The sequence below is a fragment of the Variovorax sp. LjRoot130 genome, assembly GCF_964253755.1.
Classification (GTDB): Bacteria; Pseudomonadota; Gammaproteobacteria; order Burkholderiales; family Burkholderiaceae_C; genus Variovorax.
The window spans coordinates 390,118-503,444 of the sequence record NZ_CAXURM020000002.1 but is presented as its reverse complement, the minus strand read 5'-3'; the positions used below and the strand labels follow the sequence as shown (position 1 = coordinate 503,444).

At 64.7% G+C, this 113,327-nt stretch carries 100 protein-coding genes and 10 pseudogenes (1 of these 110 running past the window's edge); 64 read left to right on the top strand and 46 right to left on the bottom strand.

Annotation, left to right across the window (positions count from 1 at the left end):
• Positions 1-11: 11 nt before the first annotated feature.
• A complete protein-coding gene (locus tag ACSQ86_RS32080; RefSeq protein WP_436310481.1) occupies positions 12-1,166 on the bottom strand; it encodes a pyridoxal phosphate-dependent aminotransferase in 1,155 nt (384 codons plus the stop codon).
• Positions 1,167-1,605: 439 nt separating this feature from the next.
• On the opposite strand from ACSQ86_RS32080, the gene ACSQ86_RS32075 reads away from it, so the two are divergent.
• The 8 genes from ACSQ86_RS32075 to ACSQ86_RS32040 all read left to right on the top strand — a co-directional run bounded on the left by ACSQ86_RS32075 (position 1,606) and on the right by ACSQ86_RS32040 (position 10,512).
• Positions 1,606-2,655 (top strand): ABC transporter substrate-binding protein, encoded by a 1,050-nt coding sequence (locus ACSQ86_RS32075; RefSeq protein ID WP_093110493.1) that lies wholly within the window; start codon positions 1,606-1,608, stop codon positions 2,653-2,655.
• Positions 2,656-2,665: 10 nt separating this feature from the next.
• On the top strand, positions 2,666-4,372 hold the full coding sequence (locus ACSQ86_RS32070) for an ABC transporter permease subunit (protein WP_436307138.1): 1,707 nt from the start codon (positions 2,666-2,668) through the stop codon (positions 4,370-4,372).
• 1 nt (position 4,373) lies between these two features.
• Positions 4,374-5,420 carry an ABC transporter ATP-binding protein gene (locus tag ACSQ86_RS32065; RefSeq protein WP_093110495.1) on the top strand — a complete coding sequence of 349 codons (1,047 nt, stop codon included), beginning with the start codon at positions 4,374-4,376 and terminating at the stop codon, positions 5,418-5,420.
• 55 nt (positions 5,421-5,475) lie between these two features.
• A complete protein-coding gene (locus ACSQ86_RS32060; protein ID WP_093110496.1) occupies positions 5,476-6,222 on the top strand; it encodes a GntR family transcriptional regulator in 747 nt (248 codons plus the stop codon).
• 58 nt (positions 6,223-6,280) lie between these two features.
• Positions 6,281-7,261 carry a dihydrodipicolinate synthase family protein gene (locus ACSQ86_RS32055; RefSeq protein WP_436307755.1) on the top strand — a complete coding sequence of 327 codons (981 nt, stop codon included), beginning with the start codon at positions 6,281-6,283 and terminating at the stop codon, positions 7,259-7,261.
• A 14-nt stretch (positions 7,262-7,275) separates the two neighbouring features.
• Positions 7,276-8,742 carry an N-acyl-D-amino-acid deacylase family protein gene (locus ACSQ86_RS32050; protein WP_436307139.1) on the top strand — a complete coding sequence of 489 codons (1,467 nt, stop codon included), beginning with the start codon at positions 7,276-7,278 and terminating at the stop codon, positions 8,740-8,742.
• Between the two features lie 346 nt (positions 8,743-9,088).
• Positions 9,089-10,051 carry a hypothetical protein gene (locus ACSQ86_RS32045; RefSeq protein ID WP_436307140.1) on the top strand — a complete coding sequence of 321 codons (963 nt, stop codon included), beginning with the start codon at positions 9,089-9,091 and terminating at the stop codon, positions 10,049-10,051.
• A gap of 44 nt (positions 10,052-10,095) precedes the next feature.
• A complete protein-coding gene (locus tag ACSQ86_RS32040; RefSeq protein WP_093110552.1) occupies positions 10,096-10,512 on the top strand; it encodes an MAPEG family protein in 417 nt (138 codons plus the stop codon).
• Here ACSQ86_RS32040 and ACSQ86_RS32035 read toward each other — a convergent pair.
• From ACSQ86_RS32035 to ACSQ86_RS32005, 7 genes are all read right to left on the bottom strand, one after another.
• Positions 10,469-11,482, bottom strand: coding sequence for an AraC family transcriptional regulator (locus ACSQ86_RS32035; protein WP_436307142.1), 1,014 nt, complete (start codon positions 11,480-11,482; stop codon positions 10,469-10,471). The genes ACSQ86_RS32040 and ACSQ86_RS32035 overlap by 44 nt on opposite strands.
• A gap of 41 nt (positions 11,483-11,523) precedes the next feature.
• On the bottom strand, positions 11,524-11,655 hold the full coding sequence (locus tag ACSQ86_RS32030; RefSeq protein WP_280142677.1) for a hypothetical protein: 132 nt from the start codon (positions 11,653-11,655) through the stop codon (positions 11,524-11,526).
• Positions 11,648-12,493 (bottom strand): ChbG/HpnK family deacetylase, encoded by an 846-nt coding sequence (locus ACSQ86_RS32025; protein WP_436310480.1) that lies wholly within the window; start codon positions 12,491-12,493, stop codon positions 11,648-11,650. The genes ACSQ86_RS32030 and ACSQ86_RS32025 overlap by 8 nt, the downstream gene beginning before the upstream one ends.
• Positions 12,490-14,055: a glycosyltransferase family 39 protein gene (locus tag ACSQ86_RS32020; RefSeq protein WP_436310479.1), complete on the bottom strand. Its 1,566-nt coding sequence runs from the start codon at positions 14,053-14,055 to the stop codon at positions 12,490-12,492. The genes ACSQ86_RS32025 and ACSQ86_RS32020 overlap by 4 nt, the downstream gene beginning before the upstream one ends.
• On the bottom strand, positions 14,052-15,098 hold the full coding sequence (locus ACSQ86_RS32015; protein WP_436307145.1) for a glycosyltransferase family 2 protein: 1,047 nt from the start codon (positions 15,096-15,098) through the stop codon (positions 14,052-14,054). Before ACSQ86_RS32015 ends, ACSQ86_RS32020 begins: the two co-directional genes overlap by 4 nt.
• Before the next feature lie 13 nt (positions 15,099-15,111).
• Positions 15,112-15,705, bottom strand: coding sequence for a phosphatase PAP2 family protein (locus ACSQ86_RS32010; protein WP_436310478.1), 594 nt, complete (start codon positions 15,703-15,705; stop codon positions 15,112-15,114).
• An 81-nt stretch (positions 15,706-15,786) separates the two neighbouring features.
• A complete protein-coding gene (locus tag ACSQ86_RS32005) occupies positions 15,787-16,236 on the bottom strand; it encodes a hypothetical protein (protein ID WP_436310477.1) in 450 nt (149 codons plus the stop codon).
• Positions 16,237-16,571: 335 nt separating this feature from the next.
• On the opposite strand from ACSQ86_RS32005, the pseudogene ACSQ86_RS32000 reads away from it, so the two are divergent.
• The 8 genes and pseudogenes from ACSQ86_RS32000 to panD form a co-directional block, all read left to right on the top strand.
• A pseudogene (locus ACSQ86_RS32000) lies at positions 16,572-16,829 on the top strand (transposase); the annotation flags it as partial.
• A 230-nt stretch (positions 16,830-17,059) separates the two neighbouring features.
• Positions 17,060-18,415 (top strand): IS110 family transposase, encoded by a 1,356-nt coding sequence (locus ACSQ86_RS31995; RefSeq protein WP_436306626.1) that lies wholly within the window; start codon positions 17,060-17,062, stop codon positions 18,413-18,415.
• Positions 18,416-19,345, top strand: a pseudogene (locus ACSQ86_RS31990) (IS3 family transposase); the annotation flags it as partial. It lies immediately after the preceding gene.
• Positions 19,346-19,540: 195 nt separating this feature from the next.
• Positions 19,541-19,759 carry a hypothetical protein gene (locus ACSQ86_RS31985; RefSeq protein ID WP_436310476.1) on the top strand — a complete coding sequence of 73 codons (219 nt, stop codon included), beginning with the start codon at positions 19,541-19,543 and terminating at the stop codon, positions 19,757-19,759.
• 180 nt (positions 19,760-19,939) lie between these two features.
• Positions 19,940-20,164, top strand: a complete 225-nt coding sequence (locus ACSQ86_RS31980; RefSeq protein WP_436307149.1) for a hypothetical protein — start codon at positions 19,940-19,942, stop codon at positions 20,162-20,164.
• Between the two features lie 109 nt (positions 20,165-20,273).
• Positions 20,274-20,603 carry a hypothetical protein gene (locus tag ACSQ86_RS31975; protein ID WP_436307150.1) on the top strand — a complete coding sequence of 110 codons (330 nt, stop codon included), beginning with the start codon at positions 20,274-20,276 and terminating at the stop codon, positions 20,601-20,603.
• A 121-nt stretch (positions 20,604-20,724) separates the two neighbouring features.
• Positions 20,725-20,937, top strand: a complete 213-nt coding sequence (locus tag ACSQ86_RS31970; protein ID WP_436307151.1) for a hypothetical protein — start codon at positions 20,725-20,727, stop codon at positions 20,935-20,937.
• Between the two features lie 172 nt (positions 20,938-21,109).
• On the top strand, positions 21,110-21,511 hold the full coding sequence (gene panD / locus ACSQ86_RS31965; RefSeq protein WP_436296930.1) for an aspartate 1-decarboxylase: 402 nt from the start codon (positions 21,110-21,112) through the stop codon (positions 21,509-21,511).
• A 1,051-nt stretch (positions 21,512-22,562) separates the two neighbouring features.
• On the opposite strand, the gene ACSQ86_RS31960 is transcribed toward panD, so the two are convergent.
• Entirely contained in the window at positions 22,563-23,873 is a 1,311-nt protein-coding gene (locus ACSQ86_RS31960; RefSeq protein ID WP_436304863.1) for an IS1380 family transposase, read from the bottom strand.
• 293 nt (positions 23,874-24,166) lie between these two features.
• Here ACSQ86_RS31960 and ACSQ86_RS31955 point away from each other — a divergent pair.
• Positions 24,167-24,805 (top strand): annotated as a pseudogene (locus ACSQ86_RS31955) (substrate binding domain-containing protein); the annotation flags it as partial.
• Positions 24,806-24,822: 17 nt separating this feature from the next.
• Here ACSQ86_RS31955 and ACSQ86_RS31950 read toward each other — a convergent pair.
• The gene (locus ACSQ86_RS31950; protein ID WP_436307152.1) at positions 24,823-25,791 is read right to left on the bottom strand and encodes a LysR family transcriptional regulator; all 969 of its coding nucleotides are present in this window, start codon (positions 25,789-25,791) and stop codon (positions 24,823-24,825) included.
• 81 nt (positions 25,792-25,872) lie between these two features.
• On the opposite strand from ACSQ86_RS31950, the gene ACSQ86_RS31945 reads away from it, so the two are divergent.
• From ACSQ86_RS31945 to ACSQ86_RS31885, 13 genes and pseudogenes are all read left to right on the top strand, one after another.
• A complete protein-coding gene (locus tag ACSQ86_RS31945; RefSeq protein ID WP_436310475.1) occupies positions 25,873-26,742 on the top strand; it encodes a VOC family protein in 870 nt (289 codons plus the stop codon).
• 11 nt (positions 26,743-26,753) lie between these two features.
• Positions 26,754-27,452 (top strand): class II aldolase/adducin family protein, encoded by a 699-nt coding sequence (locus ACSQ86_RS31940; RefSeq protein WP_436307154.1) that lies wholly within the window; start codon positions 26,754-26,756, stop codon positions 27,450-27,452.
• Positions 27,449-28,918 (top strand): 2-hydroxymuconic semialdehyde dehydrogenase, encoded by a 1,470-nt coding sequence (locus ACSQ86_RS31935; RefSeq protein ID WP_436307155.1) that lies wholly within the window; start codon positions 27,449-27,451, stop codon positions 28,916-28,918. Before ACSQ86_RS31940 ends, ACSQ86_RS31935 begins: the two co-directional genes overlap by 4 nt.
• Entirely contained in the window at positions 28,915-29,709 is a 795-nt protein-coding gene (locus ACSQ86_RS31930) for a 2-keto-4-pentenoate hydratase (protein ID WP_436307156.1), read from the top strand. The genes ACSQ86_RS31935 and ACSQ86_RS31930 overlap by 4 nt, the downstream gene beginning before the upstream one ends.
• Positions 29,706-30,479, top strand: coding sequence for a 2-keto-4-pentenoate hydratase (locus ACSQ86_RS31925; RefSeq protein ID WP_436307157.1), 774 nt, complete (start codon positions 29,706-29,708; stop codon positions 30,477-30,479). Before ACSQ86_RS31930 ends, ACSQ86_RS31925 begins: the two co-directional genes overlap by 4 nt.
• Before the next feature lie 7 nt (positions 30,480-30,486).
• The gene (locus ACSQ86_RS31920) at positions 30,487-30,693 is read left to right on the top strand and encodes a 2-hydroxymuconate tautomerase (RefSeq protein ID WP_093111107.1); all 207 of its coding nucleotides are present in this window, start codon (positions 30,487-30,489) and stop codon (positions 30,691-30,693) included.
• Positions 30,686-31,639 (top strand): acetaldehyde dehydrogenase (acetylating), encoded by a 954-nt coding sequence (locus ACSQ86_RS31915; RefSeq protein WP_436307158.1) that lies wholly within the window; start codon positions 30,686-30,688, stop codon positions 31,637-31,639. Before ACSQ86_RS31920 ends, ACSQ86_RS31915 begins: the two co-directional genes overlap by 8 nt.
• 11 nt (positions 31,640-31,650) lie before the next feature.
• Positions 31,651-32,718, top strand: a complete 1,068-nt coding sequence (dmpG, locus tag ACSQ86_RS31910) for a 4-hydroxy-2-oxovalerate aldolase (RefSeq protein WP_436307159.1) — start codon at positions 31,651-31,653, stop codon at positions 32,716-32,718.
• A gap of 67 nt (positions 32,719-32,785) precedes the next feature.
• Positions 32,786-33,793, top strand: coding sequence for a Bug family tripartite tricarboxylate transporter substrate binding protein (locus tag ACSQ86_RS31905; RefSeq protein ID WP_436310474.1), 1,008 nt, complete (start codon positions 32,786-32,788; stop codon positions 33,791-33,793).
• A gap of 124 nt (positions 33,794-33,917) precedes the next feature.
• Positions 33,918-34,829 (top strand): helix-turn-helix transcriptional regulator, encoded by a 912-nt coding sequence (locus tag ACSQ86_RS31900; protein WP_436307161.1) that lies wholly within the window; start codon positions 33,918-33,920, stop codon positions 34,827-34,829.
• Between the two features lie 146 nt (positions 34,830-34,975).
• The gene (locus tag ACSQ86_RS31895) at positions 34,976-35,962 is read left to right on the top strand and encodes a Bug family tripartite tricarboxylate transporter substrate binding protein (RefSeq protein ID WP_436310473.1); all 987 of its coding nucleotides are present in this window, start codon (positions 34,976-34,978) and stop codon (positions 35,960-35,962) included.
• Between the two features lie 2 nt (positions 35,963-35,964).
• A pseudogene (locus ACSQ86_RS31890) lies at positions 35,965-38,009 on the top strand (acetoacetate--CoA ligase).
• A 327-nt stretch (positions 38,010-38,336) separates the two neighbouring features.
• Positions 38,337-38,807, top strand: a pseudogene (locus ACSQ86_RS31885) (aminotransferase class I/II-fold pyridoxal phosphate-dependent enzyme); the annotation flags it as partial.
• Between the two features lie 99 nt (positions 38,808-38,906).
• Here the strand turns inward: ACSQ86_RS31885 and ACSQ86_RS31880 are convergent.
• From ACSQ86_RS31880 to ACSQ86_RS31865, 4 genes and pseudogenes are all read right to left on the bottom strand, one after another.
• A complete protein-coding gene (locus ACSQ86_RS31880; RefSeq protein WP_436307164.1) occupies positions 38,907-40,097 on the bottom strand; it encodes a lipid-transfer protein in 1,191 nt (396 codons plus the stop codon).
• Positions 40,094-41,644, bottom strand: coding sequence for an AMP-binding protein (locus ACSQ86_RS31875; RefSeq protein ID WP_436307165.1), 1,551 nt, complete (start codon positions 41,642-41,644; stop codon positions 40,094-40,096). Before ACSQ86_RS31875 ends, ACSQ86_RS31880 begins: the two co-directional genes overlap by 4 nt.
• A 7-nt stretch (positions 41,645-41,651) precedes the next feature.
• Entirely contained in the window at positions 41,652-42,785 is a 1,134-nt protein-coding gene (locus tag ACSQ86_RS31870; protein ID WP_436307166.1) for a DUF5938 domain-containing protein, read from the bottom strand.
• A 27-nt stretch (positions 42,786-42,812) separates the two neighbouring features.
• Positions 42,813-43,546, bottom strand: a pseudogene (locus tag ACSQ86_RS31865) (SDR family NAD(P)-dependent oxidoreductase).
• A 222-nt stretch (positions 43,547-43,768) separates the two neighbouring features.
• Between ACSQ86_RS31865 and ACSQ86_RS31860 the strand changes: the two are divergent.
• The 4 genes from ACSQ86_RS31860 to ACSQ86_RS31845 all read left to right on the top strand — a co-directional run bounded on the left by ACSQ86_RS31860 (position 43,769) and on the right by ACSQ86_RS31845 (position 49,292).
• Entirely contained in the window at positions 43,769-44,434 is a 666-nt protein-coding gene (locus ACSQ86_RS31860) for a TetR/AcrR family transcriptional regulator (RefSeq protein WP_436307168.1), read from the top strand.
• A 627-nt stretch (positions 44,435-45,061) separates the two neighbouring features.
• Positions 45,062-46,513 (top strand): cytochrome P450, encoded by a 1,452-nt coding sequence (locus ACSQ86_RS31855; RefSeq protein WP_436307170.1) that lies wholly within the window; start codon positions 45,062-45,064, stop codon positions 46,511-46,513.
• Positions 46,514-47,207: 694 nt separating this feature from the next.
• Positions 47,208-48,284, top strand: a complete 1,077-nt coding sequence (locus ACSQ86_RS31850; RefSeq protein ID WP_436310472.1) for a DnaJ C-terminal domain-containing protein — start codon at positions 47,208-47,210, stop codon at positions 48,282-48,284.
• Positions 48,285-48,791: 507 nt separating this feature from the next.
• Positions 48,792-49,292 carry a hypothetical protein gene (locus ACSQ86_RS31845; RefSeq protein ID WP_436307172.1) on the top strand — a complete coding sequence of 167 codons (501 nt, stop codon included), beginning with the start codon at positions 48,792-48,794 and terminating at the stop codon, positions 49,290-49,292.
• 4 nt (positions 49,293-49,296) lie between these two features.
• Here the strand turns inward: ACSQ86_RS31845 and ACSQ86_RS31840 are convergent, their stop codons facing one another.
• From ACSQ86_RS31840 to ACSQ86_RS31830, 3 genes are all read right to left on the bottom strand, one after another.
• Positions 49,297-52,746, bottom strand: coding sequence for an AAA family ATPase (locus tag ACSQ86_RS31840; RefSeq protein ID WP_436307173.1), 3,450 nt, complete (start codon positions 52,744-52,746; stop codon positions 49,297-49,299).
• A 57-nt stretch (positions 52,747-52,803) separates the two neighbouring features.
• The gene (locus ACSQ86_RS31835; RefSeq protein WP_436307174.1) at positions 52,804-54,384 is read right to left on the bottom strand and encodes a flavin monoamine oxidase family protein; all 1,581 of its coding nucleotides are present in this window, start codon (positions 54,382-54,384) and stop codon (positions 52,804-52,806) included.
• Between the two features lie 176 nt (positions 54,385-54,560).
• Complete coding sequence (locus tag ACSQ86_RS31830; protein ID WP_436307175.1) at positions 54,561-54,980, bottom strand: TerC family protein; 420 nt, start codon at positions 54,978-54,980, stop codon at positions 54,561-54,563.
• Positions 54,981-55,090: 110 nt separating this feature from the next.
• On the opposite strand from ACSQ86_RS31830, the gene ACSQ86_RS31825 reads away from it, so the two are divergent.
• Positions 55,091-55,294: a DUF2905 domain-containing protein gene (locus tag ACSQ86_RS31825; protein ID WP_093111088.1), complete on the top strand. Its 204-nt coding sequence runs from the start codon at positions 55,091-55,093 to the stop codon at positions 55,292-55,294.
• Positions 55,295-55,847: 553 nt separating this feature from the next.
• Here ACSQ86_RS31825 and ACSQ86_RS31820 read toward each other — a convergent pair.
• Positions 55,848-56,327, bottom strand: coding sequence for a MarR family winged helix-turn-helix transcriptional regulator (locus tag ACSQ86_RS31820; RefSeq protein ID WP_436307177.1), 480 nt, complete (start codon positions 56,325-56,327; stop codon positions 55,848-55,850).
• A 166-nt stretch (positions 56,328-56,493) separates the two neighbouring features.
• Here ACSQ86_RS31820 and ACSQ86_RS31815 point away from each other — a divergent pair, with 166 nt between their 5' ends.
• Together ACSQ86_RS31815 and ACSQ86_RS31810 are read left to right on the top strand one after the other, a co-directional pair.
• A complete protein-coding gene (locus ACSQ86_RS31815; protein WP_093111155.1) occupies positions 56,494-57,435 on the top strand; it encodes an alpha/beta fold hydrolase in 942 nt (313 codons plus the stop codon).
• Between the two features lie 41 nt (positions 57,436-57,476).
• Positions 57,477-58,469, top strand: coding sequence for a Bug family tripartite tricarboxylate transporter substrate binding protein (locus tag ACSQ86_RS31810; RefSeq protein ID WP_436307178.1), 993 nt, complete (start codon positions 57,477-57,479; stop codon positions 58,467-58,469).
• A gap of 371 nt (positions 58,470-58,840) precedes the next feature.
• Here ACSQ86_RS31810 and ACSQ86_RS31805 read toward each other — a convergent pair.
• Positions 58,841-58,954: pseudogene (locus ACSQ86_RS31805) on the bottom strand (LysR family transcriptional regulator); the annotation flags it as partial.
• A gap of 11 nt (positions 58,955-58,965) precedes the next feature.
• On the opposite strand from ACSQ86_RS31805, the gene ACSQ86_RS31800 reads away from it, so the two are divergent.
• Entirely contained in the window at positions 58,966-59,478 is a 513-nt protein-coding gene (locus tag ACSQ86_RS31800) for a transposase (protein ID WP_436307179.1), read from the top strand.
• A 45-nt stretch (positions 59,479-59,523) separates the two neighbouring features.
• Here the strand turns inward: ACSQ86_RS31800 and ACSQ86_RS31795 are convergent, their stop codons facing one another.
• Together ACSQ86_RS31795 and ACSQ86_RS31790 are read right to left on the bottom strand one after the other, a co-directional pair.
• Entirely contained in the window at positions 59,524-60,243 is a 720-nt protein-coding gene (locus tag ACSQ86_RS31795; protein WP_436307756.1) for a GntR family transcriptional regulator, read from the bottom strand.
• A gap of 77 nt (positions 60,244-60,320) precedes the next feature.
• Positions 60,321-61,046: a maleate cis-trans isomerase family protein gene (locus tag ACSQ86_RS31790; protein WP_436310471.1), complete on the bottom strand. Its 726-nt coding sequence runs from the start codon at positions 61,044-61,046 to the stop codon at positions 60,321-60,323.
• A 98-nt stretch (positions 61,047-61,144) separates the two neighbouring features.
• On the opposite strand from ACSQ86_RS31790, the gene hydA reads away from it, so the two are divergent.
• The 12 genes from hydA (at position 61,145) to ACSQ86_RS31730 (ending at position 73,768) form a co-directional block, all read left to right on the top strand.
• On the top strand, positions 61,145-62,566 hold the full coding sequence (hydA, locus tag ACSQ86_RS31785) for a dihydropyrimidinase (RefSeq protein WP_436310470.1): 1,422 nt from the start codon (positions 61,145-61,147) through the stop codon (positions 62,564-62,566).
• Between the two features lie 2 nt (positions 62,567-62,568).
• Complete coding sequence (locus tag ACSQ86_RS31780; protein ID WP_436307182.1) at positions 62,569-63,312, top strand: aspartate/glutamate racemase family protein; 744 nt, start codon at positions 62,569-62,571, stop codon at positions 63,310-63,312.
• Positions 63,313-63,350: 38 nt separating this feature from the next.
• Positions 63,351-64,328 (top strand): Bug family tripartite tricarboxylate transporter substrate binding protein, encoded by a 978-nt coding sequence (locus ACSQ86_RS31775; protein WP_436307183.1) that lies wholly within the window; start codon positions 63,351-63,353, stop codon positions 64,326-64,328.
• 49 nt (positions 64,329-64,377) lie between these two features.
• Positions 64,378-65,205, top strand: a complete 828-nt coding sequence (locus ACSQ86_RS31770; RefSeq protein WP_093111072.1) for an IclR family transcriptional regulator — start codon at positions 64,378-64,380, stop codon at positions 65,203-65,205.
• A gap of 149 nt (positions 65,206-65,354) precedes the next feature.
• Entirely contained in the window at positions 65,355-65,996 is a 642-nt protein-coding gene (locus tag ACSQ86_RS31765) for a TRAP transporter small permease subunit (protein WP_436310469.1), read from the top strand.
• Positions 65,993-67,300: a TRAP transporter large permease gene (locus ACSQ86_RS31760; RefSeq protein ID WP_093111068.1), complete on the top strand. Its 1,308-nt coding sequence runs from the start codon at positions 65,993-65,995 to the stop codon at positions 67,298-67,300. The genes ACSQ86_RS31765 and ACSQ86_RS31760 overlap by 4 nt, the downstream gene beginning before the upstream one ends.
• A 23-nt stretch (positions 67,301-67,323) precedes the next feature.
• Entirely contained in the window at positions 67,324-68,358 is a 1,035-nt protein-coding gene (locus ACSQ86_RS31755; protein WP_436295568.1) for a TRAP transporter substrate-binding protein, read from the top strand.
• A gap of 24 nt (positions 68,359-68,382) precedes the next feature.
• Complete coding sequence (locus ACSQ86_RS31750) at positions 68,383-69,423, top strand: TRAP transporter substrate-binding protein (protein ID WP_436295569.1); 1,041 nt, start codon at positions 68,383-68,385, stop codon at positions 69,421-69,423.
• Positions 69,424-69,583: 160 nt separating this feature from the next.
• Positions 69,584-70,960: an amidase gene (locus tag ACSQ86_RS31745; RefSeq protein ID WP_436310468.1), complete on the top strand. Its 1,377-nt coding sequence runs from the start codon at positions 69,584-69,586 to the stop codon at positions 70,958-70,960.
• The gene (locus tag ACSQ86_RS31740) at positions 70,936-71,721 is read left to right on the top strand and encodes a 2-keto-4-pentenoate hydratase (protein WP_244504083.1); all 786 of its coding nucleotides are present in this window, start codon (positions 70,936-70,938) and stop codon (positions 71,719-71,721) included. The genes ACSQ86_RS31745 and ACSQ86_RS31740 overlap by 25 nt, the downstream gene beginning before the upstream one ends.
• A gap of 21 nt (positions 71,722-71,742) precedes the next feature.
• Entirely contained in the window at positions 71,743-72,513 is a 771-nt protein-coding gene (locus tag ACSQ86_RS31735; RefSeq protein ID WP_436310467.1) for a fumarylacetoacetate hydrolase family protein, read from the top strand.
• A gap of 31 nt (positions 72,514-72,544) precedes the next feature.
• On the top strand, positions 72,545-73,768 hold the full coding sequence (locus ACSQ86_RS31730; protein WP_436307188.1) for a pyridoxal-phosphate-dependent aminotransferase family protein: 1,224 nt from the start codon (positions 72,545-72,547) through the stop codon (positions 73,766-73,768).
• Positions 73,769-74,485: 717 nt separating this feature from the next.
• Here the strand turns inward: ACSQ86_RS31730 and ACSQ86_RS31725 are convergent.
• Entirely contained in the window at positions 74,486-74,791 is a 306-nt protein-coding gene (locus ACSQ86_RS31725; protein WP_436307189.1) for a hypothetical protein, read from the bottom strand.
• Between the two features lie 123 nt (positions 74,792-74,914).
• On the opposite strand from ACSQ86_RS31725, the gene ACSQ86_RS31720 reads away from it, so the two are divergent.
• Complete coding sequence (locus ACSQ86_RS31720; RefSeq protein WP_436307190.1) at positions 74,915-75,946, top strand: MBL fold metallo-hydrolase; 1,032 nt, start codon at positions 74,915-74,917, stop codon at positions 75,944-75,946.
• 7 nt (positions 75,947-75,953) lie between these two features.
• Here the strand turns inward: ACSQ86_RS31720 and ACSQ86_RS31715 are convergent, their stop codons facing one another.
• The 3 genes and pseudogenes from ACSQ86_RS31715 to ACSQ86_RS31705 form a co-directional block, all read right to left on the bottom strand.
• A complete protein-coding gene (locus tag ACSQ86_RS31715; protein ID WP_436307191.1) occupies positions 75,954-76,211 on the bottom strand; it encodes a hypothetical protein in 258 nt (85 codons plus the stop codon).
• Positions 76,212-76,233: 22 nt separating this feature from the next.
• Positions 76,234-76,644, bottom strand: a pseudogene (locus ACSQ86_RS31710) (SDR family NAD(P)-dependent oxidoreductase); the annotation flags it as partial.
• Positions 76,553-76,930 carry a hypothetical protein gene (locus tag ACSQ86_RS31705; protein WP_436307192.1) on the bottom strand — a complete coding sequence of 126 codons (378 nt, stop codon included), beginning with the start codon at positions 76,928-76,930 and terminating at the stop codon, positions 76,553-76,555. The pseudogene ACSQ86_RS31710 and the gene ACSQ86_RS31705, both read right to left, overlap by 92 nt.
• Before the next feature lie 685 nt (positions 76,931-77,615).
• Between ACSQ86_RS31705 and ACSQ86_RS31700 the strand changes: the two genes are divergently transcribed.
• Positions 77,616-78,509, top strand: a complete 894-nt coding sequence (locus tag ACSQ86_RS31700) for a type IV toxin-antitoxin system AbiEi family antitoxin domain-containing protein (RefSeq protein WP_436307193.1) — start codon at positions 77,616-77,618, stop codon at positions 78,507-78,509.
• Here the strand turns inward: ACSQ86_RS31700 and ACSQ86_RS31695 are convergent.
• On the bottom strand, positions 78,486-79,310 hold the full coding sequence (locus tag ACSQ86_RS31695; protein ID WP_436310466.1) for a nucleotidyl transferase AbiEii/AbiGii toxin family protein: 825 nt from the start codon (positions 79,308-79,310) through the stop codon (positions 78,486-78,488). The genes ACSQ86_RS31700 and ACSQ86_RS31695 overlap by 24 nt on opposite strands.
• Positions 79,311-79,381: 71 nt before the next feature.
• Here ACSQ86_RS31695 and ACSQ86_RS31690 point away from each other — a divergent pair, with 71 nt between their 5' ends.
• The gene (locus ACSQ86_RS31690) at positions 79,382-80,143 is read left to right on the top strand and encodes a sensor histidine kinase (protein ID WP_436310465.1); all 762 of its coding nucleotides are present in this window, start codon (positions 79,382-79,384) and stop codon (positions 80,141-80,143) included.
• Here ACSQ86_RS31690 and ACSQ86_RS31685 read toward each other — a convergent pair.
• Together ACSQ86_RS31685 and ACSQ86_RS31680 are read right to left on the bottom strand one after the other, a co-directional pair.
• Entirely contained in the window at positions 80,107-81,243 is a 1,137-nt protein-coding gene (locus ACSQ86_RS31685; RefSeq protein ID WP_436310464.1) for a tetratricopeptide repeat protein, read from the bottom strand. The genes ACSQ86_RS31690 and ACSQ86_RS31685 overlap by 37 nt on opposite strands.
• A gap of 1,004 nt (positions 81,244-82,247) precedes the next feature.
• A complete protein-coding gene (locus tag ACSQ86_RS31680) occupies positions 82,248-84,320 on the bottom strand; it encodes a thioredoxin domain-containing protein (protein WP_436310463.1) in 2,073 nt (690 codons plus the stop codon).
• 78 nt (positions 84,321-84,398) lie between these two features.
• Between ACSQ86_RS31680 and ACSQ86_RS31675 the strand changes: the two genes are divergently transcribed.
• Together ACSQ86_RS31675 and ACSQ86_RS31670 are read left to right on the top strand one after the other, a co-directional pair.
• A complete protein-coding gene (locus ACSQ86_RS31675; RefSeq protein ID WP_436307224.1) occupies positions 84,399-84,644 on the top strand; it encodes a hypothetical protein in 246 nt (81 codons plus the stop codon).
• A 134-nt stretch (positions 84,645-84,778) separates the two neighbouring features.
• Positions 84,779-85,090, top strand: a complete 312-nt coding sequence (locus tag ACSQ86_RS31670) for a hypothetical protein (RefSeq protein WP_436307225.1) — start codon at positions 84,779-84,781, stop codon at positions 85,088-85,090.
• 647 nt (positions 85,091-85,737) lie between these two features.
• Here the strand turns inward: ACSQ86_RS31670 and ACSQ86_RS31665 are convergent.
• Both ACSQ86_RS31665 and ACSQ86_RS31660 read right to left on the bottom strand, forming a co-directional pair.
• Positions 85,738-87,327 carry a hypothetical protein gene (locus tag ACSQ86_RS31665; protein WP_436310462.1) on the bottom strand — a complete coding sequence of 530 codons (1,590 nt, stop codon included), beginning with the start codon at positions 87,325-87,327 and terminating at the stop codon, positions 85,738-85,740.
• Between the two features lie 534 nt (positions 87,328-87,861).
• The gene (locus ACSQ86_RS31660) at positions 87,862-89,016 is read right to left on the bottom strand and encodes a GTPase (protein ID WP_436310461.1); all 1,155 of its coding nucleotides are present in this window, start codon (positions 89,014-89,016) and stop codon (positions 87,862-87,864) included.
• 419 nt (positions 89,017-89,435) lie between these two features.
• Here ACSQ86_RS31660 and ACSQ86_RS31655 point away from each other — a divergent pair, with 419 nt between their 5' ends.
• The 3 genes from ACSQ86_RS31655 (at position 89,436) to ACSQ86_RS31645 (ending at position 90,672) form a co-directional block, all read left to right on the top strand.
• Entirely contained in the window at positions 89,436-89,648 is a 213-nt protein-coding gene (locus ACSQ86_RS31655; protein WP_436298182.1) for a hypothetical protein, read from the top strand.
• A gap of 267 nt (positions 89,649-89,915) precedes the next feature.
• Positions 89,916-90,398 (top strand): transporter substrate-binding domain-containing protein, encoded by a 483-nt coding sequence (locus ACSQ86_RS31650; protein WP_436310460.1) that lies wholly within the window; start codon positions 89,916-89,918, stop codon positions 90,396-90,398.
• A gap of 1 nt (position 90,399) precedes the next feature.
• Complete coding sequence (locus ACSQ86_RS31645; RefSeq protein ID WP_436307228.1) at positions 90,400-90,672, top strand: hypothetical protein; 273 nt, start codon at positions 90,400-90,402, stop codon at positions 90,670-90,672.
• A gap of 292 nt (positions 90,673-90,964) precedes the next feature.
• Here the strand turns inward: ACSQ86_RS31645 and ACSQ86_RS31640 are convergent, their stop codons facing one another.
• Together ACSQ86_RS31640 and ACSQ86_RS31635 are read right to left on the bottom strand one after the other, a co-directional pair.
• A complete protein-coding gene (locus ACSQ86_RS31640; protein WP_436310459.1) occupies positions 90,965-94,153 on the bottom strand; it encodes an AAA family ATPase in 3,189 nt (1,062 codons plus the stop codon).
• Between the two features lie 818 nt (positions 94,154-94,971).
• Positions 94,972-95,871 (bottom strand): alpha/beta hydrolase, encoded by a 900-nt coding sequence (locus tag ACSQ86_RS31635; RefSeq protein WP_436307230.1) that lies wholly within the window; start codon positions 95,869-95,871, stop codon positions 94,972-94,974.
• Between the two features lie 695 nt (positions 95,872-96,566).
• Between ACSQ86_RS31635 and ACSQ86_RS31630 the strand changes: the two genes are divergently transcribed.
• The gene (locus tag ACSQ86_RS31630; protein ID WP_436310458.1) at positions 96,567-97,952 is read left to right on the top strand and encodes a Fic family protein; all 1,386 of its coding nucleotides are present in this window, start codon (positions 96,567-96,569) and stop codon (positions 97,950-97,952) included.
• A gap of 67 nt (positions 97,953-98,019) precedes the next feature.
• Here ACSQ86_RS31630 and ACSQ86_RS31625 read toward each other — a convergent pair whose 3' ends face one another.
• Together ACSQ86_RS31625 and ACSQ86_RS31620 are read right to left on the bottom strand one after the other, a co-directional pair.
• Positions 98,020-98,670, bottom strand: coding sequence for a nucleotidyltransferase family protein (locus ACSQ86_RS31625; RefSeq protein WP_436310457.1), 651 nt, complete (start codon positions 98,668-98,670; stop codon positions 98,020-98,022).
• Positions 98,667-98,918 (bottom strand): hypothetical protein, encoded by a 252-nt coding sequence (locus ACSQ86_RS31620; RefSeq protein ID WP_436307233.1) that lies wholly within the window; start codon positions 98,916-98,918, stop codon positions 98,667-98,669. The genes ACSQ86_RS31625 and ACSQ86_RS31620 overlap by 4 nt, the downstream gene beginning before the upstream one ends.
• A 157-nt stretch (positions 98,919-99,075) precedes the next feature.
• Here ACSQ86_RS31620 and ACSQ86_RS31615 point away from each other — a divergent pair, with 157 nt between their 5' ends.
• The 3 genes from ACSQ86_RS31615 (at position 99,076) to ACSQ86_RS31605 (ending at position 101,020) form a co-directional block, all read left to right on the top strand.
• Entirely contained in the window at positions 99,076-99,345 is a 270-nt protein-coding gene (locus ACSQ86_RS31615) for a hypothetical protein (protein ID WP_436307234.1), read from the top strand.
• Complete coding sequence (locus ACSQ86_RS31610) at positions 99,342-99,767, top strand: type II toxin-antitoxin system PemK/MazF family toxin (protein ID WP_093110896.1); 426 nt, start codon at positions 99,342-99,344, stop codon at positions 99,765-99,767. Before ACSQ86_RS31615 ends, ACSQ86_RS31610 begins: the two co-directional genes overlap by 4 nt.
• Positions 99,768-100,207: 440 nt before the next feature.
• Positions 100,208-101,020, top strand: a complete 813-nt coding sequence (locus ACSQ86_RS31605; RefSeq protein ID WP_436310456.1) for a class I SAM-dependent methyltransferase — start codon at positions 100,208-100,210, stop codon at positions 101,018-101,020.
• A gap of 730 nt (positions 101,021-101,750) precedes the next feature.
• Here the strand turns inward: ACSQ86_RS31605 and ACSQ86_RS31600 are convergent.
• The 12 genes and pseudogenes from ACSQ86_RS31600 to ACSQ86_RS31545 all read right to left on the bottom strand — a co-directional run bounded on the left by ACSQ86_RS31600 (position 101,751) and on the right by ACSQ86_RS31545 (position 111,426).
• Positions 101,751-102,356: a class I SAM-dependent methyltransferase gene (locus tag ACSQ86_RS31600; RefSeq protein ID WP_436307236.1), complete on the bottom strand. Its 606-nt coding sequence runs from the start codon at positions 102,354-102,356 to the stop codon at positions 101,751-101,753.
• 102 nt (positions 102,357-102,458) lie between these two features.
• Positions 102,459-102,911 (bottom strand): hypothetical protein, encoded by a 453-nt coding sequence (locus ACSQ86_RS31595; RefSeq protein ID WP_093110950.1) that lies wholly within the window; start codon positions 102,909-102,911, stop codon positions 102,459-102,461.
• Positions 102,912-103,380: 469 nt separating this feature from the next.
• Positions 103,381-103,809 carry a hypothetical protein gene (locus ACSQ86_RS31590; RefSeq protein ID WP_436310455.1) on the bottom strand — a complete coding sequence of 143 codons (429 nt, stop codon included), beginning with the start codon at positions 103,807-103,809 and terminating at the stop codon, positions 103,381-103,383.
• Between the two features lie 47 nt (positions 103,810-103,856).
• Positions 103,857-104,648, bottom strand: a pseudogene (locus ACSQ86_RS31585) (GNAT family N-acetyltransferase).
• Positions 104,649-104,933: 285 nt separating this feature from the next.
• Positions 104,934-105,368, bottom strand: a complete 435-nt coding sequence (locus ACSQ86_RS31580) for a M20/M25/M40 family metallo-hydrolase (protein WP_436310454.1) — start codon at positions 105,366-105,368, stop codon at positions 104,934-104,936.
• Positions 105,283-106,461 carry a M20/M25/M40 family metallo-hydrolase gene (locus tag ACSQ86_RS31575; RefSeq protein WP_436310453.1) on the bottom strand — a complete coding sequence of 393 codons (1,179 nt, stop codon included), beginning with the start codon at positions 106,459-106,461 and terminating at the stop codon, positions 105,283-105,285. The genes ACSQ86_RS31580 and ACSQ86_RS31575 overlap by 86 nt, the downstream gene beginning before the upstream one ends.
• A gap of 144 nt (positions 106,462-106,605) precedes the next feature.
• Positions 106,606-107,028, bottom strand: a complete 423-nt coding sequence (locus ACSQ86_RS31570; RefSeq protein ID WP_436307239.1) for a GNAT family N-acetyltransferase — start codon at positions 107,026-107,028, stop codon at positions 106,606-106,608.
• A 108-nt stretch (positions 107,029-107,136) separates the two neighbouring features.
• Positions 107,137-107,860 (bottom strand): annotated as a pseudogene (locus ACSQ86_RS31565) (site-2 protease family protein).
• A gap of 157 nt (positions 107,861-108,017) precedes the next feature.
• The gene (locus tag ACSQ86_RS31560) at positions 108,018-109,115 is read right to left on the bottom strand and encodes an IS5 family transposase (protein WP_436307573.1); all 1,098 of its coding nucleotides are present in this window, start codon (positions 109,113-109,115) and stop codon (positions 108,018-108,020) included.
• The gene (locus ACSQ86_RS31555; protein WP_436310452.1) at positions 109,102-110,166 is read right to left on the bottom strand and encodes a DUF2167 domain-containing protein; all 1,065 of its coding nucleotides are present in this window, start codon (positions 110,164-110,166) and stop codon (positions 109,102-109,104) included. The genes ACSQ86_RS31560 and ACSQ86_RS31555 overlap by 14 nt, the downstream gene beginning before the upstream one ends.
• Positions 110,167-110,378: 212 nt before the next feature.
• Complete coding sequence (locus tag ACSQ86_RS31550) at positions 110,379-111,137, bottom strand: uracil-DNA glycosylase family protein (protein ID WP_436310451.1); 759 nt, start codon at positions 111,135-111,137, stop codon at positions 110,379-110,381.
• A 61-nt stretch (positions 111,138-111,198) separates the two neighbouring features.
• Positions 111,199-111,426 carry a hypothetical protein gene (locus tag ACSQ86_RS31545; protein WP_436310450.1) on the bottom strand — a complete coding sequence of 76 codons (228 nt, stop codon included), beginning with the start codon at positions 111,424-111,426 and terminating at the stop codon, positions 111,199-111,201.
• A 263-nt stretch (positions 111,427-111,689) separates the two neighbouring features.
• On the opposite strand from ACSQ86_RS31545, the gene ACSQ86_RS31540 reads away from it, so the two are divergent.
• Positions 111,690-112,589: a tyrosine-type recombinase/integrase gene (locus ACSQ86_RS31540; protein WP_436310449.1), complete on the top strand. Its 900-nt coding sequence runs from the start codon at positions 111,690-111,692 to the stop codon at positions 112,587-112,589.
• 12 nt (positions 112,590-112,601) lie between these two features.
• Positions 112,602-113,327, top strand: the 5' portion of a protein-coding gene (locus ACSQ86_RS31535; RefSeq protein ID WP_436310448.1) for an IS91 family transposase. Its footprint extends 453 nt past the window's final position; 726 of the gene's 1,179 nt are visible here — the first part of the coding sequence; it begins with the start codon at positions 112,602-112,604; its stop codon lies off the right edge, out of view.

Genomic DNA, 113,327 nt, shown 5'->3' with positions numbered 1-113,327 from the left:
AGCGCCCTCGCTCAGGCCTGAACCAGTCGGCCGCAGGCAGTGACGATGCGTTCGCAAGCCGTCTGCAAGCGGTCCTCCGACACCGCATAGGCGAAACGCAGGTAAGAAGCCAGGCCGAATGCAGAGCCCGGGACGCACGCCACGCCCGCGCTGTGCAGCAGATAGTGGGCGAGGTCGGCATCGCTGTCGATGGTTCGACCCTCCGGCGTGCGCATTCTGATGGCGCCAGCGCAGTCGGCGCACAGGTAGAAGGCCGCCGGCGGTGTATCGACCCGCAGCATCGGACTGGCGGCCGCCAGCAGCTCGACCGCCAGATCGCGCCGCCCACGCAACCGGCTGCGCCATGTGTCCAGAAAATCCCTCGGCCCCTCGAGTGCGGCCGTTGCCGCGACCTGGCTGACCGCGCTCGGATTGCTGGTGCTCTGAGACTGGAGGAGCTCCAGTGCCTTGATCAGCCATGCAGGCCCGCCCGCATAGCCCAACCGCCACCCCGTCATCGCGAAGGCCTTGGACACGCCGTTGACGGTCAGTGTCCGATCGATCATGTCGGGCGAGGCCTGCGCAAACGACTGAAAGACGCCATCGAACACGATCTCTTCGTAGATGTCGTCGGAAATCACCAGCACCCGTGGATGGCCGCGCAACACGTCCGCCAGCGCGCGCAGTTCATCGGCCGTGTAGAGCGCACCCGATGGATTGCACGGTGAATTGAGCACGAGCCATCGGGTGCGCGGCGTGATCGCGCCCGACAGCATCTTCGGCGTCAACTTGAAACCGTTGGCGCTGCCCGTCGTCAGCACGACCGGCTCGCCGCCGGCGATGCGCACCATCTCCGAGTACGACACCCAATAGGGCGCAACCATGATGGCCTCATCGCCCGCATCGATGGTCGCCAGCATGGCGTTGAACAGGAGCTGCTTGGCGCCGGTTGCGGCCATCACCTGCGTGCTGTCGTAGTGCAGGCCGTTGTCTTGGCGGAACTTGCGGACGATGGCCGCCTTGAGCTGCGGCGTGCCGCCCACGTTGGTGTAGCGGGTGTGCCCTTGCTGGATGCCGGCGATCGCGGCCTGTTGGATATGGAGCGGTGTGTCGAAGTCCAGTTCGCCTTCGCTCAGGCTGATGACGTCTCGGCCTTCAGCAAGCAGCCGGCGGGCGGCTTCGGCCATGGCGCCGGTGGCCGACGGCTTCGCCACAAGCATGCGTGCGGACAGGTGACTGTGAACGGACGGACCTGGAAATTCGTGGCGTGAGTTCATGGTAGCGGACGGAAACAAAGGCGACTCGAACGCACCAGGACTAGCGATCGACTTTGGTGCGCGCACAGCAAGACGGTGCACGAAATGCCAGGAGCCAGTCGTCAAACTGGCGCGCGGCAGCGCTCAAGTCGTCCTGACGCAGCGGCTGCCCTGCGCATGTCCAGAAGGCAAGCGCTCCTGCGTTTCCCTTGGATAGACATCTGCGTCGCATCCTGCATTTCGGTCTTCGGTTCTGGTTCATTTTTAAGTTTGGTATGCCATTGGCATGCAACATGCATGCCACGGAGCAGGCCCGGCAATCCGCACCGATTGCCGCCGTATTCGTAACCTGTACCAATCGGAGAGAGAGATGAAAAGTAAGTTGCTGACGATGGGCCGCATCGTGATCGCGACCGCGGTCCTGCTGGCTGGCGCCGCGCAAGCCGCCGAACTGAATTTCGCGAGTTGGGGTGGCGCCTACCAAGGCGCGATCCGCGACGCGTGGCTCAAGCCCTTCGCCAAGGAAACCGGCATCAAGGTGACCGAGGACACCGATCCGCAGGTCGCGAAGATCCGCGCCATGATCGACACCAAGACCGTCGCCTGGGACGTAGTCACGGAGAACAGCGCCCGCCTGACGCGCGGCATCAAGCTCGGTGTGTTCGAGAAGATCACGCCGGAAATGGTCGACCAGAAGCACGTCATTCCCGGCGCGCGCAACGAGTACGGAGTGCCCTCGGAGATCTTCTCGACGAACGTCGGCTTCTCGACCAAGGCATTCCCCGCGGGCAAGCCGCAGCCGGTCAGCTTCGCCGATTTCTGGGACGTCGTGAAATTCCCCGGCAAGCGCACGCTGCAGGACGATCCGTCCACCGTGATCGAGGCTGCACTCATCGCCGACGGCGTCGCGCCCGGGGATGTCTACAAGGTGCTGTCCACGCCCGCAGGCATCGACCGCGCGATGAAGCAGATCGAGAAGATCAAGCCGCACGTGGCCATGTGGTGGAAGAACGGCGCCGAGCCGGTCAACGCACTGGGCAGCGGCGAGGTGGTGATGGCGCTGGGCTGGAACGGCCGCTTCCAGGCCGGCATGGATTCGGGCCTTCCGATCCAGATGGGCTGGGGCAATGCGGTGGCGCAGGTCGGCTACTTCGCGCTGGTCAAGGGCGCACCGAACCGGGCCGAAGCCATCAAGCTGATGAACTACATCACCGCGCCGAAGAACCAGGCCGAGTTCAGCAAGTACATCGCCTACGGCCCGACGACCGAAGCGGCATTCCCGCTGATCGACGACGCGCGCAAGCAGCGCCTGCCTTCGACGCCGGAACGCCTGAAGTCCGCGCTCTTCATGGATTCGGAGTTCTGGGACAAGAACGGCCCGGCCATCACCGAGCGCTACAACCAGATCCGCGCACGCTGACCCCTGCATCATGGCAAGCACCGCCCTTCCCCTTCCCCACGCCGCGACGCCGCCCGCGGCGATTCCCGCGCGGCGTGGCTGGAACCGCGCTGCGGTGTTCGCCGTGCTGCCGCTGCTGGTGTTCCTCCTGTTGGCCTTCGTCGGACCGATCGCGGGCTTGCTCAAGGAGGGTTTCCTTCGCGACGGCGCGCTCACGCTCGCCAACTACCACCATCTGCTAGACACGCCGATCTACCGGATCGTGCTGGGCAACACCTTCACCATCGCCGCCGCGGTGACCCTGTCGTGCATCGTGATGAGCTACCCGTTGGCCTACCTGATGGCCACGGTGCGACCGGGCGTCGCGCGGCTGCTGTTCTTCGCCGTCCTGCTGCCGTTCTGGTCGAGTGCGCTCGTGCGCACCTCGGCATGGATCGCGCTGCTGGGCAAGAACGGGCCGCTGAATACATTGCTCACGACTGTTGGCATCCTCGATGAGCCGATGGCGTTCCTCTACAACTTCACCGGCGTGATGATCGGGATGACGCACGTGCTGATGCCGTTCGTGGTCCTGCCGCTCTACGCCGCGTTCCGCGCCATGGACACCACGCTCGTGCAGGCCGCGCAGAGCCTCGGGGCGAGTTCGGTGGGCATCTTCCGCCACGTGGTACTGCCCTTGACCAGCCCGGGCGTGGTGGCCGGCGGCATCATCGTTTTCATGAACGCGGTGGGCTACTACATCACGCCGTCGCTCATGGGGGGGCCCGCCCAGCGCATGGTGGCGGAGCTAATTTCGCACAACATCTCGGAAGAGCTGAACTGGGGACTGGCGGCCGCACTGGCCGCCATCTTGCTGGCAACGGTGCTGCTGTCGCTGTGGGTGTTCAACCGCATGTTCGGTCTGGACAAACTCATCAGCGGCTCGACCGGCAAGGGCAGCAGCACGCCCACGGCAGGGCGCACGCCGGGGGGCCGCGTCGCCGTCGTTGCCGGACTCGCCTGTGCCGCGTTCCTGATCCTGCCGATCCTCGTGGTGATTCCCATGAGCTTCGGCACGACCGACTTTCCGGTGTTTCCACCGCCTCAATACGGACTGCGCTGGTACGCGAATTTCTTCGAGGATTCGAAGTGGATCGGCGCGTTGTGGTCGAGCGTGCGGGTGGGGTTGACGGTGACGGTGCTGGCCACCGTGCTCGGCACTGCGGCGGCGCTGGGTGTCCACAAGATGACCTCCGCCCGCAAAGGCTGGCTCGACGCGCTGTTCGTCATCCCGATGTCGGTGCCCGCCATCATCACGGCCGTCGCCCTGTTTTATTTGACAGCGCCTCTGGGCTGGGTCGCCAACTCGGTCGCGGTCATCATCGGCCACACGGTGCTGGCGTCCCCCTATGTCTACATCACCGTGCGCGCTGCATTGCGCAGCTTCGATTCCAGCCTCGAGTTGGCCGCACTCAGCCTCGGCGCGTCGTGGCCCGCGATGTTCCGGCTGGTCATGATGCCCGCCCTCTTGCCCAGCCTCATCGGCGGTGCCGTCTTCGCTTTCGTCACCTCGTTCGACGACGTGGTGATGGCGCTCTTCCTCACCACCATCCGCAACAGGACCCTGCCCAAGCTGATGTACGAGGGCCTGGCCCACGACTTCGACCCGACCGTGATTTCCGCCTCCTGCGTGTTGATCGCAGCCACCGCCCTCATCCTGATTGCCAACCTGCTTCTCGGCAGGAAGAAAGGAGATTGACATGCCATCCAACCACCAGACATCGGGGCACTCGCCTCTCGGACTCTCCATCCGTCCCGAACGCCAGGGCAAGGACGTCGCGCTCAGCGGCATCCGCAAGGTCTACAAGGATGTCGTCGCCCTGCCGGAGGTCAGCCTGGCCGTGGAGCGCGGCGAGTTCTGCACGCTGCTCGGTGCTTCCGGCTCGGGCAAGACGACCCTGCTGAAGATCATCGCCGGCTTCGAGGCGCCGGACGCCGGCAGCGTGCGCATTGCCGGCCGTGACGTGACCCGCATGCCCATCGCCGAGCGCAACATCGGCATGGTGTTCCAGAACTATGCGTTGTTTCCGCACATGTCTGTGTTCGACAACGTCTCCTTCGCGCTGCGCATGCGCCGCCTGAACCCGCACGACATCCGCCGCCGCGTCGCAGAGGCACTGGAGCTGGTCAGCATGGGCCCGCTCAGCGACCGCCTGCCTCGCGAACTCTCGGGCGGCCAGCAGCAGCGCGCGGCCCTGGCTCGCGCCCTGGTCTTCACGCCTGACATCCTGCTGATGGACGAGCCCCTCGGCGCGCTCGACAAGAACCTGCGCCAGGCGATTCAGTTGCAACTGAAGAAGCTCCACCACGACCTGGGGCTGACCGTCGTCTTCGTGACACACGACCAGGACGAGGCGATGAACCTGTCCGACCGGATCGTGATCATGGACCAGGGGCGCATCGTTCAGACCGGCGCGCCCGAAACGCTCTACCGCGCCCCGGACTCGGCTTTCGTTGCGGGTTTCCTTGGCGAGTGCAATTTCATCGACCAGACCAGCCGCACGCTCGCCGTGCGACCGGAAAACGTCCGCCTGGGCGCACAGCTCGGTGCCGATGACATCCGGCACGAAGGACGGGTCCTGACCTCGACTTTCTGCGGCCTTCACTGGAAGGTGTTCATCGAGTCCCTCGGCCGAACCGTGGTCGCCTATGCGCCCGCCGGCGTCACCGGCGCGGACCGTACGCCGGGCCAGTCCGTGGCGTGGGGATTTCGGGCCACGGATGCGATGGAGTTCGCCGCTGCGTGAGCGGCCGCAGCGCCTCCACCAGTTCCTCATTTCAACTCTTTCAGCTGAAACCAACATGATCTCGCTCACCAAGACAAGCCCGACGGTCGGTGCCTCCTCGGCGTCGGACGCAGAGTCGGATCTCGAAGCGCTTGAACCCAGCCTTACCGCCGCCGTCTCCGACACCGCCGACGGCGTCGATCTGGCGGGGGACGCCTACCGCATCTTGCTGGAGATGATTCAGCTCGGCCGTCTGCCGATGGACAAGCCGCTGCAGGAACGCACCCTGGCCGCGACCCTCGGCATCTCGCGGACACCGCTGCGCGAGGCGATGAGCCGGCTGATCGGCGGGGGCTTCGCCATCCGCACACCTCGAGGTCAATTGATGGTGCGCGAACCCACCCTGCGCCAATACCTCCAGATTCTCCAGATACGCGTGTTGCTCGAGGGTGAAACCGCGGCCGCCGCGGCCACACGGCTCGACGTTCAGCAAGCAAAGCAGATCCTGGCGCAAGTCCAGGCGCTCCTGGTCGCGCGAAACACCTCCAAGGAAGAGAACCACCGCATCGACAACCTGGTGCACGACACGATCGCCATGGCGAGCGGCAACCCGCTGATGGCCCAGACGGTTCACGATCTGCGCATCAAGGCGCGGTGTTTCGACCAGAACGCCGCCCCCGAGCGTTTTGCCCCGAGTTGCCAGGAGCACATGGCCATCCTGCAGGCCATCATCGATCGCGACCCCGACCAGGCCCGTGCCGCGATGCAACAGCACCTGGAAAACGCCCGAACAGGCCACGTGGCCCGCCACACCAGCATCTAGCCCGTCCGCAGCCTTGGCAAGCGCCTCTTCGGCAAGCCTGATCCTTCATCGCATATTCATGACATCCGACTCCCGCATTCACGCACGCTCTTCCGGTGTGTTCATCATTTCCGCCACGCCTTTCAGCGACGACGGCGCGCTCGACCTCCAAAGCACCGACACCCTCGTCGATTTCTACCTGGGCCACGGCGTCTCCGGCATGACGATCCTCGGCATGATGGGCGAGGCCCCGAAGCTGACCGAGGAAGAGTCGCTGACCTTCACCCGTCGCGTACTACAGCGCGTAGCGGGCCGGGTTCCGGTGGTCGTCGGCGTGAGCCACGCATCGAACCAGCACGTGGATCGCCTGGCCAAATCGGCCATGGACCTCGGCGCTGCCGGCGTGATGCTGGCCCCCGCACCCAACCTGAAGATCGATGACCAGGTTCATGGCTACTACGCCACCGTCGCGCGCATGCTTGGCGCCGACGTGCCGATCTGCCTGCAGGATTTTCCGCAGTCCACCGGCGTCTACACCTCGGTCGACGTCGTCAACCGGCTGGTCGACGAGTTTCCGCAAGTGGTGATGTTCAAGCACGAAGACCTGCCCGGCCTGCGCAAGCTGACGCAGATACGTTCGCAGGCAGAGTCCGCAGGCCGCCGCCGCATCAGTATCCTGGTCGGCAATGGCGGGCTGTTTTTGCCCCAGGAATTGCTGCGCGGCGCGGACGGTGCCATGACCGGATTCGCCTATCCCGAAATGCTCGTGCAGGTCTGCGCGCTGTTCGCGCAGGGCCGGCAGGAAGCGGCCGAGGATCTGTTCGACGCCTACCTTCCCTTGCTGCGGCACGAGTTTCAGTACGGCATCGGCCTCGCGCTGCGCAAGGAGACGCTGCGCCTGCGCGGCGCCATCCGCAGTGCGGCGGTCCGTAAACCCGGTCCGGTGCTCGATGCCACCGACCATGCCGAGCTGCGCAGACTGATCGGGCGCCTGCAGCGGCGGCTCGGCACATCCGCACCCCCGGTGCAAAGCGGCGTCGACGCCGCGCTGGCAGCTTGAAAGGAAGACGCAGAATGGAACTCACACTCTGCGTTTCAGGCGCCACCGTGGTCGACGGCAGCGGCCAACCGGGCTTCGTGATGGACGTGGGCATTGCCGGCGGTCGCATCGTCGCGATGGGCGATCTGTCGGACACGCCGGCACGCGAGCGCCTTGCGGCCGCCGGGCGGGTACTGGCGCCCGGCTTCATCGATGTACACACCCACGATGACCGCGCGCTGCTGACACCCGGCGCGATGACGGCCAAGCTCTCACAGGGCGTGACGACGGTGGTGACCGGCAACTGCGGCCTGAGCCTGGCGCCCAGCCGCATCCGCGGCGTCATTCCGCCGCCGCTCGATCTGATCGCAAACCACGAATGGCTCAGGTTTCCGGCATTCGCCAACTATCTGCGAGCGCTCGAGTCGGAAGGCACGGCCGTCAACGCGGTCTGCCTCGTGGGCCACCTGACGCTGCGAGCCAACGTGATGGACGACTTGGAGCGTGCCGCCACACCCGCCGAATGCACGGCGATGCAAACGCTGTTGGCCGATGCCTTGGACGCCGGAGCGTTCGGCCTGTCCACCGGCACCTTCTACCCACCAGCCCGACACGCCAGCACCGACGAGATCGTTGCTGTGGGCGAGCCACTGCGCGCCCACGGCGCGCTGTACGCGACCCACATGCGCAACGAGGCCGAGAAGGTCATCGATGCGCTGGACGAGACCTTCGAGATCGGCCGCCGCCTGGGCGTTCGGGTCCTGATCTCGCACCACAAGCTGGCGGGTGTCGCCAACCACGGTCGTTCCATCGAGACCTTGAAGCGCATCGCCGCCGCGATGGAGCATCAACCGGTGTCGCTGGATTGTTATCCATACAACGCCTCGTCCACCGTGCTGCGGCCGGAATTCGTGGCGCGCGCCTCGTCCGTGCTCGTCAGCTGGTCCGGCCCCCATCCCGAGCATGCAGGACGCACGCTGGCCGATATCGCTCGCGATCTGGGTTGCAGTGACGAGGAGGCCGCCGCCCGACTGATGCCGGCCGGCGCAATCTACTTCATGATGGATGAGACCGATGTGCGTCGCATCCTGGCGTTCCCCAAGACGCTGATCGGCTCCGACGGCATGCCGCACGACGAGCACCCACACCCGCGCCTCTGGGGCACCTTTCCCCGGGTGCTCGGCCACTATGCGCGTGAAGAACATCTGTTCAGCCTGGAGACGGCCGTCGCCAAGATGAGCGGCCTGACCGCCGAGGAACTGGGCTTGCCGGGCCGCGGCCGCATTGCCGTCGGTCACGCAGCCGACCTGGTTCTGCTCGACCCGCTCACCGTCGGCGATCGCGCCACGTTCGAACAGCCGCGCGAGCTGTCGTCGGGCATCGATCGCGTCTGGGTCAACGGGCGACTCGCCTTTGCCGACGGGTCGGTGCAAGACGAAAAGGCCGGCCAGGTCGTCCGGCGCACACCGATCGCGATGACACAGGAGACATGTCTGCAGTAGGCGCACGATCGCCCTAGGCGGCTCATACGGTTCTGGTGCAAAGATTGGTTCTGGTGCAAATCAAGCGTCTCCGTACGCCGTCACGCCGACCGAAGGCGGCTTTGCAGTACGAGAGCAGTCAATCACCTCTGGTCTGCGAATCACCGACCCGGCCAGGAAAGAGTCCTTCAGGACCGGCTCCTTCCCGGCGAACCCCGCCCGAGGGAGGACTGCGCGGCGAATCGCGTGTGCGCCGGTACGTGCATGCTCGGATCACCGGGCAAGATTTGCGGACGCGTGGCCCGACTTGATTCACGTCGCGCTTCGATCATTGACGCTCCTTCAACGAACATTGAAAGAGGCAATCATGCAAAGCGCCCCCTCCGCGACCCAGTACTCGAAGGTCATCGCGAATTCCAAACGCGTCCGCTGGGACATCGACAACGACGTCATCCGTCGCCGGCGATTCGATCTCGAGAAGACGTTCCTGCCGGCCGGCCTGTCACTGGTGAACGAGCTGGATTTCATGACGTCCGATGACCGGCGCCTGCTGAGCCAGGTGCAGGGTCGAAGCTACGCCTACATCTTCGGCCTGGTGGAGCGTTTCATCGGCGCCAAGGTGCTCGAGATCAGCCGGCAGCACGCGCTCGGCGACCAGGTGGCCCTGGAGGCCCTGGTCCGCATGGCCGACGAGGAGCTGAAGCACCAGGAGCTGTTCCGGCGCATGGAAACGATGATGGCCGCCGACATGCCGGCGGGATACGTGGCAACGGCCGAACCCAACGCCGTCGCGACAGCCGTGCTGAGCAAGAGCACCTGGTCGGTCCTTGCGCTGACACTGGACATCGAGCTCTTCACGTTGGCCCACTATCGCGCCAGCATCGAGCCGCAGGACGACCTGTGCGAGCTGTGGAAAGACGTCTTCCTGGCCCACTGGAAAGAGGAGTCGCAGCACGCGGTGCTGGACGAGCTCGAGTTCCTTCGCGAGGACGCGCGCCTGAACGCCGCCGAACGCGACGCGGCCGTCGGCGACCTGATCGACCTGGTCGTGGCGGTCGACGGCATTCTCCTGGCTCAGGCGCGCGCCGATGCGACCTACTTCGAGTCGATCGCGGGCAAGCGCTACGCCGATGCGCAACGCACCGCCATCGGCGAGGGGATCCTGAAGGCGTATCGCTGGCAGTACATCGTGTCGGGCGTGACGGAGCCGCGCTTCCAGAAGGTCCTCTTCCGCGTTCTCGATGACAGACAGGCTGCCCGGGTGACGGATGCGCTCCAGCCGCTGCTCTATGCGGTGCCCGCCCGATCGCCCGCGGTGCCCTGCAAGTAGGGCATCGCCATGCCCACCAGGGCATGCAAGTGGAGGCCGAGAACATGCTGCCCGAGCTGATGCTGCTGGGTTTCGCCGCCTGGACCCTGGTCCTCCTGCTCGCCACCGTGGGCGCCTACCGATTGAGCCGGGTCCTTCGTGGTCGGGCGGGAATGAGCGAATTCAGGGCCGACCATGTCGAGGGGCAGGACTGGTACCTGCGCTCGATGCGCGCACATGCGAACTGCGTCGAGAACCTGCCGGTTTTCGCCGTGCTGGTCTATGCATTGCGCACCTTCGGCATCGCCGATCCGACAGTGGATCCCCTGTGCGTCGTCATCCTGGCGGCGCGGATCCCCCAGTCGCTGGTCCACGTCTGCTTCGCCCAGACGGATCGAGTCGTGTCGGTGCGCTTCGCGTTCTTTCTTGTTCAGTTCCTCAGCTTCTGCGTGCTGATCGCACTGATCGTTTTCCGTCGTTGACCTCAGTCGGACTCTGGAGGCTGTTCTCGCGGCGCCAGGATGCCGGGGGCATGCCGAACTCGCGCTTGAAGGCGCGGCTGAAAGCGGCATCGGTTTCGTAGCCGACTTCCAGCGCGATATGCATCATGCTCAAGGCGTTGCGCCGCAGCAGGTTCGACGCGAGCGCCATGCGCCACTTGCCGAGATATTGGATAGGGGGCTGTCCGACATAGTGGGCAAATTTCTCGGCGAGAACCGAGCGCGATGTTCCGGCCTCGCGCGCAAGGCTTTCGAGCGTCCATGGATACGCCGGCTTCTCGTGCATGAGGGCGAGGCATTTGCCGACGACGCGATCACGCAAGCCCGCGAACCAACCGGTCTGGCCCTCGGACATCTGGGAGATGTACCGGCGCAATGTCTCGACCACCAGCACCTCGGACAACTTGGCCAGCACGCCTTCGCCACCGGGTTGCGTGGAAGTGGCCTCCGCCACCGCATAAACGAAGGAACGCTCCACCCAGTCGGTCTTTTCGTCCCTCCTGAGGCTGACCGTCAGCACTCTGGGCAGCGTTGCCAGGACCGGCCGACACAGGATGGGATCGCATGACAGATAGCCGCAGATGAAGCGGGTTGGCTCGCCGCCGCCGCCCAGCTGCAGTTCGTCGGGCCTCTCGCGCAACAGCGCTCGCACATCGAGCAGCGGCCCGGGCTCGTCCATCCCGGACGAGGCCATCGTGTGGGCATCGCCATGCGGAAACAGGATGATGTCGCCGGCTTGCAGGTGAAGCGGCGGCATGCCGTCGAGTTTCACGGTGCACGAACCGTCCACGAAGAGATGGTAGAAGAGCAGACGCTGGGATCCCGCGTTGACCTGCTTGGCCACCGCCTCCGCTTCCGGGGAAGCAAAACACCATGGTGCGGTGAATCTGGCGTTGAAGAAGATCGCGCTGTTGAACTGCAGGATCTTCAAGACCTCGGACAAGGCATCCATATCGACTTCGCCTCCGCAGGAGCGTCGCCATTTGACCACTTTCACCCGCGCTTCGCGGAGTCCAATTTCAACGAGCTCGGCATCGCGGCCCCGAGGTAGTTGGCGCCGACCGGCATGAAGACCACCAGCGCCCACAGAAAAACCGCGGCCTTGACGAGCTGCGCCCTATGCATGGACCGGATCGGCGGCACGCGACAAGTGCGAAAGAGGACGCAGGAACACGACCCCGGCCGCGGTCATCATCGGAAAGGCGATCGCGCTCAGCACCGCGTATTCGTTGCGCCGCGCCGGGCCGGCGGGAACCCAAGGCGCATCGCCGAGCGAGGGATGGCACACCAGCACGTCGCCCGTGCGGCAACAGTCGATCCACTGCCGCAGCCGCCCGCGGTAGACGTCGGAAGTGCCCGTGAAATCGTAGATGCCGAGCAAGGCGCGGCTGGTCGGGATGCCTCGGCGCGCCGCGAGCTCGAGCAGCCTCGCGCCGCCGAGCGCGAAGACGATGTCGGCCTTGGTCTTCGCGAAGCGTCGCGGTGCGGGCGGCGCCGTGCTGCGGACCCATGGCGCCGCCGTGCCGTAGCGGCTCGCGATCTCCTCGGTCAGCACATCGCTCACCACCGGCAGTTGATGGACATGCCGGTGCCCGTCCACGAAGGCCGGCGGTCGGCCGAGCCCGTCTTCGAAGCGCGCCAGCTGGTCCCTGATCTCGGCCCGCACGGCCGAAGGGCGAAGCAGGCGCAGATGGCTTCGGACAATCAATCCGCCCAGCCCAGGCTCGGACTGCCGGCCTTCTGGCGGAGGGCTCAGATCGAGATGGAGTCCGACCTCGATGCAGGACGGCTCGATGCCGCGCAAGCCGCGCAGGCCCACGGCCCATGCGCCGCGGCGGACCATGCAGGAAGTTGCGGAAATCTTGTGTCGCCCCGCCAGTTCGAGCACAGCCGAGTTGATGCCCTCGGTCATGCCGAAGTCGTCGGCACAGACGCAAAGGTATCGAGGTGCATGTTCGGTCATTGCGGCGCGGCGACTCCGGGTTCGTCGAGGCAGCGCCGGTCGCGCGTTGCGCTTCCGGCAAATCGCCACACGGCCGCCTCCCTGCTCACGGCGACCAGGCGGGCCTGCGCCAGCCATGGGTGGGCCAGCACGGCGTTGGACGGCCCGATCAGCCAGGTGGCGCGAGGCACGCACAGCGCATCATGAAGACGGAAGGTGTCGACCAGCAGCGTCGACCCGCGTTCGGGCTCGAAGCGGGCGGCGTCGTGGAGTTCCTTGCGCCAATCGTCGCGCCGCTCCACGACGGCCGGCGTCCAGTCGGTCGCAACCATGACCGGTTGTCGCAGTGCCCAGTTGAAGGGCAGTTCGTAGTAGTAGGCATCGAGCATCAGCACCTGGTCGCCCGGCGCCACGGCAACGTCCGCGGGAAGGCGCAGGCGATGGCCGGGCTGCACGACGTACACACTCACGAAAGCGACGGCGGCCAGGCAAAGAAGGCCGGACAGCGCGGCCGTCCAGCCCAAGGGCCGCGACAGCGGGCCCGGGCCCTTCATCGCGGCCGGCACGGCCCGCGCGATCAGGTACGCCAGCGGCGGCAGTGCAGGCAGCACATACCCGATCAGCTTGGAGCGCGGGATGGAAAAGAAGAGAACGATGCAGAGGCACCAGATCAGCATGAGCCAGTCGACGTCGGACAGCGGCGCCCTGCCCTCCCGCGCACCGCGGCGCGCCAGCGCCAGCCAACCGATCCACGGCAGCGTCAGCCCTGCGATCACCGGCAGGTAGAACCAGAACGGGTGCTCGTTGTTGAAGCCCGAGGCGGCGAAGCGCCTGAAATGCTGCGTCACGACGAAGTAGTCGAAGAAGGCCGGATAGCGCATCTGCATCACCACGAACCAGGGGCCGGCGGTCGTCAGGAACAAGGCCCACCCGGGCGGCCAGGCCATCAGCCAGGCGGCACGGGTTCGGCGCGTTGCCACGCACCAGGCAAGGAAGACCGCGCCGGGCAGCACCATGCCGATCAGGCCCTTGGCGAGCACGCCGAGCGCTGCAAAGAAGAAGGCGCCCGCCAGCGCCCCGCGCCATGCCTCGCCCTGCGCCTTGGACAAGCTCGCATGTGCCGCCAGCAGCACGGTCGCGCTGATGCAGCCCGCCACCAGCATGTCGAGGTTGGCGAACTGCGCTGCGACATAGAAGAAGGGCGTCGTGATCAGCACCAGCACGGAAAGCTTCGCGCTCGCCGCATCCGCCCAGCGGCGCAGGAACAGCAGCAGGCCGAGCGCCGCGACGGCCGCGCCGAGGATCGAAGGCAGCCGTGCCGGCCATTCGGAGGGGCCCAGCACCGCCATCGCCGCGGCGCTGATCCAGTAGAAGAGCGGCGGCTTGTGAAAGAAGGGTAAGCCGTCGAGCCGCGGCACCAGCCAGTCGCCGCTGCGCAGCATCTCGAAAGCCACGCCGGCGTAGCGCGCTTCGTCGGGCGCCATCAACGGCCGGAACCCGGCCGTGACCGCCAACCACAGGACGAAGGCCGCGAGGCCGGCAGCGGCGTGCAGAATGGCCTTGGAGTCACGGGACAGCCTCATGACTGCTGCCCGTCCAGGCCGTGGCCCAGATCCTTCTTCACCACGTAGAGCGGCCGTCCCTTCACTTCCTCGAAGATGCGCGCGACGTATTCGCCGACGATGCCGGTCGAGATCATCTGGATGCCGATGAAGAACATCAGGCTCACCACGATCGTCGTCCAGCCCGAGACGGCATTGCCTATCAGCAGGTGTTCGACGACCAGGTAGATGCCGTAGGCGAAAGCCGGTACGGCCAGCATGAGACCGACCACGCTGACCACCCGCAGGGGCCAGGTGGTGAACGAGGTCAACCCGTCGACGGCAAGATTGAACAGGCGCATCGCGTTGAAGTTGCTCTCTCCCTGCCCCCGCGGGCCGGGCGTGTAGGGCAACGCGACCGCATTGAAACCGACCCAGGCATACAGGCCTTTCATGAAGCGGGTGCGCTCCGGCAGGCTCAGCAAGGCGTCCACCACCTTGCGGTCCATCAGGCGGAAGTCTCCGGCGTCCCTGGGCAGTTCGAAGCGATGGGACGAATTCACCAGCTTGTAGAACAGGCTTGCGCCCCAGCGCTTGAGCCTGTGCTCGTCGCTGCGCTCCTGCCGCACCGTGTAGACCACGTCGGCGCCGCCCTGCCACCGGTCCAGCATGTCTGCAATCAGCGACGGCGAATGCTGCAAGTCGCCATCGAGCACGACGACGGCGTCGCCGCAGGCCGCCTCCAGCCCGGCGGTGAGCGCGGCTTCCTTGCCGAAGTTGCGCGACAGGCTGATGCACCGGAAGCCCGAGAGCTGGCACCAACCCTCGGCCACCGCGACCGTGCCGTCGGTGCTGCCATCGTCGACCACGATGATTTCCCAGGCCAGATGCGTGGCCCACAAGGCCTCTTCGAGCCTCGCAAGCAGTTCGTTGAGATTGCCTGCCTCGTTGAAACAGGGGATCACGCAGGAGATGCTGCGACCCGTCGGCACACGCACCCGGCGCTCGCCGCGCGCGGTGCTCTCGTCTTGCTGGGGACGCTCGATGTCGAGAATGTCCCCCGTCGTCTGCACGGGACCGTTCATGGCGCGTCTCCTCTCAGACGAGCGGCTGGTCGGCCTTGGAGGCCGGCGCCCGCGCGTGCAGATCGTCGCGCGCGATCCTCGGCGCGACATGGCGCCGCCAGAGCCGCTGGACCCCGACGAAGACGCCCGCCATCACGACGGCCAGCAAGAGCCCGGCCAGGATGTCGGCCGGGAAATGAACCCCGACGTAGACACGTGCCCAGCCGGTGATCGCGGCCACGGCCGCCATGCCGATGCCCAGGTCACGAAGCCGGGGACGCAGCAGAAACATCAGTGCGACCGTGAACATCACCGCAGCGTGGGCGCTCGGCAGCGACCCGCGTGCGCCATGGGAGATGTAGGCCGGGCTCAATCCCAGCATGAAAGGACGCGGCAGATTCAGCGACGCAGCGATGGCGTGCGCGATCACCGCGGTGGCCGCCGCAAAGGCCAGCGTCGCCATCACGTAGCCGCGTTCCGACGGCCGCCGCCAGGCGGCCCATCCCATGAGGGCCATGCCGGCCCAGGCCCCGCCGAGCGCGATGGCCGACGCCAGGGGCAGGAGCCACGAACTGGGCTCGTAGCCTGCAGCCATCCATTGAAACAGAGCGAAATTCAGCGCCTTCATACGAGCTCCCGCAATCGGCGAAACAAGAAGCGGCTGTGCGACGACGCACAGCCGAACGCACGGCGCCGCGCGGCGTCGCTCTCAGCTCGCAAGGGGAGGCGCAGTCTCCGGCGGCCTTCTCAGCCAGAGCGTGGTGGGCGGGGGCGCACCGCTGACGTTGGGCACCGGTTCGGGAACGAGGCGCTGGGCCGGTTCGACGACCAGGACCGCGGCCACCGTCAAGGGCAACAGGAGGAGCAGCCGCGCTCTCAGGTTGTTGATGCCATGCTGCAGCGCATCCGGCAGATCGATGTTCGCCGCCGAGGACACGAACAGCGTGGTCTCCCGGTCGGTCGGATGGTCTGGGCGGTTGTCCGGTTCGAATTGCGTCGACGCGCTCACGCTGCGGATGCGGAATCCGGGCTCGTCCTCCCACCCGTCGTGGCGAAAGTGAACGGCGATGAAAGGCTGGATCGCAGCGAGCAGAACCGCTAGAAGACACCATCCCACGCGGCGTGTCGCAACGAAATGACGAGAGCGCGTGATCGGCATGGCGCCACTCTAGGGGGCGCTTGTGAAAGCAAGCTGAACGCTATCTTCAGCTTTGTGTTCCCGCACCGCAGACCTGATGCGCGCGGGTGTTATTGAGAGCAAGCTCGCTGAGCTAGGGCGCGATGCGCAACGTGCTGAGCGCACTGGTAAGTGAGTGCGTCACGGGCGATCGCCCGTGCCCGATCATTCGCACCTTGGCGGCGGACTGATCGCAAGGCGAGCAGGCGATCGTCTGGTAGCGAGGCGTGATCGCCCGTCACGCTCGTGTCATCTGACCTTGCCCCCGAAAAACGTATCCCTTGCTGAGTGTTTCAATACAAGCAAGGAGAGTCGAAATGACGAAGACGGCAAGAGCGCGCTACACGCTGGAATTCAAGCAGGAGGCGGTGCGGTTGGTCGAGGGCGGCCAGAGCATCGCGGCGGCGGCGCGCACGTTGGGCGTGGTCGAGCAGACATTGTTCAATTGGGTCAAGGCGCAGCGCCAGGGCAAGCTCACCGGTGCTGACAGCAAGGCGGTGAGCGCCGAACAGATGGAGATCAGCCGGCTGCGTGCCGAACTGGCACGCGTGAAGATGGAGCGCGATATCCTGGAAAACGGCCCACGCGGCTCGCCGCGCCCCAGATGGATAGAAACACGCAACGGTCCTAGACTGCGATTGCGTTGGACAGAGGCCGCTCGCTTTTTGGAGACATTCATCCCGTCGGAAAACATGGCCCAGGGGAAGCTGCGGACCCAGCTGTGGTGGCACCTTGCGTGACCCCGTTTAGGAAATTGATCTGATCCGAGTCCCCGTCCGGCGTGCTCAACCGATAGGAGGTGATCATGGCAAGACGATCCATCAAGCCGGCGGGCCTTCCCGTTATTCATGACCGCGCTGCGGGCATCGACATCGGCTCGCGATTCCATGTGGTCGGTGTCGCGCCCGAGTTGTGTGAGGAGGCCGTGCAGACGTTCCAGGCTTTTACCGGTGACATCGAGCGAATGGCAGATTGGCTGATGTCGATTGGCATCGAGACCGTGGCCATGGAATCCACCGGCGTGTATTGGGTGCCCGTGTACGAGATATTGCAGAGTCGGGGCATCGAAGTCATCGTCGCCAATGCCCGTGAGGCTCGTGCGGTACCTGGCCGCAAAAGTGACGTCAACGATGCGCAGTGGCTGCAGCGGCTGCATGCCTGTGGCCTGCTTCGCCCGAGCTTCCGGCCCGAACGCGACATCGCTGCGTTGAGGGCTTACCTGCGGCTGCGCGAGAGTCATCTTGACTACGCCGCCGCTCACATCCAGCACATGCAGAAGGCGCTGACCCTGATGAATCTGCAGCTGCACCATGTGGTCTGCGACGTGACTGGCGTAACAGGAATGAAGATCGTCCGTGCCATCGTCAATGGCCAACGCAATCCAGACGTGCTCGCGACGATGCGAGACGTGCGCTGCAAGGCCAGCATGGCGACTGTGCGCGCCGCGCTGGTTGGGAACTACCAACCCGAGCACGTCTTCGCGTTGACGCAGGCGTTGACCCTGTACGACTTCTACCAACTGCGCCTTAGCGAATGCGATGCGCAGATCGAACGCACGCTGGTCGTGTTGAACGCCGACAAGCAGGACCCCGTCGAGCCGCTGCCCAAACCACGGCACAAGACAGTCCAGCCCAATGCCGTGAGCTTCGATACCCGAGGACCGCTGTATCAGCTCACAGGCGTGGACTTGACTCAGATTCACGGTATCGGGCCCTACTTGGCACTGCGCTTGATCGCTGAGTGCGGGACTGACCTGAGCAGGTGGCCGACGGCCAAGCACTTCACGTCGTGGTTGACCTTGGCGCCAGGCTGCAAAATCAGCGGTGGCAAGGTGCTGTCCGCGCACACGCGCAAGACGACCAACCGGGTGAGTGCGCACCTGCGACTCGCCGCCGTCACCGTCGGTCGAACCAACACCGCGCTGGGCGCGTTCTATCGACGTCTGGCGGCGCGCGTTGGCAAGGCCAAGGCCGTAACCGCGACCGCGCGCAAGATCGCGGTGCTCTTTTACAACGCCATGCGGTTCGGCATCCGTTACCAGGACCCCGGTGCAGACCACTACGAGCGCCGATACCGGGAACGGGTCGTCAAGCAGCTGCATCGCCGCGCCGCAGAATTCGGCTTCACCCTCCAAGAGGCAGCAACGCAGAGTGTTTCTTAGGAAAGCCACGGCGTACTTCGCGAAAGCGCAGCGGTGAAGTACGCCTTTGTCCAACGCCACCGACGCGTGTGGCCGATCTCGGTGCAATGCCGAGTGCTGCGAATCAGTTTGACGGGATATCACGAGCACTTCGTGCGCAAGGCCAGCGGCGCGCAGCGCCGTCATCTGAGCGACGATGCGTTGCTGGTGCACATCAAGGCCATCCATGCCGAGACACGTGGCGGTTACGGCTGGCCGCGCGTGTGGAAAGAGCTTCTCGCACGCGGCATCCGCGTGGGCAAGGACCGGGTTCAAAAGCTGATGCAACGCCACGGCATCCGCGCCAAGGGCAAGCGGCGCTTCAAGGTCACCACCGACAGTCGCCACGACCTGCCGATCTCGCCCAACCTGCTGAACCGCGGGTTCACCGTGAGTGAGCCCGACAAGGTCTGGACCGGCGATATCACCTACATCGCCACCGACGAGGGCTGGCTGTTCCTGGCGGTGGTCATCGATCTGTTCAGCCGCCAGGTGGTGGGTTGGTCGCTGCGAGATGACATGACGCGCGAGCTCGTGATCGATGCGCTGCGCATGGCGTGGTTCAAGCGTCATCTTGGCAAGCAGGCAGGATTGATCTTCCACAGCGACCGGGGCAGCCAGTACGCCAGCCACGACTTCAGGGATGTGCTCAAGCAGTACGGCATCACCAGCTCGATGAGTCGCAAAGGAAACTGCTGGGACAACGCCTGCAGCGAAACTCTGTTCGGGTCATTGAAGGTGGAGCGGCTGCACGGACAACGCTTCGAAACCAAGCGCGAAGCCAAGGACGAAACCGTCGCCTGGCTGCTCTGGTACAACCGTACTCGACTTCACTCGACGCTGGCCTACGTCAGCCCGATGCAGTTCGAGCAGGACTGGCTTGCCAATCAACCAAGGCAAGCCAACTCATGAGCTCGGCTATGGGATACGGATTCCAAGGGCAAGGTCAATTCATGCGGAGAAGATCCACCACCCATTCAGCTAAACCAACGCTGATTCGGCCTACGGTTCCGCGGCTCCAGCGTCACCCCGCATGATCCCGGCCATCCACTCCCCAATGAACGCCCTCCCTTCTTCCTCAAGGACGACGATCGCTGCGGCCTGGTCATGCTGCTGGCCCGCCAAGGCGATGCGGCACTGATGGGTTTGGCCTTGGTACAGGTCCGCATGGCCAGCGACGAAGCCGTCCGCCTCAAGCTTGGTCAAATAAACTCGGACGGACCATCCCTCGTGATCGAAGCGCTTCACTTCGAACTCACCATCGGCGTCCACAGCAGCTCCCGGGGATTGCGAACGCCGCCGACCGGCCGCGAATGGTCATATTAAGCCCTTTGACCTACAACGCCGTCAACAGGGGTAGCGGGTTCAGCTCCAACGGCAGCCCCTTGGCTTCGTGGCATTCAGGTGCGGTCGTCCCGCCAAGGGTTGAAGCCGCGTCGATGTGTTCGTCCCGGGCAGCCGCAGGTCGTCGCCGGCGGCGCTCCTCTGCACCGTTAGGATCGACGCATGACCGACTCTCAAGATCTATTCGCCCGCTCGCCGTCTCTGCTTCGCATGCCGTCCTGGCTCGGCCCGGGGGTGCATGAGGAACGTGAACTCCCGTTTGAGCCTGGCGAGTACGAGATCACGCCCGGGGAACGCTGGACCGTCAGCGCTCTGAAAACTGGAGAGACGGTGTATTCGGGCATCGGGCCGGTCGAGGTCCTCCGCGCCGTTCCTCAGTCCCAATAGCCCACTGCGACGCTGAGTGTGGGCGGCGTGCCACACATAAAGAGCTTTGAGCTGCAATGTGCGAAATTGCGCAGCGCGTTCTGCTGCGCAGATCCCACAATTTCTGCTCATGAACAGTCCTCGCTTGCCCCTCTGGTATCGCCACGCCTGGTGGTTGCCGGGCACCGTCACTGCGCTGGCGGTCGTCCTGGTGGCCGCTCTGGTGGCCGCGACGCAGAGGCCAGCCGAACATGGCGTCATGCTGTTCGTAGCGATCTTGTGTGCGCTCCCGTGGTCCCTGGCTCTTCTTCTCCTTGATTTCGGGCAAGGATTCGCGGATCGCGCCGCAGTGATCGTTTCCTTGGGCCTGACTGCGAACACGGCGCTGATCTGGGGCTCAACCGCCCTCCTCCTCGCTCGTTTCCGTCATCGGCAGGGCCTCGAGCTCATCAAAGCCTAGCCCCATCGACAGGACGAGGTCGACGCCTCAGCCCACGCGGCTTTCGGCCTCGTTGCCCTTCTCGCCGACGGGCACGGTCATGTCCGCTTCATGCCGGGCGCCTCTCGACCCAGTGCGTCTCATGCCCAAAGAACATGTTTCCCGTTGGCGCGGCGTGATCGAGCTTGTCTCTGTTGTGCGGCATCTAAGTGGTCACGTTTCGTCGGGAGATACCTTGTCGGACCAGCACAGCCTGATCTCGTACAACACGCGCAATGTCTTGTGCGACACGATGCTCCTCGGTGCAGAAGATGATGAAGAGGGGGAACGCCCGGTTACGAACTGGGGACAGTGACATCAGCCATCGTCTTACAAAAAGACGCACGTAAATATAAGAGAAGAGCGATGCGCTGCTCACCGCCTCGCTTGTGTTCGGCTTACCTGGACGCAGCGCCGACCATCCTGGTGCCGCCCGCCGCGTGACGCCAGTTCAGCCCCATCCTTTTCGCAGAGAAAGATCTCCCACCATGTTCCGTACCCTGCTCAAGTCCAAGATCCACCGCGCCACCGTCACCGATTGCGAGCTTCACTACGAGGGCTCCTGCGCCATCGACGAAGACCTGCTGGAGGCCGCCAACCTGGCGGAGAACGAGCAGATCCATGTCTGGAACATCAACAACGGCGAGCGCTTCGTGACTTACGCGATCCGCGGCCAGCGCGGCAGCGGCATCATCTCGCTCAACGGCTCGGCCGCGCGCCGCGCCTCGCTGGGCGACCTGGTCATCATCGCCGCCTTCGGCCTGGTGCCCGAGGAGCAGGTGCGTGGCCACCGGCCCAAGCTGGTGTTCGTGGACGAAGCCAATTTCATCAAGGAAGAGCGCGCCCACATCCCGGTGCAGGCCGCCGACGGCGAAGCGTTCGCGGCCTGAGCGCGGATTCCGCGGCGTCCGGCCGCTCCCGCTTCCGCGACGCCATCCCCCTGCACGAGCTGTGTGGGCTAGAGGGCAAGGCGTCGAATACCGCGTTGCGACTGGATACCGCTCGCCAATAGGGCTCAGGAGCCGGCAGCGGCGGTGTCGATGAACCTCAGCAGATCATGGAGCCCCGGCCCGAACTCCTGCGTGTCGACTCCCGCAAGGAGGACCAGATCACCAGGTGCCAGATCCATGTCGTCCCCACGAATCGTCCTCACAGGGAGCTTTCCATCCAGTGCGTCGGACTCCCCGGCACACAACACGACGATCGCGCATTCGTGGGGCGCGTTTCGGCCCATGGCCAGGTCGCCACGTCGAAATGGCCGCCGCTCACCCTCCCTGCGGAAGCGAAGTCTGGGTAGCGCCACCTTGGTTGGGGAGGGATGGGTTGGGGTCATGTACGTTCTTTGGGGTCAAATGCAGCCGAAGTCTCGGCTGCATTCAAGCGAATGGGAATCCGCCAAAGGTCGCGCTGCAGACGGTCCGCAAGTTCGGAGGCGCAGCTACCAGAACCTCCAGAACGGCCGCCTTTCGAGCTTGCGCTCAAGCGGCATCTGCGACGAGGTTTCGCGCATGCGCCGTCGCACCTCCACTTCGAACTCGTGCGCGGGCCCATGAGCGTAGCGATCCCCTCGGAGGGCAAGTAGCCGTAGTCGGCGTGCTCGCTCAATCAGCGCGTCATCACTGAGGACACCAGGCTCGGTCATGGCTCAATTCTGCCGATTTTGAACCGGGGCGCCCGCCTCGAGGTGCTACTTCCCGAGGAGAACTTCACACCGACCGGGAGACTCAAGGTCGGACTATTCCGTTCTACAACACCTTTGGCAGGCCTAGCCCGGATATTTCACCAGCAGGCCGATGTGCCGTCGACCGAGCCTGCTGAGGGCCATTGAGCGTGGTCTTGCGTGCAGTGTGAGCTACTGGATGGAGTGGCGGCTGTTTTTGGGCACACGACCCCCTTACCCCCGTTGTTTGTCAGCGTGCCGGGGACAGCACTGGATGGATTTCAGGGGGCGAGGGCCTGCGCTGCGCTCAGGAAGACGCTGCGCAGCGGGTGGTGCGAAGCCAGCAGTACCCGCACACGGCGCGTGTTGCGCACGATGGCCGCGCCGATCTTCAGCAGGCGCACGCGGATCGTGGCCGCGGCGGCGCGTTCCAGCTCGGTGTCCTTGAGAGCGAACTCGCGCAGCCGTTGCATCAGCGTGTAGGCCAATGCGGCCAGCAGCAAGCGCAGCTGGTTGGCCGCGAAGCGGTGGCAACTTGCCCGCGTGCCAAACAGATCGAGCTGAGCCTCCTTGATGCGGTTCTCGGCCTCGCCGCGGGCGCAGTACAGCCGCTCATACAGCTGTATGGCATCGCCCTGAAGATCGGTCACCACGAAGCGCGGGTTGTTGCCCTGGCTGCCGTGCTCCAGGCGCGTGATCACGCGCCGTTCGATGTCCCAGCTGTCGGCCGCGTAGACGAACTCGTCGATCAACCGCTGCTTGGCGCCGGTGCGCGCGTACTCGTCGGCGAGCATCGCCTCGGCGTACTGCACGGTCGCCTCCAGCCGCGCGTTGCGCGCCAGCCCGATGATGTAGTTCACGCCCGAGCGCTCGCACCAGCGCAGCAATCTCTGGCGACAGAAGCCCGAGTCACCGCGCACGATGATCCGCGCGTCGGGCCACGCCTGGCGCAGCCGCTGCACCAGCAGCTTGATCACCGCCGCGGCGTTCTTGGCGCCATCGATGCGACTGCGCCGCAAGACGCATGCGAGCATGGCTTGGCCGCAGAACACGTACAGCGGCAGATAGCAGTGGTGGTCGTAGTAGGCATGGAACTCGCAGCGCTCCTGGTCGCCGTGCAAGGGCACATCCGAGGCGTCGATGTCCAGCACCAGTTCTTCGGGCGGGCTCTTGTGGCTGGCGATGAACTGCTCGATGAGCACGCCATGCAGCGCCACTGCCTGCGCTCGCGTGGCCCCGGTCTCCAAGCGGCTGAGCGTGGGCGAACTCGCCAGCGCATCGACCCGGCCCACAGCGGTCTGCATCAGCAGATCGTCTCTCAAGGTGTCGTGGTCGTTGAGGTCTTCGTAGCCGCAGCACAAGCCGTAGATGCGTTGGGCGAGCAGGTCGCGCAGGCTGTGCGTGATGCGTGCCGGATCGCGTGCATCACTGAGCACGGCCGCAGCCGCTCGGCTCAGACCGATACGTTCGTCAACGCGACGCAGCAGCAAGACCCCGCCGTCCGAACCGATGTCCCCGCCCTCGAAGTTGGCCTCGATGACCCGCCGACCCACACGCCCCAAATCAATCGTCCCATCGGTACACTTTGGCATCGGCAGTCCTCGGTTGAAATTGGCGTCAGATACCAATGTCAACGCGCTCCGGCACGAGGCTGCCGACCCTCTACTGGTGAAATTTCCGGGCTAGCCAGGATGCGCGACAGGTCCAGGATGCGCACGCCCGCGAGGGCCGCCGGCTCGAAGCCGTTCACGACAGCTTCCCGACGCCGGCGGACACGAAGTTGCTCGCCCCCCTGCCTCTCGCTGATGGTTGCATCCGGTCTTGCCTACCGATCCCATCTGGCTGAAATGTCAGGACCCCAACCCCACCGCATCCGGGGGCGTGCGGCCTGTTGCGCGCGTCGCTGCCGGTGGACTTCGCCACGATCTACATGGCGCCGCTGATCGCGGAGTTTGCTCGCCGCTACCCCGGGATCACCTTCGATTTCGACCTCACCCCCCGGCGAGTGGACCTGGTCACCGAACCCTTCGATGTGGCCATCCGCATGGGCGAATCAGCGAACTCGAACCTGATCGCCCGTCTGCTTGCGCGCCTGCCGGTGCAGGCCTATGCCTCGCCGCGCTACCTCGAACTCTCGGGCGAGCCAACGCAGCCCGCCGACCTGGCGCAGCACGAGTGCCTGGGCTTTCCCAAGGCAGGCAAGTGGACACTGCATCGTGAAGCAGAAACCGTCGAGGTCGAAGTCGGGGGGCGGTTTCATGTCAACAGCGTCGGCATGTTCCGGCGCTTGGCGACGCTGGATCTGGGCGTGATATTGCTGCCTGAGGAGATCGCCGCCGAGGACCTGGCAACTGGTCGGCTGCGCCGGATACTGCCTGACTGGGAGGGTAAATCGATACCGGTCTATGCCCTGACCGAAACTCGCTTGCTGCCGGCGAAGACGCAGCGCTTTATCGAGTTTTTTCAGGAGCGTTTGGGGCAGCAAGCTCGCCCGACCGAATCCAAGCAGAAGAAGAGCCAATAGTCGCGGGTCGTCGCCGCCTACGCCTCGGTCTCGAACGGCACCCTCAGGGAGTCGAACAGGGTGATGAACACGCTGCGCAGCCACTCGCTGCCGGGGTCGCGATGGAATCTTTGATGCCACGTCATCGAGACATCGAAAGCCGGGAACTGTACCGGCGGCTCCACGAGCTGCAGCTGCATATGGGGAGCGACCACCGCCCCCAGGTTGCTGGGCACCGCGCCAATCATGTCGGTGCTCGCGACGATGGGCCCTACGCACAGGAAGCTGTGGACTCTCAATGCCACCCTTGCCTTGACGCGGCTCCCTGACAGCACCTTCTCCACGGCGGCGGCGTGCTGCATTCCTTCGGGGCCCGCCACCACATGCGCCAGTTCCCGTAGCTGGTCGCGGCGCAGCTTGCCCTTGACGCCGGGGTGATCCTTGCGGGCCACGTACACGAACCGTTCGCGAAACAGGCGGCGCTGGTGCATCTGCTTGCCCAGGTCACTGAGATAGCCCACCGCGAGATCGATCTGCCCCGACGCCAACCCGTCGAACAGCTCGCCCTGGCTCGGCGAAACGACCTCGATGATGACCTGCGGGGCCACCTCGGCCAAGTGCCGCATCAGGCGTGGAAGAAACAGTCGCTCGCCGATGTCGCTCATGGAGACCCTGAACGTGCGTGCCTCCTCGGCTTGACTGAAGGTAGGCCGGTGGACGGTGGAGCGGAGGATCTCGAGCGCCGAGCTCACGGGAGACACCAGCGAGTCGGCAAAGGGCGTCGGCACGACGCCGCGCTGTTGCCGGACGAACAACGCATCCCCATACATCTCCCGAAGCCGCCCAAGGCCCCGGCTGACCGCCGGCTGGCTCAGGCCGAGCTGTGACCCGGCCGCGGTCAGGTTACGCGTGCGATAGACCGTCTCGAAGAGTTCGAGCAGGTTGAGATCGACCTGCCGAGACAGGAGACGGGAGGGGTGGCCTGCCTTGATATGTGTCGATGACATATCACGAATTCTATTTTTTCATTTCCGGAATGTCATCGATTTTTCTAAAGTGCCGGCAGCCCCAGAAAAAGGAGACATGCCGTGATCAACCTGCTCGATATTCGTTACGTGCGCCTCGGAACCCGGCAGCGTGACCAGGCGGATCTCTTTGCGCGCGAGATGCTCGGCCTGGAGCGCGCAAGGCAGGAGGCGGGCGCCTCGTACTTCCGCAGCGACAGTCGCGATCACACCCTGGTGTACTTCGACGGCGACCCGGCGGACCACACGGTGGGCTTCGAGTTGCGCACTGCCGATGAACTGGACGCGGCCGCTGCGGAACTCAGCAACGCCGGCGTCGAGGTTCGCCACGGTTGCGCGGACGAATGCGAACAACGCCACGTGCGCAGCTTCATCCACTTCAGGGACCCCACCGGCAACAAGATCGATCTCGTGCTCGGCCCCCACCATAGCGGGCGCCGCTACTTTCCGTCGCGTGATGCCGGCATCACGGGCTTCAGCCATGTCGGGCTGTGCACGACCGACGCCCAGCGCGACGAGCGCTTCTGGACCCAGGTGCTCGGCGCGCGCGTGAGCGACCGCATCGGCGATGCGCCACTGCTGCGGATCGACGAGGTGCATCACAAGGTGGCCATGTTCCCGACGACCCGCTCGGGCGTGCAGCACGTCAACCACCAGGTCGAAAGCGTGGACGACATCATGCGCGCCTGGTACATGCTCCAGAAGAAGGGGGTCAAGATCGCCTTCGGTCCGGGTCGCCACCCGACCTCCGGCGCGCGCTTCCTCTACTTCTTCGGGCCGGACGGAATGATCTTCGAGTACTCCACCGGCGTGCGCTTGATCACCGCCGAAGAGGAGCTGACCTACCAGCCGCGGCAGTTTCCTCGCGAAAACGAATCGTTCTGCATGTGGGGGGCCGTACCCGACATCGCCGAGTTTCGCGAGCCCGCCTGAGGGGCACCACCTTGAACGCCGCTCCAGCCGTTCAGCGCGAACTGCGCATTGCTGCCCGCGCGTTGGCGCGTCATGGCCTGGCACACGCCTATGGCCACTGCAGCGTCCGCCTCGACGTGGGCAACTTCCTGGTCTGTGCCTCGCGGCCGATGGGCCTGATTGGCCCTGGCGAGCCGGGCACCGTCGTGCCTGTGACCGGGGCGTTGCCGGCAGGCGTGCTGGGCGAGGTTCGTTTGCACCAGCAGATCTATCAACGCCACGCCCACGTTCACGCCGTGACCCGCACGATGCCGCCCTTGCTCATGGCGCTTGGCACCGCGCGGCGCACACCCCGGACTCGCCATGGGATGGGCGCCTACTTTGGTGCCGGTGCGGCCTTGTGGGACGACCCGCAACTCGTGCGGGACGACGAACGGGCCGCAGCGGTGATCGACGCGATGGGAAGCGCCAACGCGATCGTGATGCGCGGCAATGGCGTGCTGGTCGCGAGCGACTCGCTCGCCAAGGCGGTGGTGCTGACCTGGTATCTCGAGGATGCAGCGCGGATCGAGCTTGCCGTGCTGGCGGCCGGCTTGCAGGACGAATCGGTCGTGCTCGATGCGCCAGAGCGTGAACGGCGGGCCACCGATGCCGGCGGCATTTTCGAACGAATGTGGGAGTACCTGAGCGCAGGAGACCCAGAGATCAACTTCCAGGAGGCACAACCGTGATTCTCAATTTCATCAACGGCGAATACCGCGAGGGGCGCGGCGGCCGGACCTTCGACGACATCAACCCCGTCGACGGCTCGTTCATCGACAAGGTCAGCGAGGCCGGGCGCGAGGACGTGGACGACGCGGTGCGCGCAGCGCGCGAGGCGCTCCATGGCCCTTGGGGCTCCCTCAAGCTCGCGCAACGCTGCGACCTGCTGTATGCGCTTGCCGCAGAGATCGATCGCCGTGCGGAGGACTTCCTTGCCGCTGAAGTGGCAGACACCGGCAAGCCGCGCTCGCTGGCATCGCATCTCGACATCCCGCGCGGCGCGGCGAACTTCCGCGTGTTTGCGGATGTGGTGCGCAATGTGCCGACGGAGAGCTTTGCCAGCCATGCGCCGGATGGCAAGCCCGCGTTGAACTATGCATCGAGGCGGCCAAAGGGCGTCGTGGCCGTGGTGTGCCCGTGGAACCTGCCGCTGCTGCTGATGACGTGGAAGGTCGGGCCCGCGCTGGCGTGCGGCAACACCGTCGTCGTCAAGCCCTCGGAGGAAACGCCGGCCACGGCGGCGCTGTTGGGTGAAGTCATGAACGCCGTGGGCATCCCCAGGGGGGTCTACAACGTGGTGCATGGGTTCGGCCCGGACTCTGCCGGCGAATATCTCACCACGCATCCGGACATCGATGCGGTCACGTTCACGGGCGAGACGCGCACGGGTGCCGCCATCATGCGGGCGGCTGCAGAAGGCATCAAGCCGGTGTCGATGGAACTCGGTGGCAAGAACGCCGCGGTGGTGTTCGAGGATGCGGACCTGGACGTGACCATCGCCGGGCTGACCCGCTCGGTCTTCGAGAACTCGGGCCAGGTCTGCCTCGGCACCGAGCGGGTGTACGTGCAGCGCCCGGTTTTCGACGCCGTCGTGCAGCGGCTGGCTGCCGCGGCGGCGCGCCTGAAGCCGGGCCGGCCCGACGATCCCGAAGCCAATTTCGGGCCCCTTGTCTCGGCCGAGCACCAGGCCAAGGTCCTCGGCTACTACGCCTTGGCGAGGGATGAGGGCGCTTCGGTCGTCCATGGCGGCGGGGTGCCGAAGGTGCCGCCTGCGCTCAAGGGTGGCGCCTGGATCGAGCCGACGGTGTGGACGGGCTTGCCGCACGGCTCGCGTGTGGCCAGCGAAGAGATCTTCGGCCCCTGCTGCTGCGTCATCCCGTTCGATCGTGAATCCGAGGCACTTCAGATGGCGAACGACACGCGATACGGCCTGGCCGCTTCGGTCTACACGCAGGACGTCGACCGGGCACATCGCTTCGCCAACGCCTTGAAGGTGGGCGTCGTGTGGGTCAACACATGGTTCCTGCGCGACCTGCGCACGGCCTTCGGTGGCTCCGGTGCTTCGGGCATCGGCCGCGAGGGAGGCGTTCACTCGCTTGAGTTCTATACCGAGCTGAGCAATGTTTGCATCAAGTTCAACGGAGCGCCGCAATGACAACGCGTGACATCGAAGTGGCAGCAGATTCGCTGTGGAGCGCCGCCTCCGGAGGCAAGGCGATCGCGCCTTTGCGGGAGACCTTCCCCGGGTTCGGCCCGCAAGAGGCCTACGCCGTCCAGGAGATCAACACGCAGCGCAAACTGCAAGGTGGCGGACGGCTCGTCGGCCGGAAGATCGGCCTCACGGCGAAGGCGGTGCAGAAGCAGCTCGGCGTGGACCAGCCCGACTACGGCATGCTGTTCGCCGACATGGCGATCGCGGATGGCGAGCCGGTGCGCTGGTCCAGGTTGATGCAACCCAAGGTCGAGGCAGAAGTTGCGCTGGTCATGGAGCACGACTTGCTCGAACCCGGCATCTCGATGGCGCAGATGCTGCGCGGCGTTGCGTTCGCGCTGCCTGCGATCGAGATCGTGGGGAGCCGCATTGCCGAATGGAACATCCGGTTCGTCGACACGGTGGCAGACAACGCCTCCAGTGGTTTGTTCGTGCTCGGCAATACCCCGGTTCCTCTGGACGACCTGGACCTGCGCCTGGCTGGCATGGTCATGGAGCGCAAAGGCGAGCAGGTCAGCCTGGGCGCGGGCGCTGCGTGCCTAGGGCATCCGCTCAATGCGGCCCTGTGGCTGGCCAACAAGATGGCCGAGCTGGGCCGCGGCCTGAAGGCCGGCGACGTGGTGCTCACCGGCGCACTGGGGCCGATGGTTCCCGTCAACCCCGGGGATGTGTTCGAAGCCCGCATCCAGGGCCTCGGATCGGTGCGCGCAGTGTTCGAGGAGCAACAGCAATGAGCCAGCAACGAATCGCAGCTTTGGCGCAGCGGGTAGACGATGCCGCACGCCATGCAAAACCCATCTCGCAGTTCGGGCAGGAGGAAGAGCTCAGCGTCGAGGACGCCTATGAGATTCAGCGCGCTTCAATTGCGCAGCGGCTCGCACGCGGCGAGCGGCGCACCGGCATGAAGATGGGCTTCACCAGCCGCGCGAAGATGGTCCAGATGGGCGTGCACGACATGATCTGGGGACGCCTGACCGATGCAATGGCCGAAGAGGATGGCGGCCAGGTGGCACTGAGCCGGTTCGTTCATCCACGCGTCGAGCCCGAGGTGGCCTTCCTGCTCGGCAAGCCGCTGCCCGCGGGCGCAAGCCTCGCACAGGCGCTCGATGCCGTGGTCGCGATCGCACCGGCGCTCGAGATCATCGACTCCCGCTTCGAGAACTTCCGCTTCTCGCTGGAGGACGTCATTGCCGACAACGCGTCGTCGTCGGGATACGTGATCGGTCCCTGGTGCGACCCGCGACAGGACTTCAGCAACCTGGGCCTCATCCTGTCGATCGACGGTGCGCCGCGCCAGGTCGGGAGCACCGCGGGGATTCTTGGCAATCCACTGCGCTCCCTCGTTGCCGCCGCGCGTCTGAGCGCAGGAGCGGACGAGCCGCTGGAGCCGGGGTGGCTGGTGATGGCCGGCGGCGCCACCGCTGCCGAAGCCCTCAAGCCCGGCCAGCATATTGCGCTCGAGATGCAAGGTCTCGGCCGCGTCGAATTCAACACCACCGAATGAGGCGAACATGCCATTGATCCAGGTCACCCTGATAGAGGGCCGCAGTGCAGAGGCGAAGACCGCCCTCATCCGCGGGCTCACCGATGCTGCTGTCGAAGCCACCGCAGCCCCGCGCGAATCCATTCGCGTGATCCTGCAGGAAGTGCCGGCCGCGCATTGGGGCGTCGGTGGCGTTCCCAAGGGCGTTGCCGCCAAGGAGGCACACCGTGGCTGATCGCAAGCTGAAGGCTGCCATCATCGGCAGCGGCAACATCGGCACGGATCTGATGATCAAGATCCTGCGCCACGGCCGCCACATCGAAATGGGTGCCATGGTCGGCATCGACGCCGCCTCCGATGGCCTGGCGCGTGCCGCGCGCCTGGGCGTGGCCACCACCCATGAGGGCGTGGAAGGCCTCTCGCGCCTGCCGGTGTTCGCGGACATCGACATCGTCTTCGACGCGACCTCGGCCGGTGCGCACGTCAGGAACGATGCCTTCCTGCGTGAACTCAAGTCGGAGATTCGCCTGGTGGACCTCACGCCCGCGGCGATCGGCCCGTACTGCGTTCCTGTGGTGAACGGCCAAGCGCACCTGGACGCGCCAAACGTCAACATGGTCACCTGCGGCGGCCAGGCCACCATTCCGATGGTGGCGGCCGTCTCGCGCGTGGCCAAGGTTCACTACGGCGAGATCGTCGCCAGCATTTCCAGCAAGAGCGCCGGCCCCGGCACACGAGCCAACATCGACGAGTTCACCGAGACCACGTCGAAGGCCATCGAGGTGGTAGGCGGCGCGGCCAGGGGCAAGGCCATCATCGTGATGAACCCGGCCGAGCCGCCGCTGATCATGCGCGACACGGTCTACACGCTCAGCGAGTTCGCCGACGAGGACCTGATCGCCGAGTCGGTCGAGCGCATGGCCGCCGACGTGCAGGCTTACGTGCCGGGGTACCGCCTCAAGCAGAAAGTGCAGTTCGACCGCATCGAGGCCGAGCACCCGATCCGCATCCCCGGCGTTGGCGTGCGCATGCACGGCCTGAAGACCTCCATCTTCCTGGAGGTGGAAGGCGCTGCGCACTACCTGCCGGCCTACGCGGGCAACCTCGACATCATGACCAGCGCTGCGCTGCGCACCGCCGAATCGATGGCGGAGCGGATGCTCGCCGCGGTGGTCGCCTGAAGGAGGCCGCAATGAGCCACGACGTTAGCAAGAAGATCTACATCTCCGACGTGACGCTGCGCGACGGCAGCCATGCCATTCGCCACCAGTACAGCGTGGAGCAGGCCAGGCAGATCGCCAAGGCGCTCGACGAGGCCAAGGTCGACTCCATCGAGGTCGCCCATGGCGACGGCCTGCAAGGCGGCAGTTTCAATTACGGCTTCGGCGCTCACACCGACCTCGAGTGGATCGAAGCGGTGGCCAGCGTGACCAAGCACGCCAAGATCGCAACGCTGCTGCTGCCGGGCATCGGCACCGTGCACGATCTCAAGGCGGCCTATGACGCGGGCGCGCGCATCGTTCGCGTGGCCACGCATTGCACCGAGGCCGACATCTCGAAGCAGCACATCGAGTACGCGCGCCACCTCGGCATGGAGGCCGTGGGCTTCCTGATGATGAGCCACATGACCACGCCGCAGGCGCTGGCGCAGCAGGCCAAGCTGATGGAGAGCTACGGGGCGACCTGCTGCTACGTGGTGGACTCCGGTGGCGCGCTGAGCATGAACGACGTGCGCGACCGGTTCCGCGCGTTCAAGGAGGTGCTGAAGCCCGAGACACAGACGGGCATGCACGCGCACCACAACCTGAGCCTGGGCGTGGCCAACAGCATCGTCGCGGTGGAAGAGGGCTGCGACCGCGTGGATGCCAGCCTGGCGGGCATGGGCGCCGGCGCGGGCAATGCGCCCCTGGAGGTGTTCATTGCCGCAGCCGCGCGCCTGGGGTGGAACCACGGCACGGACCTGTACAAGCTGATGGACGCGGCCGACGACATCGTGCGCCCGCTGCAGGACCGACCGGTGCGTGTGGACCGCGAGACCCTGGCGCTGGGCTATGCCGGCGTGTACTCGAGCTTCCTGCGGCATTCGGAAGTTGCCGCCAAGAAGTACGGCCTGAAGACCGTCGACATCCTGGTCGAACTGGGACGGCGTCGCATGGTGGGCGGTCAGGAAGACATGATCGTCGACGTGGCGCTCGACCTGCTGAAGGGTATGGAGCACGAGCGCATCCACCAGCAGCCCAGCATGAGTGAGGCTGGTTGAGGCTTCGACCGTTCGCGCATTGCCACAGCTGCTGGCAATTTTTCAAAGAAATAACAAGGAGACTTCCATGGATCGAATGAACCTTCGCCGATCGCTTCTCGCACTCGCACTCGCACTCGCACTCGCAGTGTCGATGGTCGCAGTGATACCCGAGGCGCAGGCGCAGTCCGCTGCCGCGAAGTGGCCGAGTCAGCCGGTGCGCTTCGTGGTCCCATTCCCGGCCGGTTCTGCGCCCGACGTGCTGATCCGCTTCGTCGGCGCCAAGCTCACCCAGAAGTGGGGCCAATCGGTGGTGGTCGACAACAAGCCGGGCGGCAGCGGGGTGATCGGCATGAACACACTCCTGACCGGGCCGACCGATGGCACCACCTTCGGCTTCGTCCAGGGCTCGGCCATCTCTGTCGCGCCCAGCACCATCAAGGGCGTGAGCTACGACTTCAACCGCGACTTCGTGCCGGTCACCCTGGCGGCCGTGGCGCCCTTCGTGCTCGCCGTTCCGGGCGACTCGCCCTACAAGACGCTCGGCGAGTTCATTGCTGCCGCAAAGGCCAAGCCACAGGGCATCGAGGTGGCCGACAACGGCCGCGGCACCGCGCCGCACCTTGCTTCGGCGCTGCTGGGCCTGCAGTCGGGCGCGCAGTTCCTTGAAGTGCACTACCCGGGTGGCGCCCAGGCCATGCAGGCCACGCTCGGTGGCCAGACCAAGATGATGGTCGAGACCTACAACGTTGTCGCAGGCAACGTTCAGGCCGGCAAGTTGCGGATTCTGGCGTCGCTGAGCGACCGCGTCGAACCCGGCCTCGAGCAGCTGCCCTTGGCCACTTCGACGGTGCCGGGCGCCGTGGCCTTCGGCTGGTTCGCGGTGATCGCGAAGAAGGGCGTGGATCCTGCCATCCTCGCCAAGCTCAACAAGGACATGGGCGAAGCGCTGCTGCTGCCCGATGTGGTCGCCAAGTCGCGCGAGCTGGGGACCTATCCGCGGCCCGGCACGCCCGACCAGCTTGCCAAGTACATCGAAGACGATCGCAGGACCTGGCAAGGCGTGCTCGACAAACTCAACATCAAGCCGGAATAGCAGCGTCGCGCCGGCTTGGCTGCAAGCTGCCTTGTTTCGGTGAGACTCGCCAAGCGCGAGGCTCCGAATCGCAATCCGCCAGAATCGGGTCTACGCGCGCTGCCCGAAACCTGGAGACACGTCGATGAACGAGATTGCCGCCGGTTCGCGCCATCTGCCCGGCTTCGATGCTGCGCGTTGGTCCGCGGTCGAATCTTCGCTGGTGGATGAGCCGTGGCAGGCGGCTCCTCACCAGGTTCACCGCTCGAGCGACGGCCGCACGTGGCGCGGCCTCTTCGTGTGGCACCAGATCGGACCCGCGGGAGACCTGTACGTCCCGCCGCTCAGCAGTCACAGCATCCTGCTGCGGCGCTCGACCCCGACAGCGCTGCTGCAGCGACACGGGTCGCAAGTCGGTACCGGCCCGTGGCGGCCTGGCGACGCGCTGCTGGTGCCGGCCGGACGGCCCAGCTTCTGGCGCAGCCCGGCGACACGAGACAACATCCACATCAACCTCGACCCCGCCTGGCTGCAGCGCGCGTCGGGTGGCCAGGTCCGGCTGCGAAGCTGCTTCGGCCGGCGCGACCCGGTGCTGGCCTCGTTCGCACAAACGCTGCTCGCCTCGCTGGACAGCAACACCTCGCTGCGGCCGATGTTCGCGGAACATATGGCGCTGGCCATTGCGGTGCACTTGCTCGAACACTATGCCGACCCGGGGCCCGCTTGCGGCCCGGCGCTCAGTCGGCGACAGTCGGACACGCTGGTCGACGCAGTTGCAGCGGGACTGGACGAGAGTTGGCCGTTGGCTCGACTGGCTGGCTTGGCGGGCCTGAGCCCCTTCCATTTCGCGCGAGCCTTCAAGGCCTCGTTCGGCGCCACGCCGCATGAGTACGTCTGCGCGCGGCGGATGGAAGCCGCTGCGCGGCTGATCCGCAGCACGCGCAAGCCCCTGGCCGAGATCGCCCAGGCCACGGGCTACCGCTCGGCCGCGCACTTCGCGCAGTCCTTCAAGCGACACTGGGGCGTGACGCCAACGGCCTACCGCCAAGGCGCCTGACGGAATCGCGGGCCGCCTGGGACTTACCCTCAAAACCGCAAGATTCCGACAAGGACGGCAAGAACCGGTCGACTCCCCGGTCTCCAATCGGCGGCGCGCCACAGAGCGCCAAGCCTCGACCGACTGGAAACCATGGAGACAACGATATGACCACCCGCCGCGGATTCACTTCGCAATTGGGCGCCCTGGCCGCGATGGGCGCCACCGGCTTGCCATTCGCTGCCCTGGCGCAGCAGCATCCTGACGTGGTGCGCCTGCTGGTCGGCTTTCCGCCCGGCGGAAGCACCGACAACGTGGCGCGCCGGCTGGCCGACAAGCTGCGCGACACCTACGCGCCCACGGTCGTCGTCGACAACAAGCCAGGCGCGGGCTCGCAGATCGCGGTGACTGCCCTCAAGGCCAGTCCACCGGACGGGGCGACCTTGCTGCTGTCGCCGCCGGCCCCGTTCTCGGTCTATCCGTTCACCTACAAGAAGCTGCCGTATGCGCCGGAGGACGTGCAGCCCGTGTCGCTGGTGTGCACCTTCTCCTTCGCCTTCGCGGTCGGTCCCGCGGTGCCGGCCGGCGTGAAGACGTTGAAGGATTTCCTGGCCTGGGCCAAGGCCGAACCGGCGAAGGCCACCTTCGGCTCGCCCGCCTCGGGCTCGACACCGCATCTGATCGGCAGCCTGCTCGCACACATGGCCGGCGTGGAGATGACCCACGTGGCCTATCGAGGCGACGCGCCCGGGCTGCAGGATCTGCTGGGCGGCCAGGTCGCGGCCTACTCGACCGTGCTGGGCAGCTTCCTGCCGCACCTGAAGTCGGACCGCCTGCGCGTACTGGCGGTCTCGGGCGCCACGCGCAACGCCTTCGTGCCCGAACTGCCCACCTATCGCGAGCAGGGCTATGCGATCGACCTGACCGAGTGGTTCGGCATCTTCGTGCCCGCCAGGACGCCCGCGCCCCAGGTGCGGCGTGCCGCCGGGCTTATCCAGGCGGCCGTTGCCCAGCCCGACTTTGCCCGCGGCCTGGCGGACTTCGGCATGACGGCCAAGTCGTCCACGCCGCAGGCGCTGGCCGAACGCCTGCGCGCCGAGACGGATGAATGGCGCGCCCACATCAAGCGCATCGGCTTCACGGCCGAGTCCTGAACATGCGCAAGTTGGACAACGAAGCCGCACTTGCGGCGGACGATGCCCCGCTGTGGGCGCCCTCGGCGGAGCGCCGGCGGCGAGCCCTGGTGACCCGGTTCGGTGATTGGCTGGCGCGCGAGCGTGGCCTCGTCTTCGACAGCTACGAGACACTCTGGCAATGGTCGGTCAGCGACGCCGAAGGCTTCTGGTCGGCCGTGCTGGCCTTCTTCGACCTGCCGCTGCGCACCCCCCCGATGCGCATGCTCGGCGCCGACACGATGCCGGGTGCCGAGTGGTTCCCGGGCGCGCGCCTGAACCTGGTCGATCAGGTCTTCCGCCATGCCGGTCTTGACTCGCCCGCCATCGTCTTCGAAAGCGAAGCGGCAGGCGCCGGATCGCTGAGCTGGGCGATCTTCAGCGCCAGGTGGCCTCGATGGCGCAGGCGCTGCAGGAACTCGGCGTCGGTCCGGGCGACCGGGTCGTGGGCTACCTGCCCAACATCCCGCAGGCCGTGGTCGCCTTCCTCGCTGCCGCCAGCCTGGGGGCCGTCTGGTCACTGTGCGCGCCCGACATGGGCGCGGTCAGCGTCGTCGACCGCTTCCGCCAGATCGAGCCCAAGGTGCTCGTCGCGGTCGACGGCTACCGCCACGGCGGCAAGCCATTCAATCGGCGCGATGTGCTGGACGGCATCCTGGCGGGCCTGCCGACGGTGAGTGGCATCGTCTGGGTTCCGCACCTCGATCCCTCGGCCCCACTGCCGGCGGCGGCCGCGCAGCGCGCCGTCGTGAGCTGGCAGACGGCGGTGTCGCAGGACGCGGTGCCGGCACCGCTGCCCCTGGCCGCCGATCATCCGCTGTGGATCCTGTATTCCTCGGGCACGACCGGCTTGCCCAAGGCTATCGTGCACGGGCACGGCGGCGTGCTGGCCAACGGCATGGTCAACATGGTGCTGCACAACGACCTGCACCCCGGAGATCGCGTGCTGTGGGCGGTCAACACCTCGTGGATGGTCTGGAACGCGCACATCCTCGGCCTGCTGGGTGGCGCCACGCTGGTGCTGTATGACGGCGCGGTCACCGGCGCCGGCGTCGAACCGGACTGGACCCATCTGTGGAGGTTGGCAGGGCGCCTGGGGGTGAATGTCCTCGGGGTCGGCGCGGCGATCCACCACGCGTGCCTGAAGGCCGGCGTCGTGCCGCGCGAGGTCGCGGACCTGGGTGCGCTGCACACCGTGTGTTCGACCGGCTCGCCGCTTTCGCCCGAGGCCTACCGCTGGCTCTATGAAGCGGTGAAGGCCGACATCTGGCTCAACACGGTCAGCGGCGGCACGGACATCGCCGGCGGCTTTCTGGTCGGCCTGCCGACCTTGCCGGTCTATCTGGGCGAGATGCAGTGCCGCACGCTCGGCGCCAGCGTGCATGCCTGGAACGACGCGGGCCAGCCGGTGATGGATGAGGTGGGCGAGCTGGTCTGCACGCGGCCGTTGCCATCGATGCCTTTGCATTTCTGGGGCGACGCGGGCAACGAGCGCTACACCGAGAGCTACTTCGGCAGCTTCCAGGACGCGCAGGGCCGCGAGGTCTGGCGCCACGGCGACTGGCTCCGGCTGGTGCCCCGGCGCGACGCCGTCGGCGGCGTGATCTACGGGCGATCGGACGCCACCATCAACCGCCAGGGCGTGCGCATGGGCACGGCAGAGCTGTACCGCGTCGTGGAAGCTCTGGACGAGGTGCTCGACAGTCTGGTGGTCGACCTCGAGTACCTCGGCCGCGAGTCCTACATGGCCTTGTTCGTGCAGCTGCGCCCTGGCACAAGGCTCGACGAGGCGCTCGACCAGCGCATCCGCCAGGCGCTGCGCACAGGCCTGTCGGCGCGCCATGTTCCGAATGAGATCTTCGCCGTCGACGGCATTCCAAGGACCATCAGCGGCAAGAAGCTCGAGCTGCCGATCAAGAAGCTGCTGCTGGGTCATCCGCTGGATGCGGTGGTGAAGCGCGATGCCTTGGCACAGCCGCACCTGATCGACTGGTTCGTGGACTTTGCGAAGGCGCCGAGATTCCGATAGGCGCATCGCTTGACGCGGAGCGGTCAAGGCGTCGCGCCGCCGTCCGCCGCGAACTGCTGGACGATGAAATCGCGCAGCCATTTGTTCGCCGGGTCGCGGTGGTAGCGGTCGTGCCAGTACAGCGCGACCTCGAACTCGGGCAAGGACAGCGGGTGCGGGCATCGGCTGGCGCCGCGTAGAAAACCCCCAGATCGACCGCGAGGTCTCGCTCGTGCGACGCGCGGGCGTTTCGCTCTCCGGCGCAAGGCTTCGTCGTCGCGCCGCGGGCAGCGCAGCAACCAACATCGAACAAGCGGGCTCGACGCAAGGTGCGCTAGAACGCGTAGGCTTTCCAAGCGCGTAGCCACCGGGCTGCGCTTCGGATTCGTCGCTGCACCCGCGCAGTGGGTGCCTGCCATGGAGCGAACGATCAGGGCTTCCATCTGGAACACCCCCGGCGTGATGACGGCGATCGCCTGCGGCTGGCTCGACGATGGTACGGTCACCCGGCTGGAGGCAGAGAAACGCCACGATGCGAGGATTCGGCAATCCATGGCCAGCGAAGTGCTTGCCAGGCTCCGATGCGTTCGCCATCCGGCTTCCCATTTTCTCTGGCTTCTGCTGGCAGAAGAGGTTCGAGCCGACCAGATAGCGATGGCGCTCATGCGCGAGCACGTAGCGGTGTCGACTGCCGAACCGTTTGCGACGTCTGTCCACGTGCCCCATGCGATCCGCTTGTCACTCGGGTCTGTAGCTCTGGACACTCTCCAGGAAGCGCTGGAAAAAGTGAAGCAGGTGATTGGCACCTACTCGTACTGAGGCCGCCAGTACATGCTGGTCAACATCAGCACTCGGAAGATGCCGATCCGTCAACACGCGTGCCGCACGAAGGTCTGCCAGCCCATCACGCCAGCTCTATCACGGGGGTGACCGTGACCGATACAGTGTCACCACGCAAGCGCCCCCGAGGCCCAGATTGTGCTGCAAGGCAATACGAGCGCGGGGCACTTGACGCTGTTCTGCGCTGCCTCGCAGCTGATGGGTCAGCTCGAAGCATTGCGCCAGGCCGGTCGCACCCAGCGGATGGCCTTTGGACAACAGGCCGCCGGACGGATTCGTCACGACCCGGCCCCCGTAGCTGTTGTCGCCCGCGGCGATGAATGCCGCGGCCCCGCCCTCGGCACACAGACCCAGCGCTTCGTAGCTGATCAACTCGTTCTGTGCGAAACAGTCGTGCAGCTCGACCACGTCGAGGTCTTCGGGGCCGATGCCGGCCTGCTCGTAGACACTGCGCGCCGCTGCTCGGCTCATGCCGTAGCCGACGAGGTTCATCATGTCGTGGCTCTCGAGCGAGTCGGGCCGGTCGGTCGTCATCGCCTGCGCGGCGATGAACACATCGGTGCGCAAGCCGTGCGACTTCGCGTACTTCTCCGAGACCAGCACCGCAGCCGCCGCGCCGCAGGTCGGCGGACACGCCATCAGGCGCGTCAGCACGCCGGGCCACAGCATCGGTGCATCCATCACATCGTCGACCGACAACTCCTTGCGCAGCAGCGCGAGCGGGTTGCGCGCCGCGTGGCGGCTGGCCTTCGCGCGCACTTGGGCGAAGGCCTCGAGCGGCGTGCCGTACTTCTGCATGTGGGCGAGCCCCGCGCCGCCGAAATAGCGCAGCGCGAGCGGCAGCTCGGGCATGCCGACTAGCGCCTCGGCCTCGCGGTCGAAGTCCTCGAACGGGCTGGGCCTGTCGTTGAACACGGTGCCAAGCGCACCCGGGCTCATCTGCTCGAAGCCGAGCGCCAGCACGCACTCGGCCGCACCGCTCTCTATCGCCTGGCGCGCGAGGAACAGAGCGGTCGAGCCGGTCGAGCAGTTGTTGTTGACGTTGAAGATCGGGATGCCGGTCATGCCCAGTGCGTAGACCGCCTTCTGGCCGCTGGTCGAGTCGCCGTAGACGTAGCCGACGTAGGCCTGCTGCAGCGCCTCGAAGACGATGCCGGCGTCGGCCAGCGCGAGCCGGCCGGCCTTCGCGGCCATCACGTCGTACGGATCGCTGCCTCCCGGCTTCGCGAACGGAATCATCCCGACACCCGCGACGAACGCCTTGCTCATCGAGCCGCCTCGGTCAAGCGTTTGAGCATCTCGGTGCGGATGTCCTTCTTCAAAACCTTCCCGACCTTGGAGCGCGGCAGGTCGGGCCAGATGTCGACAAGCTTGGGCGCCTTGACGCTGCCGATGCGTGCCTTCACGAACGCGACGAGTTCGTCGGGCCGCACGCTGCGCCCGGCGTGCAGCTGCACGACCGCGACGACCTTCTCACCCCACTTGTCGTCAGGCAGGCCGATCACCGCGCTGTCCTGCACGTCAGGGTGCCGCATCAGCGCTTGCTCGACCTCGACCGAATAGACGTTGAAGCCGCCGGTGATGATCATGTCCTTCGCGCGGTCGACGATGTAGAGAAAGCCATCGTCGTCAATGCGGCCGATGTCGCCGGTGTGGTGCCAGCCGAAGCGCCCGGCTTCGGCGGTCGCGGCCGCGTCCTTGTAGTAGCCCATCATCACCAGCGAGCTGCGGATCACGATCTCGCCGGTCTCGCCGCGCGGCAGCAGCGCTCCTTCGCTGTTCATCGTCGCCACCTGCACCAGCGGCCCGGGCCGGCCGGCGGACGCCAGGCGTTGCTTGGCTACCGAACCGTTGGCGTTGAAGTGCTCGCGCGGCGCCATCATCGAGATCATCATCGGCGCCTCGGTCTGGCCGAAGAGCTGCGCCATCACAGGGCCGATCTTCGTCAGCGCGTCATCGAGTCGCGCGGGGGAAATCGGCGCAGCACCGTACCAGAAGCACTGCAGCGAATCGCGCTTCGTCTGCGCGAGCTGCGGATGTTCGAGCAGCATGTAGATCAGCGTCGGCGGCAGGAAGGTGTGGGTGATGCGGTGGCGCTCGATCAGCGCGAGAAACTCGCCGAGGTCAGGCTTGGGCATGATGATGACGCGCCCGCCGAGCGCCATCACCGGCAGGCAAAGCACGCCGGCCGCGTGCGTCAGCGGCGCGAGCGCCAGGTACGAGGGCCGGCCGTCGAACGGGTAGCCCATCAGCGTCAGCGCGCTCATGGTCTCGAGGTTGCGGCCCGACAGCATCACGCCTTTGGGTGCGCCGGTGGTGCCACCGGTTCCGGCGATCATCGCGAGGTCGTCGATGGGCGGGATGTCGATGGCCGCGTCGCTGACGCCTTGCAGCCATTGCGCCAGCGACGGCGCGAACGCGCAGGGCTGGTCGATGCAGACGAGCACGCGAAGCTTGGACAAGTCGACACGCATCTGCTCGACCATCGGCGCGTAGGCGCTGTGGAAGATCAGCGCCGCGCAATCGAAGGCATCGAGCACGAAACGGTTCTCGGCCGCCTCGTTGCGCGGGTTCACCGGGCACCACACGGCCGCCGCGCGCGAGATGCCGAAGACGCAGGCGAAGGCGGTCGCGTCGTTGCTCGACAGCACCGCGACCTTGTCGCCGGCGGCAATGCCGGAGCGCTGCAGGCCGTGCGCAACGCGGTGGCTGATGCGCTGCACGTTGCCGTACGACAGATCCGCCGTGCCCATCGTCAGGCACGGCGAGTCCTCGCCCAGCATCGCCCCTTTGTCGAGGTAGTCGATCAAACGCATTGCAACGTCAGGTGTGCACTGTCAGAACAGGCGCCTGCACCAGGCCGAAACTGCGCAAGGCCCCGAGCAGCTCGTGGTGACCGAAGGCCTGGCAGCCCGACGCGAAGCCCACGCGCTTCGGCACTTGCTGCAGCAGCGAGGCCGCCGCGAAGGCCTGCAGCATGCCGGTCTGCTTGTAGTTGCAGTTGCCGAAGATGACACAGTGCGCGCGCGCCAGCGGGCCCGAGGCATGCACCGAGTCGACGGACTTGTTGATGCGCGGGTTCTCGCGCGGCGGCATCGTGTTCATCACACCGGCGGCCGTCTTCGCCAACGCGGCGTAGCGATCGTCGGCGTTCATGTCTTCGGTGGCCTTCAACGCGGCGGCCACGATCTGCGGCACGCCCAGCATCAGCGGCTTGTTGAACACGCCGCCCAGCACCTTGACGTTGGACACGCGCGGGTCTTTCTTGAACCACACCGGGTGCGAGGTCCCGCCCCAGGGCAGCGCGAGTGCGGCCTCGTGCTGGCCCGGGATCGTCAGGCTGTACAGGCCTGCATCGCCTTGATGCTCGACGTACTGGTTCTGCTCGAGGTAGTAGGCCTTGGCCATCGCCGCATTGACAAGGATCGTCTGCGTCGACGCGATCGTCGGGCTGCCGCCCCAGAAAACCGCGATGTCCAGCGTGTCCAGGCCCGGCGTCTCGAGACACAGCTGCGCGGCGATCTCGCCGGTGGTGTACATCTGCGCCAGGCCCGGCGACAGCAGCAGGCCGGCGGCAGCAAACCTCGCGCCGTACTCCTGGTCCAGCGTGATCAGCCAGTCCTGCTCGCCGGTCGTGTCGGTGTAGTGGCACTTGGCGGCCAGACAGGCCTCGACGACCTCGGGGCCGAACTTGGCGAACGGGCCCACGGTGTTCAGCACGACCGAGGCCCCCTTGAACAGCTGGGTCAGCGCCTCGACGGTGTGGATCACCTCGACCACTTCGTAGCTCGCGGTCTCGATGCCGGCGACGTTGGACTTCATCGCGGCCTGGATCTTGTCGGCACTGCGACCGGCGGCGATGAACGGAATGCCGTACTCGCGCAGGTACTCGCACACAAGCCGTCCGGTGTAGCCGGAGGCGCCGTAGACCACGACGGGTTTCTTGGGCTTGCTCATGATTGTCTCGCTCCTGGTTGGTTGGTCTTACATGCCCATGCCGCCGTCGACCGGCAGGCCCGCGCCGGTGATGAAGCGCGACGCGTCGGAGCACAGGAACACCACCGCATCGGCCATGTCGGCGACCTCGCCGAGGCGGCCTGCCGGCGTCTGCTCGATGATCGAGCCCACCGCCGCTTCGGGGGATGCGAACAGGCCCGCGGCGACCACGTCAGCGGCCAGCTTCATGCCCATCTCGGTTGGCACCAGGCCCGGATAGATGCAGTTCACGCGCACGCCGTAGCCGAGCTTGCCGGACTCCATCGCGGCCACGCGCGTGAGCCGGTCCACGGCCGCCTTGGTGGCCGAGTAGCCGGCGATCGCCGGGAACGCGATCGTCGCCGCGACCGACGAGATGTTGACGACCGCACCGCCTTGGCCCGCCGTGCCGCCAGGCCGCATTGCGCGGAACGCATGCTTCAGGCCGAGGGCGGTGCCGACGATGTTCACGTCGAGCATGCGGCGCAGGCGGCGGGGTCTATTTCGGTCACCAGCGCAGTGACCTCGATGCCGGCGTTGTTGATCAGGATGTCGAAGCCGCCGAGCGTGTCAACGGTGGCCTTCACCGCGGCGAGCCAATCGTCTTCCTTCGTCACGTCGAGCTGCACGAAGCCGGCTTTTGCGCCGCTGGCTGACAGCTTGCCCGCCGCATCTCGGCCGAGCGACGCGAGCACGTCGCCGATCATCACCGACGCGCCTGCGGCTGCGAGCGCCTGCGCCATGCCTTCGCCGAGGCCGCGCGCGCCACCGGTGACCAGGGCCTTTCGGCCGCTCAGGTCGAACTTGTTCATGGATGTCTCCTGTTTGATTTGGACAGTCGTCAAGGAAATGGAAATTGATCCTAGGAGTCGTCTTGACAACTGTCAAGCGGGTTTTGGACAAGTGTCAAGACGCGCGGATTGCGACACTGGTGCGACGCGCGAAGTGCTCCTTACAATCGCCGCATGGCCACCGTTCCCCAGCCCCGCGACCACAAGTTCGCCGAGCGCCGCGCCGAGCTCGGCGAAGCCGCGCTGCAGACGCTCGCCGAACTCGGCTATGCCCGTACCAGCCTGCGCGAGATCGCGCAGAACTCCGAGTTCTCGCACGGCGTGCTGCACTACTACTTCACAGACAAGCTCGACCTGATCCTGTGCAGCGTGCGCCAGTACAAGGCGCGCTGCGTGAAGCGCTATGACGAAGTCACGGCCACGGCGACGACCTACGACGAACTGCTCGACGGCTTCGTCGCTGCGCTGGGTGACACGCTGCGCAAGGAAGCGCCGATGCACCGCCTCTGGTACGACCTGCGCGCGCAGTCGCTGTTCGAGGAAGCGTTCCGCGCCGACGTGGCCGAGATCGACAAGAGCCTGGAGAAGATGATCTGGCGCGTGATGTCACGCTTTGCCGAGATCACCGGCGAACCGGTGCGGGTGCCGAGCAGCGTGGCCTATGCGTTGTTCGACGGGTTGTTCCAGCAGAGCCTGTTGAAATACCTGTCGGGGGACAAGAAGGCGGTGGCGGCGATGCAGGCGAACGTTCGGCTGGTCGTGTCTCGGCTTGTCGGCGTCGAGCTTCCGGTTAAGCCGCGCCGGAGTGCACTGGCGCGTAAGCGCCTGAACACAGCGTGAAGCACGAAGTCATCTCGCATGCCCCCCCCCCGCTCGAGGCTGTTGGTATTCGCGGCAGCTGCCGCGTCGGGATGTCAGCGCTGGGCAAAGCAGCTCAAGATCACGTACCCGAAGAAAAGCCACGTCAACAAGCAGTCGGACTTCGAGGACTTGAAAGAAGGTCAGGTTGTTGAGGTTGCAAAGAGCGCTCAGATCTTTAGTGTCCGCCGCCAAGACATTGATCAAGAAGATCGATAAGCGGAACACTGCCGCGCATCCGTCTTCGACAATCGTCATGCCTGTGACGGCAGACGAGGTCATTGCTGGCCTCGTACAAAACATCATTCTTAAGCCTACGCTTTAGCCTTGGCTCTGGACTTGCACGGGTAGATGATCGTCAATGACCGCTGCCAGTCTGAAGACAGCTATGCAGCGAAGCGGACTGTCTGCCTGGAGCGTTCAAGGCCTTGGCGGCTGATAGTCGGGCCCAACCAGATTCTCGCGTGACCGGGCGCATGCGCTACCTCTATCATCACAATTGTCGATTGCCGAGCTCTCAAAACTGCCCAATACTTGATCAATCCGATTAAGGATGGCCACTTTGCACGACCTTCGCTCTTTGCGCCGCTCGTGGCGGCCAGCAACGCTATGAATACGCCCACCGCGGCGAGCCGGCTGCGCCAGTTCGACGACTTGCCCGGCCCACACGGTGTGCCGGTGTTCGGCAACCTGCTTCAGATCGACTCCACTCGGCTGCACCTGCAACTTGAGCAGTGGTGCGAGGAGCACGGGCCGATCTTCAAACTGCGCCTGGGCCCTCGCCGCGCGGTGGTGGTGGGAGACCATGAACTGATCGCCACAGCCCTGCGTGACCGCCCCGACGGCTTTCGCCGTACCACCAAGCTCGAACAGGTTTGGACGGAACTCGGTCTTATGGGTGGTGTGTTTGGTGCCAACGGCGACACTTGGCGGCGCCAGCGACGCATGGTGATGGCCGCCTTCGATCCCGGTCACGTGAAGCGCTATCACCCCGCACTGCAGCGCGTTGGACTGCGCCTGGCCCAACGCTGGCAGCAGGCCGCGCGTCATGGCACCACCATTGATCTGCAGGCCGATCTGATGCGCTTCACAGTGGACGCGATTGCCGGTTTGGCGTTCGGCGCCGAGGTCAACACGCTGCAAAGCGACGAAGATGTGATTCAGAAACACCTGAACCGCATCTTTCCGGCCGTGTTCAAGCGCATCTTCGCGCCACTTCCGCTGTGGCGCTGGTTCCCGTCGGTCGAAGATCGCGCTCTGGTGCGCAGCGTGGCCGAGGTGAATGCGGCGGTCGACGGCTTCATTGCGCAAGGGCGCAGGCGACTACAGGCGAACCCGGCCCTGCGCGAGCACCCATCCAACCTGCTGGAGGCCATGCTGGTTGCCGCTGACGAACCCGACAGTGGGATGGACGACAAGCAAGTGGCAGGCAACGTGCTCACCATGCTACTGGCCGGAGAAGACACCACCGCAAACACGCTGGCTTGGATGATCCACTTGCTATGGCAAAACCCGCAGGCTCTGGCCGAGGCCACCGCCGAGGTGCGCCGCGTGTGCGCCGATGGCGAGCCGCCCACCGTCGACCAGATTGGTCAACTGGACTATGTGGAAGCCTGCGCCCACGAAACCATGCGCCTGAAGCCCGTGGCTCCGCAGAACGCCATGCAAGCCCTGCGCGACACCACGCTGGGTGACGTGCACATCCCGGCCGGCATGGTGGTGATCGCGGTCATGCGGCGCGACGCGGTGAGTGAATCCCACATTCGCGATGCCGGCCGCTTCAACCCCGAACGCTGGTTGGCCGACGGCCAACCCGGGCAGAACGCCAGCGCCGCCAAGCGTATCTCCATGCCCTTCGGTGCTGGCCCGCGCATCTGCCCCGGGCGCTACCTGGCCTTGGTTGAAATGAAGATGGCGATGGCGGTTCTGCTGAGTCGCTTCGACATCCAAAACGTGAGCACGGCCGACGGCAAGGAGCCGCGCGAACTGCTGCAGCTGGCCATGGCGCCGGTGGGATTGAAGATGAATGTGCGCGAGCACGGCATTAACGCTGAGGCCTGAAAAATCGCGCTCGCCTCCTCGTCAGGGCGTTGGCCAGTCGGCAGCGCGGCGTTACCTTGGCGATGCGTAGGCATCGTGTGCGTCGGCCCCGCGCAGTCTCGGCGGTGGTCGCTGCAAAAGCGGAAGCTGACCTTCGAGCCTGGACCGCGAACTCGAACTGTCGGCCCACTTGCGGACCTTCATCTCGCTGACTCGAATGTCCCCTTGCGATGCAGGCGGTCATTCGATAGTTCCAGCTTCAGTTCAGACTCCGGCCTAACGGCCGACCGTCATCCGCGCAAACGCATCGAATCCGAAAACCTGTCCGTCGGTTGCACAGGAAACCATCCAAGGTGCGGGCGTGTGAGCGCCCTCGCCTCCAATGCTCCGGGTTCGACCGCAAGAGCACGGCACGAGAGGGTGCTTCCGAGCTTTATGCGGCCCTTTGTCGGCCACCCCATGGAGACGCAAGTCGGTGTCGTCGATGCGCGGGACCAACGGGCCGCGGCCCGCTCGGACCTCCCGGGGCGGCGTTCGCACGTTGCACAAACCAACGTGGCGCGCCGCACGTATTTTGAACCGCGACTGTTCAGCGCAGCGTGGCCTCGCCGCGCGTGGCACACGGCTTGCATGCCGCTCCCTCGGATAACATTCACGCTAACAGGCCGCCGCCTCCATGGGCTTCCATCTTGGACGGCTTCCCTGAACAAGGTCTTTGGATTTGGGCACCGAGAACGCTTTCGCCGAACTGGGATTGGCACCTGACGCGACCGAGCGCGAGGTGAAGGCGGCATGGCGCCGGCTCGCCTCGCAATGGCATCCGGACCGCAATGACAGCGCCGGTGCTGTTGCCAAGATGCAGCGCATCAACCAGGCATTCGAAGAGATCCGCCGCGCCGGATTCGGTGCCCGGGCGAACGCCGACGTCGACACGCCCGGCGCGCCGGACAACAACACCCCCGACGGATTCGACGCCGACCAAGCTACGACGGCATCCCGCGCGGCCGGCACGGAACGGCAGCGCCGGCCCCTGCACCGCAAGGTCAGGATGACTCTGGAGGAAGCGGCCGTCGGTTGCATCAAGGTGCTGCGGGGCAAGGTCACCGACATCTGCGCCACCTGCGCGGGCGCCGGGCACCAGGTGATGGGCGGGAATTGCGCTCGGTGCGGGGGGTCGGGCGCGATCCCGAAGCGCTCCTTTTTCGGTTGGCCCGCCGGTGTGACCGAGTGCGAGGCTTGCTTGGGCGGCGGCATCGCGAGGCAGCCGTGCGCGGCGTGCGGCGGGGTCGGCAAGAAGGCGCCGCGCGGCTACAAGATGAACGTGCGCATTCCGCACGGCGTGCGCGATGGCGATCTGCTCCATGTCGACGGACGGCGCGTGCGAGCCGAAGGCCCTCCCGCCGACGTCGAGATTCGCGTCGAGGTGTCGGAGCACGCGTTCTTCAAGCTCGACGACGACGGCACCATTCGATGCGAGATGCCAGTCGATGGATTCGCGTGGATCGCCAATCGGCAGGTCAAGGTGCCGACCGTCACCGGCTTCCAAGCGCTGCAGCTGAGCCGCGACCGGCTGTCTTACCGCTTGAAGGGCCAGGGCTTCCCGGTGCAGTGCCGCGGCACGCGTGGCGACCAGCTGGTCACGCTGGCGCCGATATTTCCGCAGCTCAGCACCGATCAGCAGATCCTGCTCGACCAGCTCTCGGCCACCAGCTCGGGCGCTGGCGGAGAAGCATTGGACGACCGCCTTCGCGCATGGAATCGGGGGCTACGCGCCTGGGAACGAGGCCTGTAGACGGCGGTAGCTGAGCCGGCAATGGACCGCGGACCGTGCCCCCCCTGGCGCGCGGGCTAGTGAGGGAACGAAATGACATTGCACCGTTTTCTCAAGACACTCGCAATAGCCCAGGCGCCTCATCGTCCATTGAAGATCTTGAACCGCAGACCTCTCTCGTCGACATTGCGGACCTTCAGACTGACAGCTCGAAAGGCGGCAACGGGTCTGGTGCCGCGGCACAGTCTTCCCCACCGTTAGGGCCGGACTCGCAGCCAGAAGCGGACGGTCGCCGCCGCCACCTGAATCCGCGTCGCCGCGCGCAACAATGAGTGTAGAAATGGATTTGACGCAGGTTTCCTTCACCGGCCCCAACCTTGATACTCAGTCGCCGGTGCTCGAGCGCCTACCGACGGAGTTTGCCGAATATGGCGGACTGCACGTGCGAGGCATCTGCTCAATATGGGCTTCGCACCTGCTGTCCTTCAAGAACTTGGGCATATCATCGAAGTCAGAAGCAGATCCCCCATGGCGCAGCCGACCAACAACCAGAGCATCACCCCGGAGGTACGACCGGTCACCGAAGAACTGGACCGCTTCGCGAGCCGTCCCGACGTGTTGTGCGTCCTGCGGCAGGCGGCCGCCGATGCCCGCGAGAAATTGCAGCAGAACCCGAACATTGCCGAAGCCTTTGCAGCATTGGATCTCTCGTGTCTTGGGTGCCCAGTGCCCGCGGCGATTGGTAGCGTCAGAGTCGTGGTGAATCGCGGCGCCGGCGGCGCAAGCATCGAGCGGCATGTGAATAGCACGCAGTATCTGTTTGCCCTGGATGGCGCCATGGAAACGCACGTCCAGACAACGGACGGCTGGCGCGTGGATCGTTATGGGCAAGGCAACCCAGCCGTACTGGAAAATCGATGGCACGTCGTTCCGCCCGGGGTTTGGCACAAATCCACCGCCCCCGGAGCGCGGAACTGGGGTGTCGTGGCTTTCCATTCCGCACGCAACGTGAGCGACGAGTATCAGTGAAGGCTCAGCCTTGCCCCGCCCTCCCAAGCAACTCGCGCGCCTCGATCAAGTCAGCCGCATCGAAGCCTTCGGTAAACCATTCATACACGGAGGCAAGTTCGAGCAAGGCCTGCGCGTGCCCGCCATGGAGACGCGCCAACCGGACCATGCTGACGCATGTGCGCAATTCAAGAGACTTGGCGCTTTGCTTCCTGGCGATGGAAAGAGCGCGCTCGAAGCAGGTCTGCGCCTCGGCGGCATTTTCCGTGGAGAGGGCAAGAAGCAATTCTCCCTTGACGCGAAAGAGCTCAGCCTCCCACCAATACGTACCCATCTCGCTGGCGAGGCCCAGCGCCTTGGTGACCGATTCCAGTCCCTCGGCGATTTGTCCGGCACGCGAGAGCGCCTGAACCTGCAACAGCAGGAATAGCGGCTGCCAGACCTTGGCACCGGTAGCCTTGTACGCTAACAGCGCCTGCTCGATGTGGGTGAATCCGCTTTCGGTATTGCCTAGCTCGGCCTCGGCCCATCCTTGGACGATCAGGCCGTGGACGAGCCAGCTCGGGAAACCCTGCTCGGTGGCGAATTCGGTCGTCGCTTCGGCCGCTTGCAGAGCCAGCGACGCTTCGCCGCGGAATTGATGGACCCATGCCAATGAAGCCATCGCGTACGCGAGGCTGAACGGGTGCCGAGGCGTTGCCGCATGCGCCGCCCGCTGCGCTTGCGCAACGCCCGCAACCGCCTGATCCGGGTATCCCAACAGCCACAGCGCCAGCGCCCCGAAGGCAAGACAGGAGATCCTCGGATCCCGGCCCAGGCTGTCGCGCAGTGCGTGATCGTGCACGTCCTCGTAGCGCTGAACCGCCAGCTCCATATGCGACCTGCAATCGATCAGGTCGCCGACCCGAAGCAACGTGAGTCCGAGCAATTCGTGGCCGCCCACAAACAGCTCGGTTTCCAGCCTGCGCTCGGCCAAGCCCAGAAGTTGCTCGCCGATATCGCGCGCCAACCGCAGTTCACCCCGATTGATGTACAGCAACCCCAATCCTGAAAGCACCCGAACGAGGTCGGCGCTATCGGTGGTGTCCTGGCATAGTTCGCGGGCCCGCTCGTAGGCTTGGGCGACCTCCGGCACCGCGAAGCCGCGCGTCGCCATCCATGCGGACCCGAGCATCGATTGAATCTGCAACTCGCGCGAGCCACGCCCCGCCGGATCGGCAAGTCCCGGCAGCATGGTCAGCGACGAACTGAGATGATCGATTGCCGTAGCGTAGGCGGAGCGTTGCATCGCTTGCGATCCGGCGCGCATCAGGAAATCGACCGCCTTCGGCACGTTGTCGCTGCAAGCATAGTGATGGGCAAGCTCGCTGCAGTGATCGTCCAGGTGATCGCTGAAATGCGCTTCCATCGCTTGCGCCGCACGCGAATGCAAGATGCGCCTGGTGTCAGCCAGCAGCTCGCCGTAGGCTGCCTCCCGGGTGAGTGCGTGCTTGAACACGTATTCCACATCGGGGAACACCGTTCGCTCGAAGATGAATTCGGCACTCTGCAGGCGGTCGAGCATATCCTGGAGCTGCGTTTCGGAACTCAGCGCCACACGCTCGATGAGACGCAGCGGGGACGCATTGCCGAGCACCGCAAGCATCTGTAGAAACGCCTTGTGCTCGGGCTCCAAGCGGTCGATGCGGGCCGCCAACACGCCCTGCACCGTTGCGGGCATCTCGATCGTCGCCAATGCGCGGGTGAGCACGATCTCTTCACCGCGTCGCATCAGAACACCATGATCGAACAGGGTCTGAACGTACTCCTCCATGAAGAATGGATTTCCCTGCGTCTTCTCGACAATGAGCGATTTCAGCTCGGCGAGCGCGGGAGCTATTCCGAGCAAGGCGATCAGCAACGCTTCGGCATCCTCACGCCCGAACGCTTTCAAACGCAATTGGCTGTGCGACGTGGCAGCGTCCCAGCTGGGTTGGTACTCGGGACGATAGTTGACGAGCAGCAGGATGCGCGCACCTTCCACGGCGCGGCCGAACATCGTCAGGAAGCTCTGACTCTCGGCGTCCAGCCAGTGCAAGTCCTCCATCACCATCAAGACCGGCTGGTTGACGGCTTCGCGCAGCACCAGTCGCTGAATTGCGTCGAACGTTCGGCGGCGCCGAATCTGCGGGTCCATCTTGTCGATCGGCGCGGCAGGATCCCTGACGCCCAACAGGGTCAACAAGAAGGGGATCGTGTCATCGAGGCTGCGATCGAGCCCCAGCACGCGGCCGGTCACCTTCTCCAGCTTACGGCGGTCGTCGTCGCCCGGCGCAATCTGCAGATAGCTCTTCAGCATGTCAATCAACGGCAGGTAGGGAAACGCCTTGCCGTAGGAGTCCGAACTGCATTCCAAGATCAGGCAGCCCTCTTTCGCCAGCAGCTTGAACTCGTGACACAGGCGCGACTTGCCCACGCCCGCCTCGCCGATGACCGCGATGATTTGTCCTTCGCCCGCCTTGGCCAACTGCAGCATCGCCTGCATCCGTTCGAGCTCGTGCTGGCGACCGACGAACCGTGCCAAACCGTGGCTGGCGGACACTTCGAGGCGGGTACGCAATGGACCGATGCCCGTGACCTCGAAGAGGTTGACGTTCGCACTGACGCCTTTCAACGGGACGCTGCCCAGGCTGCGAAACTCGAAGTAGCCCTCCGTCAGGCGATGGGTGGATTCGCTGACGACCACTGCGCCGGGTGCCGCGACGTGCTCAATGCGAGCCGCCAGTCCCGTCGAGTGCCCGATCGGAACATAGTCCGCACGCTGGTCGTCGGTCGGGATCGAACGCACGACCACTTCACCGGTATGGATCCCCACCCTGATCTGCATGGCGGGCAGCCCGTATTCCCGCAGCAGCCGGGCGCCGTACCCTTTCATCTGCTCCTGCATGCTGAGCGCCGCATAGAGAGCCCGGCGGGCGTGATCCTCGCGCGCGATCGGAGCGCCGAAGAAGGCGAAGATGCCGTCACCCAGCGCCTGGGCAACATAGCCTTCGTAGCGGTACACGGCAGTCATCATCAAGCGCAGTGCCGGATCGATCACCTGCCGCGCGAGTTCCGGGTCCATGCCGTCGAGCAGCGCCATCGAGCCCTTGATGTCCGCGAACAGCGCGGTGATGATCTTGCGCTCGCCGACGTGCTGCGTGAGATGCACTGCGTGGCCCAGCCGGAACCGCTCGGCCAGATACGCGGGAACGTACGGATCCGCCGCGACAGCCTCGGTCGACACGCCAGGACGCGCAGACGGCGAAGGTTCAAACGTCGTTGCCGCAACGACCGCCGGTTGCGGAGTCAGCTGCGTTCCGCACTTACGACAGAACCTGCTGGCTGCCGCATTCGCGGCATGACAGCCGCTGCAAATCAGCTCGAGCTTGGCACCGCAATCCTGACAAAAGTTGGCATCGGCCAGATTTTCACATTGGCAGCGGGGACATTGCATTCGCGGCTCCCAGTGATCTGGTGGCGCAAGAAGCCGAGAAACGACAATGCAGTACTGTCACACAGGACGATCGTAAGCGGGCAGGCCAAAGCACTCTTGCAGGACGGTTTCCGTGGAACGCAATGCACCGTCCACCCAAGCTTGTTCATCCGAATACGCTTCACCGCAAATGTAGACCTTGCCCTTGATCGGGTTCTGCAGCCGCGCTGCGATGGCCTTGTCGTCCGCGCCGATCACCCACGAGTGATCGCCGTCCCCGAACTCCGGCGAGCCCCAACGCACATAGGTCGACAACAGCGGATCCGGCAAGGCGTTGTCGCCGAAGAACTCGGCAAGCTGCCGCATCGCCTGCTCGACCACGAACGTACCGGCCGGCGTCGTGTGCTTGGGTTGCGTCAACCCATCGGTAGGCGCGAAGGGCTTGCCCAACTTCTGCAACTCCTCCCAATATGTGGTGCGATCGAAATCGCAGTAGATCGTCATCGACGCCGGCCCTTTGTCGTCATTGGCCGCAATGGGCCAATAGCAGTAGAACTGGGCCATCGGCAGATCGGTGAAAGAACCGCCTGCGGCAATCTTGTAGCGGTCGAACCACCACCGCTCCTTGAAGTACAGGTTGATCTTCGTGAGCGGCATGGTGGTGACGCTCCGGATGTCAGCCATGAGCTGACCGTTGTCGCGCAGGGCCGGACATTGCGAGGAGAGGAGCTCGAGCGGACGGCTGGGCAGCGCGAGGACGAGTTGCGGACAAAGAAAGCGCGTCGTCCAGCCGTTGTCAGTATGGGCTCGCACGTTGAGCAGATTCTTGTCAGTGACGTCGAAGTCGAAGGCATCGACGTAATGTCCCAGGAGGATCCTTCCTCCCATTTCCTTGATCTGCTGCGCAAGCGTGTCCGACAGCGTTTCGTAGCCGGGCCGTAACGTTAGATAGTTGGGCAACTTGTCGAAGTCACCCATGGTCTGGAAGCCGACGCCAGCGTTGACCTTTTGGTCATAGAACGCGAGGAACCCCATCGAGTCCTCGATCATCTGCAGGCATTCCTGAGAAAGACCGAAGTCGACGAGCAATGCCCAAAAGCCCCATTTGTAAAGGGGCAAGCCGCGATAGCTGAATTCGAGGCGAACCTTCTGCCAGTCCTCGGGGGTTTGCGGATACCACTTCTTCGGATCGACACCATTCTGTGTCAGCACCGTGTCGAAAATCTCTTGAAGAATCTTGTTCGGCTGGCGCTGTTTCTCCTGGTCACGCAGGAAGTAGCGGGTGCTCCAGAGGTCGGGATCGGTCGCCATGGCGCCAAAGGTGAAGCGGCGACCACGCAGGTAGTAGATGTTGTTGTCGTCCCCCATGTTGAACGGCATGATGTCCTTGTCGAGCGCCAGCGTCTTGAGCAGCCACATCAAGTTCTTCATGCTATCGACAAAGCGCATGCCGCCTTCTTCGTTCTTGACCAAGGTGCCGTCGATGACGACGAGATCGGTATCCAACCGTCCGCCGGGGCGATCGAGCATTTCCAGGATGACGATCTTCGTCGTAGGCTTGTGCCTGAGCATCCGCCAAGCGAAGTACAGACCGGCCATGCCGGCGCCAACGACGACAATGTCTGGCTGAATTGCCTCTGCCGTATTCGATTCCGTCATCTGTGCCTCCCGGACCGGTTTGCCGTAGTGAGGTATGCGTGACGCAGATCGTACGGCCAGGGCGACTAAAACGCGGACTTTCGCACTCTTGTGGAACCAGATGTTACGAAATCGTACTTACATTTGGCCGCTACGCGATTGTTCAGCGATGGCAATGGCTCCGGCAGCAAGTACCGTCAGCGACGCCGGCCGCAGGAGCTAGGTTTCGATGAGCACTCGATCAGCGCCGCGCCCAGCAGGATGAAGCCGGTGCGCGCCACCAGCGCGATCACGATGCCGATCAGCAGCGCCTTCTGTTGCTCCTCGCGCGGCACCTTGAAGCTGGACATGATCACCAGGAAGACGAACACGTTGTCGACCGACAGCGCCTTCTCCGTCAGGTAGCCGGCGAAATACTGGGTGCCGGGCTCGGTGCCGCCGAGCACCCACACCATGACACCGAACAGGACGGCCGCGCCGATGTAGGCGGCCGACCGGCGGGCGGCTTCGGCGTGCGTGGGCACGTGCGCCGTGCGGATGTGGAAGAAGTAGTCGAACAGCAGCAGGGCGACGATCAGGGCGATCGTCACTTCCCAGACCAGCGGGCCGTGAGTCATGTCGCACTCCTCGAGGAGCCTGAATCCGATGAAAGACACCGCGGGCTGACCATGCCCGCGGCCCGGCCGGGCCGCTACCGCTCGGCGCCGCCCGGCGCTAGTATTGCCGCATGCAACGCTTGCTCATTGCGCTGGGCGTGCTCCTCGTCGTCGCGGGCCTTGCCTGGCCCTGGCTGTCGCGGCTGCCGTGGGGGCGCCTGCCGGGGGATTTCTCGATCGAGCGTGAAAGCTTCAGCTTCCATTTTCCGCTGATGACCTCGCTGATCGTGTCGATCGTCCTGAGCCTCGTCGTCTGGTGGTGGTGGCGCAAGTAGGCTTCGATCCCTCAAGGCGGGATCTCCTCCCTGAAGATCACCTGGCTGCGCGTGCTCTCCACGCCAGCCAGCGCCTCGCGGCGCGGTTGGCAAATCACTGCTGTATTCCCGAGGTGGCCAGATCGGCCTGGACCATGGCACCACTTCTCCACAACATCGGGTTAGCAATGTCCGAGACGCAGTGCGATATCGGTCCTTTCTCTGCAGCCCTCGATTGGCGGCGCTCGGGCCATCAACGACCTTCGCGGGTGACCGTTCCCGAGAAGTCGAGTTGTTGCCTCTGACATCCTGCTCATCGCGCACTAGCGCCAGCGCCACGCGGCAGCGCTTTTCAGCTCCGCGCGCATGCGAGTGGGCGCCATGAGTCGCGAACAATTGACGATTGCTGACGCTGGACCACCTACGAATGGCCAAGGCCTGGCTCGACCGGGATGCGCGGCTAGCAGAAGCGATGCACCGCTCCAACCTGAAGAAGACAGTCGAAAACTGCGAGCAGAACTTCGTCAAGTGAGGCGTTGGTGAGATGCCTCGAGTGCATGCCGTAGGCTAGCCATCAAACATGGTCTATGCCGCTCCACGCCGGTGCGTTGGCGCAGAGCTTGCGCAGCAACTGCTGCAACTGCTGACGCTCTTCGGTCGTCAGGCATTCCATCATTGCCTTCTCGCGTTCAACCAGCCCAGGCATGAATCGGTTGTGCATCTTGCGGCCGGACGCCGTGATGAATATGACCTGCCTGCGCTGATCGATCTCGTCAAGCTCCCGTCGGATCAACCCCTTCTTCTCCAGCGCGGTCACGGCGCGGCTGATGTTGTTCTTCAGGTGTCCGGAAAAGTCGCAGATGTCTGAAGCGGAAATGCCGTCTCTGAAGTACAGGAAGATCAAGGAAAGAATCTCCGGCCTCGTCAACCCGTACTTTGCTTCGATGGACCGGAACGACGGTTCGCGGTACGAATTGATCATGTACCCGAGCTTGTAGGCGTACGGAATCGCAACGCCTTCCAGGATGTCGCTCAGGGGTCGAGAGGTCGTCATCGTCTTGTGTGTTTCAAACAATGCGTGGGGAATCTGCCGGAGGTACTAGTTTCGATGCTACCAACCGCCGCTCTCGGCCGCGAACTCAGCAAAGCGGGAAAACACCGACTTTTACTTGGTTCCATATGGAACTACAATGGGTCTCGGATTCTTCACGAGAACTTGCATGTCCCGGAGCCTGTGTGATGCGTCGACGTCGTCCGTGCGAACGGCCCGATCATGCTTTTTCCTGGGCACCGCTTCGCACCCCGTGTATGTGGATCATCTGCCCCCGGCATGCGTCGGGCGCCATCTCCTGCCGGTCGTGATGATTCATGGAGGGTTTCATACGGGCGTGTCGTATCTGGGCACGCCGGACGGCCGTGACGGATGGGCGCAGCTGTTCGCGGCCAGAGGGCATGCCGTGCACGTGCCCGACTGGCCGGGTCACGGGCGTTCCCCTGGCGTCGAGAATCTCGTTCGCCTAACGACGCACGACGTAGCCACTGCGCTCGCAACGGTGATCGACGCGATAGGCCCGGCCATCGTTGTGGCCCACTCTGCGGGGGGACCCATCGCGTGGTGGATCGCAGAGCACCATCCAGACAAGGTGGCTGCCATCATCGGCATCGCGCCCGGGGCGCCCGCGAACTTGCTCAATCCCTTGCCCGACGATCCCGCGGCCATCGAGACCATGCGCCATGACCGTGAGGCTGGTTGTCCCGTGTATTCGCCCTTGGATCGACCCGTGTCGGCGGATCGCACATTCATAAACGACTTCTGGGCGAGCAGCCCAAGATTCCCTCGAGATGCATTGGAAAGCTACGCGGCCTCAGTGGTGCCCGACAGCCCGATCGTCCTGAATGAGCGGTTCAACATCGGAGGCAGAGGACTTCAGCTGGCAAGCCTGTCCGTCGTAGGCCAGAGACCGATCCTGATCGTCACGGGTGAGCACGATGCACGTCATCCAAAGTCTGTCGACCAGGCGCTTGCCCGCCGTCTGAATGCCGATTTCACCTGGCTCCCCGACATCGGCCTGAATGGCAACGGGCACATGTTGATGATCGAAAGCAATAGCCACGAGGTTGCCTCGGTTCTGATCAGGTGGCTTGAAAGCAGGAATCTTTGACAGCGTCCGATGACGGCCGTCCACACAAGGAGACAACAAACATGAAGCACCTCGTGACTCGTCGCGCTATTCTGGCCGGCCTGGCCACTTCCGCTGCCACGACAGCGCCCCTGAGCGCGTTGGCTCAAACCGCTGCTTATCCTTCGCGGCTCATCAAGATCATCATGCCGTGGAATGCAGGAGGTGGCGGCGACGTGTTGGTTCGCGCGATGACGCCGTCGCTGGCGCAACGCCTCGGACAATCCATCATCGTGGAGAACCGGCCGGGCGCGATTGGCACGATCGGCAGTCTCGCCGCTGCTCGCAGTCCGGCCGACGGCTATACGTTGGTGTACGGAACGGCAGATTCGCATTCGATAGCGCCGCACATCCTGAAGCCTCCGCCCTACGACTCGAAGAAGGAGTTCGTGGCCGTGGCCCCCATCGGTTTCACTCCCCTGGCGCTGATCGTCCCCGCCTCTCATGCAGCGAAGACGCTCACTCAGTTCCTGCAGATCGCCAAAGAGGCGAAGGACCCCATGACCTTCGGATCCTGGGGGCAGGGCAGTTCCGGCCAGATCATCATGGAAGCACTCAAGCAAAAGACGCGAGTCGATCTGCTGCATATCCCCTACAACGGAACAGCGCCGCTGATGCAAGCACAGCTCGCGGATCAGGTGAACTGCACGATCGTTCCAGTGCTCGTCGCCGAACAGTATCTTCGTGCTGGGCGTGTTCGCAGCCTGGCAATTACGGCACGCGAGCGCCTACATGGCTTCGCCGACATTCCAGTACTCAAGGAGTTCGGGGTGGAGATCGACATGGGCCCGTGGTTGGGGTTCCTCGCTCCGGCTGGTACTCCTGCTGACATCGTCAACAAGCTCAATGCAGCAATTTCCGCAACGATGGCGGAACCTCAGGTCGCTGAATTCATGAGCAAGATGGCGATAGTCATTGAACAAATGACCCCGGGCGCATACCAGCACTTCTACAACAGCGAGTTCGACCGTTGGGGGGCCTATATTCGTACAGCGAAAGTGACTCTGGATCGGTAGTTGACCGCCCGCGTTGGCGCAGACTACTCGAGTGTGGCGAACGGCCGGGCCCAAACTTGCCCGTCGCCCTACTCCGACGAACATCGGGAACGCAGTGCGAAAGCCGTCCTCGCCCCCAGAATGCTGAAACTCGGCAATCAGCCCAGCCCAGCCCATAAACAATGAAAGCGTCCCTTGGGACGAACAGGGCCGTCTCGCCGATTCGGGTGAATCGATATTCCTTGCCCTCTGATCATCGAACTTGGGTTGATTTGCGCCCCTCGCCACCCGCAGCGAATTTTTCGCCGGGTGCAACAATGGGGCGTGGCCAAGCCCTGGCAGCACTTACGACGACCTGTTTTCGCCCTATGCGGTCGCGCTGACTCCGGCCCTCATACTCGCGCGGCCAAGAAGTCCAGAAAGCAGGCGATGCGCGCCGCCAGTTTCGTGTTGCGGTAGTACACCGCATTGATCCCCTGGCGTACGTCCGCCGTGTGCCCACCGAGGCAGGCAGGTAATGCGCGTGGAGCACGAGTACGCACGCGATGGCGCCTGGGCGTACTTGGCGGCGTTGGACGTGCATCGCGCCAAGGTGTTCGGCCGCTGCGAAGCAACCACAGGCATCGCGCCCTTCGAGCGTTTGGTCGATCAGGTCATGAGCCAGCCGCCATATGTCAGCGCAAGACGCGTGTTCTGGGTCATGGACAACGGCTCCTCGCATCGTGGCCAGGCGTCAGTGCAGCGCCTCACGCAAGCCCATCCCCGATTGGTTCCGGTCCACGCACCGGTCCATGCCAGTTGGCTCAACCAGATCGAGATCTACTTCTCGATCGTGCAGCGCAAGGTGCTGACCCCGAACGACTTCCCTTGCTTGGAGGCGGTCGCTCAACGGCTGGCGAACTTCGAGCGCTACTTCGAGAGCATCGCGCGTCCATTCGAGTGGAAATTCACCCGCACCGATCTCAATGCCTTGATCGCGCGCATGCGTGATCGCCGGGCGCAGAGCCAGCCCTTGAAGCTGGCCGCTTGAAGAATACGTGTGCGAATTTCCGAAACGGACTACGAAGTGTCGCGGTCAGATCTCGCCTCTGAAGATCGCTTCCAGGTCCACCTCCTCGGTCGCATGCTCCAGCTTCATGCTGCTCTCGATATGGTCGAGGTGCTCGCGCATCAGCCGCTCGGCGCGCGCCGGATCGCGTTTGGCGATGGCCTCGATGATCTGCGAGTGCTCGTCGGCGCGGCAGCTCGAGCTGGTCGGTGCGTCGTATAGAAAGATCATCAGGCAGGTCAATATCGACAGCTCGCGCATGCTGCGCGCCAGCGCCGTGTTGCCCGCCAGGTCGGCCGCCAGCGAATGGAATTCACCGGACAGCCGGATCACAGCGCGCTTGTCATCGCGGCGGCGGGCATCGAGCTCGAGTTCCTGGTGCTGGCGCAGGCGCGCCAGCTTCTCGGGCGTGAGTGTCTCGATCAGCCGGCGCAGCACGGCCGGCTCGATGAGCCGGCGGGCTTCGAACACATCGAGCGCTTGCTCGATCGAGGGCTTGGCAACATAGGCGCCGCGCTGCGGATAGAGCTCGACGATCTGCTCGTGCGCGAGCCGCGCCAGCACTTCGCGAATGCGCGCCCGGCTGGCGCCGAAGATCTCGGCCAGGCGCTCCTCGCCGAGCTTGGTGCCGGGATGCAGGCGGTGCTCGAGGATGGCGACATAGATCTTTTCGTAGATTTCGTCCTGCGTGTTCTCGCGTTCGAGTCGGGCTTGCGAGGCAGGCTTGCGCGCGCTTTTGGTTGGCATGTCTGGGTTGAGCTTGGCGAGCGGATCGGACGCCAGCAGCACGCGTGCATGGCGGCAGGCGGCGGGATGGCGGTCCATTATCGCCAGCCGAACATGCGGCCCCAGCCGCTCACCTGCGCCGGATCGGCGCCGGCGGCGCGCAGTTGCCCCCATACCGTGGTGCTGACGGTGTCGAGCAGCGGAATGTCGAGTTCGGCCTCCACCGCCTCGGCCAGCGGTGCCGCCCGCAGGTTGGTGCAGAAGGTGGTGATGGCCTCCGGCCGTGCCGGCGCCACCTCGCGCATCAAGGCCATCAGCCGTTGCGGCGCGACCGATGCGAAGGCGTGGTTGACGCGGATGCCGAGGTGGCGCTCGGCCACCACTTCGATGCCGATGCTGCGGTAGTTGTCGACAATTTTCTGCTGCACATCTGCGGTGTACGGCGTCACCAGCGCGAGCCGCTTCACGCCTCGCGACGCGAGCAGTTCATTCAGCGCCAGCACCGCGGTGGTGGCGACGATGCCGGTGCGCTCGCGGATGCGTTCGACCAAGTGCCGGTCGGCGTCGAAGCCCAGCCAGCCTGAGGAGGTGCCGCTCCAGCCGATCACGTCCACCTTGGCGTCGGCCAGCAGCTCGGCGGCCGCGAGGATCTTGCTGTCGTCGAACTGGCCGAGCGCCTGCGCCGACAGCGAGATCTCGGTTACCTTGAAGCGTGAGAAGTGGGCGCTGCAGCCGGGCACGGCCGCCGCCAGCGCACTGGTCAGCGGCTCCAGCGCGGTGTTGGATGAGGGCGTGAGCACGCCGAGACGAAGGGTCTGGGGCATGGGAATCCTTTCGGGCAAGCTTCGTCGCGAACCATATTGTCGACATTAGTGTAATCACCGAGATCGACAAACAAATTGTCGACGATGATGTCGACAAAATGAACACGCCCCACCCCTTCGACTTCGTGCTGCGCAACGCCCGCGTGGCAACCGCCAGCGACACCTTCGACGCGGACATCGCCGTTGTTGGCGGGCGCATCGTCCAACTCGGCACCGGGCTGGCCGGCGGTGCGCGCGAGATCGACGCAGCCGGCCGCGTCGTGACGCCCGGCGGTGTGGACGCGCACTGCCACCTCGACCAGCCGATGGCGTCGCCGCTGCGCATGGCCGACGACTTCGAAAGCGGCACCCGAAGCGCGGCTTGCGGCGGCACGACCACCGTGATCCCTTTCGCCGCACAGGAAAAGGGCCAGTCGCTGCGCGCCGCCGTCACCGACTACCACCAGCGTGCCGAGGGCCGCGCCCACGTGGACTACGCCTTTCACCTGATCGTCAGCGACCCCACGCCCAAGGTGCTGAACGAGGAACTGCCGGCGTTGATCCGAGAGGGCTACACCTCGTTCAAGATCTACATGACCTATGACGACCTGAAGCTCGACGACGGCCAGATCCTCGACGTGTTGTCGGTCGCGCGCGAGCACGGCGCGATGGCGATGATCCACGCCGAGAACGCAGACTGCATCGAATGGCTGACCAGGAAGCTCGAGGCCGCCGGCCGCACCGCACCACGCTTCCATGCCCATTCGCGGCCGATGCTGGTCGAGCGTGAGGCGACGCATCGCGCGATCGCGCTGTCGGAGCTGGTCGACGTGCCGATCCTGATCGTGCACGTCTCGGGTCGCGAAGCGGTGGAGCAGATCCGCTGGGCGCGCGCCCACGGCCTGTCGGTGTTCGCCGAGACCTGTCCGCAATACCTGTTCCTGACTGCGGCCGACCTCGGGCTGGACGACAGCTACCAGGGCGCTCGCTGCGTCTGCAGCCCGCCACCGCGCGACAAGGCGAACCAGGAGGTGATCTGGAACGGCCTGAACGACGGCCTGTTCACCGTGTTCTCTTCCGACCACGCGCCCTTTCGCTACGACGCGCCGGAAGGCAAGAAGCTGGGCGGCGAGGAAGTCGCGTTCCGCCACATCCCGAACGGCATCCCCGGCCTCGAGACGCGCCTGCCGCTGCTCTACTCCGAAGGCGTGCTGGGCGGCCGCATGACGCTCAACCGCTTCGTCGAGCTGACCTCGACCAACCCCGCTAAGGCCTATGGCCTGCATCCGCGCAAGGGCACGATCGCGGTCGGCAGCGACGCCGACCTGGTGGTCTGGGAGGAGCGCGAGTTCGTGCTGCGCAACACCGACCTGCACCACAACGTCGACTACACGCCCTACGAGGGCCAGCGGCTGCGCGCCTGGCCGGCACTGACGATCGCCGGCGGCGAGCTGCTGTGGGACGGCCAGTTCCACGGCCGCGCCGGACGCGGGCGCTTTCTGGCTTGCGACGCACCTTCGCTGCTGCCGCGGCGCGCCTGACCATGAAGCTGCTCCTGATCAACCCCAACATCTCCGACAGCGTCACGGCGCTGATCGACAGCGAGGCGCGCCGCGCGGCCTCGCCCGAAACGCGCATCACGACGCTGACCGCGCCCTTCGGCGTGGCCTACATCGAGACCCGCTTCGAGGCGCTGATCGGCGCCTACGCCACGGCGACGCTGGCGGCCGAGCACGGCGCGCTGCACGACGCCGTGGTGGTCGCCGCCTTCGGCGATCCCGGCCTGGCGGGCCTGCGCGAGGCGCTCGACATCCCGGTGCTCGGCCTCACCGAAAGCGCGCTGATGAGCGCCTGCATGCTCGGCCAGCGCTTCTCGATCATCGCGATTTCGCGCCGCATCACCGCCTGGTACCGCGAATGCGTGGCGGCGAACGGGCTGGCCGATCGGCTCGCCAGCATCCACCACCTCGACCAGCCGCTCGCGGACATCGGCCGCGTGCAGGACGACCACGCCGCGCATCTGGCAGCGCTGTGCGAGCGAGCCGTCGACGAAGACGGCGCAGACGTCATCGTGCTGGCCGGCGCACCACTCGCGGGCCTGGCGCGCAGCCTCAAAAGCCGCCTGCCGGTGCCGGTGGTCGATGGCGTGTCGAGCGCGGTTCGCCACGCCGAGACGCTGGTGGCGCTGCAGTCCGGCACGGCCCGCCGCGGCAGCTTCGCGCCGCCGCCCCAGAAGCCGAACCGCGGGCTGCCGCCCGCCATCGAGGCGCTGCTGCGCCGCCAGTGATCCGAACTCTTCACCCACCACCCGCGAGACCCTGAACCATGCAAAGACGTCACATCCTCCAGGCCGCCGGCGCAGCCGCCGCATCGCTGGCCGCGCCCTCCATGTTCGCCCAGGCCTTGCCGGCTACGCCGATCCGCCTGGTCGTCGGCTTTCCGCCCGGCGGTGGCGCCGATGCGCTGGCACGGGTGGTGGCGCAGAAGCTCAGCGGCCTGTGGAACCAGCAGGTCGTGGTCGAGAACAAGGCCGGTGCCTCGGGCACGCTCGCGGCCGACTACATGCTGCAGCAGCCGTCCGACGGCAGCGTGCTGCTCCTGTCCACCATCAACAGCCACGCGCTCGCGCCGGCCGTGCGCTCCAACCTGCGCTACAACGCCGAGCGCGACTTCGTGCCCGTGGTGCTGCTCGGCGTCACGCCCAACCTGCTGATCACGAGCGCGACGAACCCCGTGAAGTCGGTGAAGGAAGTCGTCGCGCAGTGCAAGGCGCAGCCCGGCAAGATCAGCTTCGGCTCCGCCGGGCCCGGCACCATCCAGCACTTCGCCATCGAGATGTTCAAGCTGCAGGCCGGCGTCGACGTGCTGCACGTGCCATACAAGGGCAGCGGGCCGTTGCTCACCGACCTGATTGGCGGCCAGATCCAGTACACCTTCGAGACCATGACGGCCGCCACGCCGCACGTGAAGAACGGCCGCGTCGTCGCGCTCGCGCAGACGCGCGCCAAGCGCTCGAAGGCCTACCCCGGAGTGCCCACCATGCAGGAACAGGGCTTCCCCCAGTTCGAGACCATGAACTGGTACGGCATCTCCGGCCCGGCCAAGCTGCCCGCGGCGCTGGCGCGCAAGATCAACCAGGACGTCAACGCCGTGCTCGCGATGGCCGACGTGCAGGAAAAGTTCGAAGGCTTCGGGGTCGAGGACGGCGGCGGCCCGGTCGACGCCTACAGCAGCTTCACGCACAGCGAGATCGCCAAGTGGGCCAAGGTGGCGAAGGACGCCAAGGTCTCCATCGACGGCTGAGGGGGCGCCGGCCACCACCCGATGGCGCGCAACTTGCAAGAGGCACGCCATGACAGCAAGCTCGCCCCGCCGCCCCTCCAAGACCGCCAAGATCACCCGCATCGACCGCGACAGCGACAGCACCGTGCAGTCGCTCACGCGGGCAATGCAGTTGCTGGAACTGCTCGCCGACGATGACGAAGGCTACCGCCTCGTCGACATCGCCGCGCACAGCGGCCTCTCTTCCTCCACCGCGCACCGCCTGCTCACCACGCTGGAGCAGCGCCAGTTCGTCCAGTTCGACCGCGAGACCAACCTCTGGTATGTGGGCGTGCGCTGCTTCTCGGTCGGCGCCGCGTTCGCGCGGCGGCGCCGCATCGCGCCAGTCGCGCTGCCGGTGATGCGACGCCTGCGCGACAGCTCCGGCGAGAGCATCAACCTCGGCATCGCCGACCTGGGCGACATCGTGTTCGTGACCCAAGTCGAAAGCCGCGAGCAGATGCGCGCCATGGGCAAGCCGGGCTTTCGCGCGCCGCTGCACGGCACGGCGATGGGACAGGCGATCCTCGCCGCGATGGCGGAGGACGATGTGCTGCAGTACCTGCGCACCTACGGCCTGCCGAAGCTCACGGCCAACACCATCGCGCGCGCGTCGCGGCTGCACGAGACCCTCGGCGAGGTCCGCCGCGCCGGCTTCGCGATCGACGACGAACAGAACGCGGTCGGCCTGCGCTGCATCGCCGCCGCGATCCGCGACGAGCATGGCCAACCCTTCGGCGCGATCTCGCTCGTCGGGCCGACGCAGCGCATCAAGAGCGCCGACTTCGCGCAGCTCGGCGCGGCCGTGCGCGCCGCGGCCGACGACATCACCGCAGCCTACGGCGGGCGCATCAGGTAGCGCGCTTCTTCCACGGGCGCGCAGCGCCAAGTGCTTGATTCGAAAAGAGTTTTTCCGCCTCTCCCGCTCCGCGGAAAAGTCTGCAGGCGCGCCCTGCCGCGCGCTTCAATGCGTGCACGTTCCCCTTCACTGCACAGCCACGAAATCCCATGAAAACACTGCTCCCACCGGACCCCGTGAGCCGCGGGCTGACGCGCGTCTGTGACTGGGCCGTCATCGCCTGCGGCTGGTGGCTCATCGCTCTATCGGTGATGACCTGCATCGAGATGCTCGGCCGCAAGGTCTTCTCGTTCAGCTTGCAGGGCATCGACGAGATCGGCTCGTATACCTACGGCATCGTCGGCGCGTTCGGCTTCGCCTACACGCTCATCACACGCAGCCACACGCGCGTCGACTTCCTGCTGTCGCGCTTCCCCGCGAAGACGCGCGCGCTGCTCAACCTGCTCGCGATGCTGAGCCTCGCTGCCCTGTCGATGCTGTGCCTCTGGCGCGGCTGGCACGTGGTCGTCGAAAGCATCGAGCTGCACAGCACCGCGGCCACGCCGCTGGCCACGCCGATGTGGATCCCGCAATCGATCTGGCTCGGCGGCTATCTGATGTTCGCGCTGGTCGCGGGCTGGGCCGCGATCGATGCGCTGCGCCTCTTCCTGGCGCGCCGCACGCAGGAGCTCAACACGCGCTTCGGCCCGCAGACGCTCGAGGAAGAGATCGAGGCCGAGACCGACATCCACGTGAAGACACCCACGGAAACCGCGTCCATCCACACGACCCCCGTCGGAGCCGCATCATGATCGGACCGCTCGAAATCCTGGCCGGCCTGGCCATCATGCTGGGGCTGATGTTCCTCGGCTTCCATGTCGCGACGACGATGCTGGTCGTCGGCCTGCTCGGGTCGCTGATCCACTTCGGCATGCCGGCGATCAACGCCGTAGGCGAGCAGCTCTGGGCCGCCGGCGAAGACTACCTGCTGCTGTCGATCCCGCTGTACATCCTGCTCGGCGAGATCCTGATGCGCGGCGGCGCCACCGACAAGATGTATCAGTCGCTCGGCCAGTGGCTCAACCGCATGCCCGGCGGCCTGCTGCACACCAACATCGGCGCCTCGGCGCTGTTCTCCGCGGTGTCGGGCTCGTCGGTCGCGACCGCGGCGACGATCTCGACCGTCGCGCTGCCGGCCTTCAAGAACCGCAAGTACGACCAGCGCATGGTGCTCGGCACCATCGCCGCTGGCGCCAGCCTGGGCAACCTGATTCCGCCCGGCGTGGCTTTCATCATCTACGGCTCGATGACCAACACCTCGGCAGCGCGGCTGTACATGGCCGGCATCCTGCCCGGCGCGATCATGACGGTGCTGTTCCTGCTCACCATCCTCGCAATCTGCGTCTGGAAGCCCTCGGTCGCCGGCACTCGCGAAGCCGGCACGGCGATGCGCGAGAAGCTGCGGCACTCGGTGCACCTGCTGGGCCCGCTGGCCGTATTCTCGGTCGTGATGGGCGGCATCTACACCGGCTGGGCTACGGTGACCGAAAGCGCGGCGCTCGGCGTGATCGTGTGCCTCCCGATCGCGGCGGCCTACGGCAAGCTCAAGGTCGGCATGCTGCACGAGTGCTTCCGCTCGACCATGCGGCTCACCGCGATGACCGCGCTGATCCTCGTCGCGGCGCTGTACCTGAACTTCGTGCTGTCGATGCTCGGCGTGCCGCAGGCGCTCGCCAGCCTCATCAAGTCGGCCGACGTCTCGCCGATCATGCTGCTGTGGATGCTGGCGGTGATGTATCTCATCCTCGGCATCGCGCTCGAGACCATGCCGATGCTCGTCGGCACGCTGCCGGTGGTGTTCCCGATCATCCAGGCGGCCGGCATCGACCCGGTGTTCTTCGGCGTCTTCATGGTGCTGATGTGCGAGATCTCGCTGATCAGCCCGCCCATCGGCATGACGCTGTACGTGATCCAGGGCGTGCGCGGCGAAGGCTCGATCAACGACGTGTTCCAGGGCACCCTGCCCTTCTTCGCCGCCATGATCGTGATGACCGCGATCCTGATCCACACCCCCTGGATCGCCACCTACCTGCCGAACCTGATGTTCGGCAAATGACGGTCCCTCCCGCGAAAGAACCCATGAAGCTCAAGCTCGCCCTCATCGCGGCCGCGCTCGCGTTCGCGCTGCCCGTCCACGCCCAGAACACCAAGCTTCGCGCCGCCGGCAGCCTGGTCTCCGGCGGCCTGATCCAGCAGAACAAGGAACAACCCTTCTTCGAGAACTTCGCGAAGAACACCGGCCTGCCCATCGACGTCGACTACAAGCCGATGGACGTGCTGGGCGTGAAGGACGCCGACGGCCTGCGCGTCGTCAAGTCGGGCTTGTTCGACATCGTGACCTTGCGGCTCGCGCAGGTGTCGCGCGACGACCCCTTCCTGCTGGGCCCCGACATCGTCGGCCTGTCGACCGACTACGACACCGCGCGCAAGGTGGTCGACGCCTACCGCGGCGCATTCGACAAGCGACTGCAGGAAAGGCACAACGCCAAGCTGCTCGGCACCTATCCCTTCGGGCCGCAGATCCTGTTCTGCAAGTCGGCGATCTCGGGTCTGGCCGACCTCAAGGGCAAGAAGGTGCGCGTGAGCGACCAGTCGCTCGCGAAGTTCATCGAAAAGCTCGACGGCATCCCGGTCGCCCTCGCCTTCAACGAGACGCAGCAGGCGCTCGAGCGCGGCGTGACCGACTGCGCCATCACCGGCCCGAGTTCGGCCAACTCGGCCGGCTGGCCCGAAGTGGCGACGCACGTGATGCCGATCGGCTTCCAGATTCACCTCGTCGCTTACGCGATCAACCTGAAGAAGTGGAACGCACTGCCGCCCGCCCAGCAAACAAGGATGAGCGAGGCCTTCGCCAGGTTCGAGACCGAGGCCTGGGCCTATTCGCGGGAACTGTGGGACGACGCGTCGCGTTGCAACGTCGGCCAGGAGCCCTGCAAGTACGGCAAGAAGTACGCGATGAAGGAAGTGCCGGTAAAGCCCGCCGACCAGAAGCTCGTGCGCGACGCGGTCGGCGCCGTCTCATTGCCGCTGTGGGCCGAGGTTTGCGACAAGTCCTACGACAAATGCTCGGCCACCTGGAAGCAGGCGATCGGTCCGCTGGTCGGAATTCGATGAACAAGTTCTTAAAGGAGTGATGCAGTGAAACTGAAATTCGTTCTCCCCTCGCTTGCCGCCGTCCTCGCGCTGGCCCTGCCGGCACATGCCGAAAACCCCAAGCTGCGCGTGGCCGGCAACCTGGTCGCCACCGGGCTGATCCAGCAGACGAAGGAGCAGCCCTTCTTCGAGAACTTCGCGAAGAACACCGGCCTGCCCATCGACGCAGACTACAAGCCGATGGACGTGCTCGGCGTGAAGGACGCTGACGGCCTGCGCGTGCTGAAGTCGGGCCTGTTCGACATCGTCACGCTGCGCCTCGCGCAGGTGTCGCGCGACGAACCCTTCTTCCTCGGCCCTGACATCGTCGGCCTGTCGACCGACTACGAAGTCGCGCGCAAGGTGGTCGACGCCTACCGGGATGCCTTCGACAAGCGCCTGCAGGAGCGCCATGGCGGCAAGCTGCTCGGCATCTATCCCTTTGGCCCGCAGGTCGTGTTCTGCAAGGTGGCGATCACCGGCCTCGCGGACCTGAAGGGCAAGAAGGTGCGGGTCTACGACCAGTCGCTCGCCAAGTTCATCGAAAAGCTCGGCGGCATCCCGGTCACGATCCCGTTCGGCGAGACGCAGCAGGCGCTCGAACGCGGCGTGACCGACTGCGCCATCACCGGCCCGAGCTCGGCCAACTCGGCCGGCTGGCCCGAAGTCACGACGCATTTCATGCCGATCGGCTTCCAGATCGCGCTCAACGCGTATGCGATGAACCTCACGAAGTGGAACGCGCTGCCGGCCGATCAGAAGGCGAAGATCACCGAGGCGTTCAAGAGGTTCGAGACCGACGTCTGGGCCTACTCCAAGGAACTCTTCGAGGACGCATCGCGCTGCAACGTCGGCAAGGAACCGTGCAAGACGGTCAAGAAGTTCGCGATGAAGGATGTCCCGGTCAAGCCGGGCGACCAGCAGATGATTCGCGACGCGCTGACGACGGTGTCGCTGCCGATCTGGAGCGAGCTCTGCGACAAGTCCTACGACAAGTGCTCGGCCACTTGGAAGCAGGTCGTCGGCCCGGTGGTGGGACTGAAATGAGCTCACCCCCAGGCTTGCCCGCTTCGTGTGGCCGCCAACCCCCTAGCCGGGGGCAACACCAGCGGCCCGGCAAAGCCGGTTCCGCGGTGTTTCCCGAACGGGCCCGGCTGCGCCGGCCGTCTTGCGTCGCGGGTGGCGTCCGGCCTGTGGATCGACTGAAATGAAATTGCTCTGGCAACTTACGGCAACGCAGCTCGCCGCCGGTTTTCGCGACGCCGCGTTCACGCCGACCCAGGCGCTCGAGGCCTGTCTGGCGCGCAGTGCCGAGGTTAACCCGCGGCTCAACGCGCTGATCGCGCTCGACGCCGAGGGCGCGACCCACGCCGCCGAGCAAAGCAGCGCGCGCTGGCGCACGGGCCGGGCGATCGGCGCGTTGGACGGCGTGCCGATCACGATCAAGGACAACCTGCAGGTGCGAGGCCTGCCCACTCACTGGGGAAGCCGCGCGCTCGCCGGCTTCGTGGCCGAGCGCGACGAGCTTCCGGTGGCGAAGCTGCGCGAAGCCGGCGCCCTGATCTTCGGCAAGACCAACGTGCCCGAGTTCACGATGCAGGGCTACACGGACAACCCGGTGTTCGGCCCCACCGGCAATCCGTGGAACCCGGCCCTGACGCCCGGCGGCTCATCGGGCGGCGCGGCCGCGCTGGTCGCTGCGGGCGGATGCCCCATCGCGCTTGGCACCGACGGCGGCGGCTCGATCCGGCGACCCGCATCGCACACCAACCTGGTCGGCCTCAAGCCCTCGCGCGGCCGCGTGCCGCGCAGCGGCGGACTGCCGCCGATCTTTCTGGACTTCGAGGTCGCAGGGCCGCTCGCGCGTTGCGTGGACGACGTGGCCGCGGTGATGCAGGTCATCGGTCGCGGCGCGGTTCAGCCGGATGCCGCGCTGCCGGCGCGCATCCTGTACATCCCGCGCTTCGCCGATCACCCGCTCGATCCGCAGATCGCGCATCTCGCCGATGCGGCGGCCCGGAATCTTTCCATGCTGGGCCATGAAGTGACGACAGCAGAGGGCTTCGATCTGGCAGAGGCGGTCAACCAGCGCTGGCCGCTGCTGGCGCAGGTGGGGCTGGCGTGGCTGGTCGAGCATCCGCAGGCGCTGTCGCCGACGCGCCCGTTCGATCCGGCCTTGTTCGCCCCCGCGATGCAGGCCAACGCGCAAGCCGGGCGCAGCGCGTCGGCCCTCGCGCTGTTCGACCTGCTGCTCGAAGCCGAGCGGTTGCGCACCGAACTGGCCATCCTGTTCGAGCGCTACGACTTCCTCTTGACGCCGGCGGCGGCGGCGCTTCCCTGGCCGGCCGGCGAAACGCATCCACCCCGAATCGATGGCCGCGAGGTCGGCGCGCGCGGTCACGCCGTCTTTGCTGGCTTCGCCAATGCGGTCGGCCTGCCGGCGATCGCGCTGCCCTGCGGCTTCGCCCAAGGCTTGCCGGTCGGCCTGCAGCTGGTCGCGCGCGAAGGCGACGACGACGCGTTGCTCGCGCTCGCCCGCGCGTTCGAGCGAGCTCATCCGTGGCAGCGCTTTCCCGAGCTCTGACGCCGGTGGCCGCCACGGTCACGCCGGACACCGCAGCGCGCGCCCTGTACATCGCGCGTCGCGACGGCCGGCGCGTGCCCTCGGCACTCGTGCAGCCTGCGGACCGCCACGAGGCCTATGCGATCCAGGACGCGACGCTGGCCGCTCTCGGCACCGTCGGCGGCTGGAAGGTCGGCGCGCGTGCGCCGGGACTGGAGCCGACCTGTGCGCCATTGCCGGCCGAAGGGCTGCGGTCCGACGGTGCGCTGCTGAAAGGCCCGGCTTGGCGGCTGCGCGGCATCGAAGTCGAGGTCGGCTTCCAACTCGGCGTCGACCTGCCGTCCCGCGCGGCGCCCTATACCCTGGACGAGCTGGCGTTCGCCATCGAATCGGTGCTGCCGGTGATCGAAGTCGTGGAGACCCGCCTCGCCGACTGGCTCGGCGCCGGCTCCGATGCGCAATTGGCAGACCTGCTGAGCCACGGCGCGCTGGTGCTGGGGCGACGCCAGCCCTTCGAGCCGGCGTGGTTCGATCTGGCGAAGGTCGAGGCCGTGCTTCGCTTCGGCGAGCAGATCGTGGCCCATACGGTGGGCGAGCACCCGAGCCCCGATGCCGGCACGCTGCTCGAATGGCTGGCCAACCATTGCTCGGCGCGCGGCGTCGGGCTCAAGGCAGGCCAGGTCATCACCAGCGGCTCGTGCACCGGCATGCTGTTCGCGTCCCAAGGCACTGCCGTGCGCGTCGAGATCGCGGGTCTCGCGCCGTTGAGCGTGTCGTTCTGACCCCAGTCAAAAGGAATGGAAGTGCCCCTTTCGAAAATCGATGCCGTGGCCGACGCGCTGATTCATGCGCGTCGCACCAGGAACCTGGCGGATGCCGCGCCGCTGGCCGATGCGCTGACCGACACAGCCGATGCCTACGCAGTGCAGCAGCGCGTGGCGCGCGAACTCGGCGGGTTCGAAGCTGCAGCGCCGCAGTACTGGAAATCGGGCAGCCCGTCCCGCGGCGCGGTACTCACCCATGCGCGGCTGCCGCCGGCCGGCGTATGGACCAGCCCGGCGCAGAGCGGCACCTGGCCGTTTCACATGCGCGGCATCGAGGCCGAGGTTGCGCTGCGGCTCGCGCGCGATGTCGATGCCACGCTCGCCGAAACGCTGGACGCAGGCAGCGCGAGCGCACTGGTCGATGCGATGACCGTCTCGATCGAGCTCGTCGACTCGCGCTGGCGCGAAGCACTGGGCGCGCCGGCGCTGTTCAAGCTGGCCGACCTGCAGTCGCATGGCGCGCTGGTGCTCGGCCCCTGGATACCGTTCGCGGCGCGTGACTGGCGCGCGCAGACGTGCCGCGTGCAGATCGGCGCACAACCGCCGGTCGAACGCCGCGGCACCCACTCGCTCGGCGACCCCGCCTTCCTGCTGACGGCGTGGCTGCGTCACGCCACGCAGGACGGCCGCAGCCTGCCGGCGGGCACCGTCGTGACCACCGGCACCTGGGTGGGGATTCTTCACGCGGCCGCGGGCGATCTCGTCACGGCCGAGTTTCCGGGCATCGGACGCGCGTCCGTGCAGTTGTAGTTCCATCGACTCGCCACAGAAAAGGAGACCCATGATCGCTCTCGACAACCATCCCAGCGGCCGCCACTTCCTGCAGATCCCCGGCCCGAGCCCGGTACCCGACCGCATCCTGCGCGCCATCAGCCTGCCGACCATCGATCATCGCGGCCCCGAGTTCGCGACGCTCGGCAAGAAGGTGATCGCCGGCCTGCAGCAGGTGTTCCGGACGCAGCATCCGGTGGTCATCTACCCCGCGTCGGGCACCGGCGCCTGGGAGGCGGCGCTCGTCAACGTGATGAGCCCCGGCGATGCGGTCCTGATGTACGAGACGGGCCACTTCGCGACGCTGTGGCAGCGGATGGCGCAGCGCCTCGGCCTGGAGCCCGAGTTCATCGGCCTGCCCGGCGTCGACGACACCGGCTTGCCGCGCAGCTGGCGCCACGGCGTGCAGCCCGACCTGATCGAGGCGCGCCTGCGCAAGGACACCGAGAAGAAGATCAAGGCCGTGTGCGTGGTGCACAACGAGACCTCCACCGGCGTCACCTCCGACATCGCCGCGGTGCGCCGCGCCATCGATGCGGCCGGGCATCCCGCGCTGCTGATGGTCGACACCATCTCGGGCCTCGCGAGCGCCGATTTCCGTCACGACGAATGGGGCGTCGACGTGACCGTCAGCGGCTCGCAGAAGGGCCTGATGCTGCCGCCCGGCATCAGCTTCAACGCCCTGTCGCCCAAGGCCATCGAGGTCAGCAGGACGGCGCGCCTGCCCAAGGCCTTCTGGGCCTGGGACGAGATCGTCGAGATGAACCAGGGCGGCTACTGGCCCTACACGCCGAGCACGAACCTGCTCTACGGCCTCAGCGAGGCGCTCGACATGGTGCTCGGACAGGGACTGCCAGTGGTGTTCGCGCGCCACCAGCGCTGGGGCGAAGGCGTGCGCGCCGCGGTCCGTGCGTGGGGCCTGCCGACGCAATGTGCGGACGAGCGCGTCCACTCGCCGGTGCTCACCGGCGTCATCACGCCGCAAGGCGTGGATGCCGATTCGCTGCGCCGGCTGATCCACGAACGCTTCGATCTCTCGCTTGGCGCGGGACTCGGCAAGCTCAAGGGTCGCATGTTCCGCATCGGCCACCTGGGCGACTGCAACGACCTGACGCTGATGGCCGCGCTGACGGGGGTTGAGATGGGCCTGAAGCTGGCAGGCGTGCCACTGGCCGGCAGCGGCGTCGCGGCGGCCATGGACTTCTTCGCAGCGACACCGCAGCCCAAAGTCTAGCAAGCTCCTCGCTTCACTCAACCCGAACTTCCGCTTCGCGGCGGCGGGAGCGGACGTCGAGCTTGAGGTTTCAAACTACCGACTTCGGTGGCCACAAGATGCTATGTAGTCCCCTGTTTCGATCGAGACTGCACACGGACCCAATCCTTCATTGGGCGCGAACTGACCCGCGCTTCATCTGCATCATCGCGAAATGGGACGTGCGCGGCAGCATCCAGCCGTCGTCGCCCCGCCAGGAGATGGATGGACCGTTCGATGGATTGATCAGGGCCTCGCCGATCCGCTGATGTATGCGCTCGCCCATCTGGACCGTTGAGCTCGCGCACGGGCAACTGACCAGAGGCGGGCCGACCATTCACATGCGCGCGAGCTGGATTTTTTCCACCAATGACGTGTATGGCCTGGCTCGCACCTGGCGGACCTTATGGTCGGTACGGCGATCGCCTTGGTAGTGCTGTCAGGCGCGGTGCGGATCCTGCGGCTGGCCAAGACTTGAGCGAGAGAGTCGGTCGAACCGCAATCTTTGCTCGACCTTGTCTGAGCGGCCGTTTTGCGCCGTTTAGTTTCGGGAGCTCAAGGTCCGTTCAGCGCCCGGAGCGCCGGTTCGCGACATGCAGAAGCAGCCGTTCACGCGCGAATTCGTCGTGGTCGTCCGCTGCCACCCGCGATCCGTCTGCTGTCGCCGAACTCGGGTTTCCTCGACGATGTCGGAGAAGGTCAAGTTCCGAAAGGTAGACCGGCTGTTGGCGACGAAAAGTGCCAAGGTCTGCTTCTTCTTGGGCGCTGCGGGCCGCGCCGATGCGTCCAAACAAGCAGCCTTTGCTCTGTCTGAGATAGCGCTGTGAGGTTGTAGCGCCATATCGGCGCGGACTCGTCAAATGCAGGGGTTGCGCAATAGATGCCGCTCGCAACGATGGTCTCCAGCCGGTTCACGATCGAGCGTACGGTATCGAGCGTGTCGTAGCGCACGAGAGCATCGAGCTCCTCGCCAGTGGCGATGCCGGTCGCGTAGACGGTGAACATCTCGATGACGCCTACGAGAAGTGGAAGGGCATCGTGCAAGCCTCGGGCGCGACAATCGAATAGGTGCCCGTGTCGCAGAATGACGTCTCCACAATAGGCCGCACCGACGGCACGGAGACAGCAATGGCACAGCGCAAGAATCGAACAGACACCCTTCTGCTGAAGACAACCGCCCTCGCAGCGGTTGTCGCCCTGGCGCAGGGCTGCGCGCAGACCACGGCACAGCGGCCGGCGCCGTCGGGCGCCACCGTCGCCGCACATGTTGCAGCAGCCACGGGTGCCGCCGGATCCGATCTGACGGCGCTGTTGACTCTCTGCAAACCCGCTCCCGCCGCGCGGCCGGCCCAGGCCGAGCTGGACAAGGGCCTTGCCGCATTCATCGCCAAGCCCGCACCGCCGCCGGGCCAGGCTTTCGACAACCTGTATTTCGTGGGCGCCGACTGGGTCAGCGCCTGGGCGATCAAGACCTCGGACGGCATCATCCTCATCGATGCGCTCAACAACCAGGCGGAGGCCGCGGCACTGATCGAAGGAGGCATGCGCAAGCTGGGCCTCGATCCGGCGCAGATCAAGTACGTGATCGCGACGCACGGCCACGGCGACCACTACGGCGGCGCGCCGTACCTCTCGCAGAAGTACCGTGCGCGCGTGGTGATGAGCGAGACCGATTGGACCATGACCGAAACCAAGCTCGAATTCGCAACGCCGATCTGGGGCGCGCCGCCGAAGCGCGACGTTTCCGTGAAGGACGGTGACCGCATCACGCTCGGCGATACCACCGTCTCGCTGTACATCACGCCGGGCCACACCATGGGCACGATCTCGCCAGTGTTCGACGTGACGTCTGGCGGCAGGAAGCACCGCGCCATGCTCTGGGGCGGCACGGGCTTCAACTTCGGCAAGGACGTGCCGCGGCTGGACAGCTACATCGATTCAACGCGGCGCATGGGCGCGGTGGCACAGGCGCAGCGCATCGACGTGCTGCTGTCGAACCACTCGGGCATCGACGGCTCGCAGGCCAAGCTGGCTGCGCTGCGCCAGCAGCCGGCCGGCGCGGCCAACCCGTTCGTGATCGGCACGCCCGCCGTGGAGCGCGCATTGAACGTGATGGGCGAATGCGCTCAGGCGCAGCGCGATCGGTTCGCGCTGCAGTAGGGCCGGCTCAATCTGGCGTGAACTTCTTGTTGAAGATGTCGACATCCGATGCCAACTCGAACGTCGCCACCTGCCCCATCTTCCCGTCGCTGAGGCGGCAGGCGGAGAACAGGCTGTAGCGGCCCTTGAAGTAGAACTCGTCCATCACGATCAGCGCGTACGGATACGGCACGAAGACCTGGTGCTCGAAGATGACGCGGTGCGCGTTCCTGGGCGAAGGAAAGAGCTTGTAGTCGCCGGTGTCGATCGACTTTGCGGTGGCCATGGCGTGCTCGCTTCTTCTGCGTTCAGGCGGGGTCGCGCACGTCGGCCACGGGGTTGTTGCCGAAGTCCTCGCGCGCCAGATACTTGAGCACCTTGGCCGCCGCGGTGGCGGGGCTGTCGAGCCGGCCCTCCTCTTTCATGCTCACGAAGCGCGTTCGGTCCGGAAACTTCTCGGCCGATGAGCCGCGCAATTGCACCTGCATGTCGGTGTCGATCACGCCAGGCGCGAGCGAGACGATGCGTGCGCCGTTCGGCGCCCCTGCTTCCTCGAGCGCCACGACGCGCGAGAAGTGGTCCATGCCGGCCTTGGCGGCGCAATAGGACGCCTGGCTGCCCATGGCACTAGCCCCAGGCCCGATGGCGCGTCGAAGGCATGAGCCCAATGCCGTGCGTGCCGACGTGTGACCGCGCTTGGCCGTGAGTCGGCAGCACGTCGCACCAGCCAGCCACTACACCTTCCAGAGCGGCAATCATCTGGCGCCACCGGTTCGCGACGATAGACGAGCACAACGCCCATGAATCCTCCTCTGGCGGCGCCTCCGTGAACGAGAGAAATCGCTTCTCTCGCGCCACTGTGTCGAGCGCGAGCCGTAGTCCCTCGAAATGCTGCGTCGAAAGAGGTTCAATGGACAGGTTCATCTGATAGGAGCCCTGGAAGTTGAGCTCTTGGGCAGAACTCTGTCTGTCGCTCTCATTGGAAATGACCTCAGTCGTTGACACGTTGGTACTGCTCGATCTGACAGGCGTAGCTCCCAGGCTGCGTCGAGCATACCGAATAGCCCACAGGCGCGGTGCTTGCGCAGCCGGCCAGGACGCATGAAAGTACTGCGCTCGCGACCTTGAACATGAAGCCTCCGAACGACGGACCTGACAGCTGGGTCTTGGCTGCATTCTGCCCGTCAAGTTGGAGCGGCGGCGAACGTCGGGTTTTGGACCGTATCGCGTCATGCGGCCGAATCATCGAGCCAGAGATCCGATCTGTCGACGGCGCCCCAAGGGCGGCGGCAAGCATGCCGACCTGCTCCGCGTCGCGCGCAGTGCCCCGGCGGGGCTTGATTTGTCTTGACGAAACGCTGAGATGATGTAATGCTGTGCGGTATATATACCGCACAGCACCGCTATATTCCATTCAGGCACGACCCATACATCCAAGCCTTAGGCGACGCGCCCTCCCCGATTCTTTTTGACAATTCACTGGTCAAGGGTGTGCGCGAGATCGTTAACTTCTGCGGTATATATACCGCAGAAGTATACAAACCACATCGAGGAGAGTCAAGGGCTGTGCCCCCACATCAAACCCTTTGCCTGCCTTGATGCTCGACTAGACAACTTCTGAAAGTCGTGTTAGTCTGTGTGGCATATATGCCACACAGACCTTCAATTCGTTCCAGCTAATGGAGAGACGTTGGTTACCCGCATCCAGATCGCCCGGCCCGACATCATCAAGACGTTCGAAGCCGGGCGCCACATCCTCAGACCCGTCCAGCTCGCAGCCGTCTTCTCTAAGAACCGCGACGCCTGGCGCCTCGCGCGTCGAATGACGCTGGCAAGCTTTGAACGGTTCATGACTGAACGCACGCCGATGAAGGCGGTGCGCTTCAACTTCCCGCAGCGACCCGTGACGGGCTTCGTCTGGGGAGATGTTCCCCTGCTTGAGGTCCTCCTAGGCTTGGTCGACGACAGCTATCTGAGCCATTACACGGCGGTGCGTCTCCACGGCCTCACAGAACAGGTGCCCAAGACCATCTATCTCACGCGTGAAAGGTCGAGCACAACCGCGTACGTTGCCCAGGACCTCGATGAAATCACACAGGAGGCCATCGATGCGGCCTTCAGCCGACCCCCTCGGGTCTCGCACAACGAGGCAACCGTCGGCGATCGACGGGTGCTTTTACTGCAAGGCGCCCCTCAGGACGAGCTCGGCGTGACTGCGAAAACCACGACCTATGACAGCAACCGCGCCATGCCGCTGCGCTACACGACGCTTGAGCGCACCCTCATCGATATCGCAGTCAGGCCGGCCTACGCCGGCGGCATTTTCGAGGTCGCCAAGGCCTATGCGAACGCCAAGGATCAAGAAGTCTCGGCTAACGCCATGGCTTCGATGCTGAAGCGCATGCGCCTTGCGTATCCGTACCACCAGGCGGTTGGTTTCTATCTCGAGCGCGCTGGCTACAGGCGATCGTTGGTCGACTTGTTCAAGTCGCAACCGATGGAGCGCGCCTTCTACCTGACCCACGACATGGGCAAGACCAGGTACGTCAACGACTGGCGGTTACATGTGCCAGAGGGGTTTTAGCTTCTTGACCTGGTCCGTCACGAACTGGTGGTAGTGGTCAAAGGGTGCAAGCTTTACGCCGGGCTTCATCGTGGCTTGGACTGCAGCAAAACCGAGAGCGTGAAAATCGCGGACTTCGGCAATTCGCGGGATGAGCTGCAACGGCACGCGCTTCAGCTCGAACATCTGCTGCACCATGTGCCTCACCCTCTCTTCGGCCAGATCGACCTTGAACATGTTGACCAGCGCCTCGATGTCGACGAAGTCTCGCGCGCGCTCGTTTCCCAACCCCTTGCGTTTGATGATGTCTGCGTACTCCGGCATCTGCTGGCAGATGGCCCGAATCTTCTCGCTGACAATCATGGCCGGCGAGTAGACGTAGATGCGATAGCCAAGGAGCTCGTGTTCCTGCTTGTCTTCGGTGTACTCATGCCGGCTGATGTCGACTGTGAACCTCGTCCCCTCGCCGAGCTTGACGGCCTCTCTGCGCATCTGCGCCAGATCGCGTTCAAGCGCGCCGGCTCGCTCGAGCGAAATGAGTTTGAACTCGACGAGGTAGCCGCCCCAGAAGGCAGCGAGGTCGTCAGGCATCTTGCCCGGTCGCTGATTCATGCGGATATCGAATGCCAGGTAGCCGAGTTCTCGTTCGAACGTGGACTGCAGCGCACGCTCGACTTGCTTCTGCGCCTTCACAAAGTCCAGGTCGCGCGCCGTCGAGAAATCGAGGTCTGCCGACGCTCGGCTGTTGACCTGAAGAACCACGTCCATGGCGTTCCCGCCCTTCAGGACAAGTAACTCCAGGAGTTCGTCGTCCGAGAACATGGCTGCGATGGCTACGCGCTTGATCTGCTCAAGGCTGTCGCCGCTGGCCGTCTTTGCCGTCTTGCCACGACGTGCGCGACGAGGTGTCCGATGTCGCGCGCCTGCTGAACCAGATGTTCGACCGGCTAGAGGCCACCTTCCTGCAGATCCGCCGTTTCACCGCCGAGGCCTCCCACGAGCTGAAGACGCCGCTGTCGCTCATCCGGCTGCAGGCCGAGAGGATGATCGGCGACGAGTCGCTGCCGGTGCGCCACCGCGAGGCCTTGCAGGACCAGCTGGAGGAGATCGAGCGCCTGACGCGCATCATCGAGGACCTGCTGCTGCTCTCGCGTGCCGACGCGCACGTGATGCAGCTAGAGCTGGTGCCGCGCGATCCAGCGGCCTTCCTGCACGGCTTTGCGCAGGATGCACAGGCGCTTGCCGAGCACCAGGGCTTGCGCTTCGAATGGTCGCACGAGGGGCACGGGGCGGTGCCTTTCGACGAGCGGTGGATGCGGCAGGTTCTGCTGAACCTGCTGGTCAATGCGATCCGGGTGTCGCCGCCGGGCGCACCGATACGCCTGAACTCCCGCCTCGACCAGGGCGTGTGGCAGCTGAGCCTCCAGGACCAGGGTCCGGGCTTGACGCCCGAGCAGTGCGAGCGCGTGTTCGAGCGCTTCGTCCGCTTCGTCGACAGCGGCGCCGACGAGAAGGAGGACCGTGGCACAGGCCTCGGGCTGGCGATCAGCCGCAGCATCGTGGGCCTGCATGGTGGCACGATCAGTGCGCATCCTGCCGGTCCACCGGGCAGCGGCCTTCAGGTGTTGGTCGAGCTACCGGCGGTGCGTGCGTAGATCGACCAGATGCGACCGAGGTCCGCCGCGCCATGGACGCCGCCGATGTTGGTCAGCGTCTCGATCGACTTGTCCTTCTGCCCGGCGAGCAGGTAGGCGATGCCCAGGCGCAGCCTCGCATCCTGCGGCTTCTCACCCATGCCGCCTTTGCGCATGCCCTGTTCCATCAGCGCCAGGCCCTTCGCGAAATCGCCCTGCGTCACGTAGGCGAAGCCGAGGTTGTGCAGCCAGATGCCATCGCGCGCGGCCGTCGCCGCGGCCGCGGCATCGAGCCGGGCCAGCGTCTGCCTCGACTCGTCCTGCTGGCGCAGCGCCTTCGCACGCAGCGCCTCGTGCTCGCGGCCCTGCGCACCCTTGCCGAGCGCGCCGCTGGCGAAGCCCTGCTCGAGCACCTTCACCGCTTCGGCGGGAAAGCCCGCCTGCAGCGCCTGCGTCCCCATCTCGACGTAGTCACCCGGGGCGCGCATCGTGCCGGTCAGCCACCGCAGCCGCAGCACATCGAGGGTGAGGCGGTGGCCGATGTCGATGCGGTTCTCGAGCCGGTCGAGCAGCTCGGACCAGTAGCGCTTGCGCGGATGGTGGACGAGCAGCTTCTCGAGCGTCCACGACACCGCGCTGGCATCGCCGAGCTGGGTGTAGCTCCTGTGCAGCAGCAACAGCTGCTCCTCCGGCGGGACCTGGCTCGAGCGCTCGGCGACAAGCAATCCTCGTTGCAGCTCGCGTGCCGCGTTGGCGAAGTCGCCGCTGTCGAAGTACGCCTGCGCGAGCCACGCGCCCACCTGCGGTTCGGCGCCGCCCTCCTTCAGGTAGCGCGTGGCCCAGGCGATCACCTGCGCGTGATCATGGCGCTGGTGATGCACGCCGATCAGCGCGCGCATCGTCGGCAGCCGATCGGCCGGCGCCAAATGAGGTGACGCCAACATGGTTTCGTAGGCACGCGCTGCCGACGCAAGATCGCCGGTCGCGTTCGCTGCCGAGGCACGAAGCTGCTCGACTTCGAAGGCGTCGATGGATGACCGGCTGGCGCCGTCGACTTCACGCAGCCGGATCAGGACGTCGCGATACCGTCGCGCCTTTAGCAGATCGTGAGCCTCGCGCAACGCCGACGCCCCACCGTCAGCCGCGGTCGTCTCGGGCGCACGATCCCGAGCCGCGGGTGCTTGCGGGGGGAGCGTGCCCGTGTGCGCCCCAACACTGGGGGCCAACAGCGCAATCAGGAGAATGGGTGAGCGCAGCATGTTTCGGAATGAACGTACGCGCTGTTCCTGAAACGAACCTGAAATGGCATCTGACGCGCGGAGCGTTTCGGGTGAAGCATAGCGAGCCTCCCGTCCGTGCGGCGTTACCGGGTTGTCTCAGGCGGCCTTATCTCTGAGGGTCAAAGGAGCGAAGCGTAGTCGCAGAATGCGTCCACCTCCTCCTTTGGCAAATGCCCGCGGCTTTTGCCAACAGGGATTGGCCAGCTTCCGGCCGCCATGTAGGCCTTTCCCGACCATCTTTATTGTCGTCGACGAACTTTATTCTTCCCGGTCACAGTTGAAGCCTTGGAATAAAGATCGTCGCGAACCGTCCCGACGAGAACGTTGAGCGAAAAGTTCGTCGAAATCTGCGTAAGGCGCGCGAGATCGATGGTTAACAGTGTCGGAAAGTTCGTCGCTGCCAGCTGTAGTGGCGGCAGGCCACACCGAGCGCTTCAGGCGCCTGCCAGGACCGGACCTTCAATCCAACCGCAGAATCTAGGAATGGACTGTCAGATTTGTGGGCGTGAGCTCGACCGAGACGATGACCCTTTGTCGGCCGACTGCGACGGCGATTGCTGGGGATGCGTCGGTGAGGTTGAGGCGGCCATGGGCTGGGAGCCATCCCTGAAGAAGGTGCGCGAAGAACATGCGTCGGGTCTCAGGGCAGCCTGGACCGAGCCTCCAAATGCCCCCTGACGGCCCAAGAGCCGACGGTCGTCGACGACGACCGCTTTCCGGCATTCCAGCACGCATCGGCGGGTCGAAGCCGCGTGCAACCGTCGGCGCAAGGGCATCGTCGGCCAATTTCTGCGTGTTGAACGATCGCCGGCCTTCTCTTGAACCGATGGCTCGGCCGCAACCCCTCAAGCAGTGCCGTCCGATGCTGCGAACTTGCCGGCCGTGCCAGAGAACCCCTTTGCCAGTTGCTCTCGCAGCGCTTCGACCGATCGCGCCGGCAGCTCACAGCTTCCATTCCGACACAGGTAGGCCTCGCCCGCAATCCGTCCTTCGAGCAGCGGCACCGACCCCGGAAAGCCACGGAAGAGCGTGACCAGTGGCGCAAACGCCGGCTGCGCCGCCGCCCACAGGCGTTCGCTGCCCGGTCCCGCCGGGATCGCAAGATCAGCCCCCCGCTCAGCCAGCAGCTGTGCGTGCAGCAACGCTGGCGCGGCCATCGGCGCTTCCTCCATCAACGCGCCGCGGCCCTCGAGCGTCGCGCTTGCGATGTCGGTCCAGTCGCTGCGTTCATAGGGGCCCGCCAGTCGCAGCAACAGCTCGCACGCCGCCGCAGTACCCGAGGGCACTGCGCCGTCGTAGAGGCTGTGCGCCCGCATCGGCAGCTGCGTCGACGTGCTATCGAAGAAGCCTTCGACCGCATCGTGGAAGCGCTCGACCATTCCGCCGCACAGGTCGAGCGCGGCGTTTAGCCACTCCAGCTCGCCGGTGGCTGCATGCAGTTCCACGAGGCCGAGCCCGAGTTGCGCATGGTCGGCTAGGTACCCCTCATCGCGCAGCGTGCCGTCGCGCCAGGCGTGGTGGACCCGCCCATCCCGGACCATGGTGGCCAGCAGGAAGCGCGCGAGCTCTCGCGCAGCCTGCACGAAGTCGTCTCGCCCGAGCAGACGCCCTCCTTCAGCAAATGCGCGCAGCGCCATGCCGTTCCAGTCGGCCAGCACCTTGTCGTCGGTAATCGGCCGGGCGCGCTGGGCACGCGCGGCGTAGAGGCGCTCGCGCACCGAGCGTTCCCAGGACGCGAAGGCCTCGGGTTCCTGGTCGAGTTCGGCGCGTACGCCTTCCGGATCGCGGCGCTCGAGCACGTTCGTGCCGTGCTCCCAGTTGCCCTGCACCGTCACGCCATGCAGACGCGCCGCGGCCTGTGCATCGGCGCCGAGCACGGCGCGGAACTCGGCCAGCGTCCAGACGTGGAATTTGCCCTCGACGCCCTCGGCGTCGGCGTCCTGCGCGCAAGCGTAGGCTGCCGGCGCAGCCGCGGGGTGCATCTCGCGCAGCAGGTACGTCAATGTGCCCTCGGCGACAAGGCGCAGCCTCTCTTCGCCGGTCAGCCTGAAGGCGCCGGCATACACGCGCGCGAGCTGGGCGTTGTCGTACAGCATCTTTTCGAAGTGCGGCACATGCCAGCGCTCGTCGGTCGAGTAGCGAGCGAAGCCACCACTGACGTGGTCATACATTCCGCCTGCGGCCATGTGGTGCAGCGTCGCAACGAGCATCGTGCGCGCGCTCCCGTCGCCGCTGGCGGCCAGCGCCAGCAGATACTGCAGCAGCGGAGTCTGCGGGAACTTGGGCGCGCTGCCGAAGCCCCCGCGCGTTTCGTCGAAGCGCAGGGCGATCTGGGCCACGGCTCGCCGGTGCATGTCATCGGCCGATGTACAGGCCGAGAGGGTCGTGCCGCGGCGCACGAGATCGAGCAGCGTTTGGGCCTCCCGCTCGATGTCACCCCGCCGGTGGACCCAGGCCTCGCGCACGGCGGCGAGCACCTCGGAAAAGCTGGGGATTCCTTGGCGCGATCGCGGCGGGAAGTACGTGCCGCCGAAGAAAGCGCGAAGTTGCGGCGTGAGGAACATGTTCATCGGCCAGCCGCCGCGGCCCGTGAGCGCCTGCAGCGCGCTCATGTAGACGTGGTCGACGTCGGGCAGTTCCTCGCGGTCGACCTTGATCGCAACGAAGGCATCGGCCAACTGGCGCGCCAGCCCCACGTCCTCGAAGCTCTCGCGCTCCATCACATGGCACCAGTGGCAGGTGGCGTAGCCCACTGACAGCAAGATGGGCTTGTCCTCGGCGCGCGCCTTGGCGAACGCCTCCTCGCCCCATGGAAACCAGTCCACCGGGTTGTGCGCGTGCTGCAGCAGGTAGGGACTCGTCTCGCGAGCAAGGCGGTTGGTGGGGCGGTCCGCGGGTTGCGAACTGCGAGGCGTCATGGACAGCGGCCCCGGCCTCGGAGTTTGTCTGGGAACGTTCGCCATTGTTTTAGCCTATGCCTTATCGAAGGCGCGGTCATGATCAAGGAAAGAAAGTACGCTACACCTCCACGGGAATGTGGCGGCGCTGAGATCCACGACGCCGACAAGGTCGAAGCGGTGCTGCGCTATCACGAGCGTACCAACGCGGCCGGTACAGCCAGCGAAGTCGGCCGACGACCGACTCAGCCGATGTCCGGGTCGGTGCCTCTTGAGAGTCTCGGCCACACATGCGCGTTGATGGTCCTGTGCGAAGGCGGTGCCATGGAACCCAGCATTGCATAGATTGTCTAAGAGCCAGCGCCGCAGTCGATGATGTCCATCTTGGCAAAGTCGCCGGCCCGCAAGAGGTATCAGTCTTCCCGATACGCTGTCAGAAACGACTGCGACGAACCACCGCCACCAGAAGGAAATGAATCGTGCATGAGCTGACCTTCCACACTCTCCTGTACCGCTACTTCTTTTTCGAGTGGCTCTTCCGGGACGCCACACAAGGCAGCCTCATCGAGCGCTCAGCGGCCTGGCGGCACAACCAATCTCAAGCTCACTGGCTTCCCACTTACATGCGACGCTGGCTGTGGTGCGCCGTGCTGTTGTACGGGTTGGGGGGGATTGTCGAAATCCTGATTGGCGCGCCGGCGGTATCGGCGCTGTTCTATGTGCCGAGCGCCTTGAGCGTGTCGGTGAATGCGGTGATCGCGGCGGCTTGGCTGGGGCTGAAGACCTTGTAGGAACCTCTCTGAGATCGCGGCCCCGGGTCGACGAATCAGAAGTTGTGGGCTTTTTCGCCGTGATCAGCGAGGTCGAGTCCTTGTTCCTGATCTTCGTCGCTGAGCCTGCGGCAGCTGGGGCTACAAGGAACTTCGCGCGACCCGGAAGACCAGGGTGCGTGGCTTCTCACGTCGTCCAATGAGAATGGCATCTTCGCTTGCCGCGAGGACGCACTGAGGTGGCTCATCGCTCACGCGCAACTATTTCAGCCAAATGATCACCGGAACCGCCGGCCGGTCCGGGCAGTTCATCGATCCACTATAACGATCTGATAGTCGTCCGCTGTACCTGCATTCGACGCCATCAACCAATATGGTTGCCTCGATTGCAGACCGAAACTTCGACAACTGAAAACGGATTTCACCTGTTCTTTCCTCCGGTCCATCCTGCGTGCAGATACCCACGTGCCGCATCGTCAACGGCCCCGAGAATTCCTTAGTTCGATTCACGGTCCGTTCGGTAACGCTGGCGCTTAACTCCCACTGCCCGAACTCGCCGGAATATCCGATAACTTGCAGCGATTGGGCCTCCGCTCGCGTCACTACAGCGACCAGTAGGATCAGACCCAAGCACGTCCTCATCAAATTCTCCCCAGGGCACCAAAATCTCATGGCCGCTTCGCCAAGAACGCGCGCGCGTCGTTAACCTCGGTTCGGGTCTTGTCAGCGCCATCGGCGATCGTGATGACCTTGCCAAAATACTCCCGAGCCCTGGCCGAATCGCCGACCTTTTCGGCGGCTTTTGCCGCACCAACATAGGCGCCCAGCCGATTGGGTTCCTTCTTCAGTGTCGCTTCGAAAGCAACGAGCGCTTCCTTGGCCATTCCGCGCTCGAGCAGCATGACGCCGTAGAGTTCGCGCGCGGGCTTGAGGACGCCAGGCGTCACCGGATGCTTGTCGGTCCGGTCCTCGGCATCGGCGGCTGCACTCATCGCTTTCAGCGCGTCGTCATGCTTGCCTTCGGCGTACAAGACCCACGCGGTTGCAACCTGGCGCTGAATATCGACCTGCTCGGACCAATATGCATCCTTGGCTTCGCGCAACTTGTCTCGCAATTCGGCGAGCTTGGCGATGTCCGCATTGGCGGCTGCAGTGTCACCCGAACGGGCAGCGCCGAGCGCCCGCGCAAAATGCGTGATCGCTTGTACGTTGGCCAGCGGGCTGGGACGGATATGGAGGTCAGCCGCGGCCTTCCAGTCGCCGCGTTCCACCGCGTAGCGCGCCGGCGAAGCGGCCAGCGCATAGGGCCCAGCGAGGGAAGTCTCGGTGAAACCGGTGACCCTGTTCATCTCGTCGATGACGGCGCTGGCATTCTTATCCTGCCCGAGCTGCAAATTGGCATAGACCAGGTAGTCCATGGCGTGCAGTTGATCATGGCCCTCCTTGCCCTGCGCCGCGACACGTGCCGATTCCACGTTGGAGGCAATCGAGTCCTTCCAGTAGCCGACGCGCGTGAAGACGTGCGACGGCATGTGCTGAGCGTGAGCCGCCGCGGGCGCGATCTGGGAATAACGCCTGGCGGCATCAAGTCCTTTTTCCGCGAGCGCCGGAGAGTCGTAAAGATGAATCAGATAGTGCGTCACTCCCGGGTGCTGTGGCTGTCGCTTCGCGATCTCCTCCAGGATGGCCGCACCTCTTAGCTGGTTGGCGTACGTCTTGTCAGCTGGCGAAGCCGAGGTGTTGAGGGCAAGCGCATAGAAAATTTGAGCTTCATCATCATTTGGATAGCGCTGCGCCATCTGTTCCATCGCCTTGGCATAGGCCTGCATGCGCGTGCGGTGATCGACCTTGTCGTAGTCAGCGTACATGGCGCTCAGCGCATCGAGGTAGTCGCGTTCCCGCTGGGTGTTGGCGCCAACGCTCTTTCCCTTCGTCAGCGCGGCGGCGCCCTCGGCGAGATTCTTCGCGGGCGGCGGGCTGTGGGGATTCCAAAGCAGGCTCAGAGCGATGCCCCAATAGGCGATCCCGCAAGCGGGATCGGCTTTCAATACATCCTCGAAGACACTTTGCGAGCCCCGGTACCAGAACGAGTGCTGATACAGCATCCCGCGGTCGAAAAGCTTCTGTGCGTCCGGCGTGCACGACGCCTCGAAATGCACCTTGCCAAGCTTTTCGTCACCCGCTTGTCCAAAGGCCGGTGGGGCAAGCGACACGCCGGTTGCAAGCATCGCAACGAGGACGAACGACGACTTGGTCATGACCGGCTCCTTAGGGCGTCAAGAGTTCGCCCGAGCGTCTTCCAGTCTATGCCTTTTTCGCGTCGATAACGAAGACTTCGCAACAGCATCGAAGCCGACGTGGACGTCCGGTTGCTCGAAGATTCTTGGGCTCGGCTTGCTCAATGCGAGTAACAGCGCGGGGCTTGACAGACTCCGGCGCTCTGCCCTCGTGGTGAAAAGGTCGGTCGGTCAAGTCACGCCTGCCCGCGATCCATCCGCTTCGCGTCGTCCTGACCTTGCCATCAGACAGCCGCTTTGGGCTCCATCTGTCGCCTTGGCGAAGGGCGGAGCCGCCCAGGAGCCGTCCTCGTCGCAAGGCGGCTTTGAGTAGCCAGAGCCAGGATGTGAGGGGCCAGGTGGGAATTGCTCCTCCGCAGTGATGACCTTCGCCAGACCATCCTGCGGAATGTGGCCACCGGCATACCGGCCCCTGGCGGAAGCCGGCTTCGGGAAGATATCGAGCAAGTGAATGGCAAACGAGTGGCGAACGGCGGGACCGAGGGCTGACACGGCTCATGCGTGCAGCTCGACGATATCGCCATCCGCGACGCAGTGGTCGTGCCCGACCTGCTGCCCTTCGAACCCTGACCTGCCCCAGACGCGCGCGTAGCGCAACGAGCGCGCCAGATCCTTATGCACCAGCCGCGCGACGTCGCCCACAGTCTGGCCGCGGCGAAGCGTAAATGGCCGGTGCTTGTCGGCGGGATGCCCCGGAGTCTTGGTGTAGACGCGCACGATGCCGAGGTTCTGGAATAGCCACGGGCCGATGTCCCCCAGGCCGTGACCCGTGGCCGCGGAAACGGCGAACACCGGCAGGCGCGAGCCCGACAGCTCGCGCAGTGCGAGGAGTTCCGCATCGAGGTCGGCCACGCCATCCGCCTTGTTCGCGAGCATTAGGGTTGGCAGCCGCAGCGCGAAGGGGTCCTCGTCTGCGGTCGCCTCCAGACGCTCTGTAAGCGTCACGCGCTGCTGCCCCAGCATTGACCGCACGGCCTGCAGCTGCTCTATGCACGAGGGCTCGCCCAGATCCACGACCAGCAGCGCCGCGTCGGCCGTCTGCAAGGTGTTGACCAGCCATGGCACAGGATGCTCCGGGGCGATCGGCGGCAGGTCGATCAGTTGGAAGTGCACATCCTCGTGCGGCATCATCCCGGCTTCCGGGTACTGCGTCGTGAACGGATACAGACCGACGTGCGCCGCGGAACCCGTCAGCCGCGCGTGCAGCGAGGACTTTCCTGCGTTCGGTGGCCCTATCAGCGCGATCTGCGCCGCGCCTTCGGCGCGGATCACCAGCGCCGGGCCGCCGTGCCCTGCGCCCTTCGTAGCACCTTCCAGCTGTTCGGCGAGTCCCTTGATGCGGGCCTTGATATCTGCCTGCAGGTGCTCCGTGCCCTTGTGCTTGGGAATCGTGCGCAGCATCTCGCGCAACCACTCCATACGTTCGCACGGGTCGCGGCTCTTGCGGAAGGCGGCTTCGGCCGCCTTGTAGTCGGGCGAAAGATTCGCGGGCACGATATCAGCGTCCTCGCCTCTATTGTGTTCCTCGTGCAGCTCCAGGCCCCCGACCCGGCGTACGCAGGCTCCGAGCAGGCCCGAGCCCACTTCCGCCTTGCCCTCAAGATCGCCTTCGGTTTCGTCACGCTGATCTGGCTCATCGACGCGATGCAATGGGCACTGGGCCTGGAGCCGGACCCGTACGGCGTCCGCCCGCTTTCGGTGCTGGGCCGGGGTTCGGTCCACTTCGGTGTCAGCGGTTTGGTCCTGCTCAGGTTGAGGCGCCGCAGTGCCCCGGCATGCCGGTGGGGTTCACTCACTCCGAGAGCGCTCCTTCAAGTTCTATGAAGAGGCCGCTGAGAAGACAAAGGGACACCAGCAGTTTCTGACCTATCAAGGCGCGCTTTCCGAGAGCAGAGAAGGTCTTGCGCAGCTGGCACGACATGCCGCAACACCAACAAAGCCCGTCTCCATCGGGTTTCGAGCTCGAGGTGGAGGTGCGCTTTCGGACGTGAGCCTACGGATTCGCGGAGGGGCGGTCGGACCAAGCTTCCATGCGGCTAAGATTGGACACCACCACATGGAGACATTGCATGACGCTCGATGAGTACACGGAAGCAGCGAAGAAAATCTATGCGGAGCAGCAGAGCCTCGCGCAGTCGATGTCGCAGCTGGCGCTCTCGGCCAGAGCTGTACCGGCCAACCCTGAATTCGTGGCTCTCATGACGAAGCAGTGGGGGCTGGTGCAGCAATTGGCCTCGCTCAATACCGAGCTGATGCTCGGCATCATGGTCCCCAAGAAATAGGGGCGGGCCACTACTGGCTGCGGCAACGCGAGCCTGTCCGTAATTTTTTGTGCGAGGCATGGCATGACGACCAGGAGCATGTATGCCAAGCAGGAAGACGACGAAGGCGGCAGCGGCCGCCGCGGCGGCGTTGCCGTCGATCCCCAAGGAGCTGATTGACCAGTTCATGAAGGGGCCCATGAGTGCCGAGGCGGTGCAAGCCGCGGGGTGCGAGTCTGTTGCCGGACATCCAGGTTAGTGAGCCACTCGAGTTCGGAGGAGGATGCTATGCGTATTGCTCGCTGGTCCATCATTGGCGTACTTGCTTCGCTTTTGGGTGGCTGTGCAAGTACGCAAACACCCACCCCTGAAGCGCAACATGCGCTGGCGCCGACCGGTAAGCTTCGGGTGGCAATTCTCTCGGCGCCGCTCTATGCGATCAAGGACCCAGCGACAGGCGAGTTCAAAGGCCAGGCTGTCGATCTCGGGAAGGAACTGGCACGCCGCGTTGGCGTGCCGTTCGAGCCGGTCCCCTATGCAAACGCCGCAGCAATACTCAGCGCAGCGGAGTCCGCAGAATGGGATGTCGCGCTGATGGGCATCAATGCGGAGCGCGCGGCTGCCATCGAATTTTCCGCGCCCTACCTTGAAGTCGAGCAGGGGTATCTCGTCCGCACCGGCGTACCTATTTCCACGATGGCGGACGTGGACAAGCCCGGAATCGAACACCCTGAAGAATGCGACGCTTGTCCGCGCAAAGAGTATCGATGAGTTGTTCGATGCTGTGTTCGTATCGACGCAGGCGGACGTCATCGCCGCGACCAAGTCAGCCCTCTTCGAGCGGTCCGGCAGTCACCCGGGCTCGCGAGTGCTCGACGGCCGGTTCCTCGTCGAACCAGTCGGCATGGGCGTGCCCAAGGGGCGCAAGCCCATCGCTGCTTCGTACGTCGGCAAGTTCGTCGAGGATGCAAAAGCAGTCCACCTGGTCAAGACCGCAATCGATAGAGCCAGCCTGCATGGCGTAGCCGTCGCGCCATTGAAATGACATTCTCCAACGTTGTGTAGCAGCGGACAGCAGGCAGCCGACACCATCGAGCCCCCCGTTGGACGACCGTTTTGCGGCGCCAAGTGCGACTCGCCGAAGGACGGCTTCGGGCCCAGTCCTGCCTGTCGTCATCGACAGTCCTACGGCAGGTATGCGGCTGCGGTCGTTCGCGCTGCCTGAGCGTACCCGCCGCAGCCGGTCAATATCCGTCAGACCATGCCGTTCCCCGATAGCGGCCTCTCGGCGCCGCTATCGACCGAAGCAGTCGGTGGATTCTTGGAAGGGCGGACGGTCATCCGAGCCAGCCTCGCAATGCCCTTGCGGTTCGAAGGTCGGCGACTTCAGAGCCTTCCCTGAAGTCATCGACCACCGACAGCGCGGCGCGCGCCGCGCGGCGATCGCGAGGCGCGAGGAGGTACGCAAGGCTCATCGCTGCGCGAAGCTCGAGCGACTTCATCTGGCGTTCGCGGGCCAGCGCGGCGGCCTTGCGCAAGCGCGTTTCGGCTTCATCGGTTGCCTGCGGCGAGCCGGCCAACAGCAGGTTGCCATAGAGACGGTGTAGCTCCGGTCCGTAGAGTCCCTCGAAGTGTTTTGGTTCAAGCGACCGCAGCATGTCGAGCCCCTTGGCGGGCTGGCCCGTCCGTCCGTAGATGTCGGCAACGAGGCCGAAGCTGATGCTGGCGCTCCAGGGCCAGCCTGCACGCAATGAGGCCGGTAGGCTTTCCTCGGCGATGTGGATCGCTTCGTCGATGCGTCCTTCCTCCACCAGCAGCCGCGCGAGAATGATCGAGGCATGCTCGGGCCAGCCCATCACGCCATGAGCGCGCCCAAGGCGCGAGGCCGCCTTGGCGTGCAGGTTCGCTGCACCGCGGTCGCCAAGGTGGTAATAAACGACGGCGGCGAGCTGGTGCGCGAGCACGATCGTGCCCGGATGACGCACCCGCCTGGCCAACTGCAGTCCGCGCACGGCGTCGTCGCGCGCCTGGTCGAAGTTCCCGAGTAGCCACGCGCCGATGGCCCCCATCTGGTAGCAGCAAACCCCAGGGTCGTGAGTGCCGTAGATCCACCATGCCGAGCGTTCGTACTGACGATAGAGGAGGTGACCCTGCTCCAAATGAGGCAGGGCCTCCGTCGGCCGCCCCACTGCGATCTCCGTCGACCACAATGAATGTCGGGCCTCGAGCCGCATGTACTCGTCGTCCTCGCCGGCCACGCGCATGAGCCCAACTGCCAATTCCCTCGCACGCTCGTGCTCGCCGCGGCTGTAGTGACAGCCCCAGAGCCCGAACAGCACTGGAAACCGGCGCGAGGTCTCGCCCAGACGATCGCAGAGATCGAGCGCCTTCGTATAGCAAGCCTCGACGTCCCGGTCCCAACCGCCCTTGATCGCCATCAGCGCGGGCCCGAGGCCCGTGAGCGACTCGAGGGCGCTGGCGAGCGTCTCGCGCGTTTCAGGCAGACCCGCCACCAGGGCCAAGGCTTCTTCGAAGAACCCGGTCGCTTCGCGATGGGCCGAGCGCATGACGGCCTTGGTGCCCGCATCGTTCAGGTACGAGATGGCTTTGCCCTTCAGCCCACCGCGCAGCGCGTGATGAGCCAGCCACTCGGAATGTTCACCGATTCGATCGCGATAGAGCGCTTCGATTGCAGCGACGACGCGAGCGTGCAGCTCGCGCCGCCGTTCGCCGAGCAGGCTCGCATAGCTGACCTCATGCGTCAGCGCATGCTTGAACGTGTACTCGAGATCGGGGAATAGCGCCGCCTCGTAGAGAAATTCGGCCGCCTGCAGGCGTACAAGCGTCGCTCGCAGCACATCCTCCGCGACCCCGGCGATCGATCGCAACAGGGCGAACGGAACGTCCTTGCCGACCACGGCAGCAGCTTGCAGCAGCTGCTTGTCATCAGGCGCAAGACGATCGATGCGCGCCGCCAGAATCGCTTGCACGGTCGCGGGTACCTTAGACGCTTCTACCGCTCGGCCCAATCGATAGGCGCCCTGGTCACCGGCAAGCGCGCCGGTTTCGGCCAGCGCGGATACGGATTCCTCGATAAAAAACGGGTTGCCTTCGGTGCGCTCGATGAGGTGCTGCCGCAGATCGTGTAGATCGCTCGCCTGACCCAACAGCGCGTCGAGCAACTCCTCGGCGGATGCGCGCGGCAGTGGATCGAGGTGCAATTGCTGGTAGTGGGTCTTCTGGCCCCGCGGATGCCCGGCCTCGGGCCGGCAGCTCACAAGCAACAACAGTTTCGCAGCAGGCAGGCCCTCGACCAGCGTGTCGAGCACCGCCCGGCTCTCCGCGTCGACCCATTGCAAGTCTTCGAACACCAACACGACAGGCTGCACTTGGCACTCGCGCAGTACGAGCCGCTTCAGGGCGTCGACGATGGCCTGCCGCCGCTGCCCGGGGTCGAGGCGCTGCCAGGGGTCCTCTTCAGGCAGCACGTCCAACAGCGCCCACAGCGCAGGCAGCGTGGGCTCGAGCGAGCGATCGAGCGACAGCAGCTTGCCGGTCACTCGGTCGCGCACTCTGCGCCCGTCGTCACGTTCCTCAATGGCGAAGTAGGTCTTGAGCGCGTCGATGACGGGCAGGTAACCCTTCGTCTTGCCATAAGAAACACAGCCAGTTTCGAGGACCAGCCAGCCACAGGTACCGCTACCGTGAACGAACTCGTGCAGCAGACGTGACTTGCCGACCCCTGCCTCGCCGATTACTGTGACGATTTGCCCATGGCCCCGCGCCGCAAGATCGATGGCACTCGCCAGCGCACCCATTTCGCGATCGCGGCCTACGAATCGGCCCAGCCCTCGGGTTGCCGCGGCCTGCAGCCGGCTACGCGCCGGGCCGACACCGATCAGTTCATACGCATTCACCGGCTCGCGCAGCCCCGCGACGCGGATCGGCCCCAGCGGATTGGCCAGCATGGTTCCCTGCGCGAGGCGCAGCGTCTCGGCGGTGATCAGGATCGAGCTCGCGCTCGCCATCTGTTCCATGCGCGCGGCGAGATGCGTGGTCTGTCCGACCGCCGTGTAGTCCATGTGCAAGTCGCTGCTGATCGATCGAACGACGACTTCACCGGAGTTGACGCCGACGCGGATCTCAACCGGCGTGGCGCCTGCGCGTCGCAGCCCTTCGCTATGGCGTTCCACAGTCGCTTGCATTCGAAGCGCCGCGCAGCATGCGCGCACGGCGTGATCTTCATGGGCGATCGGCGCACCGAACAGTGCCATGATGCCGTCACCCATCACCTGGTTGACCGTGCCCTCGTAGTAATGGACCGCTTCCATCATTTGCTCGAGCACCGGGTCGAGGATGTTGCGGGCCTCCTCAGGGTCACGCCCGGCCAGCAGCTCCATCGAACCCTTCATGTCGGCGAAGAGCACGCTGATCTGCTTGCGCTCGCCTTCCAGCGCGAGCTGGGAGCCGATGATCTTTTCGGCCAGATGCTTCGGGATCGCGACACCCGGCGATGCAGCATGCATTGGCACGTCCATCCGCGACGGGAGCGGTTGCGCACAGTCGTTGCAGAACCTTGCCCCTTCGGGGTTGTCGTGCTGGCAGTGAGGGCATCTCATGGCCGTCTCTCCTTGCGATCTTGGTTGCACCGTCCGCGCGAGTATGCGCCGCGTTGTCGACCATTTTCGTCAGACCATGCGGGGCGCTTGCAGCGCCACAACTGGCCGATCGCGATCGATCAACTTCCGCTTCTACGGGACTCTTGTGTCAAGTCTTTATTAGCATCGCATCGACAAGAAGCGGTATTTCATGGCGGCCCCCGGGTGTTGCTGAGTGGACGGGACGGTGGCGTGGCACCGGTGATGCATCCTGATCCGAGGTCGGGGTGTGGCGAGCGTTCGAGCCAGTGCTCGGACGAACTTCTATCCGTGCAGGGTGCGCACACCTTGCACCTCATGCTGCATGCGCGCGAAGCACACTGGCAAACCCCATTTATCGGCGCGCCCCTTCTTTGGGAACGGTCACTTGGGGCTCGTTGCGGTTCGTCGACGTCGGGCGCCGAACGACAAGTATGCAGCGAAGCTGACCTTCGACCGCGGCCGGTGAAGTGGAACTGGCGGCCAAGACCTGCCGGTCGCGACGGTCACCTGTCGGGCTCGTCAATGACGGTCGGACTCGCGTTGCGTGCGCTGGCCCAAAGGTCGACACGACCGGCGCGCGGCGACACACACGGTGAGCCAACGGTGCATTGAACCGTTGCCTCCCACGCATGCGTAGCCAAACAGCGATGGCGCATGCAGCAGGCCCGCAGTCTGAGAAGCGATCATCTCGCTGTACCGATGCATCAGCCTTCGCCGCTCGAAGCCGCTTCCACGGCTTCACGCAGCAGCCTTCCAGCTCTGGCGACACCTTGCCTGCCTTGCGCCAACACCTGATGGTAGGTGGGCCAGACGTGGAACATCTTTGGCCAAATCTCCAGCCGCACGCTCACATCGGCGAGACCCGCCGCGCGGGTGAGTGCGACCGCGTCATCCAGCAAGGCCTCCGTGGCCCCCACGAAGATCGTGAGAGGGGCGATGCCGCTCAGATCGGCGAAAACCGGCGACGCGAGAGGTGTCTCTCGTGACCGCTCTCCAAGGTACTGCTCGGCCAAAAACTGCATGATCTCGCGGTTGAGGACCGGATCTCGCTTCGCGTTGCGGCTGTAGCTGTCCGCAGTCGCTGTCATGTCGGCCCAGGGCGAGAGAAGCAGTGCGCAGGCTGGCTGCTGCATGCCCAGTTCTTTCAGTCGGACCAGCAAGGCCACGGCCAGGCCCGCTCCCGCGCTATCGCCGGCGACCGCGATCTGACGAGGTTTGAAGCCGGAATCCAGGAGGAATCTGTATCCGCTGACCGCATCTTCCAGGGCATGCGGAAACGGGAACTCAGGGGCACGCCTGTAGTCGAGGGCGAGCGTTCTCATCGTCGCCGTGCGGCCCAACTCGCTCACGAGGTGCCGATGGCTCTTCAGCGAGCCCCAAACATATCCCCCGCTGTGAAGATAGAGGATGACTTCGCTGGTGCTCGCGACAGGCGTGGACGTCCATTCAGCTTGAACGCCGTGCGCCTCCACCTGTTCCACACAGACATCCGCTGCCAGCGGGAAGAGATCTCCCAGAGTGTCGGACGCTGCCCGACGTTGCTCAATGGTGAGGGACGCCGGCTGCGCACGAAGCATGGCTTCCAGTCGTTCAAGCTCATTCATCGGAACACCTCTTTCAGCACGACAGGCCTCAAGGCAGCTTAAAACACGCACCTGATTATGGACAAGCCTTGGCCTCGCCAGGTGTGACTCAAGTGATGAGCGGCGGAGACTGGAAAAGGCGACGTCATCGCGCCGGGACTGCACCTCTGGCCAAGAACGTTCGACGTTTCATGCGGCCCCCAGGGCAGGGCGTGAACTGGGTTTCGGCCCCGGCGTCGAAGAAGCGTCCGCTCCACGGAGTCGCGCAAACGGCAGCCTTGCGGCTCTGCGATCAGACGCGTCAGCGTCAGGATCGGGTCGTGGGCTGCCCGTCACTCGCCGCACACGAAGGACAGCTTGCAGTCTAGACCGGTCGTAGCGGGCGGACGCCCGACCGACCGCTCCTTTGGCCGATTTTCGCCCCTCAGGCGCCTCGCTCACGAGGACTGCTCTTTCGCATACAAGCAAAAGCGAAACGCGTGCAGTAGCCGCTTTTCGCAAAGAGTTGGTAGAAGGCTGCGCTCGCTCGGCTTCATCGAGAGGCCAAGCGCAGACCGAGTTCGGGACAGCCTAGCCCTAGCCCAGAGGGCTTTCAAGCCCGAGAATCGGCTCAACAATATCAGCTCGATTTATTCGGAATTGGCTCAAATATCGAGCCGATACTCGGCGAAATGGGCTCGATTCGATACAATCAGCTCACCACATCGAGCCGATTCATGCCTTACGACCACCGACTGACATCCGATGCATTGCTAAGAGCCATGGCCGCTCTCGCGTCTGCAGGCCACGAGCGCGTCTCTTCTGCCCAACTGGTTGAAGCCGCAGGCTCGAGCCTGCCTGCCGTCAAGCGCATGCTGTCAAGGCTTGTGGCGGATCAGCGAATCGAGGTCACGGGCAAGGCTCGTGCTACCCGGTATCGCCTACCGGCAACGGGAACCCCTGTTGCGGTTGGCAAGACTGCAGCTCAGCCACCTCTCGTAGAAGCCCGACGCCGCGTTGCTCCGACTTGGCGCACGGCGAGCGTGGCACTCAGGCAGCGACTGGCATTGCCGCTGGCGTCCCGCTTGCCGGTGACGTACCGCCGCGAGTTCGTCGACGAATACAAGCCCAACGAGACTTTCCTGCTGCCGCGCGAGCTCGCCGAAGAGCTGGCTGCGCTCGGTCGCCACCCGGGGCAACTGCCGGCGGGCACGTATGTCCGCAAGGTCCTGGAGCAACTGCTGATCGACCTGTCATGGTCGTCATCTCATCTCGAGGGCAACCGCTACACCCTGCTGGACACCGAGGAGCTGTTCAAGAGTGGAGCGGCTGCCACGGACAGTGACGCGGTCATGCTGCTCAATCACAAGGCTGCCATCGAGTTCCTTGTAGATGCCGTCCCGACCCAGGGACTCAGTGCAGGACTCGTTCGCAATCTGCACTCGGTGCTAATGCAAGATCTTCTATCGGATGTGGCTTCGCTCGGGGCTATTCGCGAAAAAGTGGTCAATATCAGCGGCACCACTTACGTTCCCACCCAGGTTCCAGCGCTGCTAAAGGAGATGTTCGAGCGCATCATCTCGATGGCTCAACTCATCAAAAATCCTATGGAGGCGGCCTTTTTCCTCTGGGTCAACCTGGCGTATCTGCAGCCCTTCGAAGACGGGAACAAACGAGTGAGTCGGCTTGCAGCCAATGTCCCGCTGATGCTCTACAACCAGGCACCTCTGTCGTTCCTGGACGTCGACCGAGAAGATTACGCACTGGCCATGATGGGCGTTTATGAGTGCTGTGACGTCTCAATGGCAGTGGACCTCTTCGATTGGACCTATCGGCGCTCCCAAGCCAAGTACAAGGTGGTGCGGGAGTCCATGGGTTCGCCGGACCCATTCCGCGTAAAGTATCGCGAGGCGCTTAACGAAGCGGTGGGCCTGGTGGTTAGAGGCCGTAAGCCTGTGGCGGAAGCGCTTGCCGGTGTGGGGCTACCCGACGAGGATGCTTCGAAGTTCCAGCAGTTGCTTGCGCAGGAACTGAATGCGCTTGCGGCTTTCAACTGTGCGCGTTACCGGCTTGGCATCAAGGAAACTCAGGCTTGGATTGACGAAGGGCGCCCTCGAGAGTAGCCGTTTAGGTAAGGCATGGCTGCCGGTCACGTCGACCCGAACGACTGCTGTTGGCCGAATTCTGCCTTCAGTATGCGTCTATCGAAAGCAACGGCCATCGCTCGCCGAACCGCTTTGATTGCACTCGCTGCCGATAGGTAGCGGCGCTCGCTCTGAGCGGGTTGTGTCGAACGAGCAGTCCGAATAGGTCCTCGAGCCCGTGCGGAGCCACGACCCCAATCGTTTCCTCATCATCCAGGTTGACGCCCACACATGTGGCGAACTCCGGCCAGGTGGCCACGCCTTCTTCGAGGGTCCGAACCGGCGGTACCACCTGCCCGAAATTGTTGGCGAACCAGACGTGGACGGTGGCTTGGTTCGTGACCTCCCAACGCAACGCCGGCATAGCCTCGCGGAGGCGACGTTCAAAGTCCGCATCCTGCCCTGGACCGCCGGCCGCGTCGTCGAAGTAGACGACGTCGACGTCTTCAATCGCTGAAGGCCGTTCATAGCCATGGAGCGCGTCCCACACGAGCGAACGCACGGCGCCGGCGCCGATGCACCAACAGTTCAAACCAAGCGAGCGCACCACCCTTAATGCAGCCATCAAGCTGTTCGACGAGCGCACCATGGCGACAAGCCTTGCCTCGAATTCAGGCTGAGAGTGGAGCTTCATGGTTTGTGGCGAAGGCAGAAGCTGTGCGCGACCGTCGACTTTTGGCCGGCTGCTGCCTGTCATGCGGCTCGCCAACCCGTCGGTACTGTGAATATCTCCCATGGCTCGGAGAGTACCTGAGGGCGCAGGAAAAGGTCTTCCAGTCGCTCAATCTCCGGCAGCAAGAATTCCTTGCTGGCGCGAACCTTTCCGACCATCACCACGTCCCCTGGAACAACGGCCGAACGTAGGTACGAATTCGTCTTTGCCATTCGTGGCAGGAAGGCTTCCAGCCTCTCATTTGATGTGATGTGCTTGTCGAAGGCGCTCATCACTATTCCGTCGACCCACCCATGCTCAAGCGCCGGCGCAAGGTCACCCAACTGTTCGGCGCCTCGGTCGCCTTATGAACAGCGTTGCACGTCAGCTTGCAATATAGCTACGCGGTATGTAGAATATACATACACGTGACCCATCCGCGGAGCCGCCATGCCTGCCACCACCAGCCGTCAGCCACTTAAGCTGAATTTCAAAGACGACACGCTGACTACCGTGTCGAGAGACGCGCTGCGGGCGCTGGCCAAAAAATTGGGCTTCAATGAAACCCAAACCGTCCTGTACGCACTCGCTAGACTGCGAGACGAGGTTTTCGTCGAACAGGACACGGAGAAATTGATGCCACTCACCAAGACACAGCACCAAGCCATCGCGAAGGCCGAACCAAAAAGGAGAGGTAAGGTCATCGACTCGCTGCTGTGAGCAGGAACTACTGGAAACCGCGGCCCAAACTCGGCGACATTGTTGAGTGCAGCTTTCCGCAGGAAATGGGCGTGCCAGGCCCCAAGAACCGCCCGGCCTTAGTGCTTCAAGTCGAAGAGGCGACCGATGACCCGGCCGGTTCTGTTGTGGTAGTCGCATACGCCACATCCCAGAACACCACAGCGGTGTACCCGGGAGAGTTCGTCATTGAGGCCAGCGCAAAAACGGGCTTAACCAAGGCAACCAAGTTTGACCTGGTCAATCATCACCGGCTTTCCTTTGATGACGCCTGGTTCGCGCCCGCGCCCGGCAAGACGCCAAGATACCCTCGGCGCGGGCGGCTTGACCTTCAGGATGCCATAGTGAAGCGCAAGCTTCAATCAGCAATCATGGAAGCCAGGAATCAACCCAAGAGCTTCTGAGATGTCTATTGCATCTTTCGGCCCTGTCATCGAATGACGGCTAGTGGCCGACTGTAGCCGGTCGCTGGATCAGAGCTTCGGGCCCATCTCGACCATACGGCGGCTGAGATTGCTCGCCCGACAGCGGCCATTCGCAGCATCACCGCGACAGCGCTGCCACGCAAGCATTCGTTCGACGCCAGTCAGCAGCCATTCGCCCTGAATCCCTGGGCTGAACGCGCCTGAGGCGCCTTACTCGGGCGGGAATGTCCGGCAAAAGGGCAAAAGTAGCCGGCAAGCATGATGGAGAAGACCGCAGGACGACGTTGACGAGGGTGGCATGCGCGGCCACCATAGCGCATCGTCACCAATGCCCAACTAGGCAGCGGGCTCGTTGGAGAGGCCTGACCCGCTCTGAAATGAGGGGTCAAGGCGACGTGCAGAGCTTTCAAGGAGATCCCATGGCTGAGAGCGAAAAGGTGTTCGCGGGCTCGATCCCGAAGTTCTACGACACGCTGATGGTTCCCCTGATCTTCGAGGCCTATGCCGCCGACCTGGCGGAGCTTGTCGCTGCCTCCTCGCCCGGTTCGGTGCTTGAAACTGCGGCCGGCAGTGGCGTGGTCACGCGGGCGCTTGCGCCAAAGCTCAGCGCCGACGCGCGCTACGTGGTGACCGACCTCAACCAACCCATGCTCGACTATGCCGCCACCCGGCAGGGGTCCGATAGCCGTATCGAATGGCGACAGGCGGACGCGCTCGACCTGCCGTTCGAAGATGCCTCGTTCGACGTCGTTTGCTGTCAGTTCGGCGCGATGTTTTTCCCCGACCGGGTCGCCGGCTACGCCGAGGCGCGTCGCGTGCTGAGGCCAGGCGGGCGATTTGTCTTCAATGTCTGGGACCGCATCGAAGAGAACGCCTTTGCCGACGACGTCACCAACGCCGTCGCCGCGGTGTTTCCGCACGACCCTCCGCGATTCCTCGCCCGCACGCCGCACGGCTATCACGATGTCGCACTGATCCGCGAGGAATTGAGCCGCGCAGGGTTCACCGACATCGAGATCGAGACGCACGAGAAGGTGAGTCGCGCGTCCTCGGCACGCGACGTTGCCACCGCCTATTGCCAGGGAACGCCGCTGCGCAACGAAATCGAGGCGCGCGACGCCAGCTTGCTTCAACTCGCTACGGACCGCGCGACGGAGGCGATCGCCAGCCGCCGTGGCGAAGGCCCGGTGGCCGGCAAGATTCAGGCGCATGTGATCGTGGCGGCGGGATAGCGGAGTCCCGGCGCAAGGCTGTTGCAGGCCCGACCGGCATTTGCGGTAAGTGCGGGCATCCGAGGCGCTGTGTGCCTTTGCCCGTGCGCACCAGAAAGCAGCCCGCCAAGACGAAATTCCCCGAGCTTGTGTTCTCGGGGCATGCAGTCGACGCAGGTGCTTCATCGCGGCAACTATGGCCTAGTGAGATGCCAGGAAGCCGCCTGTGGCCAGCGACTGGAACTGGCCGAGGCTGTGTGAAAACTCAATGCGGTCGACATCGCTCCGAAAGTCGGCCTCTCAGATGGACCCAGGTTGCATTTTTTCTGATGAGCCAAGGGGTCAAGGACCCCTGAAAACATGACTCAACGGAGTTTTCACACAGCCTCGGCCGTCAGCCGCCACGATACCAAGCATCCTCGATGTACTTCTCGGGGATTTCTTGAGCTTTAGTACGCACGCGCTCACACGGAATACATGCTGCGACAGTTGTGCGGCAACGACGAACTTCCGGTTTTGGCCGAACTGTAGCCGGTTGCTGTCTTCGGAGCTTCGGGCCCATTGCAGACGTACGGATGGCCAGGAATCAGTGACTAGACACAATATCGTCGTCGTTGCCGGTGGCACCAACCACACTGTTGCCTCTTGGTTCGCGTGAGTGGACTCAAGGTAACCGTTGCGGACGGCGCCCGCTCGCCAAGCGGCCCGACACAGTCGCACTTTTGCCTGGAGGGCTTTCCGGGGGGAGACGTCACTCTGCTACGTACTCCAGTGAGAACAGTGGCACCTCGGCTTGCCGGCTCAGCCACACGCCGCCGCCCACCTCCTGAAAATGCCGCGACAGCCCGTGCCGGTACACCTCGGCGCGGTGGCGAAAGATGTGCGGGTCGGTCACGTCCTCATCCACGATGTCGCGCGCGTAGTCCTCGCGCGTCACGGCCTCCACATACAGGGCGCCCTGACACAGTAGGCTCAGGTTGCGCAGAGCGCGCTTCACATCTGGCGGGCTGAGATAAGGCAGCACGCCCTGGCAGATGACGAAGTCAAAGGGCTTCCTGACTTGGTAATCCACCACCGAGCCGCGCTCCCACCCGTAGCGCCCGCACAGGTATTCGCTGAACTCCACTCCGTGGTAACTGGCCAAGGGGAATTGCCGCGCCACGATGTCACGCCAGAGCCCGATGCCGCAACCCACGTCCAGCACTCGCCTTATGGGCACGCGCAGGTATCGCAGGTAGGCGCAGACAAACGCGCCCAACCGCTCGACATGCTGGGGGTCCACCACTTTGGTCTTCTTGTCGAAGTAGTAGCGCTGGTAATAGGCTTCGTCGAAGGTGGCGGCACCGGCTGATTGCATATTCACACTACTCGTCAGGCGCTGCAATGTTACTAGGCAGACAAAGGCCGGACCTTCCGGCTGTGGCGGCCCCGAACGGCAGCTTGTGGCCCGGATTCTGACTTACTTTCCGGGCTCTGGCGCGTTGTGCGGGTCTTGCCACTGCTTGACGCCCCATGATTCGGCCAAGGAATCACGACATGCGCGCGCGAGCCGCAGCGACAATTGTTCGAGCTCTGGTCCCTTCTTGCCTGCGTTGAGCGCGTCCCTGAACTCCACCATCGCCGATTCGACGTGGCGGTCTTCCACCATCACAAGTTCTCCCCAAAACAGCAGGAGGAATCTGCTCCTCGCTGCGGCTACCTCCTCCGGTGATTTTGATGTTGCCATCGTCGAAGCAGCCTGAGTGGCATCAGTGTAAAGCTTCAGTTGTCTGTCAAGAAACGGCCTTGTGGCCTCGACTCTTCGCGTTTCAGCTTGGCCGCGTTGTGTAAGGAGGAACTGGTATGCGCCCCAACAGAAGGCAACCACTGCGCCCATCGCCGTGAGTATTTTTAGCGTCGATTCGAGGGACATCTTGAAGGTCTCCTATTGGCCGATTGTTGTCGGCCTAGATGCCGGTGCGCATGCGCTTCGCCGCCGCGCCAGGACCCTCACCTATAGGCCAGCCTCCTGCAGCGCTTCGCTGTCTTCACAGACCTCGTCAGGCTCCGGGTAGTGATACCAGTCCTCGTGCGGCGAATAGATGTCGCACTGGAGGCATTGCGTTTGGGGCCATCTAACGCTGCAGCCCGGGCAAACGCCCCGCGTCCAAAACGTATTCCAGGCAGTTCCGCAGCTTGGTACGCAGAACCACCGGTCTTCAGCTCGTGGTCTGAACTTGCAGTGAGGGCAATAGATTTGAGCTTTGCGGTCCATCCGATGGTCCTGAGCTTAGTGAAACCTTTGTGAGATTGGTTTCTGGTCGATTGTTGCTCGTCACGCTGTCAGTGCGCACGCGCTTCGGAATGCTAAGGTCGACCGTCTCCTTCTGGCCGCCTGCCGTCTATCGCGGCGGAGACCAGCGGACGGTGAGTATGCATGCCGGCTGGACTCCAAAGGCGCGGTGGAAGAGGCCTGGGCCCCATATGACAAAGTCACCATGGCGGCGCAAGGTGTGCGCCATGACATCCTGTGACGCGAAGTCGGCGGTTACCGAGAACTCAATCCTGAACTCGCTGGTCGGGCTCACCAAGACTGACATCGTCCTCCCGTCGCTCAGCGGCTTGAACTCGCCGTTCGGATTGCCTGCCGGATGAGAGAACCACTTGACGCACAGCCCAGCGGCAGGTTCGTCGGCAGGCACGTGGCGGAGGTGGCTTGATGCCCCCTTGGTGCAGTCGCTGAATCCGACAAACCAGCCGGTTTCATGGGTGTCCATATCGCCGGCGTTGCCGAACTCGATGTTCCGCGCGAGAAGCTGCTTCGATTGCATGCCAAATTCTGCCTTCGAGTTGGACGTCTGGTTGTGGCCGACTGCCGTCAGGGACGCACCCCATGGTAGGTCGGAACCTCCACCCGCGCCTCAAAGCCTAGCTTCTCAGCAAGAACCACCGAGGGCTGGTTGTTGGTCCAGCAATCCCAATTTGGGACCAGGTCATGGTTCAAACAGTGATCGATGAAGGCGCACGCCGCTACCGTGCCAAGCCCTTTACGGCGATGACCCTCAGCGGTCAAGATGTCGATGTCGTGATGACCATGCCAAGCGAAGGCCGTGTAGCACATGCTGACGATGACATCTTGATGTAGGGCGCAGAAGCCGACGCCGTGCTGAACGAAATCGGCAGCTGATTTCCAATAGCTGCGGCTGTAGGGATTGGCAACGTCGCGTATTCGCTGCATCAACTGTTCATCAATGCGAAGGAGTTCATAGCCCGTCGGAACAGTGCTCTTCCAGCCCTCAATCCGAGCAAATCTTTAACGATTGAAATCGAAGTCAAGACGCCGTCGCTTCTTAGCGGCGCTCCCGAGGATGCTGTCCAGCACTGCTTCCCATGCATCAGGGAAGGCATAGAGGATAAAGTAGTCCGAGCCGTGGTATTCGAGCAGCCATTGACAGACCTGCTCGGCGAAGACAACGTCACCGGCGGTCCCGGCGAGCGTGCAGGCGCCGTTGTTGTAGACAAGGGCTGCCGTCGGCCGTGTCGGGTAGTTCGCGAACACCCTGCCATGCCCGACACCGGCAATGACCGAGTTGGGGATGCTGGGACCGTACGGAAGATTGTCAAAAAGGGAAGCGACGCGATGAAACTCCGAAGGCTTCAGTTCGAGCATTGTTGCGTTGCGATTGAGTTGGTCAGTTGAAGGCCGCTTCTGGCCGCGTTCGGCCCTTGCTCACGGGTCTCGTCTTGCATGACTACGCGAAAAGAGATCTATTTCTCACGTGGCAGCCGAAAGCATCGGTGATCGAGTGGGCGCGATGGCTCGCGGAGTTTCCTTCTTCGATCCCCTGTGTCCGCTGAGGGGTGCGGCGCGAGCCGCACCCAGCATGCGCCTACTAAGAAGCACTACCCGCACCCCATGCTTCATGCGCCGGGGTCGGGCCCGCCCGATGGCGAACTACTGAGAAAGCTGCTTAACCATCCGGTACATGAACTCGCGGCCATCATAGAGCCGCGGAATAGCAACGCGCTCGTCCAGGCCGTGGGCGCGAGCGTCGCTGGGCTCCGAGAAGATGCCGGAAACGCCGTACATCGGGATGCCGACGTTGCGCATGAAGCGGCTGTCGGTTGCGCCCGTGCTCATCGTCGGGACCACCGGGATGCCGGGCCACATCTGTTGAGTGATGGAATCGACGACTTCCAGCACGTCGGCGCGCAGCGGCGACGGCGGACTCTTGAGCGGCGGATTGCTTGTTTCAATCTTGATGCGACTGCTGCCCAGTACCTTGCGCAGAGTGGCATCAACCTCAGCGGGATCGTCGTGCGGCAGGATGCGGCAGTTCACCGTCGCTTTTGCCGACTGCGGCAGCGCGTTCTCCGCATGGCCGGCCACGAGTTGCGTCGCCACGCAGGTGGTGCGCAGGGTGGCGTTGTACAGCCGGCAGGATGCGGCAGTTCACCGTCGCTTTTGCCGACTGCGGCAGCGCGTTCTCCGCATGGCCGGCCACGAGTTGCGTCGCCACGCAGGTGGTGCGCAGGGTGGCGTTGTACAGCGCTGAGCGCGACAGGCGATCGATCGCGGCCTCGTCCGGCGTTCCAGACGCGACCGCGCGCATGTCCTGACCCATCTGACCGGTTTCGAACTGGGCGCTTTTTTCGAAGTAGCTGCGCGTGACGTCGGCCAGTTTCACGGGGAAGCGGAACGCACCGAGTCGATCCAGTGATGCGCTGAGCTCGTAGATCGGGTTGGCGGGAGTAGGCAAGGAGCTGTGGCCGCCGACATCGCGCACCTCGAGCTTATAGGTCGTGTACATCTTCTCGGCTACCTGCATGCGGTGCAGCACGGGCTTGCCGTTGTTGAGCTGGCCGCCGCCGCCCTCGTTGATACCGAACTCCGCGTCGAGCAGCGCGCGCTGGTTGTTCACGAGCCAGAAAACACCGTTGGTGGGCACGTCACCGAGTTCCTCGTCTGCCGTGAGCGCCAGCACGATGTCGCGATTGGGCTTGAACCCCTCGCGCTTGAGTTGGCCCAGGATAGAGACGAACGAAGCCGCCATGGCCTTGTCATCCGATGCGCCGCGCGCGGTGAAGTAACCGTCGTCTTCCTTGAGCTTGAACGGATCCGTCTTCCAGTCCTGACGGCGAGCCTCGACCACGTCGAGGTGGGCCAACAGCAGGAGCGGCTTCTTCCCGCCCGTGCCCTTGTAGCGAACGACCAGATTGCCCTTATTGGGGTAGGGCTCGAAGAGTTGAATCTCGTCGGCCTTGAAGCCCGCATCCAATAGGTGCTTGCGCATGGCCTGCGCCGCCTCGGTGTTGTTGCCCGTCAGATGGGTCGTGTTGATCTCGACGAGTTCCTTGTAGATGTCGTGGAAACGCTGCTGCTCGGGTGTCAGCGGCAGCGTCTGCGCTTCTGTTTGGGCGCCAGCCCAGGAAGTGACGCACAGCAGTGCCGCCGCGGCGCAATGTAGCAACTTGTTATTCACCAAAATGGGCCTCCGTATCGGACGATCTTCATGCCCCGCCAAAGCCGATGCGGCGAGGCTCCGCTCAGTATATTTGGCTGCTTGCAATGGGCCAGAAACGCCTGGCTGACGCGTGCTCGTGGCCGCGCATTCTGCCCTGGGTCCTCAAAGCTTCTTCATCATGAACGCTAGGTAGAACCCATTGGTGTGGTTGTCGATGCGGCCAAACTCATGGTAGCCGCGCCTCGCATAGAAGTCGGGGGCCTGCCACTCAAACGTGTCGAGCTTGGCGCCGTGCGCGCCCAAGGTCTTCGCCTTCGCCTCGGCCTGCTCAAGCAGTTTGCTGCCAAGCCCGGTAGCCCTGACCGCCTCGTCGACCCAAAGCACGTCGATGTGGAGCCAGTACAGGAAGACGTATCCGCGAAGCCCTCCGACCATTCGACCTTCTTCATCCCTGGCGCTGAGCCACACCGGTTGCGATTCGGGATACTCGCCCACGAAACCGTAGTTGAAGTGGCGCAGCCGTCGACCGAGCTCGCCCGACCTCACCTCCTCTTGTGTCGCTTCGATGATGGTCCAGGCTGTCATTGAGAGGCTCACGATGTTGCGGAGGCGGCCGATTCTGCCCGGCCTTCAAAGTCGGCTCCTGGCCGTTACCGGGTACGCAAGAATCCAGACCGATCAGATCGACTTGGGCTAGCCACGCAGACTACGGACTGCGCCCAACATCTCGTGAGTGTCATGAGCCATGACCGCGAGAAACGCCAGAAGGCCCAGATAGTAGACGCAGTAGGTCAAACGGGTCTCGGCCGTGACCGCGTAGTACGCCTGGTTAGCAGGATCCTCCGGATCGTATTTCCAGGCGCGGATCACCTGGGGCGCCGCGAGCACGGCGACGAGAATGAGCAGCGGACTCGGTCGCCAGAGAAAGACCGCTACCAGAACGGGAACTCCGACTAGCCACACGCACGGCGTAAGAACTGCGGTGATCCGACCACCATCCAGCGGAGAGATGGGAATCAGGTTGAAGAGGTTGATGAAGAACCCCGCGTATGCCAGCGCAAGCAACAAGGTGCTGCCTTTCGCGTGCAGCGAAATAACAGCCGAGCGCGGCCAGGCTACCCAACAGCGGCCCGGAAAAACCGACCCATGCCCCCGTCTCGACGTCGTGCGGCTGATCCTTCAGCTCGATCCAGGCGCCCACGAACGGGATGAAAGTTGGCAGCCCAACATCGAGTCCGCGCTGGCGCGCGGCAAGGTAGTGGCCCATCTCGTGGACGAAGATGAGTCCCACGAAGCCGACGGCGTACCGCCAGCCGAAGATGAGAGCGTATGCAACGACCGAGAGCAGCATCGAGCCGCCGGTGAGCAGCATCTTGCTGAACTTGCCCGCCGTCAGCAGCAGGAGAACCAGCTTCATTGCCGGAGGCTTAGCCCTTAGCAGGCTGCTGAAGTACCAGGCACGCCGAAGGCGCCCAGCGCACTGAAGACGGCATTCTTGTGATTTCGGCGTCCCAAGTCCGCTGCCATCCCTGTTTCCCCCGTTTTGAGGCGCGTTTGGGGCTCTCACTGGCCCGCTACGCGGCCAACGGACGGACTTCTGCCAAGGTCCGCATGCGCACCAAGTTGTAGGCGGCCATCGTCAGCACGAACAACTGGTCGACTTTCTTGATGCCGCGCACCATCACCTGCCGGATGGGGCCGACGAACTTGGCCCAGCCGAAGCCCTGCTCGATGAGCTTTCGCTTGCGCTGCGAGATCGCATAGCCCTCGCTCCGGGCGATCTCGTCGGCCACCGCCGAACGACGCCCCGCTTTGTTCTGCGCCACATGCGGCGTGACGTTCATGCGATGCAGCGCCTCGATGAACTCGGCCGCGTCATAGCCCTTGTCGGCACCAAGCGTGACCTCGGTATCCGCTCTCGCGGTGGCTTGACGTGCGTCCCTGATCATGACCTTGGCCGCTTCACGTTCGGCAAAGCCGTCGGCCTGCGTGACCATGGCGTTGACGACCAGGCCGTGACGGTTGTCGGTGAGCGTGTGCCCCATGTAGCGCAACTCGCTGGCAGTCTTGCCCTTGCGGTACAGCCTCGAATCGGGATCGGTCTTCGACTCGTGCGTTTCGTTGCTGCGTCGCTGCCCCTTGAAGTCCCCGCCGCTGCCGGCATCGTCGTCACCGCCCTTGCTAACGAAGCTCTTGTGTCCTGCCCAGGCCTGGATCAGCGTGCCATCGACGCTGAAGTGCTCTCCCGACAACCAATCCTTGTTCTCCGCCGTCTCCAGCACTTCGTTGAAGAAGGCGACCACCGCGTCGTGCTCAATCAGGCGCTGGCGGTTCTTGCTGAACACCGTCGGCACCCACACCGCGTCGTCCATCGCCAGGCCGATGAACCAGCGAAACAGCATGTTGTATTGCGTCTGCTCCATGAGCTGGCGCTCCGAGCGGATGCTGAACAGAATCTGCAACAGCATCGCGCGAAGCAGCTTCTCCGGCGCGATGCTCGGGCGGCCGCCCTTGATGTCGGCCTCGTACATCCGAGAGAACAACTCGTCCATCTTGGCCAGCGCCTCATTGACCATCACCCGGATGCGGCGCAGCGGATGGTCGGCGGGAACGAAGTCGTCCAGCCGTCTCATCGTGAACAAACCTTCGGTGAATGTGTCAGGGCCGCGCATCGCAGGGGGTTTCGTGGGTCTGCAAGGACAACGCCCCAGGCCCACTTTCGGGGGACTTTCGAATGAGGTATTTCAGCAGCCTGTTAGGAGATGTCGGGTTGTTGCTGATCGGAGCAGTCGCATCCTCAGGGAGCTGTGCCGTCGTGGCAGGAACGTTTGTCTTCTTCTTAAAAATCTTGGTCGCGCCCCACGCAGCGGCGGCAGCTGCAAGAACGCCGACCTTTGCAAACTTCGCGAGGAAAGCGAGAAGTATTGCGAACAGGCCAAACTTCTTCGCCGCCGCCCCCGCCACCAGCGCCGCGAGACCGTAGGCCGCGACCTTGTCTGTTGAGCTGTTGAAGTCCGCGTACTTCTTGCCGTCGTTGTACTCGAGCGCTGAAAGCAGCCTGAGTGCGTCTGGCTTGTATGTCTCGATGGCCTTCGCGTCGGTCACCAGGTTCAGGCTGATGTATCCATCGCGTCCCAGTGCGTACGTGTTGTAGTTGACGCCTTGCTCGCCCGCCGGAGCGCCCTTGTCGATCGTGAGAGCGGACCACACGAGGCGATGGCTCGACGCGTCGTAGTGCGGCTTCTGCGCCCAGCCGACGACGTCCATGGCCGCTATGCCGCGCTTGGTGCGTTCTTCGTTCGCTGCCGCAGTTCCCTCCTTCAGGCTCTTCAGCAGATCGTCGGCATTCCAATCCTTGGCGTCGTCGTCCTTGATGTAGCCCTCCTTGACGACGTTCACGACAGCGAACCAAGGCGCATCGCTTGCGGGAACGATCGCCCCAACGAACCCGTCGCCAACGCGATTTCCCATCGCTGCCAACAACTGTGTCGCAGCAGGATTCGGAATCCAGACATACCCGGCGGGCAACCTCAGATATGCTTGGTCGCGTACAGGAACATCGACCGGCCCGAGCTGCTTGGCGGCCTGCGCGGCAGCGAAAGCAGCCTGGCGCTCAGCTTCGAGTGAATTGGCCGAAGTGGTGTTGGGTGCAGCGCCGGCGCCGGCAACGGCGGACCACGCGATCAGGATTCCCGCGGCGACGCGGGCAAAGCGACAAATCATGCTCACTCCTCAGTTGTTTTTGATTTTTCCCATCTGAGAGTCTACCGAGCGGCCGCAGGTGGAGATTGTGAATTTCTGGGCGGATTTGGACACGTTTTCGTGGTGTCAATGGGATGGCACTGGCGCTAAAGCGGTGTGCGCGATGCGCACTTACAAGTTCCGGGTGCCTGCGAAGGTCCGCATTTGGCCGATTCGAGGCGCTCACGGCTGACTCAAGTGTTCGCAGCCCGTGCATGCGACAGCGCATCTCGCAGCATCCTACGTTCAGCTTCAGCTCCGGCGAACTCGCCGTAGCGTCGATGTCGAACGCAAGCGTGGCGCATGCTCGGGTGGACAAGCGCAACTACCACCGTTTGAAAGTCGGGAAGCGCTGAAATGCGGACGTTAGGCCGAACAGGCCCGACCCGGTCAAGGTGCTTTAGGCCCATTCCCTCGCCCCACGACGTGAGGTCATGGGAGAGCGGTGCGAGCATCACCGGCGAATGAATGCCAAGCGTCACGATGAGCGATGGTCGTTGGACCTCAAGCTGCCGCACAAGAAAGCGACGGCAATACGCGACGAATTCCGGGTCGCGGGCGCCGGGGAATGTCCCGGTGGTCGCTGCGCCGGCACGAAGGCCCATGAACACGTTTGTGAAGAAACAGTCGCTCGGCTCTATTTCGGCCGCGGCGAGCACCGCGAGCAGGTTGCGCCAAGTTGGCTGCAATTCGCTTTCTGAGCCTCTCCGCAACGAATCGCGGTAGCCAAACTCAGAGTGAAAGTCGTGCCCAAGAATCATCGTGCCCCCAAGCGGAAACTCGGGCATCGTCTCGCCCAGATTTGGGTTCCAAAGACCGTGGCCCCCGGGGAAAAAGGCGGTGCCACGAATAGGCTTCGCGACGGGCAAGACACCCGCCGGATAGTCGACTGCAAGGGCTTGCTCAGCCCAAAGCAGCTCTGCGGGATGCGTGTGACGTTTTGGGTTGCTCATGGCCGTCGCCTCAGCGGATACTCGCAGAATCGTACGTCCGGCTGTGGCCGAACTGAGACCCTTACGGCCATCCCCTGTCAAGATAGCAGCTCAGAATCTGCGCTTTGCGATACGTGTCCGCCCCGTCGATGGCTTGTTGAGGCTCGTCGAACTCCACCCAGTAGAAGTACTCCGGTCCCCTCACCGTATCAACAGGCTCAGGCTCGCTCACGACTACTCCACGAAAGGTGCTTTTCCATCCGCCAAGCGGCGAAACCGATACGCGGTCGAACAGGGCAAAACTTTTCATGGGCAGCCGATTCTGCCGCATGAGCGGTTCAGTTCGGACCCTCAATCCGTGCGATGGAAAGCGCGGCGCTGGAGCTAAGTGTCAGCTTTCGGCCTGCATCGGGACCGGAAACGACTGGCCGCTGTTGGCCGTTGGACTAAACCGCTGACGCGGTGGATGTGTGCGACGAGGGCAGATCGCGTTGCGCGGAGTTGAGTTGTACCTTGGTTGCGGGGAATGTTCCCCGGAACTCGGAGACGACGATGACACCACTACGTCAACGCATGATCGATGCGATGGTGCTGCGCGGCTTCAGGCCACGCACGCAAGAGTCCTACCTGAGGGTTGTCGCGCAGATGGCCCGTCACTACCGCCGAACCCCGGAGCTGATCACCGACCAGGAGGTCCAGGCCTATCTGCTGCACCTGGTGCGCGAGCGGCATCTGGCGCGAAGCAGTGTCAATCAGGCGTCCAGCGCCGTGCGGTTTCTGGTGTGCGAGGTGCTCGGCCAGAACGAGCGACGCCAGCGCATCCCCATGGGTCACGCCCCGCAGCGGCTGCCCGACGTGTTGTCTCGCGCCGAAGTGGCAGCGGTGCTGGCTGCGCCGATGTCCATGAAGGCGCGCACGCTTCTGATGACGGCCTACGCCAGCGGGCTGCGCGTGAGCGAGCTGTGTCAACTGCGCGGCTGCGACATCGACTCCTCGCCCGACCGCATGTGCATTCACGTCATCGCGGGCAAGGGAGGGCACGACCGCTACAGCCTGCTCAGCCCGGAGTTGCTCGAGCAGTTACGGCTGTACTGGCGGCAATGCAGACGCACTGCACAGGCCGAGGACTGGTTGTTCCCTGCGCGGCTGAACCCCTCCCAGCACCTGGACACCCGTAGCGCCGGGCGCTACTTCTACGCCGCGCGCAACGCTGCGGGCATCGCCAAGGTCGGCGGCATCCACACGCTGCGCCACTGCTTTGCCACACATCTGCTGGAAGCCGGCGTGGACCTCAACAGCATCAGCCAGTTGCTCGGCCACGCCAAGCTCAGCACCACCAGCCGCTACCTTCGCATGGCTCGCCCCGGCCACAGCGTCGGTGACAGCGCGCTGGCGTTGCTGGCCCATCTGCCCAAGGTCGAGCCAAAGGCGCCGTCGTCACCGCCGACGCCACCGCGACCGCCGCTGCACTGAATCCGCTGCGCGATGAGTGCCACCCTGGCCGAGGTGCTGCACACCTTCGAGCCGGCCTATCTGCGCCAACACACGCTGAGCACGCCACAGGCGCGCGCCTGGCGAGCCATCGTCGCTTGCCGCACACCGGCGCTGGGTGGTCAGTTGCAGCGCTGTGACCAGTGTGCACGGGAGCAGCGGCTGTTCCACTCCTGTCGCAACCGGCACTGTCCGCAGTGCCAGAACGACGCCCGCGACGCCTGGCGCCAGGCCCAGCTTGCCGAGTTGCTGCCGGTACCGTACTGCCACCTGGTCTTCACGCTGCCGCACGCCCTCAACGCCCTGGCGCAGTTCCACGCGCGCTGGGCCTACGGCACGCTGATGCAATGCGCGGCGGCCACGCTCAGCGAGTTCGCCGCGAACCCGCGCTGGCTCGGTGCAACAGCTGCCTTCACCCTGGTGCTGCATACCTGGACGCAGGACCTGCGCCGCCACATCCATGTGCACGCGCTGATGGCCTGCGGTGGGCTGGACGGCGATGGCTTGTGGTGTGCACCCAAGCGGAGCCCGACGTTCCTGTTCCCGGTGCATGCGCTGTCACGCGTGTTCAGAGGCAACTTCGTCGACGCGCTGCGCCGCGCGAGTCAGGCCGGCGACTTGCCCCGCGATCCCGCCAACACGCCGGCGATGCGCCAGGCACGGCTGGCCGAGCTCAAGCGTCACGACTGGGTGGTGTATGCCAAGACGCCGCTCACTGGC

What these genes read in the sequence shown, in the direction of transcription:
- ACSQ86_RS32030 (WP_280142677.1), bottom strand. Translation starts at nt 11,655, where the DNA reads ATGCATAGGGCGCAGCTCGTCAAGGCCGCGGTTTTTCTGTGGGCGCTG.
- ACSQ86_RS31545 (WP_436310450.1), bottom strand. Translation starts at nt 111,426, where the DNA reads ATGAAAAGTTTTGCCCTGTTCGACCGCGTATCGGTTTCGCCGCTTGGC.
- ACSQ86_RS31720 (WP_436307190.1), top strand. Translation starts at nt 74,915, where the DNA reads ATGGCACAGCGCAAGAATCGAACAGACACCCTTCTGCTGAAGACAACC.
- ACSQ86_RS32070 (WP_436307138.1), top strand. Translation starts at nt 2,666, where the DNA reads ATGGCAAGCACCGCCCTTCCCCTTCCCCACGCCGCGACGCCGCCCGCG.
- ACSQ86_RS31680 (WP_436310463.1), bottom strand. Translation starts at nt 84,320, where the DNA reads ATGACGCCTCGCAGTTCGCAACCCGCGGACCGCCCCACCAACCGCCTT.
- ACSQ86_RS31930 (WP_436307156.1), top strand. Translation starts at nt 28,915, where the DNA reads ATGACAACGCGTGACATCGAAGTGGCAGCAGATTCGCTGTGGAGCGCC.
- ACSQ86_RS31665 (WP_436310462.1), bottom strand. Translation starts at nt 87,327, where the DNA reads ATGACCAAGTCGTCGTTCGTCCTCGTTGCGATGCTTGCAACCGGCGTG.
- ACSQ86_RS31775 (WP_436307183.1), top strand. Translation starts at nt 63,351, where the DNA reads ATGCAAAGACGTCACATCCTCCAGGCCGCCGGCGCAGCCGCCGCATCG.
- panD (WP_436296930.1), top strand. Translation starts at nt 21,110, where the DNA reads ATGTTCCGTACCCTGCTCAAGTCCAAGATCCACCGCGCCACCGTCACC.
- ACSQ86_RS31605 (WP_436310456.1), top strand. Translation starts at nt 100,208, where the DNA reads ATGGCTGAGAGCGAAAAGGTGTTCGCGGGCTCGATCCCGAAGTTCTAC.
- ACSQ86_RS31905 (WP_436310474.1), top strand. Translation starts at nt 32,786, where the DNA reads ATGGATCGAATGAACCTTCGCCGATCGCTTCTCGCACTCGCACTCGCA.
- ACSQ86_RS31855 (WP_436307170.1), top strand. Translation starts at nt 45,062, where the DNA reads ATGAATACGCCCACCGCGGCGAGCCGGCTGCGCCAGTTCGACGACTTG.
- ACSQ86_RS31830 (WP_436307175.1), bottom strand. Translation starts at nt 54,980, where the DNA reads ATGACTCACGGCCCGCTGGTCTGGGAAGTGACGATCGCCCTGATCGTC.
- ACSQ86_RS31640 (WP_436310459.1), bottom strand. Translation starts at nt 94,153, where the DNA reads ATGCATGCTGCATCGCCGGGTGTCGCGATCCCGAAGCATCTGGCCGAA.
- ACSQ86_RS32035 (WP_436307142.1), bottom strand. Translation starts at nt 11,482, where the DNA reads ATGGATGCCTTGTCCGAGGTCTTGAAGATCCTGCAGTTCAACAGCGCG.
- ACSQ86_RS31925 (WP_436307157.1), top strand. Translation starts at nt 29,706, where the DNA reads ATGAGCCAGCAACGAATCGCAGCTTTGGCGCAGCGGGTAGACGATGCC.
- ACSQ86_RS31590 (WP_436310455.1), bottom strand. Translation starts at nt 103,809, where the DNA reads ATGCAATCGAAGCAGCTTCTCGCGCGGAACATCGAGTTCGGCAACGCC.
- ACSQ86_RS31825 (WP_093111088.1), top strand. Translation starts at nt 55,091, where the DNA reads ATGCAACGCTTGCTCATTGCGCTGGGCGTGCTCCTCGTCGTCGCGGGC.
- ACSQ86_RS32020 (WP_436310479.1), bottom strand. Translation starts at nt 14,055, where the DNA reads ATGAGGCTGTCCCGTGACTCCAAGGCCATTCTGCACGCCGCTGCCGGC.
- ACSQ86_RS32040 (WP_093110552.1), top strand. Translation starts at nt 10,096, where the DNA reads ATGCTGCCCGAGCTGATGCTGCTGGGTTTCGCCGCCTGGACCCTGGTC.
- ACSQ86_RS31995 (WP_436306626.1), top strand. Translation starts at nt 17,060, where the DNA reads ATGGCAAGACGATCCATCAAGCCGGCGGGCCTTCCCGTTATTCATGAC.
- ACSQ86_RS31770 (WP_093111072.1), top strand. Translation starts at nt 64,378, where the DNA reads ATGACAGCAAGCTCGCCCCGCCGCCCCTCCAAGACCGCCAAGATCACC.
- ACSQ86_RS31780 (WP_436307182.1), top strand. Translation starts at nt 62,569, where the DNA reads ATGAAGCTGCTCCTGATCAACCCCAACATCTCCGACAGCGTCACGGCG.
- ACSQ86_RS31695 (WP_436310466.1), bottom strand. Translation starts at nt 79,310, where the DNA reads ATGTTCTCGGACGACGAACTCCTGGAGTTACTTGTCCTGAAGGGCGGG.
- ACSQ86_RS31970 (WP_436307151.1), top strand. Translation starts at nt 20,725, where the DNA reads ATGCCCAAAGAACATGTTTCCCGTTGGCGCGGCGTGATCGAGCTTGTC.
- ACSQ86_RS31795 (WP_436307756.1), bottom strand. Translation starts at nt 60,243, where the DNA reads ATGCCAACCAAAAGCGCGCGCAAGCCTGCCTCGCAAGCCCGACTCGAA.
- ACSQ86_RS32025 (WP_436310480.1), bottom strand. Translation starts at nt 12,493, where the DNA reads ATGACCGAACATGCACCTCGATACCTTTGCGTCTGTGCCGACGACTTC.
- ACSQ86_RS31755 (WP_436295568.1), top strand. Translation starts at nt 67,324, where the DNA reads ATGAAGCTCAAGCTCGCCCTCATCGCGGCCGCGCTCGCGTTCGCGCTG.
- dmpG (WP_436307159.1), top strand. Translation starts at nt 31,651, where the DNA reads ATGAGCCACGACGTTAGCAAGAAGATCTACATCTCCGACGTGACGCTG.
- ACSQ86_RS31635 (WP_436307230.1), bottom strand. Translation starts at nt 95,871, where the DNA reads ATGAATGAGCTTGAACGACTGGAAGCCATGCTTCGTGCGCAGCCGGCG.
- ACSQ86_RS31835 (WP_436307174.1), bottom strand. Translation starts at nt 54,384, where the DNA reads ATGACGGAATCGAATACGGCAGAGGCAATTCAGCCAGACATTGTCGTC.
- ACSQ86_RS31895 (WP_436310473.1), top strand. Translation starts at nt 34,976, where the DNA reads ATGACCACCCGCCGCGGATTCACTTCGCAATTGGGCGCCCTGGCCGCG.
- ACSQ86_RS31745 (WP_436310468.1), top strand. Translation starts at nt 69,584, where the DNA reads ATGAAATTGCTCTGGCAACTTACGGCAACGCAGCTCGCCGCCGGTTTT.
- ACSQ86_RS31860 (WP_436307168.1), top strand. Translation starts at nt 43,769, where the DNA reads ATGGCCACCGTTCCCCAGCCCCGCGACCACAAGTTCGCCGAGCGCCGC.
- ACSQ86_RS31960 (WP_436304863.1), bottom strand. Translation starts at nt 23,873, where the DNA reads ATGCCAAAGTGTACCGATGGGACGATTGATTTGGGGCGTGTGGGTCGG.
- ACSQ86_RS31975 (WP_436307150.1), top strand. Translation starts at nt 20,274, where the DNA reads ATGAACAGTCCTCGCTTGCCCCTCTGGTATCGCCACGCCTGGTGGTTG.
- ACSQ86_RS31765 (WP_436310469.1), top strand. Translation starts at nt 65,355, where the DNA reads ATGAAAACACTGCTCCCACCGGACCCCGTGAGCCGCGGGCTGACGCGC.
- ACSQ86_RS31675 (WP_436307224.1), top strand. Translation starts at nt 84,399, where the DNA reads ATGATCAAGGAAAGAAAGTACGCTACACCTCCACGGGAATGTGGCGGC.
- ACSQ86_RS31845 (WP_436307172.1), top strand. Translation starts at nt 48,792, where the DNA reads ATGGCGCAGCCGACCAACAACCAGAGCATCACCCCGGAGGTACGACCG.
- ACSQ86_RS32045 (WP_436307140.1), top strand. Translation starts at nt 9,089, where the DNA reads ATGCAAAGCGCCCCCTCCGCGACCCAGTACTCGAAGGTCATCGCGAAT.
- ACSQ86_RS32060 (WP_093110496.1), top strand. Translation starts at nt 5,476, where the DNA reads ATGATCTCGCTCACCAAGACAAGCCCGACGGTCGGTGCCTCCTCGGCG.
- ACSQ86_RS31550 (WP_436310451.1), bottom strand. Translation starts at nt 111,137, where the DNA reads ATGAGCAACCCAAAACGTCACACGCATCCCGCAGAGCTGCTTTGGGCT.
- hydA (WP_436310470.1), top strand. Translation starts at nt 61,145, where the DNA reads ATGAACACGCCCCACCCCTTCGACTTCGTGCTGCGCAACGCCCGCGTG.
- ACSQ86_RS31920 (WP_093111107.1), top strand. Translation starts at nt 30,487, where the DNA reads ATGCCATTGATCCAGGTCACCCTGATAGAGGGCCGCAGTGCAGAGGCG.
- ACSQ86_RS31630 (WP_436310458.1), top strand. Translation starts at nt 96,567, where the DNA reads ATGCCTTACGACCACCGACTGACATCCGATGCATTGCTAAGAGCCATG.
- ACSQ86_RS31595 (WP_093110950.1), bottom strand. Translation starts at nt 102,911, where the DNA reads ATGTCCCTCGAATCGACGCTAAAAATACTCACGGCGATGGGCGCAGTG.
- ACSQ86_RS31725 (WP_436307189.1), bottom strand. Translation starts at nt 74,791, where the DNA reads ATGTTCACCGTCTACGCGACCGGCATCGCCACTGGCGAGGAGCTCGAT.
- ACSQ86_RS31880 (WP_436307164.1), bottom strand. Translation starts at nt 40,097, where the DNA reads ATGAGCAAGGCGTTCGTCGCGGGTGTCGGGATGATTCCGTTCGCGAAG.
- ACSQ86_RS31870 (WP_436307166.1), bottom strand. Translation starts at nt 42,785, where the DNA reads ATGAGCAAGCCCAAGAAACCCGTCGTGGTCTACGGCGCCTCCGGCTAC.
- ACSQ86_RS31650 (WP_436310460.1), top strand. Translation starts at nt 89,916, where the DNA reads ATGCGTATTGCTCGCTGGTCCATCATTGGCGTACTTGCTTCGCTTTTG.
- ACSQ86_RS31615 (WP_436307234.1), top strand. Translation starts at nt 99,076, where the DNA reads ATGCCTGCCACCACCAGCCGTCAGCCACTTAAGCTGAATTTCAAAGAC.
- ACSQ86_RS31800 (WP_436307179.1), top strand. Translation starts at nt 58,966, where the DNA reads ATGCGCGTGGAGCACGAGTACGCACGCGATGGCGCCTGGGCGTACTTG.
- ACSQ86_RS31625 (WP_436310457.1), bottom strand. Translation starts at nt 98,670, where the DNA reads ATGACAGGCAGCAGCCGGCCAAAAGTCGACGGTCGCGCACAGCTTCTG.
- ACSQ86_RS31875 (WP_436307165.1), bottom strand. Translation starts at nt 41,644, where the DNA reads ATGCGTTTGATCGACTACCTCGACAAAGGGGCGATGCTGGGCGAGGAC.
- ACSQ86_RS32055 (WP_436307755.1), top strand. Translation starts at nt 6,281, where the DNA reads ATGACATCCGACTCCCGCATTCACGCACGCTCTTCCGGTGTGTTCATC.
- ACSQ86_RS31555 (WP_436310452.1), bottom strand. Translation starts at nt 110,166, where the DNA reads ATGATTTGTCGCTTTGCCCGCGTCGCCGCGGGAATCCTGATCGCGTGG.
- ACSQ86_RS31560 (WP_436307573.1), bottom strand. Translation starts at nt 109,115, where the DNA reads ATGCGCGGCCCTGACACATTCACCGAAGGTTTGTTCACGATGAGACGG.
- ACSQ86_RS32080 (WP_436310481.1), bottom strand. Translation starts at nt 1,166, where the DNA reads ATGGCCGAAGCCGCCCGCCGGCTGCTTGCTGAAGGCCGAGACGTCATC.
- ACSQ86_RS31715 (WP_436307191.1), bottom strand. Translation starts at nt 76,211, where the DNA reads ATGGCCACCGCAAAGTCGATCGACACCGGCGACTACAAGCTCTTTCCT.
- ACSQ86_RS31600 (WP_436307236.1), bottom strand. Translation starts at nt 102,356, where the DNA reads ATGCAATCAGCCGGTGCCGCCACCTTCGACGAAGCCTATTACCAGCGC.
- ACSQ86_RS31730 (WP_436307188.1), top strand. Translation starts at nt 72,545, where the DNA reads ATGATCGCTCTCGACAACCATCCCAGCGGCCGCCACTTCCTGCAGATC.
- ACSQ86_RS31655 (WP_436298182.1), top strand. Translation starts at nt 89,436, where the DNA reads ATGACGCTCGATGAGTACACGGAAGCAGCGAAGAAAATCTATGCGGAG.
- ACSQ86_RS31980 (WP_436307149.1), top strand. Translation starts at nt 19,940, where the DNA reads ATGACCGACTCTCAAGATCTATTCGCCCGCTCGCCGTCTCTGCTTCGC.
- ACSQ86_RS32075 (WP_093110493.1), top strand. Translation starts at nt 1,606, where the DNA reads ATGAAAAGTAAGTTGCTGACGATGGGCCGCATCGTGATCGCGACCGCG.
- ACSQ86_RS31840 (WP_436307173.1), bottom strand. Translation starts at nt 52,746, where the DNA reads ATGCAATGTCCCCGCTGCCAATGTGAAAATCTGGCCGATGCCAACTTT.
- ACSQ86_RS31540 (WP_436310449.1), top strand. Translation starts at nt 111,690, where the DNA reads ATGATCGATGCGATGGTGCTGCGCGGCTTCAGGCCACGCACGCAAGAG.
- ACSQ86_RS31810 (WP_436307178.1), top strand. Translation starts at nt 57,477, where the DNA reads ATGAAGCACCTCGTGACTCGTCGCGCTATTCTGGCCGGCCTGGCCACT.
- ACSQ86_RS32010 (WP_436310478.1), bottom strand. Translation starts at nt 15,705, where the DNA reads ATGAAGGCGCTGAATTTCGCTCTGTTTCAATGGATGGCTGCAGGCTAC.
- ACSQ86_RS32065 (WP_093110495.1), top strand. Translation starts at nt 4,374, where the DNA reads ATGCCATCCAACCACCAGACATCGGGGCACTCGCCTCTCGGACTCTCC.
- ACSQ86_RS31820 (WP_436307177.1), bottom strand. Translation starts at nt 56,327, where the DNA reads ATGACGACCTCTCGACCCCTGAGCGACATCCTGGAAGGCGTTGCGATT.
- ACSQ86_RS32005 (WP_436310477.1), bottom strand. Translation starts at nt 16,236, where the DNA reads ATGCCGATCACGCGCTCTCGTCATTTCGTTGCGACACGCCGCGTGGGA.
- ACSQ86_RS32050 (WP_436307139.1), top strand. Translation starts at nt 7,276, where the DNA reads ATGGAACTCACACTCTGCGTTTCAGGCGCCACCGTGGTCGACGGCAGC.
- ACSQ86_RS31790 (WP_436310471.1), bottom strand. Translation starts at nt 61,046, where the DNA reads ATGCCCCAGACCCTTCGTCTCGGCGTGCTCACGCCCTCATCCAACACC.
- ACSQ86_RS31985 (WP_436310476.1), top strand. Translation starts at nt 19,541, where the DNA reads ATGCTGCTGGCCCGCCAAGGCGATGCGGCACTGATGGGTTTGGCCTTG.
- ACSQ86_RS31570 (WP_436307239.1), bottom strand. Translation starts at nt 107,028, where the DNA reads ATGACAGCCTGGACCATCATCGAAGCGACACAAGAGGAGGTGAGGTCG.
- ACSQ86_RS32015 (WP_436307145.1), bottom strand. Translation starts at nt 15,098, where the DNA reads ATGAACGGTCCCGTGCAGACGACGGGGGACATTCTCGACATCGAGCGT.
- ACSQ86_RS31950 (WP_436307152.1), bottom strand. Translation starts at nt 25,791, where the DNA reads ATGTCATCGACACATATCAAGGCAGGCCACCCCTCCCGTCTCCTGTCT.
- ACSQ86_RS31760 (WP_093111068.1), top strand. Translation starts at nt 65,993, where the DNA reads ATGATCGGACCGCTCGAAATCCTGGCCGGCCTGGCCATCATGCTGGGG.
- ACSQ86_RS31815 (WP_093111155.1), top strand. Translation starts at nt 56,494, where the DNA reads ATGTCCCGGAGCCTGTGTGATGCGTCGACGTCGTCCGTGCGAACGGCC.
- ACSQ86_RS31620 (WP_436307233.1), bottom strand. Translation starts at nt 98,918, where the DNA reads ATGAGCGCCTTCGACAAGCACATCACATCAAATGAGAGGCTGGAAGCC.
- ACSQ86_RS31900 (WP_436307161.1), top strand. Translation starts at nt 33,918, where the DNA reads ATGAACGAGATTGCCGCCGGTTCGCGCCATCTGCCCGGCTTCGATGCT.